Here is a 115,343-nt window from a genome sequence, read left to right on the forward strand (position 1 = left end):
GCCGCCATACCCACTTTGCCTTTCATGCCCGGTCCAGAGACTGTTAACATTGCCAGCTTATCGAGACTGGATAGTGCTTTAACTGGCTCGTCTCCCCCCCCTTGTGCTGCAATCACAGATCCCGGTAGCTCAGGCGCATGAGTATTTTTGATTTCGCATGGCACACCGGCTTTGGCACACGGCAAAATGGTTTTAGGATGCAAGACTTTGGCACCAAAATACGACAGCTCCATCGCCTCTTTATAGGACAGACGATTTACTTTGGTGGCCTTTTTAATCAGTCGGGGATCGGCACTGTATACTCCATCGACATCAGTCCAGATCTGACAAACCTTGGCCTGAATGCACGCAGCAGCAATAGCGGCTGAATAATCCGACCCATTACGTCCGAGGGTCGTCAATTCACCAGCGCTATTACTGCCTGTAAAACCAGGCATAATGTAAAACTGTGCCGGTTGAGCCTGTAATTGCGCTGCAAAGCGCTCACGGCTGTCATCCAGCAAAGCTTCAGCATCCAGATAACCGTCGTTCGTCGCAATACAAGCAGTGGCATCAAGGTAATGGGCTTTATGCTTACTCAGCATCGCCACCATCAGCGCCACACTCACACGCTCACCAAAACTGATCACATAAGCTTGCACCGCATCCGGGCATTGCTTAAGTAGTTTTACGCCTGCCAGTTTGTCTGCCAGCGCAGAAAAATCAGGCCAATGTGCCACTTCACCAAATTCAGCTTCAACCTGCACTTTAAGGCCATTCAAGCGTGCTGTCAGGGCTTGCCATTGATCACTAAAACTCTGCCCCTGACGCGCCAGTTCACATAATTCAACCAGTTTATCTGTAACGCCCCCTGGAGCAGACAGCACCACTAAGGCTTCGTAGTTGCCCTGCATCAGGATAAGCTCACGAACTCGTTGCAGGCAGTCGTAATCGGCCAGCGATGATCCTCCAAACTTCAATACTTGCATGTTTATTTTCCTCATTCCAAAAACAAAAAAGGCCTGTGCTCGCGGTGAGCACAGGCCTTTTCAAATACGCACCGACCTATGCCACTATCCCGTTAGGATGGTGGTGGTAATAATGGTCGTGGTGTTAATAATCTTGTTCATAGACTTTAGACTGCCTGAACATTCGATAAACTGTCAAGCACAAAAACCTAATTCGCACTGCAAAAAACTATGCAAAAAACTCAAGTTGTGTACAGTAACGCGCAAGTTTTATGTCAGATTAATGAATTATCTGACGAGCAAAACAACATAAATAGGAGTGGATAGAAGAAGCTTTGTTTAGCAATGACTCGACATTAACGGATACCGAACTTGCTAAGCGTTGCCTGTAAGGGTTCTGGTTTCACCGGCTTTTCCAAAAATTCAAGTGCCCCCAGCTTCGCAACTCGTGTTTTCATTTCGTCCTGAATATCGGCAGAAATTACCACGACATAGGTTTCAATCACCTGACGCTTGATCGTTTCAAGCACTCCGATACCATCCAACACAGGCATGGTCAGGTCCAGGCACAGTAAATCGATATGTCGTTCAGCCAGCACCTCCAGAGCTTCACGCCCGTTACTGGCTTGGCAAATGTCAGCATCAATGATCCCATTGAGACATCGGACGACTTGTTTGCGGGCAACGACTGAATCGTCACAGACTAATACAGAGTAGCTCATAGAATGAATTGTCAAATAATCTTTATTGTTCTGTTTTGGGATAAAGGTTATTGTTGTGGTTAAACTTATAACACAATAATCTCCATCCAGTAAGTGCACGAGGAACAAAATCCTCGCGATATCAGATTGAGATTAATATTTATTTTTAGCACTTTATTGGCTAACTTTAAGTGTAATAAGCGCACGGAAACTCGTTGTTAGGAGCAAAGAACACTTCATGCTGCAAAAAAGTCTGTCTAAGAAGCTGCTCACAAACGTCTTGTCGGTTTACTTTTTGCTCACCTTTGTCGTGACTTGTGGACAAGTGGTGGCCGAATATGTCAACACTAAGGACTATATTCGCAATGAGTTAACTATGCTGCAAAAAACTTTTAGTCGCAGCCTGACTCGCGCTATCTGGGAGCTCAATACCAAACAAACCGTCACCACCGCTGAGGGCTTGTTGGCCATACCTATGATCGAAGGGATCATAGTGCGTGATGATAGCGGCGAGATCATTTCTCAGTTGGGACGCTCGCTCAACATTCATGAGCTATACAGCCAGCAACTCGTGCAAGAAGAAGCACTCATTGAGGATACGCCGTCAGGTCTATTTGGCTACACCTTTCCGCTGATCTTCGAGTTTTCCGGCAGAGCTACGCAAGTAGGCGATGTAACGCTGTTTTCAAGCCGGGAAGTCGTGTTCAGCCGCATAATGATCTCCATTTATTTTCTGATTGGTAATGCGATGGTCAAAACCACCTTTTTGATTATCTTGTTCTTACTCGCTTTCAGAAAATTACTCACCGAACCTCTCACCGACCTGACCGAGCAGATTGACGATTTTGAAATCGACAATGTCGATGGTCACAAAATAGACATTGATACCACAGAACGCAACGAGCTCAAGGTGATGGAAGAAGCCTTCAACAAACTCATTGATCGCATCGCTGATTATCGAAAGAAACTCGATCATGCGCAAAAAGAGTTGTTGATAAGTAATGAAAAACTCGATCAGCACAACATTCAGTTAGAACAAGAGGTGGCACGCAAAACATCTAACCTGTCACAGGCTATGATGGATCTGCAGCAGCAAAAATATGAGCTGGAGAAGCAAAAGCTGACTCTGACAGAAGAGATCGATCTCAGACGCCAGACCGAAGAAGAGCTGTTGACCAAGCAAAAAGAACTGGAAAAGTATGTTGATGAACTCAACATGGCGCAGGAGCGTCTGGTTGGTTCAGAAAAAATGGCAGCATTAGGTGGTCTGGTAGCAGGGATCACCCACGACATCAATACCCCTGTCGGCATCGGCGTTACGGCAACCTCATTCCTGGAAGAGCGCCTGCAAAGGCTGGAAACTGCATATCGAGATAAGACGCTTTCACCCAAAGCGCTGGAAGAATTCATCAATGAAGCAAAACAAAGTACCAGCTTACTGACCACCAACCTCGACCGGGCGTCAGAGCTGGTCGCCAGCTTTAAACAAATTGCGGTTGATCAGGCCAGTGAAGCGGTACGCACCATTAACTTTAAACAGTACCTGGGCGAAGTCATCCGCTCTTTACACCCCAAACTCAAAAAAACCGCGCACATTGTCAACGTAGACTGCCCGGAAGAATTAACCCTGCACCTGCCCGCTGGGGCCATCAGCCAGATTTTCACTAATCTGATTATGAACTCCCTGATCCATGGCTTTGAAGGCGTTGCGCAAGGCACCATAGACATTGAGATCAGAGAAGAAAATAACGATGTCTTTATCGTTTACAAAGACAACGGTAAAGGCGTTAGCAAGGCACAGCTTGAAAAACTGTTTGACCCTTTCTTTACCACCAAGCGTGAACAAGGCGGCAGCGGACTAGGCACACACATTACTTTTAACCTGGTTAAGCAGACCCTGAATGGCGACATTGAAGTTAATTCAGAAGAAGGACAAGGGCTAACTTACTATATTAGGTTCCCTAAAGAACTACAGAAGAACGTGGCAATGTTCAGTTAATGAACACCCGTATCAACAGGGCGAAATATCTGCGCTGAGTCTTTGCCCGAGGGTATGTCGGTTTGCTATGATGCGGGTCGATTTTACTCTTCGGAACCTGTTCTATGTGGTTTAGCAATCTTATCTGTTACCGTTTTAAACAAGACGTCTCCTATGCTCAGGAAGACTTTGAAGCAGCACTGGAGCACGACGTTTTTCGTCCGTGCGGTAGCCAGGACATGAGCACCTTTGGCTGGGCCAAAGCCCTTGGGAAACATGGCCAGACACTGAGCCACTTTTCTCAGCACTGTATTCTGGTTTGTGCCAAGCGGGAAGAAAAAGTTCTGCCAGCCTCTGTAATCAATGAAATGGTTGCAGAAAAGATCGAGTCGATCGAGCAAGAAGAGAATCGCCCGGTCAAGAAAAAAGAAAAAGACGAAATTAAAGAAAATATCACTGCAACCTTGTTGCCTCAGGCGTTCAAAAAGTCCAGCCTGCAATTTGCTTTTATCGACCAGAAAAATGGCTGGTTAATCGTCAACAGCGCCAGCTTTAATAAAGCGGAAGAGCTGACCGCGTTACTGAGAAAATCCCTCGGCACCTTGCCTATCGTCCCGGCCTTTGCAAATTATGATTTGGATCTGTTCCTGACCGACTGGCTCACCAAATTCGAAGTCCCTGAAGGGTTTGCAATCGGCTCTGATGCCGAATTACAAGAAGCCGATGACAATGGTGCACAGGTTAAACTTAAACAGCATGACCTGGCCGGCGATGAGATCAAATTGCACCTGGAACATGGTAAGCGCGTAACGAAACTGGGTATGGACTGGCGTGAACGCGTGCAGTTTACCCTGCAAAATGATGGTTCAATCAAGCGCCTGAGTTTCAGCGACACACTGAAAGAGCAAAATGCCGACATCCCTAAAGAGGACATGGCGGTCAAGCTCGATGCAGACTTTATCCTGGTCTCTGAGGAAATCAAAGAGCTGCTAGAAGAGCTGTCACAAGGGCTCGGCGATCAGGACGACCTGTAGCGACTGGGGGGCGGGGCTAAACGCTCCGCCACTTCAACTTCATAATTACGAAAATGCCGCTTTAATGTCGTTCAGCATGTCCTGATAGGCATCATCATAAAACATATCCACTGAGCCCAGCACGCCCTTCTCTTCGTAGATATGCAGTGCCGCGGCCTTATCAGACACTTGCAATATGCCCTCAACAATGGCGCCAACACGGATAAAGTCCACGTAACAAACATGTCCGGGTTTATAGTTTGGATTAGCCCAACTTTCAGCGACTTCAACAAACTCTTCCGTGAACCCCCACTCACGCATAATTGCCCCCCCTATGCGACCACCCAGCTTTTGGATCGCATGCGCTAAAAAGCTCGGGTTGGCGAATACTTCGGGATGATTTTCAGCTTCAGTGAGGATGGGAAGTACCCCGATATTGAATACCAGTGACGCCAGCGTGATGGTGTCTTTATTGAGCGATGTATGCTTGTTAATGCGCAGATAAAAGTCCATCGTGGTGATCGCCTGACAGGCTACTTTCAGCGTCTTCTGCCAAGCTTTATCCATATATGTTTTGATCAGCTTATTTTGCGAGACAAACAGCTGCTCCATCGCCATTGCTGTGGCGACATTCTTGACCTGACGCAAACCTATCCGGGTAACGGCCTGATTAAGCGTGTTAACTTTTACAGTACGGCCCAGAAATGCACTGTTAGCCACTTTAATCATACGTGCCGCCAGTGCGGGATCATGAGAAATCACCTCGGACATTTGCATCAAATTAACTTCCGGGTCATCCGCAGCCTGCCGGACCCTTACAGCTATTTCAGGCAAGGTAGGTAGTACCAGGGTATCGTTGTTTATTTTATCAATCAGAATCGTCAACAAGGCATTTTCAGTAGACATATTGGTTCAATCCTCGAATTTATTGGCCTCAGGAGCGCAGCAACTGCCTGTGGCGCTGAGCAATGTGCTGTTCATGTTATTAGTATTGTCTAACTTAAAGAGTAAGTTAAGAAAAGTATAAAAATTATTCGTGATAGACAAAAAATTCCAACGCGCTGAGTAAAATAAAATATTCAGCGACTTTGTGCCTCAACAGCAGCAAGTTGCAGCCAATTCATGTAAGGTATAGCACCGAAATAATAATACGGATCCCTGCTGGCAACTATGTTCAGAGCGGCCCCTATGCAGTAAAGGTCCGACTAACACTCCAAATGAAGGAAAAATGATGAAACGCGCACTCGTATCCACGGCGGTCATGCTGGCCTGTGGCATGCTGCTCAGCGGCTGTTCTGAGCCACAGCAACCCAAGACTGAAAGTCAGGCACAACAGAGCACAACAGACAGCGGCTATCAGCTACAAGACCTGTCGCCAGAGCGACTGGATATCTATACCCAAGTCACCCTGAATAGCGACCTGTCACACCTCAGTGACAACCAGAAAAAAATGCTGGGGTTATTGATAGACGCGTCTAAAATCATGGATGAGCTGTTTTGGAAGCAAGCATTTGGCATGAACAAATCGGAGTTTCTGGCCAATATTCAGGACGCGAAGGTACGCCAGTTCGCTGACATTAACTATGGTCCCTGGGACCGCCTGAATGGTGACAAAGTATTCCTCAGTGGCTTTAATGCTAGAGCCCCCGGCGCCGAGTTCTACCCTGGGGATATCAGTAAAGCCGAACTTAATCAGGCGGATGTGAAAGACAAAGCGGGCTTGTACTCTTTAATAAAGCGCGATGCGCAAGGCCAGCTGTATAGTCTCCCCTACTCAGAAGCCTATCAGAATGAATTAAACACGGCAGCTCAGCTATTGCGTGATGCCAGCAAACTGGCGGTGGATAAACAATTTTCTAAGTACTTAAATTTACGTGCAGACGCGCTGGTTAATAACAGTTACCAAACCTCTGACTTCGCCTGGATGGATATGAAAAATAACCCCATAGACGTGGTGATTGGTCCCATCGAAACCTACGAAGATCAGCTCTTTGGTTACCGTACTGCGTTCGAATCTTATGTCCTGGTTAAAGACATGGCCTGGAGTGAACGTCTGGCAAAGTTTGCCGCTTTCCTACCTGAACTGCAGCAGGGATTACCAGTAGATGAAAAGTACAAGCAGGAAGTGCCTGGTTCAGATGCTGACCTCAATGCGTACGATGTCATTTACTATGCCGGCCACTCTAACGCCGGGAGTAAAACCATTGCCATTAACCTGCCAAACGATGAAGAAGTTCAGCTCCAAAAGGGCACGCGTCGCCTGCAGTTGAAAAATGCGATGCAGGCCAAGTTCGACAAAATCCTAGTGCCCATTGCTGAGCAGTTGATTGTCCCTGCACAACGTAAACATATTACCTTTGATGCCTTTTTTGCCAACACCATGTTCCACGAAGTGGCGCATGGCCTGGGGATTAAAAACACCATTACAGGCAAAGGCACGGTGCGTCAGTCACTGCAAGAGCATGCCAGCGCCCTGGAAGAAGGCAAAGCCGATATACTTGGTCTGTATATGGTTGAGCAACTGCTGAAAAAAGGCGAGATCACAGAAGGCACGCTGGAAGACTATTATGTCACCTTTATGGCCGGAATTTTCCGCTCTGTGCGCTTCGGCGCATCCAGTGCCCATGGTAAAGCCAACATGATCCGGTTTAATTTCTTCAAACAGGAAGGCGCATTTTCAAAAAATGCGGATGGCCTTTATGCTGTAGATATGGCGAAAATGGGGGCAGCCATGGAAAAGCTGTCTAACCTGATCCTGACCCTGCAAGGCGATGGTGACTACCAAAAAGTCGATCAATTACTGGCCACCCATGGCGATATCAAAGCTGAGCTTCAGGCCGACCTGGACAAACTGGCGGCAGCCAATATTCCGGTTGATGTGACCTTTAAACAAGGCAAAGCCGTATTGGGCTTGTAATACCCCAATACACAATCAGATAGATAAACAGGCGCTCAGATATCCAGCGCCTGTTTTATTTCGGCTATTTGCTTAGCACTGTATGGGATTGGCGGCAGTTGTCCCCACACAGGCTTTGGCCAGGCTGCATCATGCTCAAAACGCGCAATATGATGAACGTGCAGCTGGGGTACCATGTTTCCAAGAGCAGCCACATTTAATTTATGTGGATTGAAAACAGCTTTAATTAAGTGACTTAACTGAGCAGACTCCTGCCAAAACAGCTGTTGCTGCTCTGCACTGAGATCAATGATCTCACGCATGCCTGATACACGTGGCACCAGTATAAACCAGGGATACTGACTGTCATTCAGTAATAGCAGTTTACACAATGGCCAGTCGGCCAGTTCAATACAATCACGCACCAGTTCCGGCGCCAGTTGAAATGTGTTCATTGGTCTTTTCAAGTTCATTATTGATGGGCTCACTGTAACTAACTTACCACATAAAATCGACCCGATAGGGACGCTTTTGTCTGCCATCACACCCATCGGATTTGTTTGCCATCACGATTTACAGTCTTTAACATCGGGTTCTCAATCCAACATTACACAATTATAAAGGTGACTCTGTGCGTAATTTGCTATCTCATGCCGCGCTTGCCACCGGTTTGCTGGCCACCAGCCAGTTTACTGTGGCCCAGCCGCTGACGCTGGAACGTATTTTCGATGACCCCTCTTTGGCAGGTAAGGCCCCTGTTAACCTTAAGTTTTCGCCCGATGGTACTCGGGTAACCTACCTGCAGGGCAAAGTCGACGACTACAACCGCTACGATCTGTGGGAATACAATATTAAAGCCGATACAAACCGTCTGCTGGTCGATTCCCAGGCCTTATTCTCTGGCCCTGAAACCTTATCAGACGAAGAAAAGGCGCGCCGTGAAAGGCAACGTATCTTTGGTCGCGGGATCCTAGAATACAAATGGTCTAAAGATGGTAAAGCACTGCTCTTTCCACTCAATGGTGACCTTTACTATTATGAGCTCAGCTCAGGTAAAAGCCGCAAGCTGACCGATACCGAAGCCTTTGAAACCGATGCTCGTTTCTCGCCTAAAGGCAACTACGTGTCCTTTGTACGAGAACAAGACCTGTATGCTCTGGAGCTGGCAACCGGCAAAGAGATCCGCCTGAGTAAAGACGGTGGTGGCGTGATTAAAAATGGCATGGCAGAGTTCGTTGCACAGGAAGAAATGAGCCGTATGACTGGCTACTGGTGGGCCGGAGATGAAAGCAAAATTGCCTTTACCCGCATCGATGAAAGTCCGGTACAAGAAGCCATCCGTAACGAAATTTATGCCGATGAAGTCAAACTGTTTAATCAACGCTACCCGTTTACCGGCACAGACAATGTCCGCATTGATCTGGGCGTGGTCACCCTGAATGATCAAAAAGTAAACTGGATTGACCTGGGTAAAGAGAAAGACATCTACATTGCCCGAGCGAAATGGCTGGAAGACGACACCACCTTGTCATATCAGTGGCAAAACCGCTCTCAGCAAAAGCTGGAATTGAGATTCTACAACGCCGACAGCAAACAACAACGCGTCGCTCTGACAGAAACCAGCGACACCTGGATCAACCTGCATTTTGACCTGCATTTTTTAAAAGACAAAAAGCACTTTATCTGGGCCTCAGAGCGCGATGGCTATAAGCACCTGTATTTGTACCGCACCAGCGGCCAACTGGTTCGTCAGCTGACTCAGGGTGACTGGATTGTCGAAAAGCTTCAGGGCGTGGATGAGAAAAAGGGCCTGATCTACTTCTCTGGCCGCAAAGATACCCCACTGGAAAGCCACCTGTATGCGGTCCCATTGTTCAAAAAAGGCAACATTGAGCGGATCACAGAAGCCGGTACCTACCACAAAGTGGTGATGGCGGAAGACAACCGCACTTTTATCGACAGCAAATCGTCCGTAAATCAACCCACATCGGTTTCATTGCGAAAAGCCAATGGCGAATTCATTACCTGGCTGGAACAAAATAAGCTCGATGATCAACATCCGCTGACACCTTTCCTGAATGATTTGTCGACACCTGAATATGGCACCCTGAAAGCGACAGATGGGCAATTGATGCACTACCGTTTGTTTAAGCCTAAGCAGCTTAAAAAAGGCAAGAAATACCCTGTGATCGTCAATGTTTATGGTGGTCCGCATGCTCAGCGTGTTACTAATAGCTGGCGCAGTAAAAACCTTTATTTCCAGTTTATGGTGCAGCAAGGTTACATCGTCTTCCAACTGGACAACCGTGGTTCCTACAACCGAGGCAAACGCTTTGAAGACCCAATTTACAAGCACTTAGGAGAAGTGGAAGTCGCCGATCAGGTTCGCGGAGTGGAATTCTTACGCACACTGAATTATGTCGACCCGTCACGCATCGGCATTTATGGCCACAGCTACGGCGGTTATATGGCACTGATGACCATGTTCAAAGCAGGTGACTACTTTACCGCAGGCGTGTCTGGTGCGCCAGTAACAGACTGGGCACTGTATGACACACATTACACTGAACGTTACCTCGGACATCCACAAACTAATGCGAAAGGCTACGAGCAAAGCGCAGTATTTCCCTACACCGACGGTCTGAAAGGCCCGCTGATGATCTATCACGGCATGGCGGACGACAACGTGTTGTTTACCCATGCGACGAAGCTGTTCAAACAGTTACAGGATGAAGCAAAGCCTTTTGAAATGATGACCTATCCGGGCTCTAAGCACAGCCTGCGTGGTAAGAAGGTGCAGACGCACCTGCATCAGACCATCACCAACTTCTTTAATCGTCACTTTGACGTGAAGTAACACTCAGACACGGGCCATCGCTGGCCCGTGTCGCCTATACGCATAAACGCTCCCTGCTACTATTCGACAAATAGCTAATTGCCTTACGCTTTCCTCAGTAAATATATTATTCATTTGATTTAGAACAAGTTTTACCCCTGAAGTTATTGCAAAATACGCAATCATAGCTAATTCAGTGCACAATCTTGTGCTTTAAAAAGGAGTAAGTGCTATGGCTTTTTTAAGACAGTTCACCATATTTGGCCGCCTCGCTATGCTGGTGGGCTTCGTCGTCCTTGGCCTGAGCGCACTGGGCATAATGAATTTGCAGCAGCAATATCAGGCGCTAAGTGAACAGCAATATGAAAAAACCAAGAACCTGGTTGAAACAGCCCATAGCCTGATCGCCCACTTTCATCAGGCACAGCTCAACGGTACACTCAGCGAAAGTCAGGCCAAAAACGCCGCTCTGAGCGCGTTGAAAGACCTCAGATACGATGAAAACAATTACTTTTGGGTCAATGATCATTACCCTCGCATGGTGATGCACCCATTTAAGCCCCAACTCAATGGCCAGTCACTGCGCGATAGTAAAGACCCTGACGGGGTTGCGCTGTTTCAGGAAATGGTGGCCGTTGTTAACAGTCAGGGGGATGGCTTTGTGCCTTACAAATGGCCCAAACCCGGCAAATCTGCGCCCGTCGACAAGATTTCTTATGTAAAAGCCTTTGATCCGTGGCAGTGGATCTTAGGCTCCGGGGTGTATCTTGATAATATCGACGAGCAATTTGCTCAGCTGCGCAATCAGATGCTGTTTAATATCGTCGCACTGCTCATTGTGCTGATAATTCTGAGCTTTATCATCAGCAATAGCGTGTTGCAACCGATGCGTGCAGCTGCCGACATGATGCAAGACATTTCCCAGGGTGAGGGCGACCTGACACAGCAACTTGATGAGCATGGCCGTGATGAGATCTCACGCCTGTCTCGTTTTTTTAATGCCTATACAAGTAAAATGCGCCGCTCGATTACCTCAGTCGCGGGCAATGCCGCAGAAGTTGAGGCGCTGGCCGATCGCGTAGATGACACGGGTGAGGTAAACCTGGAATACATTGAGCGTCAGAATGACAGCAGTCGCCAGGTCGCAACAGCCGTTGAGCAAATGAGTGCCCAGATCAAAGAGATTAGCCAGCATGCTGAGGCTGCAGAGCAGGCTGCCGGAGATGCAATGCGCACCAGTGAAACCGGAAAAACCACCATCAGTGCCACCATCAGTGCCATAGGTACGCTGTCAGACACCATAGAAGAGGTCAGTGTGGTGACGCAGGCACTGGCAGAAGAGAGCCAGCATATTGGCTCAGTGCTGGACGTGATCCGGGGTATTTCGGAGCAGACCAACCTACTCGCACTGAATGCCGCCATAGAAGCTGCCCGAGCCGGAGAGCAGGGTCGCGGGTTTGCAGTCGTGGCAGACGAAGTACGCACACTGGCAAGTCGTACCGGACAGAGTACCGATGAGATCCAGACCATGATTGAAAAGTTACAAAAAGGCGCTCAGGCCGCTGTTGATGCCGTGCAAAACAGTCAACGTCTTTCTGCCAACACGGTGAGTCAGGTCCATGAGGCTGAGCAGGCATTGAGTGAAATTGAGCGTCTGATCACGGTCATTCTGGAAATGAACGGCCTGATCGCGCGTGCGACGGATGAACAAAGCAGTGCGGCTGCCGATGTGAATGTGCGTATTAGCGACCTGTCAGACGCAACCCATCATTCACTCGACACTACCCAAACCTTGTCTCAGGCCAGCAAAGAGCTCAAACAGGCAAGCCATCAGCTTGCCCAGATTGTGGAAGGTTTTAAAGTTTAACGACAGTAACGCACAAACAAACTGCTGACGGTGGCAGCGGTTGGCTTACCATGTTGCCAGTCACCCCCTTCAACACCACTGCCCGCGATGTCCATATGGACATAAGGCAGTGGTAAGTCTGACTCACAGCCGTGCTTGTCCAGTCCACCAACAATGGCCAGGAAGGCCATTGGGAACTGATGACCACGCGCAGTAACAGCCGACGGAGCATTGTTGCTCGACAAAACGTCATCCGCCAGAGTACGTGGCTGCACGAAATCGTAATCTTCACGGCGGCTGCGCGATACCTCAGCACAGTCAGCCCACAGATCGCCGATATCAGCAAGCTGACGAGATACCTTTTGTGCACGCGCCGGGCCGTTTTCAACATAAGCACTGTAAGGTCCCATCGCTCGGGCAGCGTGTCCGGTTAGCGTAGCTACCGTAAACAGCTCAGGATTCACTTCCCCAGTGGCCATATCTTTAAGCTCACTCAACAAATCTCCCATTGCCAGACGGCCTTCCGCATCCGTGTTGCCAATGCGCACTTTCACGCCTTCACGCGTGGTGATTATCTCATCCGGAACGAAGCAATCAGAGCCAATCGAGTTACGCACCACAGCCAGGTACGCGATCACTTTTACGCCTTTAGGCTGGAAGTCTGCAACGGACTTCATAAAGCCGGCGACTGAGGCTGCGCCACCTTTGTCACGGCTCATGCCCGCCATAAACCCGCCTACTTTCAGATCGGCACCACCTGTATCATAAACCAGGCCCTTACCCACAAACATCAACGTTCGCTCAATGTCCCCTTGCGGCGTGTAGACTAGCTTAACAACACGCGGGTGGTGACGCTCCACCGCATAAGATGCGCGCGCAACGGTGCCCAGCATAGGGTAGTCTTTATCAATGGTGACCGGGTCTGACACGACTTCAACACTGACACATGTGTCCTTAAACAGCTCAACACAGTAATCTGCAAACTTAGGGGGTGCCATGCGCTCAGGCTCCGTACCACACAAGTCACGGGCAGCATACTGACCCGCAGCCATGGCGTTTAGCTGACGACATTGCTCTTCAGAGGCCCCCAACAGTGCAATAGATTCAACAGGTTCAATCACTGGTCCACGATATTCACGGGCTTCCAGAGGTTGCCATAGCGCCTGACACGCCCCTAGGTACGCCACTTCAAGGGCATTCTGATAACGCGCATCGCCAGGTACCCCAGCCACCATCAATACAGGCTTAACCGCACCGGCTGCTTTGGCTTCCAACACAGCGGCTTTACCCGCTTCAAAAAAGCGTCGCACGTCATCATAGTCTCGGTTAAGTGGGCCTGTTGGTGACACGATCAGGCGCTTGCCCGGTACACCTTCAGCCAGCAGTAAGCTGGCTTTGCTATGTAATCGTGCGTCAACCGCAAGATAAGGGGCGGCCGCACTGTTTAATGCCGCAACAGAAAGATCTGACACATCGGAAGTGACGACGATAACAGCATCGGCGCCCTGAACTTGCCAGTCACTGACCGGCAGAGCGAGAGGAAAAGACATATAATCAGCCCTTGGTTATTAAAATGCTGGGCTGATTATCGGTTATTTGCCCGCAAGAGCCAATACCATCGGGGTAATTGCCGGAACATAACATAATGCGCGCCAGCGTATGACACACTGACACGCACTGTTGAGCCGCAAAGTAATCGTTAATCCGACTGCGATATTGCGCTGCTGTCTTTTTGTAATTTGAGCTTACTGACCACAGACCAGGCTTCCAACATCACCAATACACTGACAACCAGGACCACAATGTCCAGCCCCACCAGCAACCAGTTACCCTGCTCATAGTACTCACCCAACTTGATCAGCCCGGCAAAAAAGGCCATCAGAATCACAAACATCATCGGGATCAGCGTGAATTTTGCCGGACGACCCAGCTTCATCAGATACACAGAGATCACCAGTAAGGTCAGGCTGGCAAGAATTTGGTTGGTCGAACCAAACAAAGGCCAGATGATCATACCGCCGCTGCCCGACGCACCACCCGCACCAAACGCCAGCAGTAAACAGCAGCCCACGGCAACCAGGGTCGCAAGCACACCGTTTTTCAGGGCATTGAGTTGATAGATTTCACCCCACTCCTGAATAATATAGCGCTGCAAACGCACGCCAGAATCCATGGTGGTACCGGCAAACAGCACCACCATGACCGCAAGCAGAGTTGATGCGATCTCCACCGATAGTCCCCAACCATTGCTGATCAGATTTGCCCCGCCCTGGATAAAAGCGCCGACACTGCCCGCGCCGAGGTGACTGTAAATTTCGTGCCATTCTTCAGGTGACACTGCCAGCATAACGCCGCTCACGGCCACCAGCGTGATCAATGCCAGTGAGCCCTCGCCCACGGCGCCCAGATAACCGACAAAGCGGCCATCGGTTTCTTTATCCAGCTGTTTCGAACTGGTACCAGAGGACACAATGCCATGGAAGCCAGAAACGGCACCACACGCGATGGTGACAAATAATAAAGGAATGATGCTTGGCGTATCTATTGCAGTTTGCGTATTAAAGGCAGGTGCCGTGATATCCGGCATCACCACAAATACCGCGCCATACAGCAATACCAGCCCTACCAGCAGCTGCATGCCATTAATGAAATCGCGCGGTTGTAGCAACATCCAGACCGGTAATAAAGACGCCACGGCCGCGTAGACAAACAGAATAATAATCCAATTGGCTTTATCGGCCAGCCCGAACAACTCGCTGGGCAGCGCCAGTGGCATACCCGAGCCTATGTAAATGCTGGCATAAAGAATAGCGACGCCAATCACACATAAGGGCACCAGTGGCACCTGACGTTTAAGTAACTGGCCAATCACCAGCGCTACTAAAATGGCGGCCCAGGCAGGGAACACAGCACTGGGGTTAGCCACAAAGGAATTGGCAATAACGACCCCAAATACGGCATTTACCATCAACAGTACCAGGAAAACCACAATCATAAACAATGAACGCGTGCGTGTACCTATAACAGTTTCTGACAGCGCTCCCATCGACTTGCCTTTGTGACGCGCACTGGCCCACAATGCGCCCATATCATGCACACCCGCAAAAAAGATGGTACCAAACACCACCCATAAAACCGCAGGGACCCAACCCCAGTAAACGGCAATGGCTGGGCCAACGATAGGCGCGGCCCCTGCTACGGATGTAAAATGATGCCCCCAGAGCACCACTTTGTTAGTCGGTACATAGTCTACTCCGTCATTTAACTCATGCGCCGGTGTGACGAACTTATCGTCCATTTTAAATATTTTTTCGGCGATGAATTTTGAATAGACAAACCAGCCAAACAGCATACCAAGTATGCCAAACAGCACGATCATGATTGACTGCATTGTATTCTCCCTGTTGTTGTCCTGTTGTTGTTTTTGATGTCCGCTAAATGACAGTTTGTTATTGCCCAGTGCAATCAACCAGTTCGGCTATATTGCAGTGCGCGACAAAGCCAGCGACTCAAACAGTATCTGGTCGTCAGGTGATCCGCTTTATGCTTTCGAGATTGTATTGCGCAAAATAACGTCTGACTTTAGCCGGATAGGCTATACCCTAGCACACCGCCGTGTGATCACAGAGCCTTGTCATTGTTATCTTTTAGTCGAAGGTCTGGACATCAAACAGGCCCAACTGTGCCTGGCCGGACGCCACTTCACCTAACCCCAGCTGTATCCCTATCAGCCTGACCGGTTTACTGCCAAAGCGCTCGACTGCCTGCTCAAGCAAAGTGAACAACACACCTTCATCAATCTCATGATACTGACACTCTTTGGTGGTTTGCGAAAAATCATAAAACTTTACTTTAACCCCCAACTTATTAAAGGTCCGCGTGCCGCGATAGGGTTCAGCACGCCGCTGCAATTCAGGCAGCAGACGCTGGCGAAGTACGTCTTTAAGTGCATCCAGATCTTGTATGTCTTTTTCAAACGTGGTTTCAACACCGACCGATTTGCGAATGCGCTCAGTTTCTACCTTGCGCTCATCAATGCCCTGACAACGCCGCCAAAGTACATCGCCGAATTTACCAAACCGCTCTGTCATCTGAGTTCTGCTGCTGGCCTTAACATCACGGCCATATTGCAATCCCATTGCCAGCAGTTTTTCATGTGTCACCTTACCTACGCCGGGGATTTTTTTCAGCGGCAAAGTATCTATAAACACATCCACATCATCAGGGGTAATCACATACTGACCATTCGGTTTATTTTCGTCGCTGGCAATTTTGGCCAGGAATTTAATGGGCGCAATGCCGGCAGAGGCCGTTAGGCCCGTTTCTTGATAGATATCGCTGCGGATCTGCTGCGCAATTAACGTTGCGCTACCCTGACACAAAGTGCACTCAGTAACGTCCAGATAAGCTTCATCTAAGGAGAGTGGTTCTATCAGTTCAGTGTAACGAGAAAAAATCGTGCGGATCTGCGCAGACACCGCTTTGTAAACCGCCATCCTGCCAGGCACAATCACCAGCTCAGGGCACAGCTGCTTAGCTTTGTAGTTAGACATGGCAGAGCGCACGCCATACTGGCGCGCGATGTAGTTGGCCGTTGATAACACGCCACGGTGGCTATTCCCGCCAATCGCAATCGGTACATTGGCCAGCGCTGGGTTATCGCGCATCTCTACGGCAGCATAAAAGCAGTCCATATCAACATGGATAAACTTACGCATGAACTTAAAAACTGGTTATTTATACAGTCATTATGGGCAAAGAAATTCAGTATGGCAATATGATTGTGTGTTTTTTGTCATCGCGTCTCACCTGTATTTTATTGCCAAATACTCTAAACTGGTCAGACAATGGCTGCGTATCAGAGCATAACTAAACCGATCCGCCAGACCTATTTAACACAAGGAGCATTTATGAAGTACAGCCACCTGGGTCATTCCAATTTAGAGGTATCACGTGTCTGTCTGGGCAGCATGACATGGGGCGTGCAAAATAATCAGCATGACGCCGATGAGCAAATCAATTATGCGCTTGCACAGGGTGTTAACTTTATCGACACTGCTGAAATGTATGCCGTTCCTCCCTCACCTGAAACCTATGGTAAGACCGAGGAAATTATCGGAGACTGGTTACGTCGCCACCCCGAAAAGCGCCAGGATATGGTTATCGCCACTAAAATAGCCGGCTCTGGGCTTGCCTGGATCCGTGGGGGTACCCCCATCACGGCCGAAGCCATTGTCGCCGCTGTCGATGCCTCCCTTAAGCGACTACATACCGATTACATTGATGTATACCAGCTACACTGGCCAAATAGGACTTCCCCTCATTTCTCTAAACACTGGCCCGGCATGATCACTTTCAGTGATGTATCAACGGAGCAGCACAAAACAGAGATGTTAGAGATACTGGGTGCACTCAAACAGTGTATGGACGCAGGTAAAATTCGTCACTGGGGGTTGTCTAATGACACGCCCTGGGGCATTAACACCTATTTGCAACTGGCGCATCAACACCAATTGCCAAGACCGGTATCAATTCAAAATGAGTTCAACCTGTTACATGCCAAAGACTGGCCTTACATCATAGAAAACTGTATTCATGAAGACATCGCCTATCTGCCCTGGTCACCGCTTGCCGGAGGCGCTTTGTCAGGCAAGTATCTGGGAGGTGCCAGGCCAGAAGGATCGCGCTGGACCTTAATCCAACGCAACGGCTTATTCCGGGACACTCAGTTTGCACAAGAAGCCACGGCGGCCTATGTCGAGATTGCCAAAGAGCACAACATCACCGCGTCTCAGCTCGCACTGGCCTGGTGCGACCAGGTTGATGGCGTAACGTCTACCATCATAGGCGCAACGACGATGTCGCAATTAAAGGAAAATATCAAAGCCTTTGATTTGACTCTGCCACCAGAGGCATTAGCCGAAATTGATACGGTGCTAAAAGCGTATCCATTGCCCTATTAACAAATACGCGCCCGACGGGGTCCCGCTCGGGCGCTGCTGTCTGAATCAAAATATGGTAGACTCAGCACTTTTTCGGGACTCTGCCATGCGCGTTCTTAATCCAGCCCCTGCCGTGCCTTTACCTGGCACCAGTTTCACCCGACCTGCGACACGGGCGATTATCACCCGTCAATCGCAAATTTTATTACTCTACACCCAGCGATATGATGATTACACCTTGCCCGGTGGTGGGGTTGACGAAGGGGAGTCTCTCACAGACGCGCTGGTACGCGAGGTAAAAGAAGAAACCGGTGCCCGCTCTGTCACCAATATCGCGCCCTTTGGTATGTATGAAGAATATCAGCACTGGTACAAACCCGATTATGACAATGTACACATAGTTTCGCACTGCTATCAGTGTGACATTTGCGGGGAGTTTGATGAGCCAGAAATGGAACATTATGAAGTTAGTAATGGTATGCAACCACAGTGGGTGGAGATCACCGAAGCCATTGCCCACAATGAAGCCGTACTGGCAAACAGCGATAAACAAGGGCAATCTCTGCTCAGGGAAACTCGCTTGCTCAAGCTCATTGCCAAAGAATTAATGCAACTGAACTTTTAGCCATTAGCCTGGGTCATACGTGTGTTTTGGATAAAGAAACAAAATTAGAAAATCAAAACACTAAGGAAAAGTGATGCGTTCATGGCTCAGTGCAATTGTCATTTCCGTTGCCTGTCACTCAATATTACTATGGCTGCTCGCTCAACAAACGGTTGTGGCACCTGTCCGCGCGCCGCAACCAAGCATTAAAACCTACCTGGTCGTCGCACCGCCTGAACGCACGCCAGACCCAACGGCTACGGAGCAACCATCACAGCCACTCACTGAGCCCGCGCAATCATCTGAGCAGCAGATCGGCCCGGCTCAGCCTTTACCTGAAAAAAAGCAGGTCGAATCAAATACCGCATCAAGCAATACTGGTCCCACGACTCACACTGATTCTCAGCCACAGGTTCAACAAACCAAAGTACATACAATTAAGCCCCATAAACGTATCGATCCAGCTCTGGGCCTGTCACGTCTGCGCCAGCAAATGCTAAATCAACCTGTGATACGTCAGACACCACGCAATAACACCCAGCCAAAACGCCTCGGCGTACCCAAGTCACATCAAACCTTGAACCAACCTATGCGACAAATTGAATCGAAAAACCACATTTTTACGGAATATCGGGAAGGAGACCGGTGCTACAAAGAGGTTCAGGGTGACCCAAACAACCCACCACCTGAAGGGTTTGCTAAAAACTGGCTCACCGCAAGCAGCACCTGCGACAAAACAGCTATCACGGATGCTTATGATGCCGCTATGAACAAATGGCTGAAGAAAAAACGCTGACGACAATGGCTAAGTAATATGTATTTACTCCACACCGTGTGCCAACAAATTGTACTGAGATCAAAACAACCCCGGCTTTGACTCGCAACCTGCCGCTAAAGCGATTAGTATTTAGCTGTTAGCCCGCCCTTAGTCCGGCAAGTCAAGGAGTTAGTATGAGTATAAAGCGGATCAACCAGTTTTTTAGTCCCCGTTCGGTGGCTGTTATTGGTGCCTCTAGTAATCCAGGCCGAGCCGGTAACGTGGTGATGCGCAATCTGCTGCACGGCGGGTTTAAAGGCCCCATTATGCCCGTTACACCAAAATACGCTGCCGTTCAGGGGGTATTGGCTTACCCAACCATTGCCGATCTCCCTCAGGTACCCGATCTGGCCGTTATCTGTACCAACAAAGCGACGCTGATACAGATTTTAACCGAACTATCTGAGCGGGGATGCAAAAATGCCATAATTGTGGCAGCAGGGCTCGACAACGAGCAAAAACAACGTTTGCAGGCACTTGCCAGAGACAAGCAAATCACACTGCTGGGCTCTAATAGCCTGGGTATGCTGCTCCCCCACCTTGGGTTAAATGCCAGTTTTTCTCATACCACCGCCGACGCGGGCAAGCTGGCCTTTATCTCTCAATCTGCCGCGGTCTGCTCAACCATACTAGATTGGGCCAAAAGCAAACGCATCGGGTTTTCCTATTTTATTTCTCTGGGCGACAGCCTGGATATCGACTTTGACGAATTACTGGATCTATTCGGTCGGGATGCCAAAACGAAAGCGATTTTGCTGTATATTGACAATATCAAAGATGTACGTCGTTTTATCTCCGCAGCAAGAGCTGCCGCATTTAGTAAACCCGTCATTGCTATCAAAACCGGCCGTACTCAAGCGGGTGCTGAGGCCGCGGTGATCCATACAGGCGGGTCAACTTCAGACGATGCGGTGTACGATGCCATGTTTCAGCGCGCAGGTATGCTCAGGGTCACCGATCTGCGGGAACTATTTGCAGCCACACAAACACTGGCTCTGCACCCAAAACTATTACAGGTTGAACATCTCACCATACTCACCAATGGCGGCGGCCCTGGTATAATGGCCGTGGATACCTTATTACAGCGCAGCGGTAAACTCGCCGAACTGAGTGACAAAACCATTGCGGCGCTCAATGCCGTGATCCCGCAGTCAAATCACACTGCAAATCCGGTTGATATTTTCGGCGATTCAGCGCCCCATCGCTATCAGCAGGCACTAGAGATTTTACTCAAAGCGGAGGAAGTGAAGAACTTACTCATCATTCATACGCCATCCGCCCTGGCCCCCAGTGAAGCGTATGCCCAGATCATTGCACAAACCCTGAGTACGTTACCTAAAATGGCTCGCCCCTTTGTGATGACCAACTTTATGGGCGAGGAAGCTGCCTGGGAGGCCCGCAATGTCTGTGTCGAGCACAGCATTCCAACGTATCGCACACCCGAAGGCGCCGTCGGGGCGTTTATGCATCTGATCAGCTACCGGCGTAACCAAAAGCACCTGACACAAACCCCGGAGTCCATCAGTCAGGATGAACTGATCCACAACCACAGCGCCAAAGCGCAGATTGACAGCTACCTTGATCAGTCACTCACTCAGCTCTCGACCCATCAGGCCAGCCAGATCCTCTGCCACTACGGCATGGAATGCATAGAGACAGACATAGCACTGACTCCCAGTGAGGCCAAAGAGCAGGCACAAATACTCGGCTTTCCTGTCGCGCTCAAACTGCTCAGTCCGTCTATACCGTCAAAATCTGAGGTCGGCGGCGTGGTGCTCAACCTCAATGATGGCGATGAAGTAGAACAAAGTGCCTTCGCTATACTCCTGCGTATCAAGCAAGCCTACCCGGATGCCATTATTGAAGGTTTCTCTTTGCAAAAAATGGCCCCCAGGGCTGGCAGCCAGGAATTACGCATTGCGGTCAAAACTGAGCCCGATGTAGGGCCCGTTATATTGCTCGGTGAGGCTGGCACCGGATATGACTTCAATCAGGCGGCCGTTGCCCTGCCCCCGCTAAACATGAATCTGGCTAAATACCTGATAGCAGCGGCGTATGATAAGGGCGTCCTGAAAGAGCGCCTGTTACCGGAGAAAGTAGATAAGTATCGTCTGTGCGCGTTGCTCACCCGCGTCTCCCAGTTAGTGGTGGATCAACCTGATATTCAGGCTGTGGAACTGAATCCCATTTTAGCGACCGATGGACACTTTTTGATCCTCGATGCCAATATGGCTTTGCAGCGCTACGAACCGCTCCCCGGGCGCAAGCGATTAGCCATCAAACCCTATCCAAAAGAATGGGAGCGATCGGTTACCCTGAAAAATGGCACCCAGGCACAGCTAAGGCCAATCCGCCCCGAGGACGAACGTAACCATCAGGAGTTTGACCAGTCCCTGAGTAAAGAAGACAGATACCGACGTTTTTTCGGTGAGCTGCCACAGTTTACCCATGATCAATTGGCTAAAATGACACAAATTGATTATGACCGTGAGATGGCATTTATCATTACCGAGCCCTATAAAAGTGCGCAACGGACACTGGGGGTTTCACGGGTGCTGATGGACCCGGACAATTTACTCGCCGAATTTGCTGTGGTCGTGCGTTCAGATTGCCAGGGGCTGGGCCTGGGTAAACTACTGATGGAGGCAGCCATCAACTACTGTAAACGTCAGTGTGTCGGGTCTATTGAAGGGATCACCTTACCAGAAAACACCGGTATGATTGGGCTGGCGAAAAAACTGGGGTTCACGGTGACCCGAGATTTTGAAGAAGGCACTGTGGTAATGAGAATGCCACTCACAGCACAGTCATGAAATACAACCCCAAATAGCAAGGTTAACAAGATAACTATGGATCTGACACTCAGACAAAAAACCGCCGGGCTACTGGAAGCCAGCGGGCGATTCAGAAAAGCCGGGCATGCCATAGATGTGTTTCTGATCTCGCTCATCATTATCAACGTCATTGCCATAGTACTGGAGTCTGTGCCAGCGCTTGCTGCGCGTTATCACAGGCTGTTCTTTTTCATCGAAGTCACGTCAGTGGCGATTTTCACCATTGAATACCTGCTCAGGCTATGGTGCTGCGTTGATAAACTGGCATTTAAACATACGCCAGGCAACAACACGAAAAAGCGTATGCGTTATGTGTTCTCACCACTGGCCATTATCGATTTACTGGCCATTCTCCCCACGATACTCATGGTGTTCTTCACCTTTGACCTGCGTTTTTTACGCGTATTCCGTTTGCTGCGTATTTTCAAACTGACCCGCTACTCTCGCGCAATGCAGCTATTATTAGCGGCATTCAGAGAAGAGAGCAGTTCATTACTGGCAGCTTTCTTTATTATGTCACTGGTGTTGATTGTGGCGTCGTGTGGCATCTACCTCATTGAACATGACGTGCAGCCCGATAAGTTTGGCTCAATTCCGGCCGCCATGTGGTGGGCAATGGCTACACTCACCACGGTGGGATATGGTGATGTGGTGCCCATCACGCCTTTGGGACGATTTTTTGGCGGGGTGATCACCTTACTGAGTATGGGTATGGTCGCTATCCCCACGGGTCTGCTGGCGTCCAGCTTTGCCGATCAACTGAGAAAACGCCGCGATGCCTTCAACGAAGCCGTGCTGCACTCGCTGAGCGATGGGGTCGTCGACGAGCAGGAAAAAGAACACCTCGAAGCCCTCAGAATTGAACTGGGACTCAGTGCAACGGAAGCCAATCAGGCCATTAAAATGATGACCAGCCAGCGCGTACACAACCACTACTGCCGCCATTGTGGCGGCAAGCTATAGCACGACAAAGGCCTGCTTCACGCAGGCCTGTCACTAGCTGGCACGTGCAAACACCTGATGCCAGTTACGCCTTAATAGTGCGCCGGCTTCGCTCGCAGGTAAGGCTTTACTGAACAGATAGCCCTGGAAGCGCTCACATCCCAGCATTCTCAGAAAAGACAGCTGCTCCATTTGCTCTACGCCTTCCGCAACACAATACTTACCCAGACTGTGTGCCAGCGATAAGGTGGAGTGGATGATCACTTCGTGCTCCTTGTCGCAACCTATGTCGCTGACAAAGCTGCGATCAATTTTGAGCGCATCGACTGGATATTGTTTGAGGTAGGTCAGTGAAGAGTACCCCGTCCCAAAGTCATCCATATAAAGTCGGCAGCCCAGCGCCCTGAGTTCATGCATACGCACGATTGCCTGTTCCGCATCTGCCATCATCACTGATTCGGTGATTTCGAATACCAGATAGCGACCGTCTATACCATTACGTGCCAGAATATCGGTGATCCGGGTCAGTAACTCTTCGTACTGAAAATCCAACGCCGATAGATTAACCGAAATATACAGATCGGGATGGGTTGTGTGCCACTCTTTCAAATCGACCAGCGCCCTTTCCAGGGTTTGCAACATGACCCGGGTAATGATCCCTGTCTGCTCTGCGGTATGGGCGAGTTCCTCGATGTTATAACTGGGCGTTTGTGGCCAGCGCAGTAAGACTTCAAAGCCTTCTACCGACATATGCGTTGCATTGATGATGGGCTGATAATGATTACGAAACGCTTCTTCCTGATAAGCTTTTAACAGCGCCTGTTCGATAGCCAGAGCACGCTGAACCTGCTCATTGATCTCACTGTGATAGAATTGATAATCCGTGATCAGAGACTGTCTGGCATGGTTGAGTGCCGTCTCTGCGGCCTGATTGAGGTCAAAGGCATCACTGGCATCATCAGGGAACATTGCGATCCCCAATTTCGCTTTCACATGCACCTGTTGCTGCTCAATCTCAAACCCTTTTTCAAATCGCTCAAGCAGGCAATGAATATATCGCATTACCTGTTCCACGCCTGTCAGCTGCTCCATAAGAATATAGAAGTCTCGCTCATTACCGATGGCCAGGCTGTCGACTTCCCGAAAACAACACTGCAAGTTGGTTGCGAGTTTTTGCGTAACAAGCGCCAGGAAGTCGTTGCCATAGGTATCCGCGAATCTTTGCAAACGGCTGAACTTAATCGCAATAATCGCCAGAGGCTGACGTGATAAATGCGCCTGCTCTATCGCATGCTGCACGCGGTCCATGAACAGTACTTTGTTTGGCAGCTTGGTCAACGCATCATAGTTGGCCAGTTGATAGAGCTCTTTCTCCGTACGCTTTTGCTTGGTGATGTCGGTCAGTACTAAAATATAATGCTTATCTTCCGTTGCACTGATTTTTAGCAGTACCTGACGCTTTTCACCGCTGGGCAGTCGCAAAGTTTCCTCGGCAACATATAAGTCATCGACTTTTAATTTACTGATTGCACGCAGATACTTCATTCTGACGTCTCGCTCCAGACCCAAAGTGACACTGGTACTGGATGAGGGCGCGGCACTGACAGAGAAGGCACTTTGCAATGCTTTGTTGCAAGCCAGAATGCGCAAATGCTTGTCAAAGATCATGACCCAGTCACGGGTTTGCTCAAACGCCGCACCAAACAGGGTTGCCCGCTCTTCGAAAACGCGCTCCCGGGTCAGGTTAGTATAGGTCCCGGCAACCTGCACTGGCACGCCATCCTGCCACGCCATCACTTTGCCGTAGTCCTTGTACCAACGCCATTGGCCATTGATGTGACGCAGACGATAAGTGCAGTCAATAAAACCTTTTTCGGTTGAGACAAACTCCAGCCATTCAATCCGAAACAGAGCGCGATCTTGTGGGTGGATCAACTCCAGGTATTCGTCTAACACCAGGCTCTCGTTACTGTAACCCAGGTCGCTCACGAGCCTTGGCTGATACACAAACTGACTTCCCGATTGCCAATCCCAGACGCCCGAGTTACTGCCCTCCAGGGCCATCTTCAGACGCGTTTCGCTATTTTGTGTTTCACGGTGGGCAGCCAGGATCATACCCGCCACTTTGTTTTTCCGGTGCACCCAAAAAGCGAATAAAGCGGCAGCCAGCAGGACATAGCAAAACAGTGCCCAGGGCGCACGCCAGATTGGGTAATGCACCACAATCTCTAATTGAGCAGGAGGGGTATAATCCCCCGTCAGTGGGTCCTTCGCCCAGACTTTGAGGCGATAATTGCCAGGGCTTAATTTGGGAAAAACCACCCGGTTGCTGTTACGGCTCAGAATGCGCTGCTCACCCGAGAGCTGATATTCATAAACAATCCGCTCTTGTAGCGTAAACGCCATTGCCGAAAACGACACTTCCAGCCCAATATCATCATGGTTCAGCTCGATGTAAGAAAATGACTTGAGCCCGGCTGGTAAAAGATCCCGAGACATCAGATCAACATCGGTTATGTTCACACGATTTAGTAAGGATTTAGCAGGACGATGCGATTTGGGGTCGAATAGCGTAAAGCCCTGCAACGAACCATAACCAATTCGGCCATCCGACAGCTTGACTGACGCTCCGCCATTAAACTCATTACTCATCAGGCCGTCGGCCGTGGTAAAGCCCTGAAGATGAAAATTATCCGGGTCCAGCCGCCAGATCCCCTGATGAGACGACATCCAGATCATGCCGACATCATCCTGCACCATTTCATACAAGATATTATTAGTGACAGTATGCTGCTCATTGGGCATAGGCAACAACTCGTAACCGTCTGCGGTAAGACGTACCAGGCCATGTCTGGCAAACGATAGCCACAGTACATTATGTTTATCTATGGTATAGCTCAGTAAATCGACCGCACTTTGCTTATGTGCTTTGGGCACCTGGTATATCTCAACCAGCTGGTGCGCCTGCGTATCATACCGGAACAACCGACCCTCGCTGTAAAAAACAGGGTCCTGAGGGTGTGTACTCAAAGGCTTATAAAAACCATAGCTCAGGAAAGGGTCAAATCGGTCGAATTCTTCGCCCAATTTCGAGAGCGTGCCAGTATTAATGTCAAACACATAAAAGCCGGTTTTTTCATCGACCAGATAGAGCTGACCATCCCCTACAATCAAGGCACCTTTGACAAATCCAGACAGGACGGCAGTGGCAGTGTCGTCCTGTGCCTCGGGCCTGTAAATTTGCTCAGATTCGGGCTCGAAAATAAACAGTCCACGGTTACTGCTCAGCCATAGCTTGTCCTGATAGTTAAGTAAACCAAAGATAGTAAACTCGGGATAAAAGCCATCGCCCAAAAAGCCTGCTAAATACTGTTCGGAAGTTCGGGTTTGTGGGTCGTAACGGGTCAGCCCATCTCGTGTCCCTACCCAGATAAAGCCATCGTACTCGACCAGGCCCCATACTGTGCCTTTAGAAAAGCGCCCTTGTACAGTTCCCGGGTGAACATTATCAAACCCCTGCGACTCTGCCGGTAAGTAAAATGCCCCGTCTTTTTTGGTCGCGATCCAAATACCACCAAAATCATCACGAATGAAGTAAATCACGCTGCTGTCCGAAACCGCATAATGACTACTGGCCAGCCTTGTATCGCGATGGACTGCTCCAGTGGCGATGTCATAGTGCATCAGACCATGATCTGTTCCCAATAACAGCTGCGTGCCATTACGCTCAATTTGCCAAATATTAAGCTCTTCAATCAAAGTTTGGTACGGCACGTCGGCCTCAAAATCACGGCGTAATGCACTGATATCCAATTGATACATGCCAATTACGGCCCCTAAGATCAAGGTGTCGTCATCGAGCAGATGCATTGATTTGGTATTGGTCTGAAAAGGGTGCGTGATCTGTTCACGGTGAGTAATGGCGCGCAGCTGCTCAGTATCCGTGTTATACACAAACAAGCGTTCAGCCGATGCTATGAACAATAAGTTGTCGTGTTTAAGCAGGCCTCGCACTGCCATTTGACGATCTTCGACAGGCAACATTATCTCCTGAGTGATGTTCCCTGTACGCGTATCCATCACAGCGACATTTTGTGCTCTGCCCAGCCACAGCTCATGCTTACTCTTACTGAGCATTTGAAACACGCTATTTTTGAAGTAATCTTCTTCAGATTCTGGCGCTGACGTATAACGACGATAGCTGTCTTTCTCGGGGTCATAACTAAACAAGCCTGCACGCCCCGACGCTATCCAGATGATGCCACTTTCGTCCTGATAAATGCGGTCGATCTGCATTTTGTTCAGGTCCTGATTTGGCCCCCCGACCTCTAGCACCTGATACCCGTCATAGCGATTCAGGCCGCCTTCGGTTGCCAGCCAAAGGTATCCATTGTCATCGACCAACAAAGTGTTCACATAGCTTTGTGACAAACCCTCTGCCGGAGATAATCGGGATACCTGCGCCAAAGAGAGGGAGGTAAACACAACTAGGATAAAGCTGAGGATTATTCGCAACATAGTCGATTCTACTCAGGGTTAATACATTGCATTGCCAGGATCTGTCGACCTTGTGCAACATAGGTATGATATTTTTCTGCCAGTCCCTGAGGCAGTGCCAATGGATCAATCGCCGCAAAGCCCAGATCTGTGTAAAACGCACTCAAATGACGATAGGCAAAGGTGTACAGAGGAGCCTGTTGGTGCGCCAGCACGGCATTCAAGAGAACTTTTGCAAACCCCTTGCCTCGTTGCTCAGGCGCAACCAGCACCGTTGACAAAAAACAATGCCCAGTGACGTGCTGCACTCTGCACGCCGCAACAATATCCGGGTCTTTAAGTACCCAATTTTGATCCTGACGAGTCGCCTTCCCCCGGGCTTTATGGGTTTGATAAAACTTATTCACCAGGGGCGTCTGAATGGCCGGTAATACCTGAGCAACAACTTTCATGGCTATGCCAGCATCAGCCCCAGATAAAATTCGAATTTTTCTTTCAACATCGCCTGCTCTGACAGAGGGCGCTGATTAATCGCATCATAAATGGCCTCACGGCTATTCTTGCCGCGTTTGATCTGATAAGCCCAAAAAGACGCTTCGTACTCTAATTGAATTTGATATTTATCTTGTCTCGATAAATTACACAGGTTATAGCTCATAGTAAATTTGGTTACAGCAATCTCTGTAAAAAGTGTATCATAATTACGCTAAGGTGTATCCGTTCATGTACACGCTCAACGCATGTTACCGACGTGCAACTTTCTGCCGCTGCGCCACTGCTAAAATAAGTGGGGTCAATTTTTATAGGGAGAACCATTGCGACTTTTCAGTTTGTTATTGTTATGCTGCCTGAGTGCACACAGCGTCGCAACCGATAACCGCACACTGTACTTTAATCGCCCGGCGGATACCCCTCAGGCGAGATACGTGATTGAGTTATTGCAAACCGCTTATCAACAGCTGGGTTATAAGTTAGAGGTTGTTGATTTTAATCGCCAAAGCGCCCTTATCGCTGCCAATAATGGTGCCCTGGACGGGCAACTCGGGCGGATCCATGGCGTGACTCAGGCCTACCCAAATTTACTCCAGGTACGCTTTCCTCTGTATACTTTTAACTTGCAGTTACTCAGTCGCTGTTTAAGTTGTAGCTTTGAGCAGCTCGACTCATTGGTTATTCAAAGCGGTTATCTGGTTTCAAACCAATATCTGGATAGCGCGCCCTTCAATGGCCAGCTAATCGAGGTAAAAAACAATATCACTCAGCTTAATCTGGTTATCCAGGGAAAAGTGCAGGCAGCGTTGGTGGTTGACTTTCACTTGCGAGAGCATCTGGCGGAAATGGATTTGGAGACATTTAAAATTGATACACTGCTGACCATTGAGACTTATCATTATTTACACATTAAACACAAAGCCCTGATCCCCCGCCTTGAAGAGGCATTACATACCCTGGCGGAAAAGGGTACTGTGGCCATGCTCAAAGCAAAATACCAGATTTAAAATAAGTTTTCCTGATCCCCTTGCTGTTGAGCATCCGCTGGTTCAGCCTCTGCGCTGCGCTTTTTCGCCGCCATCACCCGCTTTTGGCGTTGCGCGCATAGCTCAATCACCTTACGCTTTTGCTGCTCACTCAGCGCATGCCAATGAAAGCGCTCTTCGCGACTGCGAAAACACCCTTTGCAATAACCCCGATTATTCACCTCACAAATACCACGGCAAGGGCTGGGAATTTCAAAAATCTCAATCTGTTCCATATGCTTCACTGGTTACTCTTTATCCGGTACTATGGCCAAATTGATACTCAGATCGCGGCTTACCAACATTAATTTGAGTATAATATAGACTAAAAATAATTATCTATAACTGTATAGTCTCAAGGAGGCACCACACATGAAAAAATGGTTTTACCTATTGCTACTTTTGCCCTGTTTTGCTTACGCAGATTGGCACAGTGGCAAGGTTGAAATGATAGCAATAGGCTATGATGGCAAAACAATTTCAATTGGCATGGAAGGCTCAACAAAGACCGAATGTACCTGCTATCCAACCTGGCCAAACCGGTTTTGCCTGAATAGAAATAGAGTCTCATTCAGCGAGGAGTTTTCGTTACTATTATCTGCCAAAGCGAAAGGTAAAAGTGTTTCACTGCAGATAGATGAGACCACCTGTATGGTGAATGCCATGTATGAAAAATAATGCCTGTTAATTTAATTTTAAATAGCCTGACTGTAGGTAATTGAACTCAAAAAGAAAGCCTGCGGATGTGAGGCTTTTACATAACGGTCCAATGAGTTTTGCCTACAGGTAGGCGTCGCACCTTTTGTGCATCTTTTTAGGGAAATGGTGGTGTGGCCCCGCCTTCGCCATGCGTTCGGACAATCACCAGCAGGTATATCTTGTTCAATTGAATGAGTGCCACATGCAGTTTCTTTATTGTTGCTTGTACATGCCGCAACCCGCTAGTTCTTCCATTCGTATTTATCGATAAAATAACCAAAGTGATAAGCAATTATAAAAGTCACCAAGAGAACTAATAGGGAGACTCCAAACCTCTTCCAAGCAACGACTTTTAATTCAACAGGGTTCATCAGAGTAGCCAATAAATTCCCCAGTACACTAAAGAAAGAACCTAAAAGCATAAACAAAAGAGCAAAGCCCAATATTTTATCAATCATCTAATTACCATATAGTGCTTTCGCGCTCTTTTTTAAGTGACATATATGGACGCTCCATTGATGTCTTTGAAACTCATCACCAATTGAGGTGGCTGTCCACTTAATCCCATATAGTACTTAGTGTCTTACAACGGCATTATCCCAACACGCCCCCACATCCCCATACAGGCTCTCATTCCATAGCTCGCTAGCAACTTACGGAATTGCTTGCTGGTATATTGTGAACCGCGATCACTGCGAAACACCAGCCCCTTCGGTGGTTGTCTCAGGTTGTAGGCTTTCATTAATGCCTTACTTATCAAATCTGCCGTCATGCGGTTATTAAATTTTTTAACTGAAAGTTTTAAGTGACATATATGTCCATGTAACTTTTACATTACGTTATTTCTCTTTTTTAAATGGCTTTTTATCATGTCATATATATAAAAAAGATAGCCGGAAGTAAAAAAAAGCACTTTTGAAAGGAAGAATAATACTATCTTTTTAACAAGGTGTTTGATTTATATGCTCTAATAAAAGCATAACTCCACATAACGATCACAGTAATCATGAGGCAAGCTTTTTCAATTGCCTTATAACTATCAACAGCTTCTTGCCCATAATTTTGAAAAACTACAGGAACAATAAACTGAGCCAAAAATGCATAAAAAAATGTACCCCAAAAAACAGGGGACCAGTACTTTCTAATATCCATAACTATTTAAACTTCTTAAAATCAAAAGTGTACTAAGCTTTTTTTTAAGTGATACCCACCCGTATATTCTCTGAACTATTATGGGCAGGTTCAAAGTCAAAATGCAAGGCTATTGAATCCTGTATTCCCTATCTGCACTAGGCAGTGAAAATTGTAAGTTTAAGCACTAACCCCTGAAGAGTAATCAGATTCGGGCAATACGAGAACATACCCAAACCTGAGCCTAGATAAATTGAAATGGTGCTAAAGGAAGGTGTTAACCCAGTAAACGCTCGCACTGAGTCAAATTGGCGCGCCGCCTTTTATGAAGATGCTCACAGTAATCTGTCATCGCTTGTTTTCGCCCCACAGCACCATGAAAGACCTTTGTAAATTGCGTAGTCAGTTTGAGCCAGTTGTCTGGCTCTATTTGCAGTCGTGTCAGCAATGGCTGGCTATCGCTGATATAACCCCGCATATCTGCACGCATGCATCGGCCTGTTAATTCAACTAACTGTATGTAATAGCTCAGCTCAAACGGCAGTCCTTTGGGCATATGCTTTCTTGGGTTACCTGCAAAACGCAGCAGGCATTTGGGTTGCTTACCTTGCAGTGCATGTTCAATACGCACCTTAATACTCGTATAGTCCGACGCTTCCGGTGTATCTGCCATTTTGGCTCTGACTGGGTTCAGGTCAACATAAGCCAGGCACGCTGCCAGTGCCGCTTCATCCAGCAAAGCCTGTGACTTGAATCGCCCCTCCCAAAACCGGCCTGTGCAGCCATCTTCTTTATTAGCTTTGCGGGCAATGTCTTCATTGAGCACCCGCATGAACCAGCTGATGCTCGCAAGCCGGAGCCTGAATTTAGCAATATCAGCTGCCAGCATACTGTACTCGGATGCGCTCAGCTCATCACCACTAATGAACTTGTGCGTCAGCCAGTTGCCTTTAAACAGTTTATGCCAGCGAAGTACGATTGCTCTGTCTGATATCCTTTGTGCTTTTTTATCATCCACATACAACACAATATGTGTATGATTGCTCATAACCGCATAGCCACACACATCAATGCAAAACACCTTCCCGAGGGTCAGTAATTTTTCCTCAACCCAGTCTCGCCGATGTTCATAAGACTTGCCTGTGACGCGGTCGTTGCCGCACAGAAATGCCCGGCGAACACACCGGGATATACAGTGGTAGTACTTAGTGTCTGATAAGCTGACCTGCTTCTTCCTTGCCATTGGCATAATCTAGCATCCTCAATCCATTGAGCATTACCTAAAGGTAGACGGCGTACATTCCGTGCGCCAGTTTAGGGTGGGTGTCCTTATAACTTTGTTATAGAGCGGCAATATAGTATTGAGAGCTTCGCGTTTTTGGTCGTGCTGGCAAAAGAGTTTAGCAACCAGAGTTATGCTCGCTACTATGAGAATATTGAACCTGCTTTAATACAGTCTTACTATACATTATGTAGCGTATATCCATTCCACTTATTTTCATACAGCATTTGGAAATATTTAGGTCAGCACATTTATAGAAAAGAAGAGCTGGATCCGGAAGTGTTAGCCGTCTTCCCTTCAAAGTTAGCGCTGTCCCCTGATGTCGCTGCACTTTTAAGCGCCAGTTTCAATATTATGGTTAATCGAGCCAGAGAGATTGGTATTATCAACTCAACGATGAAAGAGTCTGGCCTATTTATAGACTTCATCAGACGTAATACTGAAAAAGTCCATCAGATAGAGATTGAGATGACTCTTTTTGATCGCAGTAATAGAGGCAATTGTCCAGAACTAAACGTAGTAACAGAGCACCTAAATAAATTTCGAACACCCAGCCACCGAATAACCTTATAGCCTCATCTAAGCTTGTTACATTATTGTTTCTAACCTGGTCGTATGTGCTGATAAAGCTGGTCATGACAAATCGACTTTGTGGTCATACAACTCTGACTTACCTGGTCCTATCAAGCGATATATACAGGTGTATATCACACTCCCTGCGGACCACGAGGTCGATGGATACGACCACATTGGTCAAACCGATGCGACCAAAAAATCGGTGACATGCGACCAGAAACAGAAAAGCCCCGGCGGGTGCCTGGGGCTTCGGGCATGCGTCAGTTTTCCAAGGGAAAGGGAAGCTTCGAACTCTACAACTACCGAGTTGATTCCTGACTCACTTAATTTTTATAGCGCCTGCTTCTAGCAATAGTTCCTCGATCTCGATATATTCCATTTTCTGTGCTTGTGATAATGCTGTTACATCATAAATGTAAGTGTTATTTATACTAACTATGGCTCCTTTCATATTTATATCTGCACCAGCTTTTATTAGCATTTTAACCATCTCAACATACCCACAACGAGATGCGATCATCAATGGAGAAAGCAATGTGTCAACAGGGTAAAGTTGATTCAACTCAACCCCTAAATCCACATACCTCTTAACAAGTTTTAAATTATTTCCCATAACGGCATCCCAAAAAATAGCCTGCTCCTTCAATTTGTATTCCCGTGTATCAAGAGCATAATGATTACCTTTAAGATAAGATATTTCAGATCTCATATAGAAGATAATGGCACTCTCATCATTCTCTTGTATTGCGTTCAATAACCTTTCCTTTTTGACATTTATCTTTTTCTCAGAAAAAGTCAAAGAGTCATAAGAAAAGCAAATTGATATAGCCGCGGCTTCTACTTTGCACATGGCCAAGTTCATAATAATAAAAAGGTAAAGTGCTATTTTTTTCATTCGTAATTTCCATGAACAAGTCGTATGTAATATTTTGATTGTAAGAACTCAAATGAAGGCCTCAAACTTTGGTGCTCATAAGAGCTACCAAATGACCCCGATGAATGAACGCTATACGGAAATGCTTCCCAGCGCCTTCCGATTCTACTAATTGCACCTATAGGATTATCACGCATTAGCTCATCAATTGCTCCAACCTGATCCATCAACTTCACTGCGGCAAGATCTTGACTATGCGGGCTGAAATCTTCCAACCCCAACTTCCCTGAATACTCATCCCAGGTCGCTTCTGTAAACTGATACTTCCCTGCTGCACTGTTCCCATTAGTGTGTCTTCCTGGATGGCTACCAAAACTATCAAATGTATCACCACCGTTCCTAACATTATATCGCCCATTGGACTCAGCTTCTCCTAGCATATCAAGCATAGCCTTAACCCTAGGGTCTTTAAGCTGCCTTTCAGCTCTGGCTCTCGCTCTAGCTTGTCTCGTAGCCTGCGCCTCACCATTAAATGCCTGAGCAAACGCAGCGGTAGTTGCGCCGTTAGAGAACTTACCACCAGTAACTTTCGATACAGTTCCGCCAACAACTGCGGCCATTGTGATTCTCAAAGCCGACCAACCGGCCCCCTGTTGAGTCCCCACAATACCATTTATATTAAGTCCTTTCGTTAATCCCGCACTCCAGAAGCCATGACCAAATTTACCGCCCTGAAGTACGGATATGATCCCGCCCGTAAGTGCATGAGTAGCCACATGACCAACACCACCAGTATTCCAGAAAGCACCACCGGTGCCATCAAAAGCTTGGCCTATCTGGTTGAAAGCTTCTGCGGAAACAGCTGCAATCGCCCCAGCTTTGAATGCCTGTGATGAAGAGCCGCCCATCGCGCGAGTAAAGTTGTAACTCCAATACGCCGAACCAACAAAATCCCCAAGTTTATAAAATGCAATATTACCAATAATGTTCGTAAGCGTAGGGCCAATTACTTTTGAAGATAGCTTTATCATTGGCCTCAATGCAGGGCTCAAAATCTTGCCAAGGCTGATATAACCACTCGGATCAATCCGGCTAAGCGGATTGTTCAGTACATAGCTGTACGCGTTGTAACTCTGGATGTTACTCGGCGCCTGCACCACAGGATCCGCCTGCATAAACCGTCCCGTATCTGCATCGTAGATCCGACCATTCATATGAATGATACGCTTGTCGCCGCCCAGTGACACCGGCTCATGACCTGTATAGGCTCTCAGGTTGTCACTTATATTGTTGAACACTTCGCCAATCAGATCGGTATTCTGCTCAACCTCACGCTGCTTACCAAATATATCGTACGCATAACGTGTCAGGACCTTATGTTCGCTATTAGTCACGACAATGGTGGACCCCTGATGATCGGTAAACAACCACTTGGTTTTGCTCATCCCTGTATCATAGTAGGTTTGTTGTGCGTCGTTGCCGATATAACGGTTAATCACAGACTTGCCGTCCTCACCTTTTGGCTTGGTCAGCTCCAGAGCACCCACGTAATATACTGTGTTTGACTCATCCACTCGCTTGTAGCGACGATTATTCGCATCATACCTGAAGGTGACGGTCTCTCCATTGCCCGTCATTTCAACCGCTTTATTACGCGCACTGTACTCAATTGACGTAGTGCCATCACTGCCTGAACGCGTTATCTGATTACCATTGGCATCATAACTAAAGGACTCTGTCTTAGCAGGCAGTGTGCCCAAACAGCTCGAACTTGCTATACGGCTTCGTGAAGAAATAGCATGTAGTGGCGTATTGTCTTCACCATATCGCTGAGTCCAGCGACCCAACACCAGCACTGATGAGCCTTCATAACCAGGACAGTCAACGTCTGTACCAATCAGATAATCCGCTTTCTCGGTTAAATTACCCGATGCAGAGTACTTGAACAGATCGACGTTGTTTACTCCCAGCACCCGGTTCATATCATCATAATGATAAGTGCGGGTGTCCATGCCTATCTGTTTGCGGCTTATCAAATTGCCCAGGCTGTCAAAGCTGTAAACGTCACTTTGAATTGCAAAGTTGCTGTCTGCAATCTTTTCGACCATGCCCTTTTGGTCATAGGTGATGTTCATGGTTACGCCGCCTTTTTCGTACGTGGTGACCTGACCACGGGCATTTAGCGCCGTCACTTTGTAGTAAACCTGGCCCTTATTGCTATTACGCGCCTCTGTTTTTGCCAGCAGCTGACCATTTTGATAGGTCATCGCAACACCGCGCGCTTCGATAAAGTTGCCCTGTTCGTCACGGCGATAGTCATCAAACTGCAAGGCCAAACGACTATAGCTATCATAGAAGCTCTGTTGGATCACACAGAGGTTATCAATTGGGTCCAGGTTTGAGCCATCCGTAATACGTAAATCGCCCGTTGACCCCACATCACTGACTTGCCCTGTACACTGACTCGTACTATCCAGTGACGTCAGCGTTGCTGCTGCACGCCCTAATTTGTCGTAATAATAGGTTTGCCCCCAGTCTGAGCCCTGCGAACTTGATATCAAGCGATGAACGGTATCGTTTGTATCTCCATACACCCAGGTACTGGTACCTTCGGCAAACACCCCCTCTGGCGTCGTTTGCTCCTGCTGGATTTTTCGACCTAAGAAGTCGTATTCCATGGTTAGTTTCACACCACGTGCATCAGTTTGCTTACGTAGCTCGCCAAAAGCATTGTACGTATATTGCCAGTAGCCTCTGTCTGAATCCTGCACAGACTCTTTACGACCCATGTCGTCATAAGTAATGGTACTCAGCAGGCGATCATTGGCCGCTTCTGCCGATGACTGAACGGTGAGCTGAGCACCCAGTGCGTTATAGGTGTAGTCCAGAGTGTGATTGATGTTGTCTATCACCTGCACTGTCTGGCCAATGGCATTACTCAGCGTAGATTTAACCTGAGCACGAATATCAGAACCACTGACAGTAACTGTGGCCTTTCGACCCTCGAACTTTGTCTCTGATGTTGTGCCAGAATTTGCGTCGTAGACACTCGTTACCCTATCCAGCGCATCATAGGTGTTTGTCACAGCCTCTGAACCGGCCTCGATGACCACATCATTACGACCGTAGCGGTCAAACTGATAGCCAGAGGTCAGCCAATGGTTCTCAAGTACTGTCAGCTTGCTCACTGAATAAGTGCGTCCCAGTTTATCCAGCAAGTGTTTTTCGCGCAGTACGCCGTTAACTTCTTTATTCAGGCGTACCACACAGTTTTCATTCGAGCCACACGCTGTGAAATAGCTATACGCCTGTGCACCAGTCGTACGGTACGACCCCACTTTTCCGCCAAAGTGATCATAAGTTAGGTAAGTCAATACGCCATTGCTGTCAATCAGCTCAAGCGGCTGGCCGAATGCATTGCGACGTGTCAAAGTATGCTGGCCCAGCTCGACGGTACGGACTTTTTCGGAAATCAACGACAGTGTACTTTTGCTACCACTTTTCTTGGTGTGGAGTACGTAACGCCCTTGCGCATCAAAGATAGTTTCAGAGGTGCGCGTTTCACGCTCCGCTCCTGTACATGCGGTGTTTTCGCTTTGCACTTTTACTTTATTGCCAACGTTATCGTATGAATGTTCTGCCGTTAACTCATACTCACAACCCAAGCCTTTTCCGACAACCTCCTTATGAAGCATATTTTCATGGGCATGGTTCTGGGGATAGTATTCAAAGTGACTGGTTTTAGAAATCGCAGTGAGGCCCTCTCCACTGTGAGTCACCTTGGTTTCAGACAACCGGCCCAAGCGCTGGTGCTCTTCTGTTGTGCCATATTGGTTTTCAGTGACAACACTGTGCTGCACAGTGCCCGTTGCGCCAACTGTGGTGAAATGCTCAGCACCGGAGGCATCAACATCGTAGGTATTCACGGTCAGGTTTTTAACATTGCCATACGTATCTTGTAAGGTTGTTGTATCTGTACAAGTGTAAGCACTCACACTCACTCCTGAGTCAACTACGGCGCTACATTCACGACTGTCCGAATTGTAAACCCGATAAGCGGTCACGTCATTTAGTTGCTGCGTTTTCTGCTTGTTGTACTCGTTAACCGAGATGCTGAGCAGCTCACTGGTGTCTGCTGTTTGCATTCGTTTATGGGTTGAGTACGGCATGCCGGTGAGCGGAAATGCCTGATGGTAGCGCGTGGTCGTCTCAAAAGTCTTGCCATCTTTTTGTGTGGTGGTCTTGAGCACTTTAAAGCCCAGAGGTCCGCGACCACCAAATTGCACACGTGCGCCCTGGTAATGATAATCCACTTTCGCTTTATCGGCCGACAAGGCGCCACTGCGATTACTCGGGCTGTCGGTTTCAACACTGGCAACCAATACACCCGCGCCGGTCATCTTGCTGACTAATAGCTGTTGCGCATTGAAGAGCCCTAAATCTGCCGTGAGGTCATCGTTAAGGTCTGTATAAACTGCTCTGTCCGACATTAACCCATAGTGGATAGTCGTACTGTTTGTATGACCGGCATACCCTTGATTGACCTCAAGCAACATGCCTGCTGTGGGGCGCTGACTCAGGTTATACCTGACACTGACACCATAGTCGTGTTTAATCAGAATGTCTGCAACACCATTGCCATCGTAATCACTGAAAAAGGCAAAGTCTCCGCCTCTGGTATCAACGGCAAGCTCAAACGCGTTGTCACTGAGCTTAGTGAAGCGCTCACTTTGAGTCGACCACTCATAACGACGCCATTTTTTCGTGTTCTTTTCTTTGAAGAACAGATCCGCTTTGCCGTTTTTGTCTATGTCCATCGACATAGGCGGAATCAGCTCGCTGACCGACAAAGTGTCATTGCTAGATTTGGCTGTCGCAACAAACACCTTTCTGAATTTAACTCGCTCACTGGATTGATTAAGCTGTACATGCCACTGTTTTACATCATGATTGTACGTAGGTGTAGCCAGATACATCAGATCCACCAGGCCATCGCCATTAACGTCACTTGGCGTTAACAGTTCTATTTTCTCATCTGATGCAATCGTTTCTGTCAGGAAAGGATTGAATCCGCCATAGCCAGTTTCTCCCTGGTTATAGTGCACCGCCAGACGTTTAGCATCGTCATTGTTACAGTGGGTAGAGTCACATTTCAGTGCAACAATATCTGCCAGACCGTCAAAGTTCATATCGATGACATGCCAGTCAGTGCCCTTACTCGTAAAGTCGCCGTAACCATAAAAATTGCCTTCGCCCACGTCAGTACCGAGCACGTACTGATGACCAAATGCTTTGGTTTCAGGGTCTGCTAACCTGACGTACAAGTTGGGGTCGTCTTTTTTATGCTTATACACCAGGTCTGCGTAGCCATCGCCATTCAGATCGGCAGGTTTGATTTCACGCATGTAATGATTAGCAGGCCAGCCTTCTGGCAGACTCAGAGTTTGCAGCTGATTGTTGTCGCTCAGTGCATAATGGGCCCAATAACCTGGATTGGCATCAGACGTATGCTCTGACCGCAAATTGATCATCAGAGTCTGCCGGCCATCCAAATCATGATCTATGGCAAACATACTGACACTTTCCTGATCATCCTTTCGGTATATATCCCGGCATGCCAGCTCTTCGGCCGCTTGATAGGTATGACCCTGATAAACGCACAATGTATAACGCTTAGCACCCTTGTCTGTCTGCTCCAGCGTGACCAGTTGTGCCAGACCTGACGCTTTTAAATCGGCTAAAGTGACAGACGACAGTGCATTATCCATCCGCTCTTTTGAATACACACTGCTAAACGCTTCAAAGTCCAGTTTGTTGGCAAAAGCATCATAACTGAAGGAGACAGGGGCACGACAAACACTGCCACGGCAATGCGCAATACTTTGCAGCAGGCGAGTGCCATTGACCGCATCCACAAAATCCAGATCATAATGGGCAAGCTCCGCCCCCTCATGATTAAATACCTCAATATTGCTCAGACGTGCAAACTGAGTCACTTTTGCTGTATCTACGTAGCCTGCATGGCGCAGCGCCCCTACCTCATGGGTAAACACGACTCGGTTGCCACTATAGTTAATTTCTGACAGGACTTTTCCAGAGTTTGCACTGTGATCTGGGTCTGTCAGCTCTGTGTAAACATAGTTGATGGTCGTGCTTTGGTGGCCCAGGTTGTCTTTCACTTCTGACAGCATCCAGCTCATGGTATGAACAACACCATCGGCATCCGTCAGGTTGGTACGACTAGTTTCTGATGCGCCGTATCGTTTTACCGAGCCATCCTTTGCAAGCACAACAAATTGAGATTGGCTACCCTCACCTAATTTATAAACGGTTATCTGGGCATCTATCTCAGTCATATATTCGTCAGCAATTTGCTCGCCCTCGAAGCTACCACTGTGCGTTTGCAGCGCTTTACTGATCAAGCGCTGACCATCAAGGCAATACCGGTCATCCTCACTTAATGTCAGCCCTTTAAACTGGCCGTCCTGTGCTTTAGTTTGCCGACAGCGTGAAATACCCGATGTCGCACTCAAATTCCAGCCAAGAGCAACTAAGCCATCACCGCCTTGAGAACTGTAGTTCAGACTGACCTCAGGCTGCACGCCTGTGATACCCGCGGGTAACGCAATGGGCACACTATAAGATGCAGCGCCGCTTTCGGTTACCCGGAAACTGCCTGTGGTTGGTTGTAAACGAGCATGGGCAAGCAACACACTTTCGCTCGGCGCTTGCTCCGGTGCAACTTCAACGGATGGCAACGCAACAGACGGGCTTCCCTCTACAGCCGAGCTAGTGATGATAATTTGCGCTTCATTGGAGTAATTGTTGCTACAACGAGATAGCACTTTATCCGCAAGAGAGTCCGGGAGTTTTACACATGCCAGTGCCTTAAACTGATAACTGCCGTTTTGTTTAAATATTTTGGTAAGTGCACCGACATTATCGGCTTTGGTTTTGTCAGGATCCAGGGTTGCAAACAGTTGATACTGAGGGTTGCCAGGCTGCAGCGCATACAGTTGATATTCTTCAACCCGCCCCGGTGCTGTCAGCATGAATTCGATTATGCCACTTTGCTCCGTTGCGCTTAATGTGGGGATATGCAGGCCATCTCGATGATCCGCAGGATTAGTGCCGATTGCTTCTTCTACCCTGTCACTCAGACCATCTTTATCACTGTCATAGTCATAATCACAGTAGTCACTTACTAAGCAACGGCCATAGAAGTACTTAAGCAGGTTAAAAGTTGCCGCTTCATATTGGTTATTGCTCTGTCCCAACAGGTCAATGATCACATCAGCCCGGGTAACCCCCATTTCAAGGATGCCGACCCAATAAGCCTGATCGCCGGATCCATATGTGGCGCCACTCAACACCTGATCAGCGCCGTCTTTTAGCAGCAAATAGTCAAATAACGTACTGATGAATTGTGCATTGGACGACTCAGACAAAGATGGCTCAATGTTAATCAGTGCATTAATCATCTCATTGAGCGGATGACCATTAACCATCAGATAAGCCATGAAACTCAACTCTTTTTTACTGGGTGTTCTTTGTAACAGAACCAGCATGGCTTTCGTCAAAACCACAAGACCATCGGTATTTTGGTCCGGATGCCACCACTGAGCTTCCCACTCTTTTATTTCGTCTTCGAATTGCAGCGCTAAAGCATCGATTTCCTGCCATTTCACAGCATTGGCACCAATCATACGCTGATCGATGACGTGTACCTCTCTATCTGCTGTCGTGACATAGATATGTCCGGAAGCTGATACCTTAGGCGGCATCACAATCCCGCCACTGCGCGGGAATGTATAATGCCAGTTCGCTAACCCCGTTTTTGCATCCAGTGAATAAAGCGCTTCATCCATAGAGCCAATTAACAGGGCATTATTTTGATCAAATTGCGCACCGGCGCGGATCTCACCTTGTGTTTGGAATTGCCATTTTGTAGTCACTTCCAGGTTCGCTATCGGATCATAAGTCAGACGGTAGAAATGATGGTTCAGTGAACCAAAGTAGATATTGTCTATTTTTCTGGCGCCGGCAGTTTCAGCAATAGGCTCGAGCCTGACTAGAGGCTTAGCGGTAACCGGAACATTCTGATGGTTTGATTCAGGGTAAGTCCACAAATATTGAAGATCACCATCCAGATTCACTTTATGTGCTTTAAGGCCACCTTCCTCACCACCCACATACAATACTTTGTTTTCACTAACCGTAAATTCACGTCCACGCAGGTTGGGCCGTTGCGCTGACCCCGTTTCATCCAAAATAATGGTGTTTTCCAGGTATGTATTGTTTTCAGCATCACCCGACAACACGCCATTTGTAATGGTGATCTCTACCCCATTGTCCAGCAGGGCATCATGCACTATTTCTGGTAAGGTGCCTGTCAGCGTGTATCCACTTAAAGACAAGTCCTGTGGTGAAATATAAAAAGTATCCCCCGTCCCTCGTAAGCGCGCATAAAGAGCAGACTGAGACGCACTAAATCCGACCCCGGAAACCGTCACTTTGGCTTTGGGTGCAGTGCACTCAGCGCCACATTCCTCTATCTTCGCGGTATCAATATAGGGAGCAATATGCTCAACAGTATGTTGTTGGCCTGCGGTACACACGCCCTGGCTGTTACAAGCGCGGATTTCATAGGTGTAGTGGCCCTGAACTATGTTCCTGACCTGGTAGCTTGTGCCTGTAGTGGTTGTCAGCACGGAATGGGGTGCACGGGACCTGTCACTGGGCAGCCCTTTCCAGGCCGCTAATTGATAGCTTTGTGTGACGCCATCCGTGTTAGCAACCCAGTTCAGCGTAAAATGACCACCTGCTTGCGTGATATCACTGCTAAACACCGGTGCGTGAGACTTGGTCTCATGGTTTACGACCGTAATTGGCTCTGAACTGCCTTCTTCACCTTTAATTAATTCCCGGTTATGAATTCTCGTTGCATATGCATACACCCGGAGTCGCTTACCATGGTCCGCAAACTTGGTCTGGATCGTCGTTAAATATGAAATCTTACCGTAAACGTTGACCTTACTTGCTTTCATCGGGTAGGAAGCACCATCCAAGGTCGCCCGCATATTAAGCCTGCTCGTATTTCTAAATCGTGAGAAGTTTACTTCAATCAAACCGGCTCCCAGGTCCTTTAATTGGATCTCAGGTACCTCAGGCTCACCCACTTTTTCCTCAATGAGCGCGATCCCAGGGAGGCGAGCCGTAGATGAATTGCCATCATTATCTGTCGCCACTAAGGTAAGCTCAATATTGTCCCCTGCATCCTTATTAGATGGCCTCCAACTGAAGCTTATACGCTTTGCATCTGCTGAAGAGCTGGCCAAAGGCAGCTCTAAATTATCTATAGAAGGTGAAATACTGATACCGTCAGTTACTGACGTGCCATTTCTGTATAAGGTCAAGGAAGTCAGTTTAGGCACTTTACCGTCAGCAGTACGCCGAGAAAAGGCTGACGCATACACCGTAAAATCAAGAGGAAATCGGCCTATAAGGTAAGATGACTTGGTTGGCGCTTTTACAGAAATTCCAAAAAAGTTCGCATAATTGATCACTTGCGAAAAGGCATTGGAAGCGCCTTCATTCGTCACCGCATAAGCATAGTATGTAAACTGACCCGACTGACCAGGTGCATCCAGGGTCATTGTACAATTAGTACTACTGGTACTACACGTTTTTACCGCCGTAGCACACCCATTGTTGGTCGCCTGATAATTACCCGGTGCACGGCAAATCTTGTACTCTTTTATGCCGGACGTATGGCTGGCAGTTGCCGTTAAAGTCACAGATTCATCGATAAAGGGACTGGTATTCGTTGCAGCTAAAGTCACTTCCGGTGGCGTTGTCAGAGTAACGTTAAACGACTTTGTCTGGCTTGCGCCTTTTCGGTCTGTCACCTGGACTTCCATCGGAGAGATAGACTCTGTAACCGGGATGACGATGCCGGTGCACTTCAGCGTACGTGTAGAGCGCTCACAGGTGTTATCGGTAAAAGAGGCTACATCAGTATAACCATTACCTATATTGAGCTCTATTTTGTCTATTCGATTAGAGTAACCGTCATCATTATCATGCCCTTTCACTTCTAAGGTTAGGTTATCACCCGACACGACCTCATATTTCCCCCCATCCTCGGCTTCTGTGCCATCTATTTTTACTTGGAGCGTAGGGGGCGTATTTTCCTCTTTGATCAAATATGAATAGGTATGCGAGGCAGTATTACCTTTGCTATCTTCTAAAACTGCTTTAAATTTGTAGGTCGCATTCGCAATAAATTGGCTTTTCCAGATAGATTTGCCACACTCGTAGAAACCATCCTTATTTAGTTTTAAATCGCATACTCTTGTAGCACCGCTGTCTTCTCTCTTAACGCCATTTAAGTATATTTCGTATGACAGTTTGAAAGAGGTGACATCTTTATTTACATCTTTAAATATAACTTTACTAAAAGCACTCCGTGCATCATAACTGACTTCATTGTCAGTCCCCGAGTAAGTCGCAGACACTAATTCGGGCGCGGTATTATCATTTACTTTGATATCTCTATCGCAATAGTATTCTGGATCGCTTTCACTATTATGATTCATCAGTCTAAGTGATACTGTGTATATACCAGCACTCGGAAAAGTGTAATGCACTGAAGTAGAGGTAGAACTACTGCGTAGGGTCGTGGTTCCCCGTTTTAGCGTAAGCCGTTGATAAGGTTTGCTACTAAAAGTGTAACTTGCTGTATCACTTCCAAGCGTCACATGTTTTTCTTCGCCGGTAATCGCATGTAGATCAGAGGCATTACATACAGGTACACGTGCGGTATAGGCTTGCACTGTGCAGGTTAGTAGCGTGAAACAGGCCAGTACAATTGATTTGAATAAACTCACAGCTTTTCCCTCCACACCACTGGTAATATTTGTATTTGATTATTTGTAGAAGGAGTTTGCGTTTGCTCTGAGCCAAACCATTGGTTCATCGTATTACTAATAGTGGATGGTACGGTCCGTGTCGGCACATCAACTCCAAAAATCTCGTTTTCACTATTTTGCATAATAAATTGCTGACGCTCGCCCGAATCGTCGGTAATGAGCGAAGGTGTGTTTATAAATTCAGCGCTTACTCCCCCAATTCGATACTCATTGAGTACGATACTCAGGTCACTTGGGTCTAAGACTTGTATCAAACCATCACGCTGAAAAACGTATACCCCATTCTCTACATTTCGGGATTCTGTAAAGAATGTGCTGACTGCACTCAGGTTGCTTGATGGAGCCTGGTTAATGATTACAGGACTGGCGAGCACATTGCTGCTCTTCTCTTCACTGCATGAATGCATCTTGCCATCCGCTAAAAACGCACTACATACCTTTCCTTTGCCATTCCGCATACTCATTGTAAAGATGAGTTTATCCCCATCAATTACCGGGGCGCTGTTCACCACCCCGGCCAGTGGTATGTCCCAATCACCATGCCAATCAATAATTTTGCCAGCTTCTTTAGTTACCGAATAGCGATGCAACCTGCCGCCATGCGTTGCAAAATACAGATTATCTTCGTACTCCAGCACTGAACGCTCAACAACATCAAGGCCTGACAAAAATAAAGGCTGAAGAAAGCTGCCTTTTACACCGTTCAACTCAACCGGGTTTTCAGGTAAAGTTGCGATTGAAAGTACTCTCGAAGTTGATTTACCACCAAAGTCATGGGCTGTCAGTGTGAAACTGGACATGCTACTTAAATGGCTTTTTAGAGTTCCTTGAGTTGGATTCAGCGCGTTCCAACTATATGTAGCTCCGTCCTGTGTCGATTTCATTATGGATACAGTGGCGGCTCCGCTAACTTGCCAGCTTACTTCTACCAACCCGTAATCATCAACCTGACTGCGATTGCTATAGAAAGCTTTGACCGAAAATGGTTCGCTGACTACTCTGTTTTGCTGCTTCGCCACAGCACATCCATATTCGTCACATGCTGTCACACGATAAACGCCCGATGCTGTTGCAGGCATTGTGTACCGGGTCCCTGACACATTCGCGTTTACCATCTCCCATTTGCCGTCAACAAATTGTTCGATCCGATAATATTTTGCTAAACGCGCAGCCGTCCACACCAATGTATCACCTGCACTATCAGGTTTAACCGAAACATAAATAGGCGCATATGCCTGCTTAAACTCCGATGCCATGGAACAATTGATGATGAGGAAGCTCAGAAAAACAAACAAAATTGAGAGTCGATTAGCCATGCAGATTTTGACCTGATTTTATTTATTAAAATCAAGTTGTTTACATATGTTATTTCAAAAGCACACGAAAAACAACACAATAAAAACACCGAAAAAATTAAATAACAATTAAACAAAAAAGATAACCAAGAAGAGTCAATTTTAGAGGGGTACTTAAAGGTATTGCATACTGAGAGTAAATATAAGCGAATTAAAATTGAGTATTTATTTACCCAATTTTAACAATTTAAAGGCCAGGAATATAGATTCTATGCAAATAAGCCCCTGATGAATACGACCATCAAAGATTGAGCTTATCATGAAAATATGACACGAAAGTTGCTCATTCAATCGGGTTTTAATTAATCAACTTATACAACTACACACCCCTAATTACACCTGTATATAAACTAACAGCACCCCAGGCTTCGAGCAGCGAAAGTGCATTTCCAAAGGAAATCCTTCCCGGCATGTAACAGAAACAAAAAAGCCCCGCTAAAGCGAGGCTTTTTAATAATGGTGCCCAGAGGCGGACAAAGTGGTCCGGAACCACTTTGAACAGCTTCAGCTGGCCGCTTGCGGTGAAATACAAGGACGTATTTCATCATCAAACCACCCGCAGGCGTGTTCGATGATGCCAACATAATTCACAGCATAGCTCAGAAACAAAAAAGCCCCGCTAATGCGAGGCTTTTGAATAATGGTGCCCAGTGGCGGACAAAGTGGTCCGGAACCACTTTGAACAGCTTTAGCTGGCCGCGTGCGGTGAAATAAAAGGACGTATTTCATCATCGAACCACTCGCAGGCGTTCTCGATGATGCCAACATAATTCACAGCATAGCTCAGAAACAAAAAAGCCCCGCTAATGCGAGGCTTTTTAATAATGGTGCCCAGAGGCGGAATCGAACCACCGACACGAGGATTTTCAATCCTCTGCTCTACCGACTGAGCTATCTGGGCTAAAACTGGTTATATTGTGCCATTCTTTCGTCCATGAAGCGGTGGCCTGTCGTCGTCCTGACTCCACCTCAACAAGCTGCGAAGCGATGCTTCGGTCTTGTTTCGCCCAACTGAGTTATCTGGGCTAAAAATAAAATGGTGCCGACTATCCGAGTCGAACGGATGACCTACTGATTACAAGTCAGTTGCTCTACCAACTGAGCTAAGTCGGCACACTTAATAATGGTGCCCAGAGGCGGAATCGAACCACCGACACGAGGATTTTCAATCCTCTGCTCTACCGACTGAGCTATCTGGGCTAAAACTGGTTATATTGTGCGTTCTGTAGTTAAACGCATATCAAGACAATGCCTTGATAATGACTGAAACTTTATCATTTCAGTCGAACTCAACTATGAGTTAATAAATGGTGCCGACTATCCGAGTCGAACGGATGACCTACTGATTACAAGTCAGTTGCTCTACCAACTGAGCTAAGTCGGCACACTTAATAATGGTGCCCAGAGGCGGAATCGAACCACCGACACGAGGATTTTCAATCCTCTGCTCTACCGACTGAGCTATCTGGGCAAAAACTGGTTATATTGTGCTGTATAATTCATCCTGAAGCAGCGTTCGGGCTCGACGTCCTGTCTCGCGTTCGATTAGCTGCGAAGCGTTGCTTCGGTCTAATCTCACCCAACTGATTAAGTCAGGCGCACCTTAATAATGGTGCCCAGAGGCGGAATCGAACCACCGACACGAGGATTTTCAATCCTCTGCTCTACCGACTGAGCTATCTGGGCGTGCGGCGTATTAAACGGGTTTTGCCTTGTTAAGTCAACTTTTTTTTTAATCTCCGTGTCCGACTGAACACTATTCCGACAAAACCCGTCTATTCGCTTAAATTTCCCTCTGTATTTGGTATTTTGAAGCACTTTATGGCGCCGTCTTATCTCTTGTCATGCGCAAAAACGGGGAGAATTCATCCAGCATAGGTGATAGGATTGCAACCAACAAAGAAACATAGCACAAAAGTTGGGTCCGGAATTACATAATGGAAAACTCGTCTAATACGAACATAAGGGGCTTTGTTCCTCTATTCATTGTCGTTACCATCATTATTGCAGCCATTTCTGCTGCCGCAGCCTTTACCTGGCCTGATGCAGATCAGAAACAAGCAGACTCCACCCAACGACCAGACCTGTTGCTGCTGGCAAAGGATATTTCAACACCTTTATCCAATACCATGATGAAGCTGGGCTATAACTATGCCAAACAAATTCTTTCTGCATTTGAAGCCAGCAACCCAGACATAGAATTGTATCTGTATAGTGATAGTGGCATTGGGCAAGCCAGTTTAGTGTATCAAACCAATGAACAAAGCATTGCCCCAATAAAAAGACAAGCCAAGGTAGATCAGGGTGGCGAGTTTGTCGTACACCAGCCACTCGTGTTAGATGATTTACCTGTGGGTGAACTCATTTTAAGATATGCTCCCCAACAGCCTGAGTCGAACGCTTCGCCAGTAACCAGTATAGGCTTAGCTGCGTGTGCTTTATTACTGACAATCGCTTTTGGTATCTTCCTCAAGCGCCAGATTATTGGTCGCCTCAGCAAAGACCTCTCTGAACTCAATGAAGAACTGCAACACCTGCTGGATCAAAAGTCCTATGACATCCATGTGACTGAAAAACTCAGCTTTGGGCTATCAAGCACCGCCATGGGGATTAACCAGTTAATCAACCAAATCCGTGACATCATTCAGGGAAACCAAGCTGCACAAAGAGAGCTAAAGCAATTACAAACCAGTTTAGAATCTGAAGTACAAGCCAGAACCTTGGCACTGGAAAAAGCCACGCTGAATGCAGAGCGTGCCAGTGAGGCCAAAACCACGTTCCTGGCCACGATGAGCCATGAAATCAGAACCCCCATGAATGGGGTTATCGGTACGATTGATTTATTACGCCAGACTGAACTAGATGGCGCACAACACCGTTTGACTACCATCATTCGTGACTCCGCGTTTTCACTACTGGGCATACTGGATGACATTCTCGACTTTTCTAAAATTGAAGCCGGTAAACTGCAGATGGATAATAGTGTCTTCTCTGTGGCTGAAACCATTGAAGAAGTGGCACGGGTGCTGTCTTCTGTGGCCAGAAAGCGTAAGTTAGATTTGCAACTGGCTGTTGCACCAGACATTCCAAACAACCTGGTTGGTGATGCCGTGCGTGTTCGTCAGGTTTTATACAACCTGTGTAGCAATGCCATCAAGTTCACTACCACCGACGACGCCAGACGCGGCTTTGTTAAAATTTCAGTTGAAGTTGCACAAAACACTTCTGAGCACTACACCCTGCGTTTTACCGTCACAGATAACGGTAAGGGCATGACGCAAGCACAACTGCGGGAAATTTTTAATCCCTTTATTCAGGCTGAAGGCTCCATTACCCGAGAATACGGCGGAACAGGCCTGGGCTTATCTATTTGTAAAAGCTTGGTTGAACTCATGCTGGGCTCAATTCATGTTAGCTCTGATATCGGTATGGGTAGTGAATTCGTTGTGGAACTTCCGTTTAGTGTAAAAGGTCAGATAGCTTACGCAAACAAAGCCGTTCTAAGTAGCCAAAGAGTGGTCGTGCTGACCCATTCCCAGGCACGGCGTAATATTGTTACCCGCTACTTGTCCTTCATGGGTGCTGATACAGTTGTACTGAGGGAAGCTGATGAACTCAGCGAATATCAGTACAACAGTGATGTGATCTGGGTGCTGGACGGTCTGGATGGCATGGACAAAGTCAACGGGCAGCTACGTGACCTGCTCTATTCCATTGAGCACAATAACCAACAGGTCATTGTACTCAGTACAATGGATGAGCCGGCATTAAACCACGACCGTATTTTCTACCTCAATGCCGCACCTTTGTGTAAATCTAGCTTTATGACAGCTATTTTGGTTGCTGCGGGCCTGCACAAGCCGAAAAAGCTCAAGCCATCACGTTCATTAAACAAATACCTGAATGTCGAAGACGCGAGAGCTACCAACAAACTGGTGCTGCTGGTGGAAGACAATGTGCTCAACCAGCAGGTGTTGACGGATCAATTACATTTGCTCGGCTATGGTGTTGAGGTTGCGGAAAATGGTGAGGACGGTCTGGCCCGCTGGCAACAGGCTCATTACCCTATTATTCTCACCGATCTGCACATGCCTAAAATGTCCGGCTATGACATGGTCGCTAAAATTCGTGAGGAAGCTGAACAAGCAGAAGACATTAATGCCCAGCCATATATCATTGCCATTACGGCGAATGCACTTAAAGGTGAACGTGACCGTTGTCTGGCTGCGGGTATGAATGACTACATAACAAAGCCTGTTGAACTCAATGTGCTCGAGGCTACTTTGGATACCTGGCAACAATCTACTGGTATCTCAGGCCAACAACAAAGCGAACGAATAGACAGCGTAAGCCCAAGTGAACCCGAGATGCCGTCACAAACACAGGTTGAGCCGACGCAGTCCCGCAGTGAGCCAGTTGAACCACAACAAACTGCGGAGCCAGAGAAGGTTGAACCTGAAGTACAACCAGACGCGACAACGCAGGCACCTGAACCTCAGCAAACAGAGTCTGATGAACCGATTGATCTGGCGCAGCTGGATAAGTATGTCAATCATGATGCCAACAAGCGCCTGCGCTTTTTCCGCATGTACCTGGAACAAAGCAGTGAGTTGGCCAGAGACATCAATGGCGGCGTGATCTCCATGAGCCAGGAAGAAATCATAGAAGCGTGTCACCAGCTCAAGTCCATATCTAAAACCATTGGTGCACACGGCGTGGCCGACATGGCCGCTGAGTTTGAACAACGCTGTAAAGGAGAGGAATTGACCAGTGACGACCTGATCCATTTAAGGGATGCCCTGGAAGCACACTACCAGCGGGCCACTGAGTTCATCCAACGCTATTTGCAGTCACAAGCTGATTAATTCAGCATCGCGCTCAGTAAGCAAGCTACTGAGCGCACGCTTCTACCCCTGGACCATGCCGTAAATCAAGCGGATCACGATGGAGACCATGACCAGAGGCAATATATACTTGCCGTACTTCTGCATTTTATCCAGTCCCATTCGGCTTTGATACTTCTCCAAAAGTGGGATCAGGATCAGCAAAGCGACAATCAGGCTCCCTAAAATAATCAGAACATTCATTACTACGCGCTCCTTATGTTGATAGCGATACCATGCCACAGCCGTGCCGGGTTTGCCAAATAAGAAACAAGTATAAAAAGAAAAAAGCGCGAAGCAGTACTTCGCGCAACAGGTTGGAGAGTGCTAACCGACAAGTGCAAGCAAGATACCCGCAGCAACGGCACTTCCCAGTACCCCTGCGACATTTGGTCCCATGGCATGCATTAATAAGAAGTTGTGTGGGTTACTTTCTAAACCGACTTTATTCACGACCCTGGCAGCCATAGGCACCGCAGATACCCCGGCTGCGCCAACCAGTGGGTTAATTGGGCTGTCACCGGCAAAGCGATTCATAACTTTGGCCATATAAACTCCGGATGCTGTGCCAATACTGAACGCGGCGGCGCCCAACACCAGGATCCCTATGGTCTCAACTGTCAAAAACTCATCTGCCGCAAGCTTAGAGCCCACTGCCAGGCCCAGGAAAATCGTCGTGATATTGATAATTTCGTTCTGCGCTGAGTTACTCAGGCGGTCAACCACCCCAGATTCGCGCATCAGATTGCCCAGACAAAACATCCCAACCAGCGGTGTTGCGGCCGGCAGGAATAATAAGGTCAGGGTCAACACGCCAAGTGGGAACAAGATTTTCTCCTGCTTAGAAACCGCTCTCAGCTGGGGCATAGCAATATTACGCTCTTCCTCTGTGGTCAGTAACCGCATGATCGGAGGCTGAATGATCGGTACCAGCGCCATGTAAGAGTATGCTGCAACGGCAATGGCACCCAGCAGCTCTGGTGAAAGCCTTGATGCCAGGAAGATAGCAGTTGGCCCATCTGCTCCCCCGATAATGGCAATCGCTGAGGCATCTTGCAGAGTAAATTCAAAACCTGGGACGTAGTTAAGTAATATAGCGCCAAACAGGGTAGCGAAAATACCAAACTGTGCAGCGGCACCCAGCAGCAGCATTCTGGGGTTCGCGATCAGTGCACTAAAATCCGTTAGCGCCCCGACCCCCATGAAGATCAAGAGCGGGAAAATACCACTGTCGATCCCGATGTAGTAAACGTAGTATAACAAGCCACCCGGATCTGCCAGGCCCGCAACCGGAATATTGGTCAGGATTGCGCCAAAGCCAATCGGGACCAACAGGAGTGGCTCAAATCGCTTTGCTATTGCCAGGTAAAGCAAACCACAGCCGACGGCAATCATAGCCAATGCAGGTAAGGTCATATTGGCCAGCCCAGTGGCTGACCATAGATTCAATAGTCCATCCATACCCTGTCTCCTATGCCAGCGCTACAATGGCATCACCAGCCGATACTGAATCACCCTCGTTGACCAAGATATCAGCGATTTTACCGCTATGCGTAGCACGCACTTCGGTCTCCATTTTCATCGCTTCCATGATCAATACCAGATCGCCCTGCTCGACTACATCACCCTGTCGGGCATGCAGTTTAAAAATATTACCTGCCAGCGGTGCATTCAGCGTTTCACCGCTGCTGATCGAGGCCGACTGGGGCATTAGCTCGCTGTCCTTAACCTCAACTTCTTTGAGTTCTCCGCCAGGTGCAACCACCACGTTATATACCTTACCTTCCACTTGCACACTGTAACGTTCTTGTTGAGGTTTACTCACCTGAGCGGGCACAGGGGCAGGTTGAGTCGGCTGAACCAACTCGGGTTTAGGTTCAAATGCCGCCGGGTTGTCACGATTTTGCAGGAATTTAAGACCAACTTGTGGGAACAAGGCATAAGTCAGCACATCATCAATCACCGCTTCACTCAGCGCAATATCCAGGCTTTTTGCTTTTTCAACTAAGTCACGCTCAAGCTCAGCTAACTCAGGCTCAATCAAATCAGCAGGGCGACAAGTGATAGCTTGTGCGCCGTCCAACACACGCTGTTGCAGCGCAGCCTCAACCGGCGCTGGTGTTTTACCATATTCACCTTTAAGTACACCCGCCGTTTCTTTGGTGATGGACTTGTAGCGCTCTCCGGTCAACACATTCAGTACAGCCTGAGTACCAACAATCTGAGAGGTTGGTGTCACCAATGGCAAATAACCCAGATCCTGGCGTACAGATGGGATCTCCTTGAGTACCTCATCTAAACGGTCATCAGCCCCTTGCTCTTTGAGCTGATTTTCCATATTGGTCAACATACCACCTGGTACTTGTGCCGATAAAATACGACCATCTACACCTTTAAGACTGCCCTCAAAGGCCGCATACTTTTTACGGACATCGCGGAAATAAGCCGCTATCTCCTCAAGCTGCAATAAATCCAGCCCGGTGTCTCGCTCAGTCCCCTCCACAATCGACACTAAGGTTTCAGTGGCACTGTGACCATAAGTCATGCTCATTGAAGAAATCGCGGTATCCAGCATATCAATGCCCGCATCAACCGCTTTTTGGTAGGTCGCTGTGCTCAAACCCGTCGTAGCGTGGCATTGCATGGCAATCGGCACAGACACCGTGTTCTTCAGTTCGCGGATCAGAACTTCTGCGTCATAAGGTTTCAGTAGCCCTGCCATGTCTTTGATACAGATTGAATGACATCCCATTTGCTCAAGTTGTTTCGCCTGTGCTAACCACATCTCCAGGGTATGTACCGGACTTACCGTATACGAGATAGTGCCCTGTGCATGTGCACCAACCTTAATCGCAGCACGAATAGCCGTTTCCAGGTTACGTACATCATTCATCGCATCGAAGATACGGAACACGTCAACACCGTTGTGATGGGCACGCTCAACAAACTTTTCAACAACATCGTCAGCGTAATGACGATAGCCCAGCAGGTTTTGTCCCCTCAACAGCATCTGCTGCTTGGTGTTTGGCATCGCTTCTTTCAAAGCGCGGATCCTATACCAGGGATCTTCGCCCAGGTAACGAATACAGGCATCAAAAGTCGCCCCACCCCAGGATTCGACTGACCAATAACCAACCTGATCCAATTGCTCAGCAATGGGCAACATATCTTCCAGGCGCATACGTGTGGCCAGTAACGACTGATGTGCGTCGCGTAGTACCAATTCTGTAAGTTTGAGCTGTGACATAAGTGACCCCTTGAATTATTTTTCTGATTGGAAGTGCTGATTACGGTATTGCGAAATCGCTGCGCTAATCGCGGCCAGATGCTCGCCTGGTATTTTTCCGGCGTCTGAAGCCTGCGATCTGGTTGCCCTTGAGCTGGGCTGTGTTTGCGCTTCTTTTGGCGCGGCAAATTTAGATAGCCCCTTCACCGCAACAATCAAAATAGACAAAAATACAAACACCCCGACCATTCCGGTCAGCATTAAGCTGGCTGCCTGAGCCAGTAAGGCGGTTATGTCCATCTCTGCTCTCCCCTTGTTGTTAACATTTTTTTGCGTGGCATCATGCAGATACAATAGATAGCCACAATTTATAGATAATTATGCAACCATCATAACAAACCCGACTGCTTTGTAAACCAGCGTGTAAATTGGTATTACCAATAAGAATTAATACTAGATTTCAAACTGTTACGATAATCCAAATGAAAATTTAATGAAAACAGCCAAATAAATATGAAAAATAGTCAAGATACTTAGCGGAAATAGGCAGGTGGCATAAAAAATATTCACCCACAGACTTCCCCTCAACAGAAACATACAATTGGTATGACCAAAAGTAGTTTTTTAGGACATGTTAACAAACACCTTTGGCAGCGATCTGCCGTTTACGTAAAGTCTGCGCAAGCTACCCAATTCAGGGTATAATGGGGAAATGAAATAACTGGAGTTATGTGCGTGTTTCACTGCGAGTTTACACTGGATAAAGATTACTTCCGTGAGTGTTTTGATCAATCTTTGCCTTACAGCAATGTCAGTAAGCCTAAGTATGCCCTGGTGGCATTTTTATTTGTTTTAGGCTGTGTTTCCATCTATGGCCTGGACAACGCCTACCTAGGCAACTTTTTGATTTTACTTGCCGTTTTGGAGTGTATTGCGCATTACTATCGACGCCCCTGGTGGGTAGCTAGGCAAATGGTGACGCGGGCCAGTGGTAGCAAGATAACACTACAAATTGACGCGCAGGGGATCACGGCAACCAATCCTTATAAATCGTATCAGATCCTCTGGTCAGAGGTGAATAAGGTAGCAGAAACCCAGCTGGGTGTAGTGCTGGTGCGCGCGGGTACAAACCAGTACATCTCTAAAAAAGCCCTCTCCGCAGAAGCCTTAGAGTTTATTTTGAGCAAAAAAAATAGCCACGACTGAGTGGCTACCTTTTCGAATTCTACCGGGCTGTTGTCCGGGAATCAGGTATTACATATTACCCGTAGTCGGGTTAGACTTTTCAGCCTGAATACGCATGTAGATCTCTTCACGGTGTACAGAAACATCTTTAGGGGCGTTAACGCCAATACGAACTTGATTTCCTTTAACACCTAATACGGTTACAGTTACTTCATCACCTATCATTAGAGTTTCGCCTACACGGCGAGTTAGAATTAGCATTCTCTTGCTCCTGTTATTCCAAAATTTAAAAGATTCCGCGTCTTGGTCATTTTAATGAAAAGTTTCCGTAAAAGTAAGCAAAATTATTGCCTAAACGTCACTTTCCAGTTTAAAAGCGTCATGCAGAGCACGTACAGCCAACTCAAGGTATCGCTCATCGATTAATACTGAAATCTTTATTTCCGAGGTTGCAACTAACAGAGGTGAAATATTCTCTGCTGCCAGCGCCGAAAAGAATGTGCCGACGTTCGCAGAGTGCGACTTTAAACCCACCCCTACCGCTGAGATTTTTACAACCGCTGTGTTACTAACGATTTCAACTGCGCCAAACGTGTGCTGATGCGTCCTGAGCAAATCCAGCGCCTGCAGATGATCATTGCTGTGCACAGTTAAAGCATAGTCTATTTTGCCAGTATGTTGATTCATTTGACTGATCATGTCGACTTCTATCGCATATTCACCAAAAAGTGACAAGATTTTAGCCAGGGTTGTGGGGCTGTCAGATGCTTGTTTAACTATCAACAGACATTCATCTTTTTGATGCGCAATCCCCGATACCACTTTCTTATTCATGGGGCTTTCCTCGTAAGTAATCAAGGTCCCGGCATCTGGTTTAAAGGTAGATAAAACACGTAATGGTAAGGTATAACGTCCAGCCGCTTCGACAGAGCGGATCTGCAACACTTTGGCGCCCAGGCTTGCAAGCTCCAACATTTCCTCGAACGTAACCCGGGCCATGCGGCGCGCTTTTGGTTCGATACGGGGATCACAGGTATAAACACCGTCTACATCGGTGTAAATCTGGCACTCGTCAGCCCCCAACGCGGCAGCAATTTCAACGGCGCTGGTGTCCGTCCCGCCTCGTCCTAAAGTAGTGATATTACCCTCAAGATCACGGCCCTGAAAGCCGGCAATGATACTGATATGGTGCTGTTGCAGCTCTTGACGTAAACGTGAAGTATCTATATCAACAATGCGGGCACGACCAAACATATTGTCAGTAACAATACCGGCTTGATCGGCCAGTAAGCTGATGGCGGAATGGCCCCGTTTAATGATGGCCATTGCCAATAATGCGATAGATACCTGCTCACCGGTGGTCAGCAGCACATCGAGCTCTCTGGGGCTAGGTTGCGCGTCTATCTGTGTGGCCAGATTAATCAGACGATTAGTTTCACCTGACATAGCGGACAACACAACCACCACCTGATGGCCAGCTTGTCGGGTCTTAACCACCAGGTCAGCGACAGCTTCGATGCGCTCAATCGAGCCGACCGAAGTGCCACCAAACTTTTGAACAATCAGTGCCACGTGTTACTGAGTTTTCTCAGCCAGCCACGCTGAAACACTGGCCAATGCGGCGTCCAGATTTTGTGGTTCTGAACCGCCAGCCTGGGCCATATCAGGACGGCCACCGCCCTTACCACCTACTTGTGCAGCCATATGGTTCACCAGTTCACCGGCTTTCACACGACCAACCAAGTCTTTAGTGACACCAGCAATCAGGCTGACTTTGTCACCATTTGCTACACCCAGAGCGATAACCCCTGAACCCATCTTGTTCTTCAGGTCATCGACCATACCACGCAACGCTTTGGACTCTGTACCGGCTACATTCGCAATCAACACTTTAATGCCATTGATGTCTGTCGCAGACTCGAGTAATGACGCACCAGCAGCACTTGCCAATTTATCGTTAAGCTGAGACACCTGCTTTTCTAACCCTTTGGCTTTTTCAATCAGGGCCGCCACTTTGTCCAGCGCACTGCTGTTATCGCCTTTCACCAAGGCTGCAATTTCGGCTAGCGTTTGCTCTTGATTAGCTACGTAAGCAATGGCCTCAGCACCGGTTACCGCTTCGATACGACGCACACCTGCAGCAATACCGCCTTCAGAGACAATCTTGAACAGACCAATGTCGCCAGCACGAGACACGTGTGTACCACCGCACAGCTCAATAGAGTAGTCACCAATCGACACAACACGTACTTCATCGTCGTACTTCTCGCCAAACAGCGCCATGGCGCCCTTCTCTTTCGCCGCGTCTATGTCCATTAATTCGGTATTTAGCGCGAAGTTAGTGCGGATCTGTGCATTCACAGCATCCTCAATCTCACGCAATTGCGCTTTGTTCACCCCTTCGAAGTGAGAAAAGTCAAAGCGCAGTTTATCAGCCATGACCAGTGAGCCTTTCTGTGCAACATGCTCACCCAATGCCTGACGCAGAGCTTCATGTAAAATGTGCGTTGCAGTGTGGTTTTTCTTGATGTCTTCACGACGGGCTGCATCAACCTGCGCATCGGCCTTGTCATTAACGCCAATACGGCCTGTCACACGACCATGATGGGCAATGGCATTGCCGAGTTTTTGCGTATCTGTTACAACAAACTCTCCAGCCGCGACTTTCAGGCTACCGGTATCTCCAACTTGACCACCTGACTCAGCGTAAAACGGCGTGCGATCCAACACCACAATGCCGCTGTCGCCTTCCTCAAGCACAGAAACAGACTGACCTTCTTTGAACAGCTCCACCACAGTGCCGGTGTAGTGTGTCGCATCGTAGCCTTTAAAGTCAGATGACTTCTCAGATTTCAGCTGCTCGTTATAATCGGCACCAAACTTACCCGCCTGCTGAGCCATCTTACGCTGTGTTTCCATGCACTCTTTAAAGCCACGTTCATCGATGGTCATAAAGCGTTCACGTGCCACATCTGCAGTCAAATCTGCCGGGAAGCCATAGGTATCGTACAATTTGAACACAACATCACCCGGGATCACATCGCCTTCTAATGAAGCTAGGTGCTCTTCCAGGATAGCCAGACCGCGGTCTAGTGTCTTACCAAACTGCTCTTCTTCAATACGCAGTACCTTCTCGATGATGGCACCTTGTTTAACCAGCTCAGGGTAAGCTTCACCCATTTGCTCACTCAATGCGCTCACCAACTGGTGGAAGAATGCGCCCTTAGCACCTAATTTATTACCATGACGAACAGCACGACGAATGATACGACGTAGTACATAACCACGCCCTTCGTTAGATGGCATCACACCATCAGCAATCAAAAACGCACAAGAGCGGATATGGTCCGCGATAACGCGCAGTGACTTATCTTCCAGATCTTGTGCGCCCGTTACCTTCGCAGCCGCCGCAATCAACGCCTGAAACAGGTCAATTTCATAGTTTGAATGCACGCCTTGCATGATCGCAGAAATACGCTCAAGACCCATGCCGGTGTCGACCGACTGTTTAGGTAGCGGCTCCATGGTGCCATCGGCATGCCGGTTGTATTGCATGAAGACTAGGTTCCAGATTTCGATGAAACGATCTCCATCTTCTTCTGGCGACCCTGGCGGTCCACCCCAGATCTCTTCACCATGGTCAAAGAATATTTCTGAACAAGGACCACATGGACCAGTATCACCCATCGACCAGAAATTATCCGAGGTCGCGATACGAATGATTTTATCTTCCGGAACACCCATCTCTTTTGACCAAATGTCATAGGCTTCCTCGTCATTGTGGTAAACAGTGACCAGGAGTTTGTCTTTGGGTAGTTTGATTTCTTCAGTCAGAAACTCCCAGGCAAAGCGAATGGCATCTTTCTTAAAGTAATCACCAAAGCTAAAGTTGCCTAGCATTTCGAAAAAGGTGTGGTGACGCGCAGTATACCCAACATTTTCCAGGTCGTTGTGTTTACCCCCTGCACGCACACAGCGCTGTGAACTGGTCGCCCGGTTATAAGGACGCTTTTCCCCGCCCAGAAACACATCTTTAAACTGCACCATACCGGCATTGGTAAATAACAACGTAGCGTCATTACCTGGGATCAGTGAACTTGAAGGCACCACCTGGTGTTGTTGTTTGGCAAAGTAGTCAAGAAAGCTCTGCCTTATCTGTGCGGTCGTCATCTGCTGCATGTGCTCATTACCCTTTATTGCTGCTGTAGTGACAGGCATTACTCACCGTGTGAGTGTGCCTCGATAGCATAATCTATTTCGTCATAACGAAATCCGCGCGACATCATGTAGCGAATTCGTTTTGACTTCTCTTTATAATCCAATTGAGTTGCCGACCGGCTGTACTTTTTCTCGTAGGCACGCAACGCTACGCTAAACCAGTCGACTTCTTGTTCTTCTATTAAGTGCTGTAAATATGATTTGTCGACACCTTTGCGCTGCGCATCCATCATAACACGTTTTTCACCGAGTCCCTTGGCCACTTGTTGTGACAAGAAACTGGCGCAATAGCGCTTATCGTCGAGATAGCCAAGCGATTCAAGCCAGTCAAGTAAACGTGTGATATACGTCTCTTCTGCCTCTTTTACCCGTAACTTCTGAGCAATTAGCTGACGGGAATACTCCTGCCTGGACAAAAGCCATAGCGCATAATTCTTCAGCTTTTTTTCATGCTCTTGTTGTTCCATCAGGCGTCAAACCGGCCGTTTTGCTGTTGCTGCTGCGGCGGTGTATCGTCACTTGATGCAGGCGGCTCAGAGACAGACATCATGGCCTGAAACGAGATAAAAAACCCGATGTAGGCAATGGGCATCACCACCAACAGTGGTACCAGCGACATGGGAACAGATAGCAGCATTAATAGCGCCACCAAAACCCCAAATACAGTCAACGGAGCCATATTGTGATAAAACACCAACAAAGACTGTTTCATCGCCTGAATAATACGGGGTTCATCGCGGAAAAATACCAGCGGTAGCGCATAGGCAAAGGCCATCATCGCCAGCGATTGTATAACAACAAAAATCGCTATATCTGCAATGGTTATCTGCGCCATGACCTGCGCCAGCACTTGCGCTTGATCACTGTGCTCACTCACATTCTGTAATACTTCCAGTGCAGGACCAAACAATACGCCCAGTAACGCACTCAGTAACAGCGCAACCCCCATTTGGTACAAACCAAAGCGAAACAAATTAAGACGGCGGCCTTTAGTTGAAAAAGGCACTAAGATGTCGGCCAGTGTAATCGCCTCACCCTGCTGTTTTTTCACCACTGCCAGATAAAAACCTGCGGTCAGAAAAGGCGACACCAGTACAGCCGCGAGCTGCAATGGCGGAAAGACAAAAGGCACCAGACTCACAACAACCATGAGTAGGTACATCATGACAAAGGTAAAAGGTTGAGACTTGAAAATAATCCATCCGGCTTTAAGCCATTGCAAGCCAAACCCTGCGGTAAACGTTTTAAATTCTGTTGGCATATTCATCAATTCATTGTGAAACAGACCGATTATACTGGGTCAAGGAAGGACTTAAAAGGTCAGATGGGGGAAATTTCAACTCGTTACCTACAACATCTGAGTCGAATCTGGCCAATCGACAAAACCGACCGACCAGAGGGTTGCCAGCGGCCTAGATTTCATCCGGCTTTTTGATCTTCTTTATATCTAACGTGTGCGAGCCATGTTTTACTTTGGTCTCAAGGTAATTTTTGTTGCCGGCCACACCCACTTTAACATGCGCATGCGTGCCCACCACTTCCTCAACCTCAATCCCGGCATCTCTGAGTGCATTTAGCTTACGGGGGTTATTGGTCATCAGGCGAACGTGGTCCAGACCAAGTGCCTGCAACATCAGTACCGCATCCGAAAAGTCACGTAAGTCATCATCGAACCCGAGGTGATTATTCGCTTCATAGGTATTCATGCCTTGTGACTGTAGCACGTATGCGTCGATCTTATTATACAGCCCTATCCCTCTGCCTTCCTGACGCAAATATAGCAACACACCGCCCTGCTGATGCATCGCTTCGATGCTTTCATTAAGCTGTTCACCACAATCACACCGTGAAGAATGAAATACATCACCCGTTAAACATTCTGAGTGCATTCTAATCAGCGGTACTGGCTGCTTGCTATCGGCACGATTAAACACCAGGGCAACGTGTTCCTGGCCGTCTTGTAACCCTTCAAATGAGACGATTTCTGCGGGAATATGACTACGCTGCCCAACATTCAGCTCAACTCTTGCTCTTACTTGTGCCACGACTACTAAAATACCTAATTGCAAAGATGTGATAATATCACAAAAAATACTGTAACTGACTATATGGTGGCTAAGTCACCCAGTTACAAGTCCTCAGACTAAATACTGGAAAATACACCGATCACCGCTAAGCTATCAATATCAAACCTGACTAATTTACAACCAATTAGAGCGCATCTATCAGGCAGCTACAGATTAAAAATTTCTCATTTATAACAAATAAATAGCAAATTTTTACTGCGTTATTGCCGAACGTTCCTCATTGTAAGATTGGCTGCTTAATTAAGCGGATTTGATATCAGAATTGCCCAGTGCCAATCGCACTTGTGCATTTTCTACTTAAATAATATCGTAATGGTAACTGATGCGCTCGAAAATTGTGATGTTTTTATCCCTGATCTGGTGCCTTGCGCTACCTTCGCAGGCAGATCAGTTAAAAGTAGATGGCTTTGCCACATTAGATATCAACATAAGTAACTCTCAGACGGCCGGGATCCGGCATGTGATCTCGCAGCCCGACGCCAGCTATTTAGGTGAGCCCAGCTTTGCCAACTCCTCCATTGGCTTACAGTTCGAATGGCAATCGTCTTCGCAACTGCAGTGGGTGGCGCAAACCGTACTCAAAGAGCGCAAAGAATACAAGCTTGATTACCTCATTCAGATGGCTTTTGCTCGCTACACCCTGACACCTAACTGGCAATTTCGCATTGGCCGTACAGGCCTCGATCTCTATATGATGACGGAGTATCGGGATATTGGCTTTGCATTTAACTACGGCCACCCACCCACTGAGTTTTACGCGGTTGTGCCACATCAGAATCTGGATGGCATTGATGTCACTTATACCTATCCACTTGAACAAAGTGTCCTGACTTACAAATTGTTCGCCGGACGTTCAAACGCACCGATAATCAGTGACGAGGATTTTATCTGGGATGTTGAGCTGAAATCTATATATGGCATGAACCTGTCGCTGCAAACCCAAAACTGGCTGCTGCGAAGCAATTTTACCACTACCCAAGCCGGCAACACGAATGAACAGCAGATTCAATTACTCAGCGCTATACAGCAAATACCGAGCGTCATCTGGCCGACACGCCAGGCACTCATTGAATCCTTGCTCATAAAAGGCAAACGATTTAATTACTTTACGCTCGGAGCCCACTACGATGATAGCCATTGGATTTTACAAAGTGAGCTCGCCTATATCGACTCAGATTCTGAGGTGCTCAATCATTTAAAAGCAGGCTACATCAGTGTCGGCACACACCACGATGACGACACCTGGTTACTGACACTCAGTGCAGCAAAATCTAACAACCGTGTTGATCCTGGACCTTTAGTGACTACGCCCCAGCTCGATGCGCTCTATCATGGCGTGATACGTCACACCAATTTTTACCTGATAGATCAGCATACCTGGTCGATAAGCTGGCGACGCGTTCTGACTTCTACGCTAGCAGCGAAAATCCAACTTGATCACACCCAGGCCAACCACTTACCATCGGCCTTTTACCTTCACAAGAACTTATCGTCTGGAGATCATGATAGGTATTTTCAGTCACTTGGACTCAGTCTGAATTGGGTGTTCTGATGCGGCGACAAGTACTATCAAGTATTCAGCGTAATCTAGCAAGGCTGAGAGTATTCTTCAGACTGATCTTAAGTGTGATGCTGTTCACCAGCTTTACCGCTGGCGCAACTGACCCTTTGGTGGTGATTGTACACAAAGACAATCCTAATCAGCAGATCTCCCAGCATCAGCTGGTTGATCTCTATATGGGCAAATACACCGCCTTTCCGGACGGTACCTTGGCTAAGGTCCTAGACTATGAGCAGGGACATCCTTTACGTACTTTTTTTCTGACTTCGTTAACAGGACGGCCTATTAATCAGATAAATGCATACTGGTCACAGGTAAAATTTAGTGGTAAGGCCTCTTTTCCACAAGCACATCAATCAATCGACGCTATACTTGAAGAAGTCGCATCTACGCCCGATGCAATAGGTTATGTGCCTGCAACTACAGTTACTGAGGACGTTAAAGTGGTGTATCGTTTTGTTCAATAAACACAGCTTAATCACACGGCTAACTCTTTTACTGAGTCTGGTGACGCTACTTTTCAGTGTGATCTACGCAAAACTATATTATCGGCATGTATTTGATGAAGAGCTGGCCCGTGCCAGCGATACGGTTATGCAAATAGGGAAAACCGTGTCGTCCACTGCGTCTATTGCCGCCTATCTTGAAGACAAAGACCTCGCCACGGAAGTCGTTAATGGGTTAGTGAGCAACGATGTTATTTTATCAGCTGCACTCGTAAGTAAAGATACTTTGCTGGCCAAGAGCATCTTACACAGTGGTCCGGGCAGCATTCAAATCGAACTGGTTAACCCTTTTTTTCTATCCGAGCACATCGGCTTAATACATATCGCGCCAAATACCCAAATCATTGAACAGAACGCGCAAAATATCGCACTGGGCGGCGTCAGAACCATGCTGGTCGTGATCTTGCCCATCATAATCTTACTGATGGCCCTAGTTTATTGGCAAGTTACCCGACCACTGAATCATGTCGGCAAACAATTAGCGAAAATTCTCCCGGGCAGTGCTCAGCGCCTAAGAGTAGACAAACACCCTCAACATAATGAGATAGGCCGTATTGAGCTGGGGATCAACACCCTGCTGGACAAAGCCGAAGTGCTATTTGAACAAGAGCGAAGTCTCAGAGCAGAAGTCGTGGAACTGGAAAAACGCTTTCGGTTGATGTTTGAGCAGTCGTCTTCGCCCACCTTACTGGTAAAAGACGAAGGCGATATTTTGTTGATCAACGATGCAGCAAAAGATCTACTGGTTGGCATGGGCATAGACATAGACGAGCGATTTCCTGAAAATCTCGGGTTGTACTGTAAAACCCCGGATATTCTCTACACCTTCACTGAAAACAGCATCAAACAAAAACAGGTGATGCAGTCTGAATTTGAGTTCATTAATCCACTAACTCAAACCACAGTATGGTTGAGCATTATCGTACTTAATACACTCAGCGACGGAAAATGGTACTTTCAGGTGTTCCTTGCCGATATTACTCTACGCAAGACCATGCTCAACCAGCTCAACAAGCGTGCGCAAAGGGACAGCCTTACAGGGCTGTATAATCGCTATGGTGCCGAGCTCATGTTACTTGACTGGATAGATAATCAATGTACATTTAGCCTGCTGCTCATAGACTTAGACAAATTTAAACCAATTAACGATGTTTATGGTCACAACGCCGGAGATGCACTGCTCAAACACGTAGCCAGTCAATTATCTAACATTATGGGCACCACTGATCTGGTTTGTCGCTGGGGAGGAGATGAATTTTTGATTGCCCGGATGGATATCACCCAACAAGAGCTTACACGCCTTGCTCAAACATTGCTCGAAGCAATCAATCAGCCTATGCCATTTGAACATCGTGAAGGACTGACCGAACTGGTGGTGGGTGCCAGTATCGGTATTGCACACTTCCCTCAGCATGCAGAAAATCTAAAAGGCCTGGTGGAATGTGCTGACGTCGCAATGTACAGCATTAAAAAGACCTCCAGGAATAACTTTACCTTTTATTCCAATTGAGCACAGTTGCATGGCTCAGCATTACTCTGACTGAGCCACCTTTCTTATTGAATCGCCCTCAGAACTTATCTAACAAGGCCGAGTCGTACCGGGCCAAATCGAGTGTTACCTGATATTGCTTGGTCAGCACATCGAGCTCTGCCTGCCAGATGCCCAGCTCTTCCATCGTCAACGTATTATCGTCAAGCTGCCATAATTGACGCGAACCACTGTAACTAAACTGCATGGCAAGCATGGCATCCACATCGCCCTGCTGTGCGGCCACCTTAACTTTGGCCATTTTTCGGGTAACCTTATTCAGCGCCTGTTTGAGCTGCCAGACATAGTTCACTTCATACATGAACGGGTGATACTGCACTTGTTTGAGTACCGCAGCGATTATCACACACGTCAACACAACCCCTGTGAGGTTCCAATGGAAGTGACTCCCATCCGGATCCGGGAAAGCAACAATCAAAATCCGGGCAAACCCTAAGCTGCCAGCGACCAGGGCCGCAATACAGGCCGCGATCACTATGTTCAGGTGTTTTCTGTAACGTGCTTTATCTATGTCCAGTAATTGCATCTTTTCTCCCACATACTGTAAAACTATCACGCAGGCTAGGCTGTTACGCCCCGCTTAGCCTGTAATGATGACCAGGTAATCAGGTAGGTCTGTTCAGTTATTTTGCGCATTCTAACGTAATCGGGAAAAAAAACGCTAACTAGTTCACCCCTTTTTGACCTCAGTACCGTTTTACTGATAAATCATCAAGGAGCATGCTTATGAACGGTCAATTTCTAGCAGAACAACCGCCTCGCCCTTACCAGACCCTGAATAAGGTATTATTGTCGTTTTTGGGGGCCTGTGGAGTAACTTTTGCTGCCTTCGCTTTTATGCAGCACTTAATCAGTCAGGATCTGGAGTTTAAACAAGCCCCCATTACCTATACACCCGTTTTTCTTCCCGAAGTAAAGCAAGATACGCCTGTTGAAACGATCCAAAAACTGCCGCCACCGCCTAAACCAGTGCCAAAAGCCCCGCCTAAACCAACGGTGAATGCAGAAACGCCAACCGTGGCGTTAAACGGGCTTGGCAGTGCGCCGGTCGTCGAAACAGGCCCTATACAAATGGGCTCATCGATGAAACCAACCGATATGCAGGCAACGCCCATCGTCAGAATTGAGCCTCGTTACCCGACTGTCGCTGCACGTGATGGCATGGAGGGGTGGGTTGAACTGCATTTTACAATTTCTGAAACAGGCGAAGTAGTCGATGCCAGAGTCGCTAATGCTGAACCTAAACGTGTATTCAACCGTGAGGCATTAAAAGCCTTAAAGCGCTGGAAATACCGCCCTCAAGTCGTGAATGGTCAGCCCCAGCGACTGCCCGGACAAAAAGTCGTGCTGGAGTTCAAGCTAAACCAGAATTAATATCTAGACTGGGCACCGGGTTTATTTTCCTGGTGCAACCAGGCACCAAACAATAAAAACAAGGACCTGCCTATGCTACTTGCTTTGAAAAACTGGCTGTCGGCAAACGAATCCGAGCCTGCCGACCCTTTATATGAGTTTAAATTGAGCGGAGACAACAAGTACCTGGAACTGGCGATAGACAAATATAATCACGATTTATATCACTTTTTGTTGACCCAAGGTGACAGCGAACTGGCCAAAGACGTATGTCAGAAAACCTGGCTAACCGTCGTTGAAAAACGTCAGGCCTATCATACCAGCCAGGCACCGAAAGCCTTTTTATTCAAGCTGGCCCGAAACGCGCTGATCGACGAGTTGCGAAAACAAAACCGGCTGACCTATATGGAACACACGGAACAGCAGCTATCTGTTCCGGCAGAGCACAGTGTACGGTCACATCAATCCTTGTACGATGCGATTTTATTACTGCCACTACAGCAAAAAGAAGCCATAAGCCTGCAACTGGAAGGTTTTTCCTTGCAACAAATCGCCAGTATCACTGACGCCCCGCAAGAAACCATAAAAACGCGCCTGCGTTATGCCCGCACAGCGCTTAAGCACGTATTAGGAGAAGATGATGAGTGACAAATCGCAGGCAGATCGGCTCAAGCAGGCCTATCAACACGCGAAGCAACAGCACAGGCCTTCGGCACTTGAGCAGCGCCAGCTCAAGCAAGTGTGTCGCGCAGCCAATACCAGCGCGAAACAGATAAGCTGGTGGCAAAGAGGCCAGTGGGTTTTAGCATGCGGGGCACTCATGGTGTTGGCGACAGTCATGCTATCTCAGGAGCAGCGCCAGCAATCGGCGCAAGCTTTATACGCCCTGAGTTTTGATGATTATGAACAGGTTGAAACTCACAGTGTCGAACAGGGCCACTACGTTACTCAGCTTCGGGCCCAAAAGCAGACTTTAGATAAGCAATTTAAACAACAGCATCAACAACTTAGCGAGCAACGCTTTTATGGACGACTGGTGCACAGTGACGCCAATACCTGGTTTGTTGCCGACTGCCGCAACAAAACGCTTTTGGAAATTAAACATTCAGTGCTCGCAGCACTGCAAGACGACGTAATGTTGTCAGGCATGTCACCAGGACAGATGTTAGCGCTGGATAAAAATACGGATGGCCACTTAACGACCATCGCAGCAGCTCCTGGCAAAGTATATGCCTGTCCTTAACCTCGCCAGCCTCAGAGCAAGGCTGGCAAAAGACGATATTTAAATCATTACGATACTGGCAACGAAGAAGCTGATCAGGGCCAATACACCACCGACCATCGCATAAGGCAGTTGCGTTTTCACGTGAGTCAGCAGATCGCAGCCAGATGCCAGCGCTGACACGGCGCTGGTATCTGAAATCGGTGAGCAGTGATCGCCGAAAATGCCGCCGCTGAGAATTGCGCCGACAACCAGCGATGGTGGCAGCCCCAAGGTTTGGATCAATGGCACGCCTATCGGGATAAGAATGGCAAAAGTGCCCCAGGACGTGCCCGTCGTAAACGACATCACGGCGCCAGTTAAAAACAACACAGGCACAATGAAGTAAACCGGTAAGTAATCTCCCACTAAAGAGGCAACAAACACCCCAGTGCCTAACTCTTTTAAACTTGCCCCCAGCGTCAGTGACAACAATACGATACTCACCAAAGGCAGCAGTTCTCCCATACCTTTGAAGCCCACATCAACCAGCTGTTGATGCGTAAAATGACGAGCTTTGAGCAGCAGTAAGTAGGCTACCGCCGTTGCCAATACTGTGGCATACAAAACCGATTTAGAGCCACTGCCTTGAGCCAGTTCCCCCCCACCAGTCCACAACATAAAACCCAGCATACTGATGATAAGTGTCGCCAATGGCACTAACATAAAGCGCGCTTTACTGGCAGCCGGCCCTTTGTCTATTTCCTGGTCCTGCTTTGCCAGCGCCTGTTCTGCCACTTTCATTGGGCCATGTACTTTGTCAAATACTATGGTGTAAAACACTATCAACAATGCAATGATGGCATAAAAATTAAATGCCACACTGCCCCACAAAATACTGACCGCCGATTGCTCCAGCTCATAATTACTCAACAGACCCAACACATACGCGCCCCAGCCATTTAGCAGAATCAGAATACACACAGGGGCACTGGTGCTGTCGATAATATAAGCCAAACGTGCGCGACTCATTTTGAATTTATCAAACAGTCCCCGGGATACGATCCCTGAGGTCAGCACACTCATGTTAGACTCAATAAACACGGCCATCCCCGTGAACATGGTCAGCAGACCAACCTGACGCTTGCTTTTGGCAACGCCAATGTTCAGCAGTTTATTTACTGTCGCACCGACGCCACCTGATTCCCTGATATAAGCCAGTAGCGCACCAATCACGATACTAAACAGCAAAATTCGATTGTTTCCGGGAGAGGTGGCAACGCTCACGATGCGCTCAATACTATTAATAAAGGTGGAAAATAGCGCGTTACCACCACCGTTTAGCGCGAGCAGAAATTCCGACGAGATCAACGCCAGGATAAGCGCCACAATGACCTCTTTGCGCCAAAACACCACGGCAATGGCTATCAAAGGCGGTAAAATCGAATACCAGGACATAGGTTCCCTATTACTAATTATTAGATCAGGCTGTAAACCTGTTAGCTTAATTAGTTGCGGGGAAAAAACCAAGCTTTTCGCAGCTGAATTTACAAACGCAACAAAAAGAACTTTTTTAGGTACCAACCAGATTAAAAAGCGCAATAATATATCTTTCTGATCTATTACATTGTTCACTTTGAACCTATAATATGGACATCTCTGTCAGTACAGGTTACCAAGTGAAGCGCATGTCTACTTTTATTAAAATAAAGGCATTAAGGCCAACTCTCTCACAAAGTGAGGCAAAACTCGCCGACTTTACCCTAAATTCGGGGACCCAGATCCGCACCTTGTCGTCCATTGAACTGGCCAAGGCTGCCGGCGTCAGTCAGTCCAGTGTCGTAAAGTTTGCACAAAAATTGGGGTACCGGGGTTTTCCGGCTTTCAAACTCGCGGTTGTGGATGCACTGAATGAGCAAACTTCCGAGCAGGCATCTCGCTCCACACAGTTTGAGCAAAGCGATTCGCTGGCTGATATCAGCGAAAAGCTCATCGCCAATCAACACAAAACGCTGAGTGCAACTCAGAAACTCAATAATGACTCAGAATTTGAGCGCACGGTGCAGACCTTAAAAGCGGCACGCAAAGTACTGATCTGCGCCAAAGGTGCATCCTGGTCTGTTGCGCAAGATTTTGCCTTTAAACTACAAAAAGTAGGCATTTCTGCGGTATGTCACAGCGATGAATATAATGCAGCCAGCTATGTCGCGTCGATGGGCAAAGAGGATCTGCTGGTTGTGATCAGCAATTCAGGTCAGACAAAAGCACTTCTGAAACTGGCCGAACAGGCGAAACGCAATGAGTGCCGTTTGTGTGCTATCACGCGCTACGGCGACTCTCAGCTCAGTGAAATGGCGGAGCATGTCTTGTTTACCGTACAAGAGGCTGAGCCAGTTAATCACAGCGCGATACTCACCCGGGCATCCCAATGCTACCTCATTGATACGCTCTTTGTTGCCCTGGCTCAGTCTAACTTGCACTGGCAACGCAGGGTTGAGCGGGCAAATGATAATATGCGCGCGATTTTTAACGACTGAGATCGTTTTATTCCCGCTCATACAGCAGGTAAGGCAGGCGGCGTGTCTTAAACGCCTGTACTTCCTGCGCCCAGATGGCTTCTATCTGGTGTGCTTTCAAGCCCTGTGTCAGTGCCAGGCGGATCACATCCGTTCCCGCCAGTTTGTCAAAAAACCCCGGTGAATTAATCAATGCCTCAGGGTGTTGCTCAAATGCACTGTAGGCCTGCACTAACCAGTCTAACGACAGACCGCGCTGCTGAGAATAGCGTAAATCTCTGGCATAAACCGTTTTGCCTTTTAGCTTAGGGTGCATGGCTGCACCGGGTATAGAACGTGGCGAAAAAGCCAAGGTGCCAAGCCGGATATGATCATGACCAAATACCTGAAACGGAAAATCACTACCTCGACCCACAGAAACGCGCGTCGCCTCAAATAAACATAGCGAAGGGTACAAATAAATAGCGCGCTGGTTAGGTAAGTTAGGGCTCGGCGCTATGGGTAGCGTATAGTCATCCTTTGCACTGTAACTGGCAACCGGGATAACCGTCAGATCAAGCATTATACTGCTGTCTAACCACCCCTCACCGACACTCATCAAGGCCAGCTCACCCAGCGTCATACCATGCAAGACGGGCACAGGCAGCATACCAACAAAAGAGCGAAAACGTTCATCCAATACCGGGCCATCGACATAGGCAATATTCGGATTGGGCCGGTCCAGTACCAGATAGCTGACGCCACTTTGCTGCGCCGCCTCCATCGTCAGAAACAATGTGCTGAGGTAGGTATAAAAGCGTACACCCACATCCTGAATATCAAATACCAGAATATCAATATCTGCCAGCTGTGCTGGCTTTGGTTTCTTGTTTGTACCGTACAAGGAAACAATTGGCACGCCCGTTTTTGTGTCTTTACCATCCGTGATGTAAACACCTGCTCCTTTGTTGCCCCGAAATCCATGCTCTGGTGCAAAGATTTGGACCACATTCACCTGATTGTCTGTCAGATAATCCAGCAAGTGTTGATCACGTACTCGTGCACTTTGATTCACCACCAAACCAACCCGTTTGCCTTCCAGCATTGGCAGGTACAGGTCACCGCGTTCGGCAGCAACCTCAATCGCCCGTGTTTGAAATGAGCAAAGGAGCACACTGATGATAATCATCAGCATCAGAAAAGCATGGATAGTCTGGCGCACAAAAGTTCTCAGGGGAAAGCAAACAGTGTCGAGATTGTGCGGTGCGATGGCTCACCTTTGCAAATATTTACGACGGAAGAAATCTTAAAAATCGAGCCCTGACCGCCTGGTTCGTAGCCAGGTACTCTATCCAGCTGAAGTAACTCACACCAAATTTCAGACACAAAAAAACCGACTTTCGTCGGTTGATTGCTCACTTCTTGAAGAAGAAGTGGCGGACGCGGGACGTCTTTTGTGGAGAGTGAACCTCCGACCGCTGAGTTCGTAGCCAGGTACTCTATCCAGCTGAAGTAACTCACACCAAATTTCAGACACAAAAAAACCGACTTTCGCCGGTTGATTGCTCACTTCTTGAAGAAGAAGTGGCGGGCTCGGGACGTCCTTTGTGGAGAGTGAACCTCCGACTGCCTGGTTCGTAGCCAGGTACTCTATCCAGCTGAAGTAACTCACACCAAATTTCAGACACAAAAAAACCGACTTTCGTCGGTTGATTGCTCACTTCTTGAAGAAGAAGTGGCGGACGCGGGACGTCTTTTGTGGAGAGTGAACCTCCGACCGCCTGGTTCGTAGCCAGGTACTCTATCCAGCTGAAGTAACTCACACCAAATTTCAGACACAAAAAAACCGACTTTCGTCGGTTGATTGATCACTTCTTGAAGAAGAAGTGGCGGACGCGGGAGGATTCGAACCTCCGACCGCCTGGTTCGTAGCCAGGTACTCTATCCAGCTGAGCTACGCGTCCGTTTTATCATGTTTAACACTTGATATGTGCCTCTTTTTATTTAACCACTTAAGAGAAGTGGCGGACGCGGGAGGATTCGAACCTCCGACCGCCTGGTTCGTAGCCAGGTACTCTATCCAGCTGAGCTACGCGTCCGTTTTATCATGTTTAACACTTGATATGTGCTTCTTTTTATTTAACCACTTAAGAAAAGTGGCGGACGCGGGAGGATTCGAACCTCCGACCGCCTGGTTCGTAGCCAGGTACTCTATCCAGCTGAGCTACGCGTCCGTTTTATCATGTTTAACACTTGATATGTGCTTCTTTTTATTTAACCACTTAAGAAAAGTGGCGGACGCGGGAGGATTCGAACCTCCGACCGCCTGGTTCGTAGCCAGGTACTCTATCCAGCTGAGCTACGCGTCCGTCTTATTACAAAGGCACCATTTTAATAAATGGCGGAGAAGGAGGGATTCGAACCCTCGATAGGGCTACAAACCCTATACTCCCTTAGCAGGGGAGCGCCTTCAGCCACTCGGCCACCTCTCCGTCTTTGTGGGGCGTATAATATAGAACCGTGAAAATATGTCAAATACTTTTCTTGTAAAAAAGCACTGTATGGTGATAGATTGTTCAGCTTGGTCTATTTTAAGGCGCTTTGTCGATTATTTTGTCATAAATTAGTCACTTTTAGGGCCTGACTGTATATTATAGTGGTCCAAAAGAGTTTGCTTACGCGTGCTTTCTTCAGCAATAAAGGCATCTACATAGCCTAAACGCTGAAATTCGCTGATACAGCTACGACAATAATTCATCCTGGCTTGTTCGTGCTGTGATTTTGATTTTTGTTGCGACATGGTCTGAGTTCATTTGCATCCTTTCATAACCAAAGCAGTATAGGCTAAAAAGTCTGATATGCCACTCGTACCCAACTAGCAACCATTTCCCAATAGCACTTCGGTACACCTTCTCTGTTTCTAACCCTTGTTCTTACTGAAGTTTTATAAATATATTGAGAGCTCAGCTGACGTTTAGCAGATATGTCTTACATAGATAAAAGAAAAGCGCCTTAGGCGCTTTTCTCAATTGTACATTCAATGTAACCGGACTAGTCAGCCTGAGGTCGCATATGCGGGAACAGGATAACGTCTTTGATAGTCGGAGAGTCGGTAAATAACATCACCAGACGGTCGATACCAATCCCCTCACCAGCCGTTGGCGGTAAGCCATACTCCAGCGCGCGGATGTAGTCATCATCAAAGTGCATTGCTTCGTCGTCACCAGCGTCTTTCTCTTCAACCTGACGTGCAAAACGCGCTGCCTGATCTTCTGCATCATTCAGCTCTGAGAAGCCGTTTGCCAGTTCACGTCCACCTACGAAGAATTCAAAACGATCAGTGATAAACGGATTTTCGTCATTACGACGTGCCAGCGGCGAAACTTCCCACGGGTATTCCGTGATGAAAGTCGGCTGGATCAGTTTGTGCTCAGCCGTTTCTTCAAAGATTTCACATAAAAATTTACCGGCACCCCATACACATTTTTCAGGGATCTTCACGTGTACTTTCTTCGCGTAGGCCACCAACTCTTCAAAGTGGTTTTCTGGATCTTTAAAGATGTGGGCAGAGGCTTCAGCGTCCGGACCATATTTGATGATCGCATCAGCCATAGACAGGCGCTCAAACGCTTTACCAAAGTCGTACTCGATGGTTTCAAGAACTTCGCCTTCTGCGTTCTTAACGGTATTAGTCACAATGGTCGTACCCAGTACGTCCTGTGCAACGGTACGCAGCATGTCTTCTGTCAGGTTCATCAGATCTTTGTAATCTGCGTATGCCTGATAGAATTCAATCATAGTGAATTCCGGGTTATGGCGAGTCGACAGGCCTTCGTTACGGAAGTTACGGTTGATCTCGAATACACGATCAAAGCCACCAACCACCAGGCGCTTCAGGTAAAGCTCAGGTGCGATACGCAGATACATGTCGATGTCCAGCGCATTGTGGTGCGTCACAAACGGACGTGCCGTTGCACCGCCAGGGATCACTTGTAGCATTGGCGTTTCAACTTCCATAAAGTCACGCTCAGCCAGGAAGCGACGAATACCTTCAATCACTTTAGAGCGAATACGGAAGGTCTCACGCGTTTCCATGTTAGTGATCAGATCAACATAGCGCTGACGATACTTGGCTTCCTGATCCGTTAAGCCATGGAATTTCTCTGGTAGCGGACGCAGCGATTTAGTCAGTAGTTCATAGTGGACCATATCAACATATAAATCGCCTTTACCTGATTTGTGCAGCGGACCAGACACACCAATGATGTCGCCAATGTCGAGCTGACCATATTTGGCTTTCAGCTCTTTTTGTACATCTTTAGACGCGTAAGCCTGGATACGACCTTTCATGTCTTGCAGAACCAAAAATGGTCCACGCTTAGCAAGGATGCGGCCAGCCACAGAGACCTGATGATCTAACTCAACCAGCTCTTCTTTAGACTTATCACCAAACTTAGCCTGTAGATCAGCCGTATAGTCTTCACGGCGGAAGGTGTTCGGATGGCCATTGGCACTGCAATTATCACGAATTGCATCCAATTTAGCACGACGCTCAGCAATGAGTTTATTCTCGTCTTGGATTTGCTCTGTCATTTTTTAGCTCTTAGTTTAGCTTGTTGATTATAGGCCTGATTTCAGGCTGGCTTCGATAAATTTGTCTAGATCACCGTCCAATACCGCCTGGGTATTACGGTTCTCAACACCGGTGCGCAGGTCTTTAATACGCGAGTCGTCCAGTACGTAAGAACGGATCTGGCTGCCCCAACCGATGTCAGATTTGGCATCTTCCTGAGCCTGCTTTTCAGCATTTTGCTTTTGCAGCTCAAGTTCAAACAGTTTTGCTTTTAACTGTTTCATTGCCTGATCTTTGTTTTTGTGCTGTGAACGGTCGTTCTGACACTGCACCACAGTGTTCGTTGGCAAGTGCGTAATACGTACCGCAGACTCTGTCCGGTTAACGTGCTGACCACCCGCGCCCGAAGCACGATATACGTCGATACGTAAATCTGCCGGGTTGATGTCAATCTCAATGTTGTCATCAATTTCCGGATACACGAATGCCGAGGCGAACGAGGTGTGACGACGACCACCTGAGTCAAATGGACTCTTGCGGACCAGACGATGTACACCAGTTTCTGTGCGCAGCCAGCCATAAGCATACTCGCCGCTTACACGCAGCGTAGCCCCTTTGATACCTGCCACATCACCATCGGTTGCTTCAACGATTTCGGTTTTAAAGCCTTTCGCTTCTGCCCAGCGCAGATACATACGCAACAACATGTTGCACCAGTCCTGAGCCTCTGTACCACCGGAACCGGCTTGCAGATCGAGATAGGCATCGTTGCTGTCTTGTGCGCCAGAGAACATACGGCGGAACTCCAGCTTTTCGAGCTGGGCATTCAGGCCTTGCACTTCTTGCTCAGCTTCCGCAAAGGTCTCTTCGTCTTCGGCTTCTACAGCCAGCTCAACCAGACCTTCTGCATCATCTGCACCGCTCACCAGGTTGTCTATGGTTTCAACGATAGTTTCCAGACTGGATTTTTCGCGACCCAATGCCTGTGCCTTCTCAGGCTCATTCCAGACTGCCGGATCTTCCAGTTCCGCATTAACTTCTTCTAACCGCTCTTGTTTCAGAGCATAGTCAAAGATACCCCCGAAGAAGCTCAGTACGCTCGCGAATTTCCTTGATTTGATTAATCACAGGATTCACTTCAAACATTCACATTACTCCAATTTACGTGATGGTGACGCAACCAATGACCCACCTAAAGTGGCCACCGGACTGAAAATTTTGCGACCACTGTGTCTCAACACATTATACAAGCGGTCTAAACGGCCAATACTAACAAATAATGGGCTCAGATATCAGCCCTTGAAGAGAACATTTTATACCTTTCTCGCAAATGTTAGCAGGCACGGATCTCCCGAACTATCAACTGCAAGGTAAACTTACCTCTAAACTCATTGATATCCAGCTGATATGCTAACTCTGCCATCTGTGCCGAGGTGTTTGGCCAGGCCCGAACATCTATGTTAAACGCAATGGCATCAACCAATTTACCACTGGGGTGTTTAAGCACCAGCTTGAGATGTTTCTCTCCGACAATGCGTTGTTGCACTAGCTCGAACACGCCGCTGAATACCGGCTCAGGAAAATGCTGACCCCAGGGCCCTGCCTGTTGCAGCAACATGGCAAAATCCATGTTAAAGCACTCGGCGGGCAAGGCTCCATCGGTCAGCAACACAGATTGCTTGTGCTCTTCACTCAACGTCGCACTGACCAGAGTTTCAAAGGTCCGTTTAAAGTCTGCAAAGTCCGCTTCTTTAATGGTTAACCCTGCTGCCATAGCATGGCCACCAAATTTCACGATTAAGTCTGGATGGCATGTATTTATCTGCTCCAGCAAATCACGCATATGCAAACCTTCAATCGAACGACAAGACCCTTTAATTTCATCATTGTCACCCTGAGCAAAAATAATTGCCGGGCGATGATATTTCTCTTTCAATCTGCCCGCCAGGATCCCAATTACCCCCTGGTGCCAGTCATCCTGATACAAACAGACCGCATCTGGAATACTCTGCTGTGCTGCAACCAAACGCTCAAGTACCGCCTGAGCTTCTTGCTGCATGCCCTGCTCTATTTCTCGTCGTTCCTGGTTCAGGCTATCCAGTTGCACGGCAATGCGCCGTGCCTGATGCTCTTCTTTAGACAATAAACAAGCAATACCGAGACTCATATCGTCCAGCCGACCTGCGGCATTCAACCTCGGCGCCAGTGCAAACCCAAAGTCACTGGCGTTAAGCCGGGCTGCAGTGCGATTTGCCACTTCAATCAAAGCACGGATCCCAGGCCGGGTTTGTCCTTTACGAATACGCGCCAGTCCTTGATGTACTAAAGTGCGGTTGTTGGCATCCAGGGCAACAACATCCGCGACCGTCCCCAATGCCACGATATCCAGCAAAGATGCCAGGTTAGGCTGAGTCAGACCCTGGCGCTCAAAATAGCCCGCGGAGCGCAAATGATGGCGAAATGCCACCAGCAAGTAAAACGCCACGCCAACACCCGCAATCGATTTAGAGGGAAACTGACAGTCGTGGCGGTTGGGATTAACGATGGCATCGGCATTCGGCAGTTGCTCACCCTGCAAATGATGATCGGTGACCAGAACAGCAATACCAGCCTGCTTGACGATGTCTATCCCTGCCAGACAAGAGATACCATTATCAACGGTGATCACCAGTTGAGGGGCAAGCTGAACAATTTGCTCTGCCAGTGCCGGGCTTAAGCCATAGCCCAAACTAAAACGATCAGGAACCAGGTAATCGACTTGCTGCAGGCCAAACAGCCGTAGCCCCTCCATCAACACAGCGGTACTGGTTGCGCCATCGGCATCAAAGTCGCCCACAATGAGTATACTTTGCTGCTGGTGTAATGCTGTTTCTAGTAACGCACAGGCTTTATCCATATCCCGGAACAAACGAAAATCCAGCAAAGTCGCTGCACTGTTATCAAGCTCCTCGGCCTCTTTTACACCCCTTGCGGCATAAATTTGTTTAATGACAGGATGAAGATGGGCGGGTAAATGACTGTCATCGACACGTAATCTGGGTCGGATCTCTGTTTGCATAACACTCTCTGAACTACCTGATGGCGTGAAGTAAACCTCCACAAAGCAAAAAAGGCCCGCAGGCCTTTTTAGAAACGCTGAGAGTATACCTCAGATTTAAGATTTTTTGCTCGCCTGGTCTAACATTTTTGCCAATGCGTCTGCTGGCTGATAGCCCGGGATCATACTGCCGTCTTCCAGCACAATGGCCGGAGTACCAGAAATGCCAAAACTCTGGCCTAGCTGGTAGTGCTCAGCAACCGGAGCCTGACAATTTTTCACGTCCGGTACTTCATTACCTGCCTTCGCTTCAGTCATGGCTGATGCGGCATCGTCCGCACACCACACATTCATCAGGCTCTTATAACCATTGCCACTCAGACCACCGCGAGGGAACGCAAGATACTTAACGGTAATGCCCGCCGCCAGGTAATCATCCAGCTCACGGTGAAGCTTACGGCAGTAGCCACAGGTAATGTCAGTAAAGACCGTGATTTGGTGTTTCTCATTTTCCGCCTTGTACACGATCATCGAATCCTGGTACTCAGCGACACCACTTTTACGTACACCACTGAGTGCATCTTCAGTGATGTTACGACGGTTCGTCACATCAATCATAGTTCCCTGAACCAGATACTGACCGTTAGGGCTTGCATAGAATACCCCTTTGTCTGTGATCACAGTCTTAAGGCCAGAGATGGGGCTGTCTGACACACTTTTGACTGATAAGCCCAGATCCGCAAACTGAGATGCGATGGGGCTAACCGCCATTGGTGAAACTTCTTCTGTTGTCTCGGCAAAGGCACCGACACTAAAAGCGAGCGACGCTGCTAAAAGTAACTTTTTCATGTTTTTCTCGTAAAATTGCTCTTGTTAATCACTAGGACCGGATTACTGCAAATAAATTCCATCACGACCTAGGATGATGTTGCTGATGAAGCGATTTGAGTCGCTCACTGGCAACATGCGTATAAATCTGGGTTGTCGACAAATCGCTATGGCCTAACATCATTTGTACAACGCGAAGATCCGCCCCATGATTTAGCAAATGTGTTGCAAACGCATGACGCAGCGTGTGTGGCGATAACGGTGACTTAACGTCTGCCAACATAGCATAGTGTTTGATACGATGCCAAAAAGTTTGCCGGGTCATGCCGATACCGCGCTTTGAGACAAAGACAAAATCATTCGCATGCTTCACCATTTGAGCGCGTCCAACCTTTAAAAATTGTTCGACCCAATGCAATGCTTCCTCGCCCATCGGGACCAGTCTTTCTTTGCCACCTTTACCACGAACCAGTAAAACGGCCTGACGTAGATTAATTTGTTCCATCCGCAGCCCCACCAGTTCGGTAACCCGCAATCCCGTTGCGTACAACAATTCCAGCATAGCTTTGTCTCTGAGACCCATAGGCTCTGCCACATCTGGCGCATTGAGCAGAGCCTCAACTTCCTGCTCGCTGAGGGTTTTAGGCAACAACTGTGATAACTTGGGCTGCGCGATATGTGTCAGAGGACTGGCAGGGAGCACCTGTTTGCTCACCCAATAGGCGTAAAAGCGCTTAAGGGCACTCATTGCCCGCGCGGTACTGCGCGGTTTCAACCCCTGGTCGACCCGATAGGCCAGATAGGCCTCCACATCTGCGCTATTGATGGCCAGCAATGGTTTATCATTCAGATTGGCCACGACATATCGGACAAACTTATCCAGGTCAGCCCGATAGGCAGCCAGGGTGTTGTCACTGAGTCCTTGCTCAAGAAAGAGCGCATCCAGGAAAGATTCAATCAGCTCACTGTTACTGTGCGTGGCTGGGTCAGATAATTCTATATCGGTCACGGGCCGCCTGTATCAATTCGTTACACCATAAGGTAGACTTCGCGCCATATAATAACAGCCAATTGAGCGAAGACTACTATGCAGATCGGGTTATTTTACGGTTCAACTACCTGCTACACAGAAATGGCAGCAGAAAAGATGCAGGAGATCATGGGTAAAGACATCCTGTCGCTCCACAATATCAAAGACGAGCCTTTGAAAAATGCAGAGCAGTTCGACTTTGTGATCTTCGGTATCTCAACCTGGGACTTTGGCGAGTTACAAGAAGACTGGGAGTCACACTGGGACGACATCGATCAGGTCAACCTCGCCGGGAAAACCATCGCATTATTTGGTATGGGTGATCAACAGGGCTATGGACAATGGTTCCAAGACGCACTGGGTATGTTGCACGATAAAATTGCGCCACAGGGTGTCAACTTTCTGGGGTACTGGCCAAATAGCAGCGACTATGAGTTTGAAGCATCCAAAGCACTAACTGAAGACAAAAGCCAGTTTGTGGGCCTGGCGCTGGACGAGGACAGCCAGTACGAAAAAAGCGATGAACGAATTGCCACCTGGATTGAACAAATCATGACACAATACAGCGAGTCATTGTAATTTATCCCCTCTCAGATCTGCCATATTCCTGCCTGGCAGATCAAAAACACATTATTTACATTCATTAACAAACCGTATATACAAATAGCGCTTTATAGTTCAGTATGGATTTTGTACAGCCTTTGCACCTTAACTGTAATCGCCCTGGCTGTCATTCATCAACTCAATCATAAAAAGGACTAATCATGAAGCTTAACCTAAACAAAAAGAACTATAAGAACTTGTCTCAGCAACCGCAATCAATCAACAACAAAATGACGCCTCGCATTGGTGGTGGTCAGGGTGCATGTTCAGGCGGCGCAGCCTGCCATATGGACAAACAAATCAACGGTGGTGGCTCTGTCTGTATCACTTGGTAAAACAGGCAGGATAACGGGACTGTAAACGTCCCGTTTTATGTTGTACTCAGTGTCCAATCCTACTCAGAAATCCTCCGTGTTTTGCTTTTGTTTGCTGAACTTTCCAGGAGAACACCCAAACCAGCGCTTAAACGCCTTATTGAATGCAGCTTGTTCGTTAAACCCTAACTCTCTTGCCAGCTCGGCAAGTGGCATGGTACCCAGGAGATCTTGAGTTCGCCTGAGCCGCTCTTCGGTCAGTAACTGCGAGTAACTGGTATTGAATTGCTTAAGCTGCCTTTGTACCTGACGCACCGATTTATTTAATTCACCAGCCAGCCTGTCCAGCTGACAATCACTGAGATCGCGACGGGCAGCCAGTATGATACGAAGCTGTGTCGCCACGGTATGATGCTGCTGAAGTTGTGCCAGCGCTTTATCTGACAGACGCTGTAACGCCTCATGCATAATGCAATTCGCCCGCCTGAACGGCAACGACAGATAAGTGTGCTGAAACACAATCTGATTACAATGCTGATTACCGACCACAGGACAACCAAACCATAATGCCAGCTCTGAGCACTCAGCCCTACTTAATGAGCAGGTTAAGTCAACCCGCTCTGGCGTTGACTGTTGCGTTAACAAGGCACGCACTGAGGCAACCCAGGCGGTCATATTACGCAAAATCACATGACGAGAAGTTCGTGAGTTTGGCACCCAGGCAATAACAGCCCACTCATCCTGTTGATGAAATTGCGCTTGCCCTATACTGGCCACGAGCTGGTCGTATCTGAGTAGCGCCATCAGCGCCTGATGCAAGTTTTCACAGCTTTCAACCAGGTAGCCCAGCACACCATAATCCGCAGGCTGGATCTGCTGGCCCAGGTGAAAGCCAAACAAAGGATCGTTAGTCAGCTCAGCCCCAGCTTGCAATACCTGCTCATACTCAGCCAAAGGGATCCTCGCATTCTGCTCAGCGTCCGTGTTACTTTTGTGCCTATTGCTGTTTTCGTGCAACCAGCCTAGCTGCTCCAGATAGAGCTGTACACTGCTGAAATAGTTTTTATCTAAAGTATTTTCCATGTCGCATTTGGACAAAATTACGTCGCCTATTCGCAAGATTGCCAGATAATCCTCTCTTACACTAGACAAAACTGTGTATAAGGAAAAACCATGGTCAATGTTCGCTGCCAAAGAAACATCGCCGCCACGCCACATCAGATAATGGAGACCCTGCTCGATCACCCGAGGTTAGATCGCTTTTTTAATGCCCAGTTCAAAGTCGTGCAAAGCGCTGTGCATCCGGCCATTCGTGGTGGCAATGGCTGCATTCGTGAGGTGCGCATGCTAGGGCTCAGATTCTATGAACAGATCCAGCATGCCGATCCAGGTTCAATCCGCTATCAAATTGTCGGCGATTTCCCGGTGAGAAAACACCAAGGAGAGATCCGGCTGCGCCAAATCGACAATAACACCTCGACCCGGATTGATTACCACGTGCGCTTTGCTCCACCCTGGTACCTGCCAGGCTGTATCCTTCGTCGACTGATCACCCGTGATATCAACCTCGCTCTGACGCGTCTGGAGGCCAGTTATGCTGTCCGTTGAGTGGATCTTGCTACTACTCAGCCCAGTCTTTGTGGCTGCTATAGTGCTGGAATATCGCATTGCTCCCGAGCACTACCGCCTTAAGGACAGTCTGCACAACGTGGTACTCGCCTTACTCCATCAAAGTGCTGACCTGTTGGCCCTGGGTGTTTTGATGCCACTGTTTTATTGGTTGCATAAATTGGCACTGTTTGACATTCCCCTGACAGCACTGACACTGCTTGGCGCCTTCTTATTGCAAGACTTCCTTTACTACTGGTTTCATCGTGCTTCGCACAAAGTGCACTGGCTATGGTTAGCACATGTGGTCCATCATAGCTCTGCACACATGAACTTTTCGACGGCCTTTCGCCAAAGCCTGCTTTACCCCTTTGTTGGCATGTGGCTATTCTGGACCCCGATGATCATACTGGGCTTTGTGCCTGAGTTCGTCCTGGCTGTCGTTGCCATTAACCTCGCTTTTCAATTTTTTGTTCATACTCAACTAGTTGGTCAACTGGGCTGGCTGGAGCACGTGTTTAACACCCCCACACATCACCGAATTCACCACGCCAGTAACGCCTGCTATCTCGACAAGAACTTTGCAGGTGTGCTGATCATCTGGGACAAACTGTTTGGCACTTACTCAGACACACAGCCTCATGAACAGATCCGTTACGGTATTGTCGGCAGTGCACCGCAAGATACGCTGCGATCCATCAATTTCCATGAGTGCCGGGTGTTGCTCAGCAAACTGAAAAAAGCTAGGGGCTTCAAAGAGAAGCTTTACCAACTGCTGTCTGCCCCAAGGCATTTGGAGTAGACAACAGCAGCCAGCCCGCATAGTTCATCCAAAAAAAGACACTTAATAGTTTACTTTTCCAACCAAAAAAATAAACTGCACAGTGTAGTTTACTTTTGGGTCACACAATGAAAAAGTGGTTTGTTATTTTCGCCATGGTGTTTGGCGCTATTACAGGAGGCTGTTCTATGATCTCTAATCTTAATGCACAAGTGCCATCTCAGGGCTACCAGTCAGAGCATTTTCAAAAAGGCCGGTTTCAAAACCTGCACCCAACCGTGCCTGCCAGCCTGAGTAAAACGCTGGCGATCACCTGGCGGTTTTTTACCGAAACCAAAGTTGCTGCTGAGCCTGAGCAAGCACTGCCCGTTTCATCGTTAACCCGCGCTGAGTTAAACGCTTTGCCCGATGTCGGCGTACATATCATTAAGCTTGGTCATTCTTCGGTATTGCTCAAAGTGGATGGGGCTTACTGGCTGTTAGACCCGGTTTTCTCCGAGCGGGCATCCCCCTTTTCATTCATCGGGCCAAGCCGCTTTCATCAGCCACCCATCTCACTTGATGAACTGCCTCCCATTGATAAAGTACTGATTTCTCATAATCATTATGATCACCTGGATAAACAGGCGGTCAAACAACTCAATGCCAAAACGGCTCAGTTTTTAGTACCACTTGGTGTTGAAGGAGATTTGCGCCGCTGGGGTATAGACGCTGAAAAAATTCATTCATTTGACTGGTGGCAAGAACAGCATGATCAGGACGTGATGGTGGCATTTACCCCTACCCAACATTTTTCTGGCCGTGGCCTGAGCGATGCAAACCGCACATTGTGGGGCTCCTGGGTCATTAAAACCAGCCACGAACGCCTTTATTTTAGTGGCGATTCTGGCTACTTCCCCGGTTTCAAAGACATTGGTGAGCGCTATGGTCCCTTTGATTACACACTGATAGAAACGGGCGCTTATGATGCCGACTGGGCCGATATTCATATGACCCCTGAGCAAAGTGTGCAGGCACATCTGGACCTGCGCGGAAAAATCATGATCCCCATTCACAACGGGACCTTTGATCTGGCTTTTCATAGCTGGTATGACCCGCTGGAGCGTGTGCATAGCGCAGCACAGCAGCTGGGTGTTGTGCTCAATACACCAACACCCGGAGAAGCCATCACCATCAATCAGGCTTACTTAAACCAAACCTGGTGGCAATCATTAATGGCACAAGTGTATCGCTAAAACCTGCCTGAAGCCCTCACTGCTGGCACTTATTTATTCTGCGTCGTGCTTTGATGTTTGGCGAGGGTTTCAGCTTTTAACAAAAACGGGGACGGTAACGTGAGCGTATTTGCATCAAAGATATCGCCCCCTTTACAGCAATGACTGACCACACTCGCATTAATCCCCTAGCCTGCGACTAGCATGAAAATGTTTCACGCCTATTTGTGGCTATTTTATAGACAAACGACCACCCTCTCTCTCATCATAGCTGCCACAATAAAAACAATAAGGAAAGCTGTTATGACACAACGCGTGTATGAACTGGACCTGCTGCGTTTTATTTGTGCGCTGGGTGTGGTGATCTTTCACTACACCTACACCGGGCATATGGAAGGGTTTGCCCCAATCGCCGACTTTGAGACAGTCCGTGAAGCCACCCGCTATACCTATATGGGCATTAACTTTTTCTTTGTCATCAGTGGATTTGTGATCTTGATGAGCCTGCAAGGACGCACACTTAAGGAGTTCTTAACCGCGCGTTTTATCCGGCTTTACCCTGCCTACTGGGCAGCACTGACCATCACTGCGCTGGCCACTTTGCTCTGGGGCAAAGATGTGTTTAACGTCTCGCTTGGGCAGTACCTGACCAACCTCACCATGGCACAGGAACTATTTTCCGTTGCATCGCTGGATAGCGCTTACTGGACACTGTACATCGAGCTCAAGTTTTATCTGTGTATGGTCTTGCTGGTCGCATGCGGACTCATGCCCTATCTCAAAGCCATACTGGCACTGGTCCTGAGCGTCAGTTTGCTTGCGCTGTTTTTGCCCTGGAGCAGTAACATCAATATGTTCGTGGCGATGTTCCCGCACTGGAGTGGCTACTTTGCCTCTGGTTGTGTGTTTTATCTTGTACGCCGTGATGGATTGAACTGGCAAGGGGCAGGTCTGCTAGTACTCTCGCTGGCATTTATGCTGACACAGTCGGTGTTGTTTGGTGCGCTGATGCAAAGCTGGTTTAATATTTCCTTTCACGGACCCACCATCGCTCTCATCAATGGGATATTCTTTGCATTGCTGTGCCTGAGCGCCCTGGCAAAACGTCACCCATTCAGATTTCGTCGCTGGTACTACCTGGGCATACTCACCTATCCTTTGTACCTACTCCACCAGCATTTGGGCTACATGCTGTTTAACCGCTTTGGTAACGAACACAACATTGCCAGCCTGGTTGTGTTCACCACACTCGCAATGATAATACTGGCCGGGTTACTCCATTATGGGATTGAAAAACCAGTATCTCGCTGGCTGACACGGCGCACCAAACGCAGTGGTCAGCCAGAACAAGTGGCTAAACAAGTTTAATTGTAGCCACTCGCACCAGTTCAATGCGCCTAACGCTCGGCAGAATAGGGATCTTCTGCCATCAGATAGGCTCTCAGGTCGGCTTTCTGAGGATGATTATTCAGCCACGTACGAATATCGCGCAATCGCTGGTAAGTTTCATCACCAAACTTATCCTGATAGATATCAGCAAAGTTCTGTTGGCTGGTGTCTTCGCGGATTTGCTGCTGCCACTGCTGGGTAACCAGCTGGTTCAGCGCGCCAGCCAACCCCTCGGCTTTCAGCAAGTGCCATTCTCCTTTATCAAGCCAAATACCGCCAGTGGCGACACTGTAATCAACCCGGTGTGCGCTACTTGCACTGATCCTGAACTTACGCATCAAAGTACCCGACACTGGACAAAACAGCGCGCGCTTGCTGTCTTCTGCCTCATTGCCAAACTCAATCTGTTCTGCGAATTGATAGTCAGGGTTACGCTCTTTCCAGGCGACATAATCCTCTATCAGGATCCAATCTCCCTGGCACTGATCACAGCTATGCGCCCGAAATAAGCCTTCAATAAACCCTGGGCGCAGCTGGCCTTCACCACAACTTGTGCACTTCATTATATCTCCCGATCCTTTATCCATGTGATACACGTGAGTCAGTGTAAAGCAAATAACCGTAGGCCTCAATTTGCGAATTTCGGCAAGTGCGCAAACATTATCAATCGCGCCTGATATACGCTGAGTTTCGTCGCCAACACCACTGTGTGCATCCTGAGATGCTAAACTGATTCACCTGTAACCGAAGCGAGAAAGCACCATGACAACACGTATCACCACACTCAACCACTATCAGCAGCGCCTGCTGCGAGTGATTGACTATATGTATGAGCATGTTGATCAGGACCTGGACGTGAATACACTGGCTGACGTGGCCTGTATGTCCTGTTACCACTTCCACCGCATATTTCGTGAGTTTATAGGTGAACCAGTGAACGCCACAGTAAGACGTATGCGCATGTTGAAGGCGGCATCCTACTTAGTTCGCAGCACACTCACACAGCAGCAAATCGCCAGGCGGGTTAACTATGGCAGTGTTGAAGCCTTTAACCGTGCATTCAGCCGCCATTATGGTATGACCCCCAACCAATTTCGCCAGCAACAGCAAAGCGATGCCCTGCAAAGCGCTGCGTTTTATCCGGCTCAACCACAGGAGTACAATACCATGTACCAGGTAAAACAAACGCAACAAAATGCACTGCCCCTGATTGGCCTGGCCCATCAGGGCGACTATATGCAAATCGGAAAAACCTTCGAAAAACTCGGGATGATGGCAGGCAGCGCAGGCCTCATTAACGAGCAGACCCGTTACTTTGGCATTTACTATGACGACCCACAAACAGTAGAACAGCATCACCTCAGAGCTATGGCATGTATCACCCTGCCTCCTGACACTGAATTCGATCAACACACCTTTGAGGCCATCACCATTCCTGCGGGTAACGTGGTTTCGGTGACTTTTAAGGGGGATTACAGTGAGCTGGAGCAACCCTACAACTGGCTGTTTGGCCAATGGCTACCACAAAGTGGGCTGGAATTGGTTGATCATCCACCATTTGAAGAGTACCTGAATGATACCCGCGATACTGCGCCTCAGGAATTACTCACCCAGATCAATTGCCTGGTACAGGCATAGACACTTGCTGCGCCAACGCGCCCAGCAGTATTTCAACCAATTCATCTGCCTGCTGCTGCGATGATGCTTCGGCATAACAGCGCAGCTCGGGCGCATTGCCCGATTGTCTCAGGTGTACGATACACCCATCTTCGAGCACAAAACGGACACCATCCAGTGTGCTGGATATCGTCGGCACGCAATCACACTTAAGCACTTGTGCAAGCTTCTGCGGCTGGGCCTGCAACGCAACTAACAACGCTTCTGAATTGGCCAGTGCAACCCTTTGTAAACGATTGCTGGCAGTGAAGCGCGCAGCGTATTGACGCACTAGCTGAGCCAATGTGAGGCCACGTTGCCTGGCCAGATCCAATATGGCCAGCAGCGGGAGTAACGCATCCCGGGTCGGCAAACGTTCAATGACTTTGCCGTTTACCATGACATCCGAACCCAGCAAAAACCCTCCATTGGCTTCAAACCCGGCAACTGTAGGGTATATATCAGCCAAATGAGTAAGTTGCTCAATCACATATGGAGAGCCTATTCGTGTGCGCCTAATCTGCTTAAACTCTCCACATAGCTCCAGTGAGGTGTTACAGTTCAGTGGGACACTCAGCGCCTCAATATTCAGTGCTTTGGCACATAACAGCCCCAGTATATCGCCTCTGAGCCAATGCCCTGTATGGTCGGCTATCATAGGTCTGTCCCCGTCGCCATCAGTACTGAATACCAGATCTAACCGATGCTCACAGGTCCATTGCCGGGCAAGGGATTTATCTCGTTCGCTGACAGCTTCAGTATCAATCGGGACAAACTCACTACTGCGTCCCAGGCAAATCACCTTGGCGCCCAGTGCCTCTAACACAGCAACGTATAAATCACGTCCGGCGCTGGTGTGCTGATAGACACCAATGGTCAGCCCGGCGCATAAGTCAGCCGGAAAAACATCCAGCATACGAGATAAATACGGTAAACTTATCTTATGATCAGGGTCTGGCAGAGGTTGCATGTTCATTGGGCTTGGGACTGCCTGACAAGCCACAATAGCGGCTTCATCGGCTTTGTCTATTTCACCATAGGGGTGATAAAACTTAAGTCCATTGCGATCAAAGGGAATATGACTGCCAGTCACCATGACCGCCGCCATCTTATTTCGTTGTGCATACAAGGCCAATGCAGGCGTCGGCAACACTCCGGCAAATTGCACTGTCATCCCTAAAGCATGTAACGCACTGATACAATTTTGCGCTATCTTAGGGCTGGAAGGACGGTTGTCCATACCCACCACCACCCCACTGAAGCCATAACGAGGTTGCAGCTGTGCAATCATAGCGACCATAAAAGCCTGACACACTAAGGCCGTAAATCCATCATTGAGTCCTCTGGCACCACTGGTGCCAAACTGCACACCACTTTGCGCAATGAGCTGTGCGCAATTAACTGAGGTCATGCGTCCCCCGGGTATAATCATCCTCAAACCGGATAATATCATCCTCTCCCAAATAACTGCCCGATTGCACCTCGATCAGTTGTAAATCAACTTTACCGGGATTGCTGAGCCGATGTACCACAGTTGCTGGAATAAACACCGACTGATCCTCGCATAACAAGCGACGCTCTTCACCGATCTCCACTTCAGCAGTGCCTGACACCACCACCCAATGTTCCGCCCGGTGATAATGCAATTGTCGTGACAGGCTATGTCCGGGCCTGACCGTGATCCGTTTCACCAAAAAGCGCTGATCTTGATCAACAATGTCGTACTTGCCCCAGGGCCGATAAACTTCTCTGTGGTCAGTTACTTGTGCTAATTCTCGATCTTTCAGCTCATCCACCAATGACTTAATCGTCTGACTCTGATTGCGGTGAGCCACCAACAACGCATCTTTGGTATCAACGACCACCAGATCCTGCACCCCAACGGTTGCCACCAGGCGCTCCTGTGCGAAGACCAGGTTATCCCGTGTGTTCAGCGCCATGACATTGCCAATATGGGCATTGTTCTGAGGGTCTTTGCTTAGGGTTTGCCAAAGCGCTTCAAAGCTCCCGATGTCGTTCCACTTCGCATTCAGGGGAACGACTGCAGCATGCTCTGTGTGCTCCATTACGGCATAGTCTATTGATTCGGAGGGGACCGTTAAAAATGCCTCACGATTGACACGGATGAAATCCAGATCCGCGTGCGGTTGTGCCATCGCCTGTTCGCAGGCCTGTAAGATATCAGGTCTGTGCTGGGCCAACTCATTTAAGTATTCACTTGCTTTGAATAAAAATATACCGCTGTTCCAAAGATAACCGCCTTGCTCAAGATAGCCTTGTGCTGTTTGCAGATCAGGCTTTTCAATAAACGCTGCGACCTCAGCCCCCATGTCATCTCCGGTATCATGGGTAAGGGGCGAACCACATTGAATGTATCCATACCCTGTATGCGGGCTGTCGGGCACAATACCAAAGGTCACCAACTTGCCACCCTGCGCCAAAGTCAGACCCCGTTCAATACTCTGACGGAATGCCGAAACATCACCAATGTAGTGATCAGACGCCAGTACAAGCAATATTGGATCGTCACCTGTTTTGCAGGCTTTGAGCGCCGCCAGAGCGATGGCCGGCGCCGTGTTGCGCCCTTCTGGTTCTAATATAATCCCACCCGCCTGATAACCAATGGCACGCATTTGCTCCGCACAAATAAAACGGTGTACTTCATTGCAAATCACCAGTGCTGGCTGATGACCGTCTGGCTCAAGCCTCAGTAAAGTGTCCTGCAACAGCGTGTGCTCAGAGCCCAGCTGCAAAAACTGTTTGGGGTAGCGTTCGCGCGACATGGGCCATAACCGGGTTCCGGAGCCACCACACAAAATAACCGGTAATATCATATTTACTCCCACGCCCTAACTGTATCACTGTTCAACTTTGCCCATTCACCATTTTACTCGCAGAGTATCTGCCGGGGCAATGCTTCGTGCTTCACTCACGGTTCACGCTGATGTACTACACTCTGTTATCGCGTTACTGACCCCCAGATTGATAATCCGATGTATGATATGATCTTACGACGCCTTTACTGGCAACCAAGGAACTGTCCAAAACCCAACTGCACCCCGTGCAGGTCCAAGGAGCTTTAACATGTCAGGTACGACCCCCTTTCACTCCATCGCTGTGTTTGTTTTCTTTTTTGTCTTCTTGTTGCAAACGGGCATTCAGGCTCAAGCCAAAGTCATGCAGCAACCTAAACTGGCCATTGTTGGCTCGGGACCCCTGGTCGCTAAAGGGTCAAGCCAATCTATTCCAATTACCTATCAGCACATCGATGCCGTGGATGTGGAATTGCTGCGCCTCAACAGTGCACACGACTTTCTTAGCCGTTACTACCTGACAGACAAGCTCTATCCCAGTTCGCTGGATAGACTGCAATACACCTACGACAGTGTCTTTGCCGACCGATTTACACTGCCCACCAGCACCAAAACAGGCACCCAGTCAGCCCGATTACCGATCCCCAAATCCCTACCCAGCGGCTGGTATATCATTGTATTAAAAGCCCTTGGCATGTTTGATGATTTACAGGCAAAGCACCTGTTACTCACCGATTTGGGCATACAGGCCAAAGTGTTTAAACGCCATGCCAGCTTTCAGGTAAATCGGCTGTCCAATGGGTTGCCGGTCGCAGGTGCCAAGGTTAAGGCCTACCGCAAGCATGAACTACTGCGCGAGGCCAAAACCGATACACAAGGCACCGTGCATTTTGACATCACACTGAACCGCGATGACATCATCGTTGCTGAGTACGGTGAGCAGGACGAACCTGATCTGGCACTGTTGCCCATCAAGGAAGTCCCGCTGGATTTATCAGATTACCAGATTGGTGGCCGACCCTATCAGGAGCAGGAAGCCTACATATACAGCAACCGAGATCTGGTTAAACCGGGTGAGACTCTACCCGTAAACATTCTTTTGCGAGACGCCGATGGCGTCGCGATTGTTGATCAACCCGTTACACTCAGCGTAACCAACCCCTTGCAAGAGGAAATGCTCCGCGAACAACTGAGCCCTCAACAGGGCAGCTTCTTTAGTAAACGCCTGCATACAGGGAAAAGCTGGCCAACCGGGCGCTACAAAGTGTCGGTAATGCTCGACCCCACTGCGCAGTCCGCAATCGGTCATTTTGAGTTTCAATTGGAAGAGTTTGTGCCTGAACGCATGGATTTGACCTTCAGCGGCCAACAACCATTCATCAGTGCAGGTTCCTCCATGGCGGTCTCAGTACAAGGGCGTTATTTGTTTGGCAGCCCCGCGGCAGGCAATACGTTGAAAGCCAGTCTGGTTCATTCTGCCGTGCGCCACTATCCGGGTCCCTATGCCGCTTTTTTTGTGGGCGAAGACTTTTACCTGAGCAACCGTTTTCAGACCCTGCCAGATCAGCGCTTATCTGAACAGGGAACACTGGCACTAACCCTGCCCACAGTGCCTTCCGGGGCACTCAAAAGCCCGGTAAAAACCCAGGTGAATCTAAGCCTACTTGAGTCCGGCGGCGCGGCGGTGCAACGCCAGCTAAGCTACACCAGTTGGAAATCACACTCACTGCCGGCGGTGAAACCCGCACAAGCAGAGTTTAAATACGCCACGGACGCCGAGTTTGAACTGGCACTGTTGAGTCCGGACGGTCAGCAGTTAACAAGTGGTGAGCTGGAGGTCGAACTCAGTTACGACCAGGGTCGTTACTTCTGGTTTTATGAAGAAGGCATCGGCTGGCGTCGCCAGTCTCAGCCACAGTGGCGCAGTGAAGCCAGGCAAACCGTCAACCTGAACCAGAACACTCACACCGTGCGCTTCCCGGTAGATTGGGGCAACTATCGGCTAACCGTCACTGACGTAAACAGTCAGATCAAAACCGTTTATGACTTTTACGCTGGCTGGTATCGGGGTTACCAGCAACTGAAGGCCAAACCACAACACCTTACTATACAACTGGATAAAACCCATTATCAGGCCGGTGAAGTCGTGACGGTCGAATTGGATGTCCCGACTGATGGACAGTTGCAATTGGCGCTGGAGACCGACAAAGTACTGTGGTCACAAAGCCACACCGTGCGCAAAGGAAAAACGACGCTGCGCGTCCCTTTAGATAAAACACTGGCACGCCACGACCTGTATCTCACCGCGACCTTGCTCAGTGGTCAATCCAGCGCGCTACAGCGCCATTTTGGCATTGTCCCCGTCAAGCTAGCGCGCGAAGACCGCGAGCTGGTACTTAGCCTGACTTTACCAGACAAAATAGAGCCACTCAAACCACTCACCGTCGAGATCCAGGCCAACAATGTGGCAGAATCTGAGGCCAACCAGGGCTGGGTAACTTTGTCCATTGTGGATAAAGGGATCCTGAACCTCAGCCGCTATTACCCGGTAGACCCGCATCATTACTTGTTCAATCACCGCCGTTACGGAGGTGATGTGGTTGATTTATACTCTCGACGTTATGATAACCGCCCCGACCCGTTTGCGCAGTCCCGCTTTGGCAGTGACAACAATGAACGCAGTGACAACCGCAATGATAACCTGGTCGAAAGCAAAACCGTGATCCTGATGACTCAGCCGGTGCAACTGATTGACAGCAAAGCAAGCATCACGCTGGACATGCCAGACTACAACGGCGAAGTTCAAATCGTTGCGACCGCTTTCAATCAATCTCAAGTTGGTCACTACGTCGACTCCCGAGCGGTCAGCGCCCCCGTTATTTCAGAGCTCAGCGTTCCGCGCTTTTTAGTCCCGGGTGATGAAACTTCCGTCACGCTGGACTTGCATAACGTCAGTGGCCGTGAGCAGGCCTTATCCGTCAGCCTCCAACCTTCTGGCCCTGTTGAGTTTACCGAAGACGCCTCTTTTACAATGACGCTGGACGACCAAGCGCATTGGAGCAAGACGCTGCGCCTGGTCGTTGCCAACACCCCCTTGTCACACACAGCAACAGTGCAAATTGAGCTGCAAAGTACAGACATCACACAAACACGCAGCTGGTCTGTGCCCATCAAAGCCATTGAGCCTGACATAGTACAGGCCACCAGCCTGATGCTCTCTCCCGGACAGAGCCATCAAATCAGTCCGGTACTTTGGCAGGGATTGCACGTCGATAAAGCAAATGCAGGTACTCTTTACGCCAGCCATACGCCCAGATTACCTATTCGGGAATATGCCGCCGCTTTGCGTGCCTATCCCTATGGCTGTGCAGAGCAAACCACCAGCAAAGCTTGGCCGTTTCTGCTCGAGCATCCGCAGCTTGATGGTGCTTTACAACAGGCACTGCAAAGCAAACTGGCTGAAGCTGAACAACTAAACGACCCTCGCACACTGGTCAGTCAGGCAGTGCAACGACTCAAGATCATGCAAAAGCCCAGTGGTGGTTTTGCTTTGTGGGATAGCCAGGGCGCAGAACATCCCTGGTTAAGCGCTTATGTCACAGAATTTTTAACCGAGGCGCAAAACCGTTTTCCGGGCACAGTCCCGCAAAGTATGCTCAACCGAGCACACTATCGCATGCTTAGATACACCCGGGATAGCCTGGTTGATGACCTCAGCCAGGATGCGTATGAAGCAACCGCGGCAAAGAGCTTCGCGGCTTATCTTGTCAGCCAGCGCGGTCAGGTGAGCTACAGCGATTTAGAGTCCTTGCGGATCACCGACTATCCCTCCAGGTTAAGCATACTGCACATGGCGTCGGCACTGGCCAATGTCGGTGCTACCCAACAGGCTGCGTTACTACTCAGACAAGCCAGCACACTGAATCGTACTGACACCTATTTTTCCGATTATGGTTCTGCGCTACGTGACGACGCCCAGTCGGCGCTGATACTGGCGAAACTGGCAAAGCATGCTGCACTGCGCACTCAGTCACGTGCGCTGCAGACAAACTTGCTGGAGCAGCTGCCAGATCAAGCCCTGAAAACCTGGCTCAGTACGCAAGAGCGTGCTGCTTTGCTGCGTACTGCCGTACACGTCAATAAAGCCGACCCAGACAACCCGGTGCGACTGGAAATCAATGACCAACAATTGCAACACCCTGCGGTGATCAGTCATACACTTGCGCAAACGATGACACTACGCAACCCACATGACGAACCTGTTTATGTCCAATTGATGGCTAAAGGCCGTCTCAAACTGGATCCCAGTATCGCTAATGAGATTAGTCCGTTTAACACTCTGGAAACCAAGCGTATGGTCAGACGCTTGTTTGACTTAAACGGTCAACCTTTGGATAAGGCCCGTTTTAAAGTCGGCGAGCGCGTGGTCGTGGTACTTGATGTACAAACTAAAGAGCCCGTACCGGATGCACTCTTAATTGAACGTATACCCGCTGGATTTGTGCTTGAGAACCCGGCATTAATGCAAGGGTTTCCAGTCTCACAATTACTGCCTGAACACGTCACATTGGCTCCCACAGAGCACACTGAGTACCGCAACGATCGTTATGTTGCAGCACTCAAGCTCACGACCCACAAATATCAGTTTGCTTATATACTCCGAGCAGAAGTGCCTGGAGTTTACCAGGTACCACCAAGTTATCTGGAATCTATGTACCGACCCCATAAACATGTCATTTACTGGCAATACCCGTATCAATTAGAGGTCGAGCGCTGATATGTCACAGGAGCACCAACGTGATATCCGCTAAGCCAATGCGATCTCCTGGCTACCCCGGTCGAATTATTCTGGCGATTGGGGGGCTGGGTCTGCTGTTACTGAGTTGGCTGGACTGGCAATACCCATTGCCCCAGCCCTATCCGGATGGTCCTGCCACTGTGGTTACGGCGCGTGATGGACAACAATTACGCGCTTTTAGCGACAAACGGGGCGTGCATCGCTATCGGATTTCCCTGGAACAGGTTGACCCATTTTATGTGACTGCCCTGCTGGATTATGAAGATCGCTGGTTTTACTATCATCCCGGCGTCAACCCACTGGCACTGTGCAGAGCACTGTGGCAATGGCTGGTCCATGGCCGGATTATTTCTGGCGGTTCAACCCTGACCATGCAGGTAGCCCGGCTACTTGACCCACATGAACGCTCAGTCCCCGGAAAACTAAAGCAAATGGCCAGAGCCATACAACTGGAATGGCACTATAGCAAAGCAGAGATCCTCACTTTATATCTCAATCTGGCACCATTTGGCGGAAATATTGAGGGCGTTGAAGCCGCATCGCAACGTTACTTTAACAAGCCCGCCAGACACTTATCGATTAACCAATCTGCCTTATTAGTCGTATTACCCCAAAAGCCGTCCTACAACCGCCCGGATCGTTACCCCGAACGCGCCAGGGCCATGCGTAACAAAGTACTCCGGCGACTGGCTGACAGCCAACTGGTGAATCCTGAGCAGCTAGGGCTGCTGAGCCGCGAGCCTGTGAGCTTATCCTCCGATGCTCAACCGCCTCTGGCCCCGTTGTTAAGCCGTCGGCTAAAACGCCAATATCCGGGACAGCATGTGATCCGTACTACCCTGGATCATACGCTACAGCAGCGCCTCAGCAAGTTACTGACGCATACAAAACACAGGTTGACCGGCAAAAGTTCAGCGGCTGTTCTGATAGTGCATAATCAGCGTGCTGAAGTATTGGCGTACCAAGGCTCTGTTGATTTTCGCGACGATAGCCGGTTCGCTCATGTCGATATGATCCGCGCTGTACGCTCCCCAGGTTCAACATTAAAACCTTTTATTTATGGGCTGGGACTGGATCTGGGCCTGATCCACAGTCAAAGCCTGATGAGCGATATCCCCAGCAACTTTGACGGATATAAGCCGCAAAATCTGACCGGACAGTTTAGTGGGGCGGTGAGCGCCAGCAAAGCTTTGCAACACTCTCTCAATGTGCCGGCTATTCAGTTACTTCATCGGATCGGTGCTGAGCGTTTTGAACAACAGTTGAGCAATGCCCAGATTAAGCTACATCATCAACATGCAAACCTCGCAGTCGGACTAGGTGGCACCGGGATTGAACTAATCGAACTGGCAAGATTATACAGATCACTGGCCAGTCAGGGCAAAGTCAGAGACTTATCTCTTATTGCACACCACCCGCGCTTTCCGCGCTCAGACTATGTTTTGCTTTCTCCTGGTGCCAGCTGGATCACATTTGAAATGCTTAGCCAATTGTCGGCACCGGATCGAGTCGTCCCCAGCAATCGTCGCAAAATCGCCTGGAAAACCGGCACCAGCTATGGTTACCGGGATTTCTGGGCAGTTGGCGTCAGCGCAGACTACACGGTGGCAGTCTGGGTAGGACGCCCGGATGCCAGCCCAATAGTCGGATACCTCGGAGCAACACGCGCTGCGCCTTTGATGTTTGATGTCTTTGACTTGCTTCCCGCTGATGTACAAAGTCTCGCTTTACCTGCTCAGGTCAAGCCAGTACAGATCTGCTGGCCAGGTGGTCTGGCACACCAAAATACCCCAAACAGTGCTTGCCAGACACAGTTATCAGCCTACACCCTCAATGGCATGACACCGCCCACAATGCACAGCCAGGGGCATTTTATGACTAAACCCGGCTGGCCTGATGACCTTGCCAGCTGGCTTGAACGACACAATGCCCCTACTCAAAACACGGGCAATCAGCGGCTCCGTATCATCCAACCACGCAGTGGTCAGCATTATTATCGCCAGCAAGTGTCAAAAATAGAGTTAACTGTATCGGGGGGAGGTGATCCGCAAGATAAAGCAGTTCGCTGGTATATCAATCATGAACCACATGCCTCAACCACGCTGCCTTTGTCTGATTATCAGGGCAATGTGGTGATCACGGCTTGCTTTGCCGAACACTGTGACCAGCAAAACATCGTCATACATCCCTAATGTCAGTATTGTATTATTGCATTGCGGTTTTTAGATAGCCCACCACAGTGTGTAAATCAACCAGGCGTTGTTGCGCTTCTTCTTTGCTTATTCCCTGGATAGCCTCATAATCATCAAGGAAAATGGCACTGTCATAATCACCCGTTGTGGCGTTTTTAACGTACACCAGTACGTAGCAATAACGCAAAATAGAATCCAGATAGCGGAAGAATTCGATGTCGTCGGCACTGAGGTCCGGTTTTACTCCACTGCCAAGCCTGCTTATAAACACCTGCTTAACATAAACACTTTGACTTCCCTTTGTGTACTTAACAACACCGTAACAGCCACTGTTATTTATTGATTCAGAGAAGATATCTGCGACTGGAAGTAAGTCTGGCTGATGCATAATCCCGTTCCTGATAACATTAGTTTCATATAATGTTAGAACAAAATTACAAAATGACTATAAAATGACATTAATAAAACCCCAAAAGAGTGCGTAAGCCCCCTTTTGGGGAAAGTTTAACCTGATAGTGAGGCTGCTACATTAATGTGTTACCTGCATCTGTTAGACACTGCGTGTTGCCAGTGCCGGAGACACTCTGGCCGCCATCCACGCAGGCTGACACACAGCCAGTTGACCAACAATAAGAATAACCCCTGCGACCTGAATTAAATAAATAACGGGTACAGGTGTCATATCAAAGTGATTGACCAGCTGAACATTCGCAAGCAGCGCACAGATCACACCAAACACAATGCCAATGAAGGTCACAATCGCATTTTCTGTCATACAATAACGTAAAATGTCTCCCCGACTGGCGCCCAGTGCCCTGCGCGTACCTATTTGCTTGCGACGCTTTACAATGGTAAAACGCGCCTGGCCAAAAATTCCCAGTAATGTCAGAAGCACCAGCCCCACAATGACCCAGTACAGAGTCTTGATAGCCGCAGTTTCGGATTTGAACTTGTCTTCACGCATCTGCTGATAATCCATCACTTTATCCAAATGGCGACCCGGTGTCTTCATAAGCTGCTCTACGACTTGTAGCTTTGCCTGCTCAAGATCCCCCGGCCGGGTGCGTACCAGGACCTTATAGTCACTGCTGATATGTCGTAACGGAACCAATACCGTATTGGCATGGGAATACCAGCCTGGCCAGACGGATTTCAACTCTTTGACCACGCCCTTCACAATGTAAGGCTCATAATTCAAATAGACAGTAGTGCCCAATATCGCACGCCAGTCATCCGGGTAAAAGCGCTCTGCAAACCCCTTAGACACAATCGCTTGTGTGACATTTGCACTATAATCTATCGAGTCTAGTACCTCCCCCTCTGTAGGCGCCTCACCTGCAATTAACTCCAGTCCCATCGTGTCGATGGCATGCTCATCTCCGGTGTAGTAACCCGTATAGATATTCATGTCTTCATCAGTTGGGCCCAACCCAGTCAGTGCATAACTTCCCCAGTCGCTCAACGGGAATGCATTCATAACAGTCACATTTTCAACACTGGGTAAGCTACGAATATCCCGTAAATCCTGTTTAACCAGCGCGATCATTTCTTCTGGTTCACTACTTTGTACGTTGGTCTGAAATGTGAAAATCACATCTTCATCCAGTCCACTGGGTTCAATCAGCAGTGCCTCTTTTTGGATGATCAGATATACTGCATTCACCAAAATCGTAAAAGTCACAGCAATTTGCAGTATCAATAATAGCGGCGCTGATTTGGCACGCCACAGAGTGTTTAGTATCGGTTTTAAATCATTCATTGCCTGGCTCCTATAAGCTCTTCAGCTGAGCTGAAGGCTGCGTTTGCGCCGCCCGATAGATTGGCCACAAGCCAAACAAAGTGCTACTGAGCACCGCCAGAACGACGGTCATCACCACCAGAGGTAAACTCATTTGCATTAGACCCGCGGGTAAGTGTGCAAATATATCAGCAGTTATGCGCAGCCCCAGTTGTGCCAGGGCCAGCCCCAGGAATCCCCCTAAGATGCCAATCAATACCGTTTCACAACCGAACTGCATTGCAATGTGTTGCTTACTGGCACCCACAGCTCTGCGTAACCCCACCTCAGCGCCTTTGCCGTAAAATTTTATCAGCATCAGGCCCATGCAATTGAGCAGACAAGCCACAAGAAATGCAGCGGCCAGCCAGACAGCAATAAAGTCGTCCTCTTCCACCACACGGTCTTCAATGAGCGACTCAGTAATATTGAAAATCTTACTCAAGTTCTCCCGCGCAAATCGCCCACCACTTTTTTGCTCTTCCACGTAGGCATTAATATAATCCATGTAATCGCCGCGTTGCATAGCTGCTTCCAGTTCAACCCAATAGCGGATCCATACGCACTCAGATGCCAGAAAGGTTTCCAGTGTGCCATCACCCAATGGCGCCCAGCATTGCCAGCCCATTTCGCCTTTCGACAAAAGATTGTTGTTGACCTGGAATTGAAAGGGGGTGAACAAAGGGAAAGGCAAATTATGCGCATGATGTGGTCCGTGAAATACCTGAGGAAGGGGTGACCAGCTGTCAATCACACCGACTATTCTTGCCAGGTGTTTTCCGATATACACATGCTGTCCGACTGAGTTAGCACCCGAGAATAGCCGGTCGTTTGTTTGCCTGTCCAGGACCACCAATGCAGCCCCTTCCCGGTCCGCTTGATCTGACCAGGGAGCACCATACAAAAATGGCACATTAAACATGGCGAAAAAATCATTGTTGACGGAATTGAAGCGCAACATTTTGGCTTCTTTGTCGGTCTGACTTTCACTGCGCACCATACTTTTGTACATCACCGCCGCACTTTGCCGCAGGCCCTTGCTGTCCTCTAGCAAATTCATGGTATCCATATAGGTCAGCATAGGTGGGATAACTTCCTCCCCTTTAGCCAGCTGATACGCTTTATCCGGGCTCCAGCTACTGAGGCGCACGGAGAAAACCCGATCACTTTTTTCGGGTAAGGGATCTTGAGCCATCATAATACTGACGGTCGAGGTGATCATGGTGGCCGCAATGCCCATCGCGATCGTGCCAATCATCAGAATACTTAACAACGGCGTTTTTTTGAGACTGAGCCAGGCCAGTTTGAAGTAGTAGCCAATTAGCATACCCACCTCCCCGAAACAGATTGGTTAGGGCAATAAATAGGTACAAACAAGGTTGACCGATTTGAATTGAATCGCATACTTATTCCTTTATTATTTTAATTATATTTCCTTTAAATTCAGGTCACATCATGTGACCTGCACTTTAAACACTGCGTGTCGCCAACGCTGGCGAAACACGCGCAGCTTGCCATGCAGGCTGAAACACAGCACATTGACCAGCAAACAGAATGATCACTGCACCTGCCGTCAAATAGTTGGCCGGTACCGGCGCGAGACCAAAATAGCTCACTAGCTGCGTATTGACCAAAACAGCACAGAGTATGCCAATGACCACACCAACCAGCGTCACAATGAAATTCTCTAACATATAATAACGCAACACCTGAAACTGATTAGCCCCCAGCGCACGACGGGTGCCAATTTGCTTACGGCGCTTCAGAATGGCAAACCTAGCCTGCCCAAAAATGGCCAGCATAGTCAGGATCAATAACCCCACCAGGACCAGTTGCAACGTTTGCAACTCAGCAACGTCTGTTCGGTAGCTTTCCTCTCGGATCTGACTAAACGGTTTGAGCTTATCGATTTGCCTGCCAGGCGTCATCAGCAGCAGACCTTTGACATCCAGCATGGCCTGATCCAGCGCAGCCGGCTTTGCTTTTACCATAATGCCCACTTTGTCCCGAACTTCAAATGTGGGGGACACTACAGCATGCTCAAAGAGCCGCCAAAAGCTCCAGACCGCCTTGAGATCGTCCACAACACCAATCACCTGCTGTGGTTCATTGTGCACATACAGAGTCTTGCCGAGCACATCACGCCAGTTATCAGGATGCAATGTTTGCGCGAGCGCTCTGGAAATCACCACTTTCCCGCCAGACCGTGCCCCAAAAAAAGAGTGCGAGACATCACTCCTTTCAAACCATTGTCCTGCGACTAGTTGCAAATCCAGAGTATCGAGGCTGTCATAATTACTGCCGTAATAACCGCTCGAGGTGAGCTTGTCTTCATCAGCCGGGCCATAACCAATATCAACAGAGCGACCATACCCACTCAGGGGCACAGAGGTCACAGGGATGGCATTATCGACACTGTCCAGGCCTTTAATATCGCGTATTGCTTGCTCAAACTCAGCAACTCGGGCTTCCCCGGTTTCCTGTAAGTTGATAAACAGGGAAAACACCTGCTTTTCGTTGACACCACTGGGCGCTGTCACTTTTTCGTGCTTTTGCATCACCATATAAACGGCATTGACAAAAATGGTAAATGTCACGGCTATCTGTAACACCAACAGCAAAGGAGACGTTTTACTGTGCCAAAGAGATTTAAGAATGACGGTAAAATCCTTCATGACTTCCTCCTACAAACTCTTAAGCTGACTGGATGGCTGGATCTGCGCTGCACGATAAATTGGCCACAAACCAAATAACACACTGGTCACCACAGACAGAATCAAAGTCATCAGCATGATCTTCAGATCCATTTGCATAATGGTGACATTGAGATAGGTGAATATTTGCTGGATTAGCTGCAAACCCAGCTGCGCAAATATCAGGCCCAATACGCCCCCTAAAATACCAATCAGAAATGCCTCACACAGGAACTGCCAGCAGATGTCGTTACGACTGGCTCCCACGGCTCGTCGTAGCCCTATTTCACTGCCTTTACCATAAAACTTGTTCATCATCAGGCTCATACAATTGAGCAAACAGGCCAGTAAAAAGGCAAACGCCAGCCACACTGCCATGTCATTTTCGTTACTCAGCACCTCAGCCCAGCGCAGGTATTCATCAATGGTGAATAAGCGACTGAGATTCTCTCTGGCAAACCGACCTGCCGATTTTTGCTCATCAACATAGGCATTGATAAAATCCATATAATCAGCTCTGTCTTCGGCTGACTCCAGTTCAGCCCAATAAAACAGCCAAATACAATCAGACGCAATGAAAACGCTAAAATCGACATCTTCAACGTCTTGCCAACAGGACCAGGTTACGTCGTTATGAGAAAAAATTTGTTGATTAATCTGATATTCCAGCGGTACAAACAGCGCCTCAGGGTCCTGATATGCCTGTGAAGATAAATAATAGAATCTCGGGATCGGAAACCAGTCGTCCATCACACCAACAATTTGCATCAACGACTCACCCAAAACAATATGGCGGCCCACCGAGTTGGCGCCTCCAAACAACTCATCGTTCAGGGCTTTGGTGATCACAACCACCGGATTACCTGAACTGTCATCCTGTTCAGACCAGGCATTACCATATAAAAATGGCACCTGGAACATAGAAAAGAAATCGTTGTGGGTGGTGCGTATCATACGCATTTGTGCATCTCGGCGATTTTGCTCCTCAGCCCGGCTCATTATTTTAAACAGCCCGATGGCCGTTTCCTGTTTCGCCTTCGCGGCCGCTTTGAGGCCTCGGACATCCCGGTAAGAGACCATTGCGGGTATCTCTTCCTGGCCATCGACCATCAGATATGGCTGATCAGGCCCCCAGGAGCTTAGTTGCACAGTAAACAATCTGTCACTTTTTGCTGGCAGGGGATCTTTGGTCATCATATAACTCACGGTATATGTCACCATCGCCGCAGCAATCCCCAAAGCGATAGTGCTCACCATAAGCACACTCAGCAATGGTGTTTTGCGTAAGCTGAGCCACGCCAGCTTAAAATAATAACTCAACATATGTGTTCCTAAGCAATCGCCTGCTCTGGGGCAAGACGCTCACTCAGCACACCGTCTTTTATCTCTATGATCCTTTGTGCCTGACTGGCCTGCTCCGTGTCATGTGTCACCATCAAAATACTCGTACCTTTGGCGTTGATATCTTTAAGCAGGGACATAATGCCATCAGCCATCTTTGAATCCAGGTTACCTGTGGGTTCATCCGCCAACAAAAATGCCGGGCTGCCCGCCAATGCCCGTGCGATTGCAACACGCTGCTGTTGACCACCAGAGAGCTGTTGTGGGTAATGATCTTTTCGACTTGCCAGACCGACCTGCTGCAAGGCGTCCATAACACGCTGTTTGCGCTCACTGGCGCTAAAGCTGCGATAACGCAGCGGCATTTCGACATTATCGAATAAATTCAGTTCCGGGATCAGATTAAACCCCTGAAAGATAAAGCCGATCTTCTCATTTCGTAAGCGCGACTTTTGCTTATCTGACAGGCCTGTGACATCGTTACCATCGAGCAAATACTGCCCTTCGCAATATTCTTCCAGCAATCCTGCAATGTTCAGAAAGGTTGTTTTACCTGAGCCAGAAGGACCAATAACAGCAACAAACTCGCCCTGCTGAACTTCCAGGTCAAATGGTTGCAGCGCTTGAGTTTTTACCGTATCCGTGTAATAAGCCTTCGCCAGTTTTGACATTTTAAGCATTAAAATTTCCTTATGGATTGTCTTTATTCTTGTAATTCTGGAGCTCGTTCACTCCTACAGCGACAGGCACACAAGACATGCCTGCCCTCAGGACAACGCGCTGGCAGCTTGAGAAGCTTATGTCTAAAATTAAGCACATAAGCAATCCGCCAGCGAACTCAAGAAGGTACACAAAAAAACATTTAAAGTCACGTTTTTTAAACGTTCCATTAAACTAAAGATGTCTCTGATTTTATCTACTACATTTGTTGTAGGTATTTGAAAGTAATAATTAAGCGTATTTTTAAGCGCTTAGATTTGTTAACAAAACAAAGTGCTGCTTACCCGCTTGTCGCGCACATAGTTTTTCGCTTATTTGACTTGTCTAAACGAGGGAAACATGACCGATATTATTGAGCCATTCGTACATTATCTGAACCAATTGCAAGCAATACTGGCACGCGACGACATTAAAGATGAACTACTAATGCGTCGTCTAAGCCCTGACATGTTTCCATTTCACCAGCAAGTTTCAACCGCCGCCGCACTCTCGTTACGATGCTGCTGTCCTTTATTTAACAGAGAAGTCGCGAACTTCAAGCGACCCATTGTGAGCGTCGCAGATTTACAAGAAGAAATAGATGACACTCTGGACTATCTAACGCAATTACAAGACGTCTCATTGGATGAAATGCCCACAAGTATTACTTTTGTGGCGGGGTTTACCAACCACACTCTGGAGCCTGAGAAGTACTTTCAGCTTTATGCCTGGCCCAACTTTTTATTCCACTTCTCAATGGCATACGCAATACTGCGCGCCGCAGGCATTCCCCTGGGCAAAGGCGACTTTGATGGCTTTCATCGCTACCCCGCCGGATTTTCATTCCCTTCCTGAACAGGCCTGGCAAGCCAACAAACCAGGGATGATAACAAAGGTGCCTCTTTGTCCCCCAAAGTTGGCTTTGCTGTTCTGACGTAGTTCACGCAGCCAACCGAGTGAACGAACAGCGCATCTACAGACTCCCGGGTAACCCCTAACGGCCCTTAACCTTCCTAAAGTTATGAGCTTGTTTGCCGATATATGTCTAACTTTAAGTAACAAGGATAAGGTTATTTATGAAGCTACACTTTCACACTTACCCCAATCGGACAGATCACCTCTTTGACCGGCAAACCCGCAGTGCTCAGGAAGCACAGGATACAGATCACGCAGCGATTGCCGACTCAGGAACACCTATCACAGACGAGCACTTAAAAACATTGCTCCCGGAAATCCCGAACCGTCCAGCCTCGCCTTTCACTTACCCAAGACCCAGTGCTGAACGGTCTGACTATGTTGGCTTTAAGCGTTTTCATATTGTCAGCCAGCATAGCGCAGACACGGAACATGGTCAGCTGAGTAAAGAATATGCTTATGGCGACCTGAGCGACACAGACGACATCAATGCGTTTCTCGCCCAACTTGACCGTCTGTCACCCGAGCAAAGGAATAAACTCGAGCACATTAAACCCAGTAAATCTCTGCTATCCATCGCTGAACGGCTAGATGATGAAGCGCTGTCTCAACTTGCAGATATATTAATAGACGCTGGCAGTACCCCTATTTTTTCTGAACAAAGACGAAACCAGGTGCCAGACCAACTCGTCGACGCACTTGCGGCTTTGTCTGATGACGTGCTGGGAGATACCATTGCAACCCTTGCCAGTCTGCGCGAACAAGGTGCAAGCTATCAGGCCCCAACTTCACCGGTAAGTCTTGATGAGCATGGTCAGGAGCACCTGCTAATGGCCTCATATGACCGCGAGAAGTTCTGGAAACATAAGATCAATCAACCCGTGGAAGAGATTGAGCTGCTGCATACCTTCGGTGATTTACTGATCAGCGGTAAATTTAAAGGCGATGATCTCAGTACGCTGAATACCCACCTGCAACAAAGTACCTTTGAGCAAAGCCGCGGCATACTGGATATGGCCACAGTCATTAAACCTTTTGAGAAGCACAGCATGCTCGAGATGCTGGATGAAGCTGACAAAGACAGCGAACCGAACATTTTTGTTTACCTGAGTCAGCAAGTCGACCTGTCTGCCCACCGTCAATACTACCAGAGCGAGAACAACGATATGGTGGTACAACAGGATTTACCGCCGAGTGACTCTGATCGTGGCCGACTCTACTCTGATATTTTAACTGCTTATGATGAATACGGGCTGGGGTGGATCAATGATGCACTGGAACACGTGGCAGATACGCCGCCACAAATTCAACGGCAACTGTGGAGTCAACTGCTGGATGATGCTGCGCAATTTGAAGATCAGTTTATCCGCTCAGATGCGTTGGAAAGCTGGGCAAATCAGGCGATCACTCCAATTTTGCATGCATTTCATGATCAACAGATTGAGCGCATTCGCGAATTTAACAGTGAACGTGAAGTGCCTGATTACCTTGGTAACCTCACTTACTTTGGCAGTATGCGTCAAGCGACTATCTCAGCCACTGATACGACAGAGTCCATACAGAGTCGTGCCGTAAACAATAACCATTCTGGAGAAGAATAAAACTGGCGCAGGGAATGCGCTTTTTGTTATCCGGGCGCACGGTGCAAAGGTTGCAGCCAAATATAATTAGGATATGATACCGAACACTTAACCAAGCTCATTACACTAATAACTCACAGAGCATGATGTATGACCAAAAGATTTTTCACACTGGTACTGCTAGTAACGGTATTCGTTTCCCAGGCATGGGCCTCAACCTTTAAACTCGACAGACATAGAGTAGTTCTGGATCAGGACATGCGCCGGGGCGAACTGCGCATTTATAACACCTCTGATAGCCTGCAAAGCTACCGGATATCGCTTATCGACATGCAAATGGATAAAGAAGGCATATTGAAGTTTGCACAGCAATATGAGTTTTCTGCCAAGCCTTACTTGCGAGTCGGGCCACGTGTTGCCAAAGATGTTTTGCCCAAACAATTTCAGAAAGTTCGGCTAATGAAAAAAGGCAAAATCCCGGAAGGAGAGTTTCGTGCACACCTCATGGTTGAAGCACTCAGTGGTGATGACCCAACGGAGCAAAGTGGTGCTATTCAGGTTAAAGCCAATTACAAGGTTGTCATTCCCGTTTTCATCAAAAACACTTCCTCAGTCACTGAGCTGTCGATTGGCGACATTACATTCAGTAAAGATGCCAGCAATCTGATAGTCAGACTGAACAAACAAGGCCCGGGGCACACCAGTGCAAACCTGGTAGTCAAAGAGGCTGAAGAAGAGCTGTTTCGGGTGAATCAATTCAGCCTATACCCAGAGCTCAGTCAACGGGATATGACATTACCGATTGAATACAAAGAGGTTGCCAGTAAAAAATTGACAATTCAGCTCGAAGATGTGGAGTCTAAAGAACCACTAAAAACTCTCGACGTCACCATTACAGAGGACCTGCTGAAGTAATGGCTGTCGGCTTATTGACTGGATTATGGTTAGTTGCTTCTGCGCAAAGTGTCGATACATTGACATATCTGAAGCAACAACAACGCCAGGCTAGTCAATTTAATGGAGTCAGTATCAATTTATTGGCGCCCATGACGTTTCCCCAGCTAAAACAAACGCCCGCAACCTGGGATGGTGCTTTTTGTAAGGCCAATGGCAAAAAAAATAAAAAAGCCGTAAAAAAGTCACTTTGCCCTGGTTTAAGAGGCTACAAAGCAGAGTTTGAAATTAGCGGTGAGCCCAGAAGCTACGTGGACATACACGTTTTTGGCAATGAAACCAAACAGGGTCTTACCTTTACCGTACAGAATAAATCAGGAGGCTTTAGCAAGCGCGTAAGAATAAAAAAAAGTGGAGTTGGCACATTTAGTGCAGGAGGTATTATAACGCTCAGTAACGCTCATGAAACAGGCAGCGGAGAATACGCTTTCAGCTACACAGTTACTGCGCTATATCAATAATAATTAAGGAAATAAACAATGTTTAAAAAAGCCTCCAGCACACTTGCACTGTTAGTTATGAGTTTTGGTTCAGCCGCAGCGACTTATCAGGTTGATGTTAACCTGGTGGTTGAGCGCGCACCTCTGCAAATTGCACAAACATCCGCTATGAGCTTTCCTGAGCTTTTGGTAAACGAAGCGTCGAAAAACGGTGACTCTTGTTACGCCGTAGAAACGCCGCTACCAAACCCAATCGCATCAGCCCTGTGTAACGATGCCAACGTTGGCGGTAAACGTGCCACTTTTACCGTATCAGGCACGCCTCACGCACAAGTTGTCTACACATTTTCTGCACCCGATCAGACGCAAGATGGACTTCGCTTTACCATGACAGACATGACAGCAGGTGCTCAGCTTGATAACGCAGGTGAAGCCAGCGTCTCATTCGCAGCCAGCATTGTACTGGACGACAAAGACATCGCAATCAATGCACCTGGTACCAAATCATTTAGCTATGACTTTGTTGCAGCTTACCAGTAATATCACCAAGTTCCCTTAAAGGCCCGGCCCAGCCGGGCCTTTACCATGCAGTATCTATACGTTTTATTCTTTCTATTGTCATTTTATTGCTCGCACACTTCAGCCCGGGAAGTAGGCGATATTGCCGACTTTGTGTTTGCTGATCTGTATGTCGACCAGCAAAACTTTCCCGAAGGGGCAGAGTTAATCACCGACAACTACGAAGATTATTATTTATCCCAGAATAACCTCAATGCATTGCTCGTTAGCCACCTCACTATTGACCCGACAGGCAACCGCTTATCCGGTGAAATTTGGGGTGAACAAATCGATATTGAACTGGATGAAGCGCACTGGGTTACGTTAGATGGAGAGCCCCATATCCGGCTCGACGTGTTGTTGGCACTCGGGATTGAATCAGACTTTAATACGCGCACTCAGGTGCTGGTTTTTGACACCCGGGAAAGACACCCCAGTTCACAGGAAAAAAAACGCGAGGCTCGAAAAAATATCCTTGCTGCAATGCAGCGAAAACGCGCTAACCAGCTTGTTTTGAACGACCAGTATCAGTGGTACACAGCACCTTATGTCGATGTGCAACTGTCTGCATCGGATAGCAAACAAAATTCCAGTGCTTCAGCCTATGTTTCTGTTAATCAGGATCTAGCACACCATCAGGCGCAAATCATACTCACTGACTCTGACAACGATAAACGCAACGGGCGCTTCCAGCTCTCCCGTACTCTCACTGAACTGAGCGAATATCAGTTTGGCGACTTGCAAGGTCTCACAGGCGCACTGCTGCAAGCCGGCGGAAGCGGTTTAGGTGTGCAATATGGGGCGACGCACAGCAGCGCGAGCAAACCACTCATCATCCAGGGCTATGCAGAGCCTGGTAGTGACGTCGAGCTCTATCGCAATGATGTACTGTTTGATCTGGTGCGGGTAACAGCCAACGGTCAGTACCGTTTTCGACCGCTCCAGGTGTTTAACTCGAATCACAGTTATCACTTGATGATCCAATCACCAGACGGAAAACGCGTTCGCCGGGCAGTCTCCCATCAGGCGCATTCTGGCTATAAACCTGGGCAGTGGTATAGCAACTTAACAGCCTACACAACCAAAGCATCAATTCTTAAAAAAAGACGCTTTAACCCACAGGAAAAATACCTCAACTCGCAATTGAATTATGTTGTCAGTGCCCAGGACGAAATAAACCTTGGTGGTGAATGGCTGGAAAACACCCGCCAGAAAACATTCTTATGGTATCTGGGCTGGGAACGGGCAAATAGATCAACCGATGCCAAATGGAGCCTCAAAGCAGGCGGACATGAGCAGTTCCATTATGATCTGAAATGGCTGACCCCACTGAGTACCACACAAACTTTAAGCCTTGCGTCCCAGCGTGGTTATGGTCAGTTTGGTAAGGAAAACATCAATACGCTGAATTATGAACAGACATTCAATCGCTGGCAGCTTAGTTCAACTTTAGGCCTAAGCCAGATAAATCAATTACATTATAAATCTATTGATGGCTATCTCAGCTACCAGGCCGACTCAGGCAGTGTCAGCACAAATGTCAGCCAAATAAGAGGAGATGACGCGCATGAGCAGCAATACTCTATGATTGGTAGCCTGTTTGGCAATTGGGGCAGAGCGAGGTTTAACTGGAACAAGTCAACCGGCTTGTTTGAACAACATTCGCTGGCGCTGAGTTACGCCAATCAGTTCAGTGGCTATCACGGCTCTTTGCAACTGCGTCGCTCCTTCACTCAGCGTCGAAATACCACATCGTTTTCGTTGTCGAAAACCTTCGATGCGATGGCAGTCAATGCCAGTGCCACCTACCATGAAAGCAATGGCTGGCAATTTGGCTTGTCTTGCTCATTTTCATTTTACGGGTCAAGACCGCTTAGCACCATCAGCAGTCAAAGTGGTCGACAGAGCAGTTCCGTCAAGCTGCGCGCGTTTTACGATCGTAATAACAATCAACGATTTGATGAGCAAGACCAGTATTTACCTGATATTGCCGTGATGATGCATGGCAACAAGGTTGACACTGTCCCTCATCCACAAGCCAGAACAGTACTTCACCTACCCGCAAATCGTCCGGTGACACTGGAAGTAGAACACAATGAACTGGACGTTCTCTACTTACAACCTCAGTTTGGACTCATAGAGGCCGACCTGCATCCAGGTGCTCAGCCCATTGTTGACGTTCCGTTTCACCTGCAATTCGAAGCTGAGGGCATCATTTCCCTGCGTAATGCCGACGGCAAACTTGCGGACCTCACTGGCCGGGTGGCGCTGCAACTGACCCGAGAAACCAGCGGTGAACAAACCATCATCTACACAGAATCAGATGGCTTTTTCTTTTTTGACAAGTTAAAGCAGGGAAAGTATCACCTTGAAGTCTCTTCACACTATCTGGCCCAAAAGGCGCTTACCTGTGACCCTTGCCAGTTACGCTTTACGCTGGATGAAAACAGCGAACAGCTGGTCATACTGGATGATTTGACACTGTTTCCAACTCCTCCGGAGCAACCCAAAAGCTAACGCTTACGCCAGCTAAACTGACGCCGATAGGCACTGGGTGTCATACCTGTTTGTGCTTTAAAAAACTGATTAAAATAGGCTGCACTGAGAAAGCCGCATTGCTGTGCCACCACCCCGATAGGCCGATGCTCAGTAGCCAGTAAATGCTGTGCACGCTGACAGCGCAGCAGCGCGCAATACTGTGAAAAAGAACAGCCGAGCTCTTGCTGAAACCACCGCTTTAACGTCGCGGTGCTGACATTGATATGCGCTGCACACTGGGCCTGGCTGGGCGGATCATCAATCCGACGGGCAATGAAGGCCTGAACACGCGCTAACCGCTCTGAGATACGCGAATGAGCAAGCCGGATCCCTTTGGCTGGACAGGCGCGCAGCTCAGTCAGTATCTCACATAGCAAAGTCAACCGACCAACCGGACTTTTCGTATGAAGCGCAAGACACTGTTCACGCACCTGCTCAGCAGCATCCCGACTGAAGACCAGCCCACTTTCAATACGCTCAAGCCAGCCTTGCAAGTCTGCCAGCTCCGCAATGGCGCAGTCCAATAATGCCTTAGGCCATAACACCACCACGACCAGCTCAGCCATGTCATTGGGTGCCTGACTGTCCCAGGTATGGGGCACTCCGGGTGCAACCAACGCCAGATCAATGTCATCAAACTCATGAATGGCAGTGCCGATAAATCCGCTGCCTTGTGCTCCGATAGTCAGGATCAGCTCAAAGCAATCATGCTGATGCCACTCAAACATGACCTTTTGTTTTTCGATGTATTTAACTTGCACTGATTGATTCAGTGCAAATCGGATCGGTACGGGTTTTCCGGTATTAACAGTCAATTGGAGCCGATATATATAAATAATGAGCTAATAACTAAAATATTAAGTGGTTTGTTTGGCAAAGTAAATGCTCTCTAATGTACCTGGATGTAACGATGAATTTTGTTTTTGATTTAGATGGCACGACCGTATTCCATGCCCAGCGCATGCATGATGAAATCAAAGAGGGCCTGTTAGCACTGGAGCGTCAGGGTGGTCAGTTATACTTTGCCACAGCCCGGCCTCTGCGAGATACACTACCTGTATTGCCTGAATGCTTCTGGCATCACCCCATCATCGGCTGCAATGGTGCCATGTTCAGTCAAAATAAATCAGTGGTTAACGCACATTGCTTCGATCCAATGCAAATAACCACTGTGCTTAATTGGCTGGACAATCACGAGATTGCGTATTTATTTGACGGCCACTGGCAGTATGCCATCTCGGATAAGCCGCACCATTTTCATCAGCATGTGGCCGAACTCGGTATTCCGCCTGGCTGTAACCAGACTTTGAGGCATGAGCCCATAGTTAAATTACTGGTGCTGGAAGACCAACATCATGATCAAGTTAAGCATATGTGCGAACAGACATTGAGCCATTTTGAAGTCTACCACCACAATGGCCACCATTGCTTTGATTTGGTCCCTGAGCGCAGCAACAAGCTCACAGCACTGCTGGACCTTGGCCTGAATATGCAGCAAACCGTGTGTTTTGGTAACGATTTCAATGATATTGCAATGCTGGAAGCTGCCCGGCAAGCCTATGTTGTCGGCGAACAAATAACACCCAATTGCGACTATATTCAGTTAAAACAAGAAACTGTGGCATCGACCTTGATAAACTTGGCAAAAGAATTGAAGCATGATGGCCAGTTGTAAGTTCAGTTGAACTAACCGCTAAGCCATAAAAGGAGAGAAAATTCGCCGCTGCTGAGAGCGGCGAATAAAAGGTTAAGGCTGACTTGCAACCAGTACTCTGTCTAACAACACCGAGCTGCCAAGCTCTGCTCCATCATCAGACATATCCGAAGCATGTGCTGCCTGCATTAAACGCTCAAAGCTGCTCTGTACAGCACTTTGTTCGCTCACTGTAAACAACCTGCCTGCCACATCCTGAGGGGTTAACACCACCGAATCGGCAAACTGAAAATGCTCCAGTTGATGGGCGTCCTGCGACGTTTCGTCAAAATAGTTAAGAACCGTCACACTGCTTGTCGCAGACAACTCGATGATCAGATCCGACTCTGATTGTTTAAACTGGACGTCTGTAGAGCGCGCTGATTCAAATTTCAAAGTCTCTGAGCGGGATGCCGACTCATCAAAATTGTTGATCATTACATGCCCTGCCTGAGCACCGATCACATAGGTATCGTCACCACCGCCACCGATAAGGTAGTCATTTCCACCACCAGACATGATCCAGTCGTCTCCTTGCTTACCATCGATCATATCAGCACTTGAGCTGCCCAATAAGGTGTCATTGTTAGCCGCTCCCGAGAAGCGTGACCCAAACTGCGTTTCATCAGGCAAGTTATCATACTGAACGGAGCGCTGCCTGCTGGGGTTTGCCATGCCAAATGCAGAGAAGATCTGATCCGCAGAAATGCTCGAACCGTCCGAAAGCTGAATTTGCTCTACCACAAAATCACCGCCAAGGAACCAGTTTTTAACCGTTAACTTATCACCGCCAGAGCCGATATTTAGCACCAGGTTATCACCCGACTTTTGCAGACCACGTGCAACATCTGAAAAACTAATCCCTTGTAGCTCAATTACATCATCGCCACCATGGGTGTTGTCAATCACATCCTGACCATCACCTGCTCGGAATAAGTAACGGTCATGGCCTCGGCCACCTATCAAAACATCATTGCCTTTCCCACCCGACAGCGTGTCATTGCCAGAAAGCCCTTCAAGGATTTCATCCCCCTCGGTGCCGCTCAATGTATCGTTTCCGGCAGTCCCATAGGAAACCGGCGTTGCGGGTGCTTCCGGGTCCGGTAATGGCAAGCCAAAGGCATCATAAATTTGCCCCGCATCAAACATGCCACCGGTTTCGAACTGGAATAGCTCGACAATATTATGACCACTGGCAAAAAAGCCTTCTATCGTCAGTGTGTTCTCATTACTGCCGTTAATCCTTAGTACAAGATCATCCCCGGAACGGGTAAGGCCAGACGCCACATCCGAAAACGTAATGCCATTTCTGAATATGACGCTATCAACACCATGACTGTCTCGGATAACATCTTTGCCGCTGTCGTAGAGGTAATAGTCATCATCACGGCCACCCAATAAGATATCATCACCAGCACCGCCTACCAGATCATCCGAGCCTGCGCCGCCACTCAAGACATCATCACCATCGCTGCCAGTCAGGATATCCGAATTACCACCGAGGTTTTCCACTGAAGCGGTGTTGTCTGAGCCATTACTGTCACCGCCGCCAGATGGATCTCCAGTACCCGGGTCGACAACGACATTTTGCTCTATCTCACTACTGCTAAGCAATGTGCCATCTGCAAACTGTAACGCGTTGATTTTGTAATGCTCTGAACCCATAAACCAGTTTTTAACGGTTATAGTGTCGGCTTCACCTGCGATTTCAATCACCAGATCTTTATTCACTTGACGGAATACGAGATCTTCTTTTCGGATCCCCTCACCAAAGCGGATCACATCATGCGAGGCTTCAGATTGTGGGCTGGGCATGCGAGGATCCCATTCAGTAATCGTGTCCTGACCGTCACCCTTGTTGAAAATATAAGTATCATTTCCCAGGCTACCGAAAATTTCATCATTCCCTTTACCACCCTCAAAGGTGCCTGATACCCGATAAAAATCATGAAAGTAAGCCATTAATTTATCATCACCTTCTCCGCCTAGCAGGTGATTATCATCAAAAAAGCCAGCTCTCAGTTCGTCGTTACCGGTACCGCCATCCAGATAACCATTGCCCTCAATGAGATCGTTACCTGCACCACCGTATAGTTTAGAGTAAACCTGACCGTGAGAAATAATGGTGTCGTTGCCACCCAGGCCATGGATCTCAACGGCTGATTGAGATTTTCCATATAGCTGATCGTCACCTTCGGTGGCCGTATTCATCAACTGGAACAGATCTTCATAGGTCAATTTTTGGCCGTCAGAAAACTCTATTACTTCAACCGCTTTATAACTTTTTCCATCCCCCCAGAAGTAACCATCCAGAAATATCTGACTGCCATCTTCTTTCGCAATAATGGTCAGGTGATCTTGCTCTCTGACGAATCGCACATCAGCCAGGGTGATCCCATCTTCAAATACAATGCGGTCGTTTTGTGAACCAGACTCTTCAATAACATCCTGTCCCCAGTATTTAGAAAACAGGTAAGTATCTTCGCCTGATCCGCCTTGTAATATGTCGTCATCATATCCACCGTCTAGTCGGTCATTGCCGAAACCGCCAATCAGCTTATCCTGGCCTTCTCCTCCGACCAGGTAGTCATCATCCTTGCCACCATCCAGCGTATCGTTATCATAACCACCAAACAGCCTGTCAATACCCTCTCCTCCATTAAGAGTGTCATTGCCTCCTCCGCCGTATAATGTATCCCGGCCTTCGCCACCTTCAACCTGATCGTTTCCAAGCCCACCTGTCAGGTGGTCATTGCCTTGCAAACCCTGGATGGTATCGTCCCCTGCTCCACCCTCTATCAGATCCGGCTGAGTAAACCCGACAATCACATCATCAG

Annotated in this window: 84 protein-coding genes, 11 tRNA genes and 1 pseudogene (2 of these 96 running past the window's edge); 38 read left to right on the plus strand and 58 right to left on the minus strand. The window is 48.2% G+C overall.

The window, feature by feature from the left end:
- Both thrA and AT705_RS07425 read right to left on the minus strand, forming a co-directional pair.
- Window positions 1-968: the 5' portion of a bifunctional aspartate kinase/homoserine dehydrogenase I gene (thrA, locus tag AT705_RS07420; RefSeq protein WP_058796102.1), read on the minus strand. It extends 1,450 nt beyond the left edge of the window; the window shows 968 of its 2,418 coding nt (coding positions 1-968); it begins with the start codon at window positions 966-968; its stop codon lies beyond the left edge, outside the window.
- Window positions 969-1,303: 335 nt separating this feature from the next.
- Window positions 1,304-1,669, minus strand: coding sequence for a response regulator (locus tag AT705_RS07425; protein WP_058797925.1), 366 nt, complete (start codon window positions 1,667-1,669; stop codon window positions 1,304-1,306).
- Window positions 1,670-1,886: 217 nt separating this feature from the next.
- Here AT705_RS07425 and AT705_RS07430 point away from each other — a divergent pair, with 217 nt between their 5' ends.
- Together AT705_RS07430 and rdgC are read left to right on the plus strand one after the other, a co-directional pair.
- Window positions 1,887-3,647 carry a sensor histidine kinase gene (locus tag AT705_RS07430; RefSeq protein ID WP_058796103.1) on the plus strand — a complete coding sequence of 587 codons (1,761 nt, stop codon included), beginning with the start codon at window positions 1,887-1,889 and terminating at the stop codon, window positions 3,645-3,647.
- 104 nt (window positions 3,648-3,751) lie between these two features.
- Window positions 3,752-4,660 (plus strand): recombination-associated protein RdgC, encoded by a 909-nt coding sequence (gene rdgC, locus AT705_RS07435; protein WP_058796104.1) that lies wholly within the window; start codon window positions 3,752-3,754, stop codon window positions 4,658-4,660.
- 45 nt (window positions 4,661-4,705) lie between these two features.
- Here rdgC and AT705_RS07440 read toward each other — a convergent pair whose 3' ends face one another.
- Window positions 4,706-5,545, minus strand: a complete 840-nt coding sequence (locus AT705_RS07440) for an HDOD domain-containing protein (RefSeq protein WP_058796105.1) — start codon at window positions 5,543-5,545, stop codon at window positions 4,706-4,708.
- Window positions 5,546-5,870: 325 nt separating this feature from the next.
- On the opposite strand from AT705_RS07440, the gene AT705_RS07445 reads away from it, so the two are divergent.
- Window positions 5,871-7,556, plus strand: a complete 1,686-nt coding sequence (locus tag AT705_RS07445; protein WP_058796106.1) for a dipeptidyl-peptidase 3 family protein — start codon at window positions 5,871-5,873, stop codon at window positions 7,554-7,556.
- Between the two features lie 35 nt (window positions 7,557-7,591).
- On the opposite strand, the gene AT705_RS07450 is transcribed toward AT705_RS07445, so the two are convergent.
- Window positions 7,592-7,990, minus strand: coding sequence for an HIT domain-containing protein (locus tag AT705_RS07450; RefSeq protein WP_058797926.1), 399 nt, complete (start codon window positions 7,988-7,990; stop codon window positions 7,592-7,594).
- Window positions 7,991-8,175: 185 nt separating this feature from the next.
- Here AT705_RS07450 and AT705_RS07455 point away from each other — a divergent pair, with 185 nt between their 5' ends.
- Window positions 8,176-10,392: a S9 family peptidase gene (locus AT705_RS07455; RefSeq protein ID WP_058797927.1), complete on the plus strand. Its 2,217-nt coding sequence runs from the start codon at window positions 8,176-8,178 to the stop codon at window positions 10,390-10,392.
- Between the two features lie 211 nt (window positions 10,393-10,603).
- Complete coding sequence (locus AT705_RS07460; RefSeq protein ID WP_058796107.1) at window positions 10,604-12,238, plus strand: methyl-accepting chemotaxis protein; 1,635 nt, start codon at window positions 10,604-10,606, stop codon at window positions 12,236-12,238.
- On the opposite strand, the gene AT705_RS07465 is transcribed toward AT705_RS07460, so the two are convergent.
- The 3 genes from AT705_RS07465 to dinB all read right to left on the minus strand — a co-directional run bounded on the left by AT705_RS07465 (window position 12,235) and on the right by dinB (window position 16,935).
- A complete protein-coding gene (locus AT705_RS07465; RefSeq protein WP_058796108.1) occupies window positions 12,235-13,767 on the minus strand; it encodes a M17 family metallopeptidase in 1,533 nt (510 codons plus the stop codon). The two genes, AT705_RS07460 and AT705_RS07465, sit on opposite strands and share 4 nt — an antisense overlap.
- Window positions 13,768-13,916: 149 nt before the next feature.
- Window positions 13,917-15,608 carry a carbon starvation CstA family protein gene (locus AT705_RS07470; RefSeq protein WP_058797928.1) on the minus strand — a complete coding sequence of 564 codons (1,692 nt, stop codon included), beginning with the start codon at window positions 15,606-15,608 and terminating at the stop codon, window positions 13,917-13,919.
- 256 nt (window positions 15,609-15,864) lie between these two features.
- Window positions 15,865-16,935: a DNA polymerase IV gene (dinB, locus tag AT705_RS07475; RefSeq protein WP_058796109.1), complete on the minus strand. Its 1,071-nt coding sequence runs from the start codon at window positions 16,933-16,935 to the stop codon at window positions 15,865-15,867.
- On the opposite strand from dinB, the gene AT705_RS25215 reads away from it, so the two are divergent.
- From AT705_RS25215 to AT705_RS07500, 6 genes are all read left to right on the plus strand, one after another.
- Window positions 16,934-17,086: a hypothetical protein gene (locus tag AT705_RS25215; RefSeq protein WP_157576700.1), complete on the plus strand. Its 153-nt coding sequence runs from the start codon at window positions 16,934-16,936 to the stop codon at window positions 17,084-17,086. The genes dinB and AT705_RS25215 overlap by 2 nt on opposite strands.
- Window positions 17,087-17,127: 41 nt before the next feature.
- Window positions 17,128-18,180 (plus strand): aldo/keto reductase, encoded by a 1,053-nt coding sequence (locus AT705_RS07480; RefSeq protein ID WP_058796110.1) that lies wholly within the window; start codon window positions 17,128-17,130, stop codon window positions 18,178-18,180.
- A gap of 85 nt (window positions 18,181-18,265) precedes the next feature.
- Window positions 18,266-18,784 carry an NUDIX hydrolase gene (locus AT705_RS07485; protein WP_058796111.1) on the plus strand — a complete coding sequence of 173 codons (519 nt, stop codon included), beginning with the start codon at window positions 18,266-18,268 and terminating at the stop codon, window positions 18,782-18,784.
- Window positions 18,785-18,857: 73 nt separating this feature from the next.
- Window positions 18,858-19,559: a hypothetical protein gene (locus AT705_RS07490; RefSeq protein ID WP_058796112.1), complete on the plus strand. Its 702-nt coding sequence runs from the start codon at window positions 18,858-18,860 to the stop codon at window positions 19,557-19,559.
- 155 nt (window positions 19,560-19,714) lie between these two features.
- The gene (locus AT705_RS07495) at window positions 19,715-22,393 is read left to right on the plus strand and encodes a bifunctional acetate--CoA ligase family protein/GNAT family N-acetyltransferase (RefSeq protein WP_058796113.1); all 2,679 of its coding nucleotides are present in this window, start codon (window positions 19,715-19,717) and stop codon (window positions 22,391-22,393) included.
- A gap of 36 nt (window positions 22,394-22,429) precedes the next feature.
- Complete coding sequence (locus AT705_RS07500; protein WP_058796114.1) at window positions 22,430-23,377, plus strand: ion transporter; 948 nt, start codon at window positions 22,430-22,432, stop codon at window positions 23,375-23,377.
- Window positions 23,378-23,410: 33 nt separating this feature from the next.
- Here AT705_RS07500 and AT705_RS07505 read toward each other — a convergent pair whose 3' ends face one another.
- Genes AT705_RS07505 through AT705_RS07515 form a run of 3 tightly spaced genes read right to left on the minus strand, consistent with a single transcriptional unit; the run spans window position 23,411 to window position 28,511 of the window.
- On the minus strand, window positions 23,411-27,874 hold the full coding sequence (locus AT705_RS07505) for an EAL domain-containing protein (RefSeq protein WP_058796115.1): 4,464 nt from the start codon (window positions 27,872-27,874) through the stop codon (window positions 23,411-23,413).
- 8 nt (window positions 27,875-27,882) lie between these two features.
- Entirely contained in the window at window positions 27,883-28,305 is a 423-nt protein-coding gene (locus AT705_RS07510) for a GNAT family N-acetyltransferase (protein WP_058796116.1), read from the minus strand.
- Window positions 28,306-28,307: 2 nt separating this feature from the next.
- A complete protein-coding gene (locus AT705_RS07515; protein ID WP_010387258.1) occupies window positions 28,308-28,511 on the minus strand; it encodes a DUF3283 family protein in 204 nt (67 codons plus the stop codon).
- 157 nt (window positions 28,512-28,668) lie between these two features.
- On the opposite strand from AT705_RS07515, the gene AT705_RS07520 reads away from it, so the two are divergent.
- Entirely contained in the window at window positions 28,669-29,352 is a 684-nt protein-coding gene (locus AT705_RS07520; protein ID WP_058796117.1) for a substrate-binding periplasmic protein, read from the plus strand.
- On the opposite strand, the gene AT705_RS07525 is transcribed toward AT705_RS07520, so the two are convergent.
- Window positions 29,349-29,606 carry a DUF1289 domain-containing protein gene (locus AT705_RS07525; protein ID WP_058797929.1) on the minus strand — a complete coding sequence of 86 codons (258 nt, stop codon included), beginning with the start codon at window positions 29,604-29,606 and terminating at the stop codon, window positions 29,349-29,351. The two genes, AT705_RS07520 and AT705_RS07525, sit on opposite strands and share 4 nt — an antisense overlap.
- 136 nt (window positions 29,607-29,742) lie before the next feature.
- Between AT705_RS07525 and AT705_RS07530 the strand changes: the two genes are divergently transcribed.
- Window positions 29,743-30,048, plus strand: a complete 306-nt coding sequence (locus AT705_RS07530; protein ID WP_058796118.1) for a hypothetical protein — start codon at window positions 29,743-29,745, stop codon at window positions 30,046-30,048.
- A 263-nt stretch (window positions 30,049-30,311) separates the two neighbouring features.
- Here the strand turns inward: AT705_RS07530 and AT705_RS07535 are convergent, their stop codons facing one another.
- From AT705_RS07535 to AT705_RS07595, 12 genes and pseudogenes are all read right to left on the minus strand, one after another.
- Window positions 30,312-30,527, minus strand: coding sequence for a hypothetical protein (locus AT705_RS07535; RefSeq protein WP_058796119.1), 216 nt, complete (start codon window positions 30,525-30,527; stop codon window positions 30,312-30,314).
- Between the two features lie 126 nt (window positions 30,528-30,653).
- Window positions 30,654-30,850: pseudogene (locus AT705_RS24840) on the minus strand (DDE-type integrase/transposase/recombinase); the annotation flags it as partial.
- 627 nt (window positions 30,851-31,477) lie between these two features.
- The gene (locus tag AT705_RS07545; protein WP_058796121.1) at window positions 31,478-32,449 is read right to left on the minus strand and encodes a hypothetical protein; all 972 of its coding nucleotides are present in this window, start codon (window positions 32,447-32,449) and stop codon (window positions 31,478-31,480) included.
- A gap of 928 nt (window positions 32,450-33,377) precedes the next feature.
- Window positions 33,378-33,953 carry an ankyrin repeat domain-containing protein gene (locus AT705_RS07555; protein ID WP_058796123.1) on the minus strand — a complete coding sequence of 192 codons (576 nt, stop codon included), beginning with the start codon at window positions 33,951-33,953 and terminating at the stop codon, window positions 33,378-33,380.
- Complete coding sequence (locus tag AT705_RS07560; RefSeq protein WP_058796124.1) at window positions 33,950-44,821, minus strand: SpvB/TcaC N-terminal domain-containing protein; 10,872 nt, start codon at window positions 44,819-44,821, stop codon at window positions 33,950-33,952. Before AT705_RS07560 ends, AT705_RS07555 begins: the two co-directional genes overlap by 4 nt.
- Window positions 44,818-46,179 (minus strand): hypothetical protein, encoded by a 1,362-nt coding sequence (locus AT705_RS07565; RefSeq protein WP_058796125.1) that lies wholly within the window; start codon window positions 46,177-46,179, stop codon window positions 44,818-44,820. Before AT705_RS07565 ends, AT705_RS07560 begins: the two co-directional genes overlap by 4 nt.
- An 864-nt stretch (window positions 46,180-47,043) precedes the next feature.
- Window positions 47,044-47,119: transfer RNA gene (locus AT705_RS07570), tRNA-Phe, on the minus strand.
- A 136-nt stretch (window positions 47,120-47,255) separates the two neighbouring features.
- A tRNA-Thr gene (locus tag AT705_RS07575) sits at window positions 47,256-47,331 on the minus strand.
- An 11-nt stretch (window positions 47,332-47,342) separates the two neighbouring features.
- Window positions 47,343-47,418: transfer RNA gene (locus AT705_RS07580), tRNA-Phe, on the minus strand.
- Between the two features lie 108 nt (window positions 47,419-47,526).
- Window positions 47,527-47,602, minus strand: a tRNA-Thr gene (locus AT705_RS07585).
- 11 nt (window positions 47,603-47,613) lie between these two features.
- Window positions 47,614-47,689: transfer RNA gene (locus AT705_RS07590), tRNA-Phe, on the minus strand.
- 139 nt (window positions 47,690-47,828) lie between these two features.
- A tRNA-Phe gene (locus AT705_RS07595) sits at window positions 47,829-47,904 on the minus strand.
- A 251-nt stretch (window positions 47,905-48,155) separates the two neighbouring features.
- Here AT705_RS07595 and AT705_RS07600 point away from each other — a divergent pair.
- Window positions 48,156-51,083 (plus strand): ATP-binding protein, encoded by a 2,928-nt coding sequence (locus AT705_RS07600; protein ID WP_058796126.1) that lies wholly within the window; start codon window positions 48,156-48,158, stop codon window positions 51,081-51,083.
- Between the two features lie 42 nt (window positions 51,084-51,125).
- On the opposite strand, the gene AT705_RS07605 is transcribed toward AT705_RS07600, so the two are convergent.
- From AT705_RS07605 to AT705_RS07620, 4 genes are all read right to left on the minus strand, one after another.
- Complete coding sequence (locus AT705_RS07605; RefSeq protein ID WP_010386832.1) at window positions 51,126-51,305, minus strand: hypothetical protein; 180 nt, start codon at window positions 51,303-51,305, stop codon at window positions 51,126-51,128.
- A 123-nt stretch (window positions 51,306-51,428) separates the two neighbouring features.
- A complete protein-coding gene (locus AT705_RS07610; protein WP_010386833.1) occupies window positions 51,429-52,562 on the minus strand; it encodes a sodium ion-translocating decarboxylase subunit beta in 1,134 nt (377 codons plus the stop codon).
- A 10-nt stretch (window positions 52,563-52,572) separates the two neighbouring features.
- Window positions 52,573-54,348, minus strand: coding sequence for a sodium-extruding oxaloacetate decarboxylase subunit alpha (gene oadA / locus AT705_RS07615; protein ID WP_058796127.1), 1,776 nt, complete (start codon window positions 54,346-54,348; stop codon window positions 52,573-52,575).
- Window positions 54,349-54,363: 15 nt separating this feature from the next.
- Window positions 54,364-54,627, minus strand: a complete 264-nt coding sequence (locus AT705_RS07620; protein ID WP_049864034.1) for an OadG family protein — start codon at window positions 54,625-54,627, stop codon at window positions 54,364-54,366.
- Window positions 54,628-55,056: 429 nt separating this feature from the next.
- Here AT705_RS07620 and AT705_RS07625 point away from each other — a divergent pair, with 429 nt between their 5' ends.
- A complete protein-coding gene (locus AT705_RS07625) occupies window positions 55,057-55,533 on the plus strand; it encodes a YcxB family protein (protein WP_058796128.1) in 477 nt (158 codons plus the stop codon).
- 48 nt (window positions 55,534-55,581) lie between these two features.
- On the opposite strand, the gene csrA is transcribed toward AT705_RS07625, so the two are convergent.
- The 6 genes from csrA to AT705_RS07655 form a co-directional block, all read right to left on the minus strand.
- Window positions 55,582-55,773 carry a carbon storage regulator CsrA gene (csrA, locus tag AT705_RS07630; protein ID WP_010386837.1) on the minus strand — a complete coding sequence of 64 codons (192 nt, stop codon included), beginning with the start codon at window positions 55,771-55,773 and terminating at the stop codon, window positions 55,582-55,584.
- A 90-nt stretch (window positions 55,774-55,863) separates the two neighbouring features.
- A complete protein-coding gene (locus AT705_RS07635; protein WP_058796129.1) occupies window positions 55,864-57,084 on the minus strand; it encodes an aspartate kinase in 1,221 nt (406 codons plus the stop codon).
- Window positions 57,085-57,087: 3 nt separating this feature from the next.
- Window positions 57,088-59,691, minus strand: coding sequence for an alanine--tRNA ligase (alaS, locus tag AT705_RS07640; protein WP_058797930.1), 2,604 nt, complete (start codon window positions 59,689-59,691; stop codon window positions 57,088-57,090).
- A gap of 38 nt (window positions 59,692-59,729) precedes the next feature.
- A complete protein-coding gene (locus AT705_RS07645) occupies window positions 59,730-60,197 on the minus strand; it encodes a regulatory protein RecX (RefSeq protein ID WP_058796130.1) in 468 nt (155 codons plus the stop codon).
- Window positions 60,197-60,991: a BPSS1780 family membrane protein gene (locus AT705_RS07650; protein ID WP_058797931.1), complete on the minus strand. Its 795-nt coding sequence runs from the start codon at window positions 60,989-60,991 to the stop codon at window positions 60,197-60,199. The genes AT705_RS07645 and AT705_RS07650 overlap by 1 nt, the downstream gene beginning before the upstream one ends.
- Before the next feature lie 151 nt (window positions 60,992-61,142).
- The gene (locus tag AT705_RS07655; protein ID WP_058796131.1) at window positions 61,143-61,775 is read right to left on the minus strand and encodes a GTP cyclohydrolase II; all 633 of its coding nucleotides are present in this window, start codon (window positions 61,773-61,775) and stop codon (window positions 61,143-61,145) included.
- A gap of 364 nt (window positions 61,776-62,139) precedes the next feature.
- Between AT705_RS07655 and AT705_RS07660 the strand changes: the two genes are divergently transcribed.
- Genes AT705_RS07660 through AT705_RS07670 form a run of 3 tightly spaced genes read left to right on the plus strand, consistent with a single transcriptional unit; the run spans window position 62,140 to window position 65,394 of the window.
- Entirely contained in the window at window positions 62,140-63,369 is a 1,230-nt protein-coding gene (locus tag AT705_RS07660) for a hypothetical protein (protein ID WP_058796132.1), read from the plus strand.
- Window positions 63,369-63,845, plus strand: a complete 477-nt coding sequence (locus AT705_RS07665) for a hypothetical protein (protein ID WP_058796133.1) — start codon at window positions 63,369-63,371, stop codon at window positions 63,843-63,845. The genes AT705_RS07660 and AT705_RS07665 overlap by 1 nt, the downstream gene beginning before the upstream one ends.
- Window positions 63,846-63,885: 40 nt before the next feature.
- Window positions 63,886-65,394, plus strand: coding sequence for a sensor domain-containing diguanylate cyclase (locus AT705_RS07670; RefSeq protein ID WP_237113796.1), 1,509 nt, complete (start codon window positions 63,886-63,888; stop codon window positions 65,392-65,394).
- 58 nt (window positions 65,395-65,452) lie between these two features.
- Here AT705_RS07670 and AT705_RS07675 read toward each other — a convergent pair whose 3' ends face one another.
- The gene (locus AT705_RS07675) at window positions 65,453-65,959 is read right to left on the minus strand and encodes a DUF3087 domain-containing protein (RefSeq protein ID WP_058796135.1); all 507 of its coding nucleotides are present in this window, start codon (window positions 65,957-65,959) and stop codon (window positions 65,453-65,455) included.
- 200 nt (window positions 65,960-66,159) lie between these two features.
- On the opposite strand from AT705_RS07675, the gene AT705_RS07680 reads away from it, so the two are divergent.
- The 3 genes from AT705_RS07680 (at window position 66,160) to AT705_RS07690 (ending at window position 68,029) form a co-directional block, all read left to right on the plus strand.
- Entirely contained in the window at window positions 66,160-66,807 is a 648-nt protein-coding gene (locus tag AT705_RS07680) for an energy transducer TonB (protein ID WP_058796136.1), read from the plus strand.
- A gap of 72 nt (window positions 66,808-66,879) precedes the next feature.
- Window positions 66,880-67,434 carry an RNA polymerase sigma factor gene (locus tag AT705_RS07685; RefSeq protein ID WP_058796137.1) on the plus strand — a complete coding sequence of 185 codons (555 nt, stop codon included), beginning with the start codon at window positions 66,880-66,882 and terminating at the stop codon, window positions 67,432-67,434.
- A complete protein-coding gene (locus tag AT705_RS07690; RefSeq protein WP_058796138.1) occupies window positions 67,427-68,029 on the plus strand; it encodes a hypothetical protein in 603 nt (200 codons plus the stop codon). The genes AT705_RS07685 and AT705_RS07690 overlap by 8 nt, the downstream gene beginning before the upstream one ends.
- Window positions 68,030-68,068: 39 nt before the next feature.
- Here AT705_RS07690 and AT705_RS07695 read toward each other — a convergent pair whose 3' ends face one another.
- Window positions 68,069-69,445: a Na+/H+ antiporter NhaC family protein gene (locus AT705_RS07695; protein ID WP_058796139.1), complete on the minus strand. Its 1,377-nt coding sequence runs from the start codon at window positions 69,443-69,445 to the stop codon at window positions 68,069-68,071.
- A 230-nt stretch (window positions 69,446-69,675) separates the two neighbouring features.
- On the opposite strand from AT705_RS07695, the gene AT705_RS07700 reads away from it, so the two are divergent.
- A complete protein-coding gene (locus AT705_RS07700; protein ID WP_058796140.1) occupies window positions 69,676-70,524 on the plus strand; it encodes a MurR/RpiR family transcriptional regulator in 849 nt (282 codons plus the stop codon).
- Between the two features lie 7 nt (window positions 70,525-70,531).
- Here AT705_RS07700 and AT705_RS07705 read toward each other — a convergent pair whose 3' ends face one another.
- From AT705_RS07705 to xerD, 11 genes are all read right to left on the minus strand, one after another.
- Window positions 70,532-71,704, minus strand: a complete 1,173-nt coding sequence (locus AT705_RS07705) for an exo-beta-N-acetylmuramidase NamZ family protein (RefSeq protein WP_058796141.1) — start codon at window positions 71,702-71,704, stop codon at window positions 70,532-70,534.
- A 665-nt stretch (window positions 71,705-72,369) separates the two neighbouring features.
- Window positions 72,370-72,446: transfer RNA gene (locus AT705_RS07710), tRNA-Arg, on the minus strand.
- 58 nt (window positions 72,447-72,504) lie between these two features.
- Window positions 72,505-72,581 (minus strand) — tRNA-Arg (locus AT705_RS07715).
- A gap of 58 nt (window positions 72,582-72,639) precedes the next feature.
- Window positions 72,640-72,716, minus strand: a tRNA-Arg gene (locus tag AT705_RS07720).
- A gap of 58 nt (window positions 72,717-72,774) precedes the next feature.
- Window positions 72,775-72,851, minus strand: a tRNA-Arg gene (locus AT705_RS07725).
- Window positions 72,852-72,881: 30 nt separating this feature from the next.
- Window positions 72,882-72,974 (minus strand) — tRNA-Ser (locus tag AT705_RS07730).
- Window positions 72,975-73,533: 559 nt separating this feature from the next.
- A complete protein-coding gene (gene lysS / locus AT705_RS07735) occupies window positions 73,534-75,075 on the minus strand; it encodes a lysine--tRNA ligase (RefSeq protein WP_058796142.1) in 1,542 nt (513 codons plus the stop codon).
- Between the two features lie 27 nt (window positions 75,076-75,102).
- Window positions 75,103-76,201 (minus strand): peptide chain release factor 2 gene (prfB, locus tag AT705_RS07740; RefSeq protein WP_125562743.1). Its coding sequence is split into 2 segments (ribosomal slippage): window positions 75,103-76,125 and window positions 76,127-76,201, totalling 1,098 coding nucleotides; the frame shifts between segments, so codons are not numbered across the junction.
- Between the two features lie 187 nt (window positions 76,202-76,388).
- Window positions 76,389-78,113: a single-stranded-DNA-specific exonuclease RecJ gene (recJ, locus tag AT705_RS07745; protein ID WP_058796143.1), complete on the minus strand. Its 1,725-nt coding sequence runs from the start codon at window positions 78,111-78,113 to the stop codon at window positions 76,389-76,391.
- A 96-nt stretch (window positions 78,114-78,209) separates the two neighbouring features.
- A complete protein-coding gene (dsbC, locus tag AT705_RS07750) occupies window positions 78,210-78,941 on the minus strand; it encodes a bifunctional protein-disulfide isomerase/oxidoreductase DsbC (protein ID WP_058796144.1) in 732 nt (243 codons plus the stop codon).
- A 61-nt stretch (window positions 78,942-79,002) separates the two neighbouring features.
- The gene (gene xerD / locus AT705_RS07755) at window positions 79,003-79,929 is read right to left on the minus strand and encodes a site-specific tyrosine recombinase XerD (protein WP_058796145.1); all 927 of its coding nucleotides are present in this window, start codon (window positions 79,927-79,929) and stop codon (window positions 79,003-79,005) included.
- Window positions 79,930-80,007: 78 nt separating this feature from the next.
- On the opposite strand from xerD, the gene fldB reads away from it, so the two are divergent.
- Window positions 80,008-80,529, plus strand: coding sequence for a flavodoxin FldB (fldB, locus tag AT705_RS07760; protein WP_058796146.1), 522 nt, complete (start codon window positions 80,008-80,010; stop codon window positions 80,527-80,529).
- A gap of 185 nt (window positions 80,530-80,714) precedes the next feature.
- Window positions 80,715-80,888, plus strand: coding sequence for a hypothetical protein (locus AT705_RS25220; RefSeq protein WP_157576702.1), 174 nt, complete (start codon window positions 80,715-80,717; stop codon window positions 80,886-80,888).
- A 63-nt stretch (window positions 80,889-80,951) separates the two neighbouring features.
- Here the strand turns inward: AT705_RS25220 and AT705_RS07765 are convergent, their stop codons facing one another.
- The gene (locus tag AT705_RS07765) at window positions 80,952-81,950 is read right to left on the minus strand and encodes an AraC family transcriptional regulator (RefSeq protein ID WP_058796147.1); all 999 of its coding nucleotides are present in this window, start codon (window positions 81,948-81,950) and stop codon (window positions 80,952-80,954) included.
- 90 nt (window positions 81,951-82,040) lie between these two features.
- Between AT705_RS07765 and AT705_RS07770 the strand changes: the two genes are divergently transcribed.
- The 4 genes from AT705_RS07770 to AT705_RS07785 all read left to right on the plus strand — a co-directional run bounded on the left by AT705_RS07770 (window position 82,041) and on the right by AT705_RS07785 (window position 85,838).
- The gene (locus tag AT705_RS07770) at window positions 82,041-82,475 is read left to right on the plus strand and encodes an SRPBCC family protein (protein WP_049863558.1); all 435 of its coding nucleotides are present in this window, start codon (window positions 82,041-82,043) and stop codon (window positions 82,473-82,475) included.
- Window positions 82,462-83,277 carry a sterol desaturase family protein gene (locus AT705_RS07775; RefSeq protein ID WP_058796148.1) on the plus strand — a complete coding sequence of 272 codons (816 nt, stop codon included), beginning with the start codon at window positions 82,462-82,464 and terminating at the stop codon, window positions 83,275-83,277. The genes AT705_RS07770 and AT705_RS07775 overlap by 14 nt, the downstream gene beginning before the upstream one ends.
- A 107-nt stretch (window positions 83,278-83,384) precedes the next feature.
- On the plus strand, window positions 83,385-84,491 hold the full coding sequence (locus tag AT705_RS07780) for an MBL fold metallo-hydrolase (RefSeq protein ID WP_420492113.1): 1,107 nt from the start codon (window positions 83,385-83,387) through the stop codon (window positions 84,489-84,491).
- Between the two features lie 282 nt (window positions 84,492-84,773).
- Window positions 84,774-85,838: an acyltransferase family protein gene (locus tag AT705_RS07785; protein ID WP_058796149.1), complete on the plus strand. Its 1,065-nt coding sequence runs from the start codon at window positions 84,774-84,776 to the stop codon at window positions 85,836-85,838.
- A 29-nt stretch (window positions 85,839-85,867) separates the two neighbouring features.
- Here the strand turns inward: AT705_RS07785 and AT705_RS07790 are convergent, their stop codons facing one another.
- Window positions 85,868-86,422 carry a TFIIB-type zinc ribbon-containing protein gene (locus tag AT705_RS07790; RefSeq protein WP_058796150.1) on the minus strand — a complete coding sequence of 185 codons (555 nt, stop codon included), beginning with the start codon at window positions 86,420-86,422 and terminating at the stop codon, window positions 85,868-85,870.
- Window positions 86,423-86,621: 199 nt separating this feature from the next.
- Between AT705_RS07790 and AT705_RS07795 the strand changes: the two genes are divergently transcribed.
- Window positions 86,622-87,497 carry an AraC family transcriptional regulator gene (locus AT705_RS07795; RefSeq protein ID WP_058796151.1) on the plus strand — a complete coding sequence of 292 codons (876 nt, stop codon included), beginning with the start codon at window positions 86,622-86,624 and terminating at the stop codon, window positions 87,495-87,497.
- Here the strand turns inward: AT705_RS07795 and AT705_RS07800 are convergent.
- Window positions 87,475-88,926: a phosphomannomutase gene (locus AT705_RS07800; protein WP_058796152.1), complete on the minus strand. Its 1,452-nt coding sequence runs from the start codon at window positions 88,924-88,926 to the stop codon at window positions 87,475-87,477. The two genes, AT705_RS07795 and AT705_RS07800, sit on opposite strands and share 23 nt — an antisense overlap.
- On the minus strand, window positions 88,913-90,349 hold the full coding sequence (locus AT705_RS07805; protein WP_058796153.1) for a mannose-1-phosphate guanylyltransferase/mannose-6-phosphate isomerase: 1,437 nt from the start codon (window positions 90,347-90,349) through the stop codon (window positions 88,913-88,915). The genes AT705_RS07800 and AT705_RS07805 overlap by 14 nt, the downstream gene beginning before the upstream one ends.
- A gap of 250 nt (window positions 90,350-90,599) precedes the next feature.
- On the opposite strand from AT705_RS07805, the gene AT705_RS07810 reads away from it, so the two are divergent.
- Window positions 90,600-95,105: an alpha-2-macroglobulin family protein gene (locus AT705_RS07810; protein ID WP_058796154.1), complete on the plus strand. Its 4,506-nt coding sequence runs from the start codon at window positions 90,600-90,602 to the stop codon at window positions 95,103-95,105.
- Between the two features lie 20 nt (window positions 95,106-95,125).
- The gene (pbpC, locus tag AT705_RS07815; RefSeq protein WP_237113797.1) at window positions 95,126-97,318 is read left to right on the plus strand and encodes a penicillin-binding protein 1C; all 2,193 of its coding nucleotides are present in this window, start codon (window positions 95,126-95,128) and stop codon (window positions 97,316-97,318) included.
- Between the two features lie 13 nt (window positions 97,319-97,331).
- Here pbpC and AT705_RS07820 read toward each other — a convergent pair whose 3' ends face one another.
- From AT705_RS07820 to AT705_RS07845, 6 genes are all read right to left on the minus strand, one after another.
- A complete protein-coding gene (locus AT705_RS07820; RefSeq protein ID WP_058796155.1) occupies window positions 97,332-97,706 on the minus strand; it encodes a hypothetical protein in 375 nt (124 codons plus the stop codon).
- 162 nt (window positions 97,707-97,868) lie between these two features.
- Window positions 97,869-99,077: an ABC transporter permease gene (locus AT705_RS07825; protein WP_058796156.1), complete on the minus strand. Its 1,209-nt coding sequence runs from the start codon at window positions 99,075-99,077 to the stop codon at window positions 97,869-97,871.
- A gap of 10 nt (window positions 99,078-99,087) precedes the next feature.
- Window positions 99,088-100,422 (minus strand): ABC transporter permease, encoded by a 1,335-nt coding sequence (locus AT705_RS07830; RefSeq protein ID WP_058796157.1) that lies wholly within the window; start codon window positions 100,420-100,422, stop codon window positions 99,088-99,090.
- Window positions 100,423-100,564: 142 nt separating this feature from the next.
- The gene (locus AT705_RS07835; protein ID WP_058796158.1) at window positions 100,565-101,770 is read right to left on the minus strand and encodes an ABC transporter permease; all 1,206 of its coding nucleotides are present in this window, start codon (window positions 101,768-101,770) and stop codon (window positions 100,565-100,567) included.
- A 9-nt stretch (window positions 101,771-101,779) separates the two neighbouring features.
- Window positions 101,780-103,111, minus strand: coding sequence for an ABC transporter permease (locus AT705_RS07840; protein WP_058796159.1), 1,332 nt, complete (start codon window positions 103,109-103,111; stop codon window positions 101,780-101,782).
- Between the two features lie 8 nt (window positions 103,112-103,119).
- Window positions 103,120-103,809 carry an ABC transporter ATP-binding protein gene (locus tag AT705_RS07845; RefSeq protein WP_010386899.1) on the minus strand — a complete coding sequence of 230 codons (690 nt, stop codon included), beginning with the start codon at window positions 103,807-103,809 and terminating at the stop codon, window positions 103,120-103,122.
- A 379-nt stretch (window positions 103,810-104,188) separates the two neighbouring features.
- On the opposite strand from AT705_RS07845, the gene AT705_RS07850 reads away from it, so the two are divergent.
- The 6 genes from AT705_RS07850 to AT705_RS07875 all read left to right on the plus strand — a co-directional run bounded on the left by AT705_RS07850 (window position 104,189) and on the right by AT705_RS07875 (window position 110,792).
- Window positions 104,189-104,683: a DUF1993 family protein gene (locus tag AT705_RS07850; protein ID WP_049863542.1), complete on the plus strand. Its 495-nt coding sequence runs from the start codon at window positions 104,189-104,191 to the stop codon at window positions 104,681-104,683.
- 221 nt (window positions 104,684-104,904) lie between these two features.
- The gene (locus tag AT705_RS07855) at window positions 104,905-106,344 is read left to right on the plus strand and encodes a hypothetical protein (RefSeq protein ID WP_058796160.1); all 1,440 of its coding nucleotides are present in this window, start codon (window positions 104,905-104,907) and stop codon (window positions 106,342-106,344) included.
- 129 nt (window positions 106,345-106,473) lie between these two features.
- Window positions 106,474-107,238 (plus strand): hypothetical protein, encoded by a 765-nt coding sequence (locus tag AT705_RS07860; RefSeq protein ID WP_058796161.1) that lies wholly within the window; start codon window positions 106,474-106,476, stop codon window positions 107,236-107,238.
- Window positions 107,238-107,738 carry a hypothetical protein gene (locus AT705_RS07865; protein ID WP_058796162.1) on the plus strand — a complete coding sequence of 167 codons (501 nt, stop codon included), beginning with the start codon at window positions 107,238-107,240 and terminating at the stop codon, window positions 107,736-107,738. Before AT705_RS07860 ends, AT705_RS07865 begins: the two co-directional genes overlap by 1 nt.
- An 18-nt stretch (window positions 107,739-107,756) precedes the next feature.
- On the plus strand, window positions 107,757-108,257 hold the full coding sequence (locus tag AT705_RS07870; protein ID WP_058796163.1) for a DUF4402 domain-containing protein: 501 nt from the start codon (window positions 107,757-107,759) through the stop codon (window positions 108,255-108,257).
- A 45-nt stretch (window positions 108,258-108,302) separates the two neighbouring features.
- Window positions 108,303-110,792 carry a hypothetical protein gene (locus tag AT705_RS07875; RefSeq protein WP_058796164.1) on the plus strand — a complete coding sequence of 830 codons (2,490 nt, stop codon included), beginning with the start codon at window positions 108,303-108,305 and terminating at the stop codon, window positions 110,790-110,792.
- Here the strand turns inward: AT705_RS07875 and AT705_RS07880 are convergent.
- Window positions 110,789-111,574, minus strand: coding sequence for an AraC family transcriptional regulator (locus tag AT705_RS07880; RefSeq protein WP_058796165.1), 786 nt, complete (start codon window positions 111,572-111,574; stop codon window positions 110,789-110,791). The two genes, AT705_RS07875 and AT705_RS07880, sit on opposite strands and share 4 nt — an antisense overlap.
- Window positions 111,575-111,723: 149 nt before the next feature.
- On the opposite strand from AT705_RS07880, the gene AT705_RS07885 reads away from it, so the two are divergent.
- On the plus strand, window positions 111,724-112,488 hold the full coding sequence (locus AT705_RS07885) for an HAD-IIB family hydrolase (protein ID WP_058797934.1): 765 nt from the start codon (window positions 111,724-111,726) through the stop codon (window positions 112,486-112,488).
- 72 nt (window positions 112,489-112,560) lie between these two features.
- Here AT705_RS07885 and AT705_RS07890 read toward each other — a convergent pair whose 3' ends face one another.
- On the minus strand, window positions 112,561-115,343 hold the end of the coding sequence (locus AT705_RS07890; protein ID WP_058796166.1) for a calcium-binding protein. It continues 3,979 nt past the right edge of the window; only the last 2,783 of its 6,762 coding nucleotides appear in the window; the start codon falls outside the window, past its right edge; its stop codon occupies window positions 112,561-112,563.

This window comes from Pseudoalteromonas rubra (assembly GCF_001482385.1).
Classification (GTDB): Bacteria; Pseudomonadota; Gammaproteobacteria; order Enterobacterales; family Alteromonadaceae; genus Pseudoalteromonas; species Pseudoalteromonas ardens.

Bases quoted from the DNA above. Each gene is read 5' to 3' on its own strand.
- AT705_RS07825 (WP_058796156.1), bottom strand. From the start codon at position 99,077: ATGAATGATTTAAAACCGATACTAAACACTCTGTGGCGTGCCAAATCA.
- AT705_RS07440 (WP_058796105.1), bottom strand. From the start codon at position 5,545: ATGTCTACTGAAAATGCCTTGTTGACGATTCTGATTGATAAAATAAAC.
- AT705_RS07675 (WP_058796135.1), bottom strand. From the start codon at position 65,959: ATGCAATTACTGGACATAGATAAAGCACGTTACAGAAAACACCTGAAC.
- AT705_RS07780 (WP_420492113.1), top strand. From the start codon at position 83,385: ATGAAAAAGTGGTTTGTTATTTTCGCCATGGTGTTTGGCGCTATTACA.
- AT705_RS07430 (WP_058796103.1), top strand. From the start codon at position 1,887: ATGCTGCAAAAAAGTCTGTCTAAGAAGCTGCTCACAAACGTCTTGTCG.
- AT705_RS07840 (WP_058796159.1), bottom strand. From the start codon at position 103,111: ATGTTGAGTTATTATTTTAAGCTGGCGTGGCTCAGCTTACGCAAAACA.
- AT705_RS07535 (WP_058796119.1), bottom strand. From the start codon at position 30,527: ATGATTGATAAAATATTGGGCTTTGCTCTTTTGTTTATGCTTTTAGGT.
- AT705_RS07555 (WP_058796123.1), bottom strand. From the start codon at position 33,953: ATGAAAAAAATAGCACTTTACCTTTTTATTATTATGAACTTGGCCATG.
- oadA (WP_058796127.1), bottom strand. From the start codon at position 54,348: ATGTCACAGCTCAAACTTACAGAATTGGTACTACGCGACGCACATCAG.
- AT705_RS07565 (WP_058796125.1), bottom strand. From the start codon at position 46,179: ATGGCTAATCGACTCTCAATTTTGTTTGTTTTTCTGAGCTTCCTCATC.
- AT705_RS07795 (WP_058796151.1), top strand. From the start codon at position 86,622: ATGACAACACGTATCACCACACTCAACCACTATCAGCAGCGCCTGCTG.
- AT705_RS07830 (WP_058796157.1), bottom strand. From the start codon at position 100,422: ATGCTAATTGGCTACTACTTCAAACTGGCCTGGCTCAGTCTCAAAAAA.
- AT705_RS07605 (WP_010386832.1), bottom strand. From the start codon at position 51,305: ATGAATGTTCTGATTATTTTAGGGAGCCTGATTGTCGCTTTGCTGATC.
- AT705_RS07525 (WP_058797929.1), bottom strand. From the start codon at position 29,606: ATGGAACAGATTGAGATTTTTGAAATTCCCAGCCCTTGCCGTGGTATT.
- AT705_RS07505 (WP_058796115.1), bottom strand. From the start codon at position 27,874: ATGTTGCGAATAATCCTCAGCTTTATCCTAGTTGTGTTTACCTCCCTC.
- AT705_RS07495 (WP_058796113.1), top strand. From the start codon at position 19,715: ATGAGTATAAAGCGGATCAACCAGTTTTTTAGTCCCCGTTCGGTGGCT.
- AT705_RS07860 (WP_058796161.1), top strand. From the start codon at position 106,474: ATGACCAAAAGATTTTTCACACTGGTACTGCTAGTAACGGTATTCGTT.
- AT705_RS07785 (WP_058796149.1), top strand. From the start codon at position 84,774: ATGACACAACGCGTGTATGAACTGGACCTGCTGCGTTTTATTTGTGCG.
- AT705_RS07695 (WP_058796139.1), bottom strand. From the start codon at position 69,445: ATGTCCTGGTATTCGATTTTACCGCCTTTGATAGCCATTGCCGTGGTG.
- AT705_RS07485 (WP_058796111.1), top strand. From the start codon at position 18,266: ATGCGCGTTCTTAATCCAGCCCCTGCCGTGCCTTTACCTGGCACCAGT.
- AT705_RS07610 (WP_010386833.1), bottom strand. From the start codon at position 52,562: ATGGATGGACTATTGAATCTATGGTCAGCCACTGGGCTGGCCAATATG.
- AT705_RS07805 (WP_058796153.1), bottom strand. From the start codon at position 90,349: ATGATATTACCGGTTATTTTGTGTGGTGGCTCCGGAACCCGGTTATGG.
- AT705_RS07650 (WP_058797931.1), bottom strand. From the start codon at position 60,991: ATGCCAACAGAATTTAAAACGTTTACCGCAGGGTTTGGCTTGCAATGG.
- AT705_RS07765 (WP_058796147.1), bottom strand. From the start codon at position 81,950: ATGGAAAATACTTTAGATAAAAACTATTTCAGCAGTGTACAGCTCTAT.
- AT705_RS07480 (WP_058796110.1), top strand. From the start codon at position 17,128: ATGAAGTACAGCCACCTGGGTCATTCCAATTTAGAGGTATCACGTGTC.
- AT705_RS07500 (WP_058796114.1), top strand. From the start codon at position 22,430: ATGGATCTGACACTCAGACAAAAAACCGCCGGGCTACTGGAAGCCAGC.
- AT705_RS07450 (WP_058797926.1), bottom strand. From the start codon at position 7,990: ATGAACACATTTCAACTGGCGCCGGAACTGGTGCGTGATTGTATTGAA.
- AT705_RS07850 (WP_049863542.1), top strand. From the start codon at position 104,189: ATGACCGATATTATTGAGCCATTCGTACATTATCTGAACCAATTGCAA.
- AT705_RS07690 (WP_058796138.1), top strand. From the start codon at position 67,427: ATGAGTGACAAATCGCAGGCAGATCGGCTCAAGCAGGCCTATCAACAC.
- AT705_RS07645 (WP_058796130.1), bottom strand. From the start codon at position 60,197: ATGGAACAACAAGAGCATGAAAAAAAGCTGAAGAATTATGCGCTATGG.
- AT705_RS07545 (WP_058796121.1), bottom strand. From the start codon at position 32,449: ATGCCAATGGCAAGGAAGAAGCAGGTCAGCTTATCAGACACTAAGTAC.
- AT705_RS07465 (WP_058796108.1), bottom strand. From the start codon at position 13,767: ATGTCTTTTCCTCTCGCTCTGCCGGTCAGTGACTGGCAAGTTCAGGGC.
- AT705_RS07875 (WP_058796164.1), top strand. From the start codon at position 108,303: ATGCAGTATCTATACGTTTTATTCTTTCTATTGTCATTTTATTGCTCG.
- AT705_RS07790 (WP_058796150.1), bottom strand. From the start codon at position 86,422: ATGAAGTGCACAAGTTGTGGTGAAGGCCAGCTGCGCCCAGGGTTTATT.
- AT705_RS07665 (WP_058796133.1), top strand. From the start codon at position 63,369: ATGCGGCGACAAGTACTATCAAGTATTCAGCGTAATCTAGCAAGGCTG.
- AT705_RS07470 (WP_058797928.1), bottom strand. From the start codon at position 15,608: ATGCAGTCAATCATGATCGTGCTGTTTGGCATACTTGGTATGCTGTTT.
- AT705_RS25215 (WP_157576700.1), top strand. From the start codon at position 16,934: ATGAACTTAAAAACTGGTTATTTATACAGTCATTATGGGCAAAGAAAT.
- AT705_RS07460 (WP_058796107.1), top strand. From the start codon at position 10,604: ATGGCTTTTTTAAGACAGTTCACCATATTTGGCCGCCTCGCTATGCTG.
- AT705_RS07870 (WP_058796163.1), top strand. From the start codon at position 107,757: ATGTTTAAAAAAGCCTCCAGCACACTTGCACTGTTAGTTATGAGTTTT.
- AT705_RS07530 (WP_058796118.1), top strand. From the start codon at position 29,743: ATGAAAAAATGGTTTTACCTATTGCTACTTTTGCCCTGTTTTGCTTAC.
- AT705_RS07775 (WP_058796148.1), top strand. From the start codon at position 82,462: ATGCTGTCCGTTGAGTGGATCTTGCTACTACTCAGCCCAGTCTTTGTG.
- csrA (WP_010386837.1), bottom strand. From the start codon at position 55,773: ATGCTAATTCTAACTCGCCGTGTAGGCGAAACTCTAATGATAGGTGAT.
- AT705_RS07685 (WP_058796137.1), top strand. From the start codon at position 66,880: ATGCTACTTGCTTTGAAAAACTGGCTGTCGGCAAACGAATCCGAGCCT.
- AT705_RS07625 (WP_058796128.1), top strand. From the start codon at position 55,057: ATGTGCGTGTTTCACTGCGAGTTTACACTGGATAAAGATTACTTCCGT.
- AT705_RS07810 (WP_058796154.1), top strand. From the start codon at position 90,600: ATGTCAGGTACGACCCCCTTTCACTCCATCGCTGTGTTTGTTTTCTTT.
- AT705_RS25220 (WP_157576702.1), top strand. From the start codon at position 80,715: ATGAAGCTTAACCTAAACAAAAAGAACTATAAGAACTTGTCTCAGCAA.
- AT705_RS07620 (WP_049864034.1), bottom strand. From the start codon at position 54,627: ATGGACATAACCGCCTTACTGGCTCAGGCAGCCAGCTTAATGCTGACC.
- AT705_RS07660 (WP_058796132.1), top strand. From the start codon at position 62,140: ATGCGCTCGAAAATTGTGATGTTTTTATCCCTGATCTGGTGCCTTGCG.
- dsbC (WP_058796144.1), bottom strand. From the start codon at position 78,941: ATGAAAAAGTTACTTTTAGCAGCGTCGCTCGCTTTTAGTGTCGGTGCC.
- AT705_RS07445 (WP_058796106.1), top strand. From the start codon at position 5,871: ATGAAACGCGCACTCGTATCCACGGCGGTCATGCTGGCCTGTGGCATG.
- AT705_RS07680 (WP_058796136.1), top strand. From the start codon at position 66,160: ATGAACGGTCAATTTCTAGCAGAACAACCGCCTCGCCCTTACCAGACC.
- AT705_RS07855 (WP_058796160.1), top strand. From the start codon at position 104,905: ATGAAGCTACACTTTCACACTTACCCCAATCGGACAGATCACCTCTTT.
- AT705_RS07835 (WP_058796158.1), bottom strand. From the start codon at position 101,770: ATGAAGGATTTTACCGTCATTCTTAAATCTCTTTGGCACAGTAAAACG.
- rdgC (WP_058796104.1), top strand. From the start codon at position 3,752: ATGTGGTTTAGCAATCTTATCTGTTACCGTTTTAAACAAGACGTCTCC.
- AT705_RS07700 (WP_058796140.1), top strand. From the start codon at position 69,676: ATGTCTACTTTTATTAAAATAAAGGCATTAAGGCCAACTCTCTCACAA.
- AT705_RS07515 (WP_010387258.1), bottom strand. From the start codon at position 28,511: ATGAGCTATAACCTGTGTAATTTATCGAGACAAGATAAATATCAAATT.
- AT705_RS07845 (WP_010386899.1), bottom strand. From the start codon at position 103,809: ATGCTTAAAATGTCAAAACTGGCGAAGGCTTATTACACGGATACGGTA.
- AT705_RS07600 (WP_058796126.1), top strand. From the start codon at position 48,156: ATGGAAAACTCGTCTAATACGAACATAAGGGGCTTTGTTCCTCTATTC.
- AT705_RS07510 (WP_058796116.1), bottom strand. From the start codon at position 28,305: ATGAAAGTTGTTGCTCAGGTATTACCGGCCATTCAGACGCCCCTGGTG.
- AT705_RS07800 (WP_058796152.1), bottom strand. From the start codon at position 88,926: ATGACCTCAGTTAATTGCGCACAGCTCATTGCGCAAAGTGGTGTGCAG.
- alaS (WP_058797930.1), bottom strand. From the start codon at position 59,691: ATGCAGCAGATGACGACCGCACAGATAAGGCAGAGCTTTCTTGACTAC.
- dinB (WP_058796109.1), bottom strand. From the start codon at position 16,935: ATGCGTAAGTTTATCCATGTTGATATGGACTGCTTTTATGCTGCCGTA.
- AT705_RS07865 (WP_058796162.1), top strand. From the start codon at position 107,238: ATGGCTGTCGGCTTATTGACTGGATTATGGTTAGTTGCTTCTGCGCAA.
- AT705_RS07770 (WP_049863558.1), top strand. From the start codon at position 82,041: ATGGTCAATGTTCGCTGCCAAAGAAACATCGCCGCCACGCCACATCAG.
- AT705_RS07490 (WP_058796112.1), top strand. From the start codon at position 18,858: ATGCGTTCATGGCTCAGTGCAATTGTCATTTCCGTTGCCTGTCACTCA.
- lysS (WP_058796142.1), bottom strand. From the start codon at position 75,075: ATGACAGAGCAAATCCAAGACGAGAATAAACTCATTGCTGAGCGTCGT.
- AT705_RS07885 (WP_058797934.1), top strand. From the start codon at position 111,724: ATGAATTTTGTTTTTGATTTAGATGGCACGACCGTATTCCATGCCCAG.
- AT705_RS07820 (WP_058796155.1), bottom strand. From the start codon at position 97,706: ATGCATCAGCCAGACTTACTTCCAGTCGCAGATATCTTCTCTGAATCA.
- AT705_RS07425 (WP_058797925.1), bottom strand. From the start codon at position 1,669: ATGAGCTACTCTGTATTAGTCTGTGACGATTCAGTCGTTGCCCGCAAA.
- fldB (WP_058796146.1), top strand. From the start codon at position 80,008: ATGCAGATCGGGTTATTTTACGGTTCAACTACCTGCTACACAGAAATG.
- recJ (WP_058796143.1), bottom strand. From the start codon at position 78,113: ATGCAAACAGAGATCCGACCCAGATTACGTGTCGATGACAGTCATTTA.